The 115,343-nt window shown below is 51.3% G+C and carries 111 protein-coding genes, 2 tRNA genes and 2 pseudogenes (1 of these 115 running past the window's edge); 93 read left to right on the forward strand and 22 right to left on the reverse strand.

Annotation, left to right across the window (positions count from 1 at the left end; translation table 11 throughout):
- The 3 genes from BM159_RS05115 to BM159_RS05125 form a co-directional block, all read left to right on the forward strand.
- Nucleotides 1-268 (forward strand): DUF2624 family protein (locus tag BM159_RS05115; RefSeq protein WP_143089396.1); only part of this gene is annotated, 268 nt, incomplete at its 5' end.
- A 502-nt stretch (nt 269-770) separates the two neighbouring features.
- Nucleotides 771-1,172 carry a hypothetical protein gene (locus BM159_RS05120; RefSeq protein ID WP_177205925.1) on the forward strand — a complete coding sequence of 134 codons (402 nt, stop codon included), beginning with the start codon at nt 771-773 and terminating at the stop codon, nt 1,170-1,172.
- A 95-nt stretch (nt 1,173-1,267) separates the two neighbouring features.
- Entirely contained in the window at nt 1,268-1,840 is a 573-nt protein-coding gene (locus tag BM159_RS05125) for a hypothetical protein (RefSeq protein ID WP_093913193.1), read from the forward strand.
- A 401-nt stretch (nt 1,841-2,241) separates the two neighbouring features.
- Here BM159_RS05125 and BM159_RS12250 read toward each other — a convergent pair.
- Nucleotides 2,242-2,331, reverse strand: a pseudogene (locus tag BM159_RS12250) (DUF4160 domain-containing protein); the annotation flags it as partial.
- A gap of 275 nt (nt 2,332-2,606) precedes the next feature.
- Here BM159_RS12250 and BM159_RS05135 point away from each other — a divergent pair.
- Complete coding sequence (locus BM159_RS05135; RefSeq protein WP_093913298.1) at nt 2,607-2,999, forward strand: pyridoxamine 5'-phosphate oxidase family protein; 393 nt, start codon at nt 2,607-2,609, stop codon at nt 2,997-2,999.
- 182 nt (nt 3,000-3,181) lie between these two features.
- Here the strand turns inward: BM159_RS05135 and BM159_RS05140 are convergent, their stop codons facing one another.
- Nucleotides 3,182-3,829 (reverse strand): hypothetical protein, encoded by a 648-nt coding sequence (locus tag BM159_RS05140; protein ID WP_093913194.1) that lies wholly within the window; start codon nt 3,827-3,829, stop codon nt 3,182-3,184.
- Nucleotides 3,830-4,100: 271 nt separating this feature from the next.
- Between BM159_RS05140 and BM159_RS05145 the strand changes: the two genes are divergently transcribed.
- The 5 genes from BM159_RS05145 to BM159_RS05165 all read left to right on the forward strand — a co-directional run bounded on the left by BM159_RS05145 (nt 4,101) and on the right by BM159_RS05165 (nt 7,010).
- Nucleotides 4,101-4,673, forward strand: a complete 573-nt coding sequence (locus BM159_RS05145) for a flavin reductase family protein (RefSeq protein ID WP_093913195.1) — start codon at nt 4,101-4,103, stop codon at nt 4,671-4,673.
- Between the two features lie 52 nt (nt 4,674-4,725).
- Complete coding sequence (locus tag BM159_RS05150) at nt 4,726-5,430, forward strand: SagB/ThcOx family dehydrogenase (protein WP_177205926.1); 705 nt, start codon at nt 4,726-4,728, stop codon at nt 5,428-5,430.
- A gap of 17 nt (nt 5,431-5,447) precedes the next feature.
- Nucleotides 5,448-5,966, forward strand: coding sequence for a DUF6125 family protein (locus tag BM159_RS05155; RefSeq protein ID WP_093913197.1), 519 nt, complete (start codon nt 5,448-5,450; stop codon nt 5,964-5,966).
- Nucleotides 5,967-6,045: 79 nt separating this feature from the next.
- Nucleotides 6,046-6,402: a heat-shock protein Hsp90 gene (locus BM159_RS05160; RefSeq protein ID WP_093913198.1), complete on the forward strand. Its 357-nt coding sequence runs from the start codon at nt 6,046-6,048 to the stop codon at nt 6,400-6,402.
- A 47-nt stretch (nt 6,403-6,449) separates the two neighbouring features.
- Complete coding sequence (locus BM159_RS05165) at nt 6,450-7,010, forward strand: hypothetical protein (RefSeq protein ID WP_093913199.1); 561 nt, start codon at nt 6,450-6,452, stop codon at nt 7,008-7,010.
- 104 nt (nt 7,011-7,114) lie between these two features.
- On the opposite strand, the gene BM159_RS05170 is transcribed toward BM159_RS05165, so the two are convergent.
- Entirely contained in the window at nt 7,115-8,335 is a 1,221-nt protein-coding gene (locus BM159_RS05170) for an AAA family ATPase (RefSeq protein ID WP_281243271.1), read from the reverse strand.
- Between BM159_RS05170 and BM159_RS12140 the strand changes: the two genes are divergently transcribed.
- The 3 genes from BM159_RS12140 (at nt 8,222) to BM159_RS05180 (ending at nt 10,221) form a co-directional block, all read left to right on the forward strand.
- Entirely contained in the window at nt 8,222-8,539 is a 318-nt protein-coding gene (locus tag BM159_RS12140) for a hypothetical protein (protein ID WP_245763647.1), read from the forward strand. The two genes, BM159_RS05170 and BM159_RS12140, sit on opposite strands and share 114 nt — an antisense overlap.
- A 431-nt stretch (nt 8,540-8,970) precedes the next feature.
- Nucleotides 8,971-9,723, forward strand: a complete 753-nt coding sequence (locus BM159_RS05175; RefSeq protein ID WP_093913201.1) for a hypothetical protein — start codon at nt 8,971-8,973, stop codon at nt 9,721-9,723.
- 69 nt (nt 9,724-9,792) lie between these two features.
- Nucleotides 9,793-10,221: a DNA-3-methyladenine glycosylase gene (locus BM159_RS05180; protein ID WP_143089397.1), complete on the forward strand. Its 429-nt coding sequence runs from the start codon at nt 9,793-9,795 to the stop codon at nt 10,219-10,221.
- A gap of 88 nt (nt 10,222-10,309) precedes the next feature.
- Here the strand turns inward: BM159_RS05180 and BM159_RS05185 are convergent, their stop codons facing one another.
- Genes BM159_RS05185 through BM159_RS05195 form a run of 3 tightly spaced genes read right to left on the reverse strand, consistent with a single transcriptional unit; the run spans nt 10,310 to nt 13,226 of the window.
- Nucleotides 10,310-11,104, reverse strand: a complete 795-nt coding sequence (locus tag BM159_RS05185) for an MBL fold metallo-hydrolase (RefSeq protein ID WP_093913203.1) — start codon at nt 11,102-11,104, stop codon at nt 10,310-10,312.
- Between the two features lie 42 nt (nt 11,105-11,146).
- A complete protein-coding gene (locus BM159_RS05190; protein ID WP_093913204.1) occupies nt 11,147-11,977 on the reverse strand; it encodes a phosphoenolpyruvate hydrolase family protein in 831 nt (276 codons plus the stop codon).
- Between the two features lie 34 nt (nt 11,978-12,011).
- Nucleotides 12,012-13,226 (reverse strand): Tm-1-like ATP-binding domain-containing protein, encoded by a 1,215-nt coding sequence (locus BM159_RS05195; RefSeq protein WP_093913205.1) that lies wholly within the window; start codon nt 13,224-13,226, stop codon nt 12,012-12,014.
- Between the two features lie 354 nt (nt 13,227-13,580).
- On the opposite strand from BM159_RS05195, the gene BM159_RS05200 reads away from it, so the two are divergent.
- The 4 genes from BM159_RS05200 to BM159_RS05215 all read left to right on the forward strand — a co-directional run bounded on the left by BM159_RS05200 (nt 13,581) and on the right by BM159_RS05215 (nt 16,389).
- Nucleotides 13,581-14,408, forward strand: coding sequence for an alpha/beta fold hydrolase (locus tag BM159_RS05200; RefSeq protein ID WP_093913206.1), 828 nt, complete (start codon nt 13,581-13,583; stop codon nt 14,406-14,408).
- 10 nt (nt 14,409-14,418) lie between these two features.
- Entirely contained in the window at nt 14,419-14,619 is a 201-nt protein-coding gene (locus BM159_RS05205; RefSeq protein ID WP_143089398.1) for a hypothetical protein, read from the forward strand.
- Nucleotides 14,620-14,643: 24 nt separating this feature from the next.
- Complete coding sequence (locus tag BM159_RS05210; RefSeq protein ID WP_093913208.1) at nt 14,644-15,450, forward strand: protease inhibitor I42 family protein; 807 nt, start codon at nt 14,644-14,646, stop codon at nt 15,448-15,450.
- A gap of 108 nt (nt 15,451-15,558) precedes the next feature.
- The gene (locus BM159_RS05215) at nt 15,559-16,389 is read left to right on the forward strand and encodes a hypothetical protein (RefSeq protein ID WP_093913209.1); all 831 of its coding nucleotides are present in this window, start codon (nt 15,559-15,561) and stop codon (nt 16,387-16,389) included.
- 291 nt (nt 16,390-16,680) lie between these two features.
- Here the strand turns inward: BM159_RS05215 and BM159_RS05220 are convergent, their stop codons facing one another.
- From BM159_RS05220 to BM159_RS05240, 4 genes are all read right to left on the reverse strand, one after another.
- Nucleotides 16,681-17,331 carry a vWA domain-containing protein gene (locus tag BM159_RS05220; RefSeq protein ID WP_093913210.1) on the reverse strand — a complete coding sequence of 217 codons (651 nt, stop codon included), beginning with the start codon at nt 17,329-17,331 and terminating at the stop codon, nt 16,681-16,683.
- A 302-nt stretch (nt 17,332-17,633) separates the two neighbouring features.
- Nucleotides 17,634-18,935, reverse strand: a complete 1,302-nt coding sequence (locus BM159_RS05230) for a macro domain-containing protein (RefSeq protein WP_093913212.1) — start codon at nt 18,933-18,935, stop codon at nt 17,634-17,636.
- Nucleotides 18,936-19,044: 109 nt separating this feature from the next.
- Nucleotides 19,045-19,806, reverse strand: coding sequence for a M15 family metallopeptidase (locus BM159_RS05235; RefSeq protein WP_093913213.1), 762 nt, complete (start codon nt 19,804-19,806; stop codon nt 19,045-19,047).
- A 56-nt stretch (nt 19,807-19,862) separates the two neighbouring features.
- Nucleotides 19,863-20,399 (reverse strand): phosphatase PAP2 family protein, encoded by a 537-nt coding sequence (locus tag BM159_RS05240; RefSeq protein WP_093913214.1) that lies wholly within the window; start codon nt 20,397-20,399, stop codon nt 19,863-19,865.
- A gap of 183 nt (nt 20,400-20,582) precedes the next feature.
- On the opposite strand from BM159_RS05240, the gene BM159_RS05245 reads away from it, so the two are divergent.
- On the forward strand, nt 20,583-21,860 hold the full coding sequence (locus tag BM159_RS05245) for an SH3 domain-containing protein (RefSeq protein ID WP_177205928.1): 1,278 nt from the start codon (nt 20,583-20,585) through the stop codon (nt 21,858-21,860).
- Nucleotides 21,861-22,094: 234 nt separating this feature from the next.
- Here the strand turns inward: BM159_RS05245 and BM159_RS05250 are convergent, their stop codons facing one another.
- Nucleotides 22,095-22,790 (reverse strand): hypothetical protein, encoded by a 696-nt coding sequence (locus BM159_RS05250; RefSeq protein WP_093913216.1) that lies wholly within the window; start codon nt 22,788-22,790, stop codon nt 22,095-22,097.
- 252 nt (nt 22,791-23,042) lie between these two features.
- Here BM159_RS05250 and BM159_RS11950 point away from each other — a divergent pair, with 252 nt between their 5' ends.
- From BM159_RS11950 to BM159_RS05280, 6 genes are all read left to right on the forward strand, one after another.
- On the forward strand, nt 23,043-23,537 hold the full coding sequence (locus BM159_RS11950) for a hypothetical protein (RefSeq protein WP_177205929.1): 495 nt from the start codon (nt 23,043-23,045) through the stop codon (nt 23,535-23,537).
- Nucleotides 23,538-23,789: 252 nt separating this feature from the next.
- Nucleotides 23,790-24,227, forward strand: coding sequence for an RrF2 family transcriptional regulator (locus tag BM159_RS05260; RefSeq protein ID WP_093913217.1), 438 nt, complete (start codon nt 23,790-23,792; stop codon nt 24,225-24,227).
- Between the two features lie 16 nt (nt 24,228-24,243).
- A complete protein-coding gene (locus BM159_RS05265) occupies nt 24,244-24,825 on the forward strand; it encodes a hydrolase (RefSeq protein WP_093913218.1) in 582 nt (193 codons plus the stop codon).
- Between the two features lie 9 nt (nt 24,826-24,834).
- On the forward strand, nt 24,835-25,902 hold the full coding sequence (gene mnmA, locus BM159_RS05270; protein ID WP_093913219.1) for a tRNA 2-thiouridine(34) synthase MnmA: 1,068 nt from the start codon (nt 24,835-24,837) through the stop codon (nt 25,900-25,902).
- A 26-nt stretch (nt 25,903-25,928) separates the two neighbouring features.
- A complete protein-coding gene (locus tag BM159_RS05275; RefSeq protein WP_143089399.1) occupies nt 25,929-27,182 on the forward strand; it encodes a hypothetical protein in 1,254 nt (417 codons plus the stop codon).
- A gap of 39 nt (nt 27,183-27,221) precedes the next feature.
- On the forward strand, nt 27,222-27,719 hold the full coding sequence (locus tag BM159_RS05280) for an HD domain-containing protein (protein ID WP_093913221.1): 498 nt from the start codon (nt 27,222-27,224) through the stop codon (nt 27,717-27,719).
- A gap of 19 nt (nt 27,720-27,738) precedes the next feature.
- Here the strand turns inward: BM159_RS05280 and BM159_RS05285 are convergent, their stop codons facing one another.
- Nucleotides 27,739-28,392 carry an isochorismatase family protein gene (locus tag BM159_RS05285; protein ID WP_093913222.1) on the reverse strand — a complete coding sequence of 218 codons (654 nt, stop codon included), beginning with the start codon at nt 28,390-28,392 and terminating at the stop codon, nt 27,739-27,741.
- A 314-nt stretch (nt 28,393-28,706) separates the two neighbouring features.
- On the opposite strand from BM159_RS05285, the gene BM159_RS05290 reads away from it, so the two are divergent.
- Nucleotides 28,707-29,036: a LysM peptidoglycan-binding domain-containing protein gene (locus BM159_RS05290; RefSeq protein ID WP_093913223.1), complete on the forward strand. Its 330-nt coding sequence runs from the start codon at nt 28,707-28,709 to the stop codon at nt 29,034-29,036.
- Nucleotides 29,037-29,127: 91 nt separating this feature from the next.
- On the opposite strand, the gene gluQRS is transcribed toward BM159_RS05290, so the two are convergent.
- The gene (gluQRS, locus tag BM159_RS05295; RefSeq protein WP_093913224.1) at nt 29,128-30,099 is read right to left on the reverse strand and encodes a tRNA glutamyl-Q(34) synthetase GluQRS; all 972 of its coding nucleotides are present in this window, start codon (nt 30,097-30,099) and stop codon (nt 29,128-29,130) included.
- Nucleotides 30,100-30,255: 156 nt separating this feature from the next.
- Between gluQRS and BM159_RS05300 the strand changes: the two genes are divergently transcribed.
- From BM159_RS05300 to BM159_RS05340, 9 genes are all read left to right on the forward strand, one after another.
- On the forward strand, nt 30,256-31,617 hold the full coding sequence (locus BM159_RS05300; RefSeq protein ID WP_093913225.1) for a hypothetical protein: 1,362 nt from the start codon (nt 30,256-30,258) through the stop codon (nt 31,615-31,617).
- A 320-nt stretch (nt 31,618-31,937) separates the two neighbouring features.
- Nucleotides 31,938-32,930 (forward strand): YybS family protein, encoded by a 993-nt coding sequence (locus BM159_RS05305; protein WP_143089400.1) that lies wholly within the window; start codon nt 31,938-31,940, stop codon nt 32,928-32,930.
- A 54-nt stretch (nt 32,931-32,984) separates the two neighbouring features.
- Nucleotides 32,985-35,078, forward strand: coding sequence for a DHH family phosphoesterase (locus BM159_RS05310; protein ID WP_093913227.1), 2,094 nt, complete (start codon nt 32,985-32,987; stop codon nt 35,076-35,078).
- Complete coding sequence (gene rplI, locus BM159_RS05315) at nt 35,056-35,508, forward strand: 50S ribosomal protein L9 (RefSeq protein ID WP_093913228.1); 453 nt, start codon at nt 35,056-35,058, stop codon at nt 35,506-35,508. Before BM159_RS05310 ends, rplI begins: the two co-directional genes overlap by 23 nt.
- Nucleotides 35,509-35,592: 84 nt before the next feature.
- Nucleotides 35,593-36,978, forward strand: coding sequence for a replicative DNA helicase (dnaB, locus tag BM159_RS05320; protein WP_093913229.1), 1,386 nt, complete (start codon nt 35,593-35,595; stop codon nt 36,976-36,978).
- Between the two features lie 84 nt (nt 36,979-37,062).
- The gene (purB, locus tag BM159_RS05325; RefSeq protein ID WP_093913230.1) at nt 37,063-38,355 is read left to right on the forward strand and encodes an adenylosuccinate lyase; all 1,293 of its coding nucleotides are present in this window, start codon (nt 37,063-37,065) and stop codon (nt 38,353-38,355) included.
- Nucleotides 38,356-38,393: 38 nt separating this feature from the next.
- Nucleotides 38,394-39,683 carry an adenylosuccinate synthase gene (locus BM159_RS05330; RefSeq protein ID WP_093913231.1) on the forward strand — a complete coding sequence of 430 codons (1,290 nt, stop codon included), beginning with the start codon at nt 38,394-38,396 and terminating at the stop codon, nt 39,681-39,683.
- A gap of 74 nt (nt 39,684-39,757) precedes the next feature.
- Nucleotides 39,758-40,249 (forward strand): DUF3783 domain-containing protein, encoded by a 492-nt coding sequence (locus tag BM159_RS05335; RefSeq protein WP_093913232.1) that lies wholly within the window; start codon nt 39,758-39,760, stop codon nt 40,247-40,249.
- A gap of 74 nt (nt 40,250-40,323) precedes the next feature.
- A complete protein-coding gene (locus tag BM159_RS05340; protein ID WP_218149520.1) occupies nt 40,324-41,442 on the forward strand; it encodes an alkaline phosphatase family protein in 1,119 nt (372 codons plus the stop codon).
- Between the two features lie 77 nt (nt 41,443-41,519).
- Here BM159_RS05340 and thpR read toward each other — a convergent pair whose 3' ends face one another.
- Entirely contained in the window at nt 41,520-42,020 is a 501-nt protein-coding gene (gene thpR, locus BM159_RS05345; protein WP_093913233.1) for an RNA 2',3'-cyclic phosphodiesterase, read from the reverse strand.
- Between the two features lie 536 nt (nt 42,021-42,556).
- Between thpR and BM159_RS05350 the strand changes: the two genes are divergently transcribed.
- The 4 genes from BM159_RS05350 to BM159_RS05365 all read left to right on the forward strand — a co-directional run bounded on the left by BM159_RS05350 (nt 42,557) and on the right by BM159_RS05365 (nt 46,227).
- Entirely contained in the window at nt 42,557-43,129 is a 573-nt protein-coding gene (locus BM159_RS05350) for a biotin transporter BioY (RefSeq protein WP_218149521.1), read from the forward strand.
- Nucleotides 43,130-43,279: 150 nt separating this feature from the next.
- Nucleotides 43,280-44,542 (forward strand): thiolase family protein, encoded by a 1,263-nt coding sequence (locus BM159_RS05355; RefSeq protein ID WP_093913235.1) that lies wholly within the window; start codon nt 43,280-43,282, stop codon nt 44,540-44,542.
- 101 nt (nt 44,543-44,643) lie between these two features.
- Nucleotides 44,644-46,038, forward strand: a complete 1,395-nt coding sequence (locus BM159_RS05360; protein ID WP_177205930.1) for an AMP-binding protein — start codon at nt 44,644-44,646, stop codon at nt 46,036-46,038.
- A gap of 113 nt (nt 46,039-46,151) precedes the next feature.
- A tRNA-Lys gene (locus BM159_RS05365) sits at nt 46,152-46,227 on the forward strand.
- Nucleotides 46,228-46,320: 93 nt separating this feature from the next.
- Here the strand turns inward: BM159_RS05365 and BM159_RS05370 are convergent.
- On the reverse strand, nt 46,321-47,265 hold the full coding sequence (locus BM159_RS05370) for a calcium/sodium antiporter (protein ID WP_093913237.1): 945 nt from the start codon (nt 47,263-47,265) through the stop codon (nt 46,321-46,323).
- Between the two features lie 141 nt (nt 47,266-47,406).
- The gene (locus BM159_RS05375) at nt 47,407-47,982 is read right to left on the reverse strand and encodes a hypothetical protein (RefSeq protein ID WP_093913238.1); all 576 of its coding nucleotides are present in this window, start codon (nt 47,980-47,982) and stop codon (nt 47,407-47,409) included.
- 337 nt (nt 47,983-48,319) lie between these two features.
- Between BM159_RS05375 and BM159_RS05380 the strand changes: the two genes are divergently transcribed.
- From BM159_RS05380 to BM159_RS05400, 5 genes are all read left to right on the forward strand, one after another.
- Nucleotides 48,320-49,330, forward strand: coding sequence for an ABC transporter substrate-binding protein (locus tag BM159_RS05380; RefSeq protein ID WP_245763648.1), 1,011 nt, complete (start codon nt 48,320-48,322; stop codon nt 49,328-49,330).
- Between the two features lie 241 nt (nt 49,331-49,571).
- Nucleotides 49,572-50,456 carry an ABC transporter permease gene (locus BM159_RS05385; RefSeq protein ID WP_093913240.1) on the forward strand — a complete coding sequence of 295 codons (885 nt, stop codon included), beginning with the start codon at nt 49,572-49,574 and terminating at the stop codon, nt 50,454-50,456.
- Nucleotides 50,456-51,250, forward strand: a complete 795-nt coding sequence (locus BM159_RS05390) for an ABC transporter ATP-binding protein (protein ID WP_093913241.1) — start codon at nt 50,456-50,458, stop codon at nt 51,248-51,250. Before BM159_RS05385 ends, BM159_RS05390 begins: the two co-directional genes overlap by 1 nt.
- Nucleotides 51,251-51,252: 2 nt before the next feature.
- Nucleotides 51,253-52,197, forward strand: a complete 945-nt coding sequence (locus BM159_RS05395) for an AEC family transporter (RefSeq protein ID WP_093913242.1) — start codon at nt 51,253-51,255, stop codon at nt 52,195-52,197.
- 156 nt (nt 52,198-52,353) lie between these two features.
- Nucleotides 52,354-52,427 (forward strand) — tRNA-Gly (locus BM159_RS05400).
- A 38-nt stretch (nt 52,428-52,465) separates the two neighbouring features.
- Here the strand turns inward: BM159_RS05400 and BM159_RS05405 are convergent.
- Entirely contained in the window at nt 52,466-53,386 is a 921-nt protein-coding gene (locus BM159_RS05405; RefSeq protein ID WP_177205931.1) for an HlyD family secretion protein, read from the reverse strand.
- A 298-nt stretch (nt 53,387-53,684) separates the two neighbouring features.
- On the opposite strand from BM159_RS05405, the gene BM159_RS05410 reads away from it, so the two are divergent.
- The 10 genes from BM159_RS05410 to BM159_RS05450 all read left to right on the forward strand — a co-directional run bounded on the left by BM159_RS05410 (nt 53,685) and on the right by BM159_RS05450 (nt 65,209).
- Nucleotides 53,685-54,584 (forward strand): radical SAM protein, encoded by a 900-nt coding sequence (locus tag BM159_RS05410; protein ID WP_093913244.1) that lies wholly within the window; start codon nt 53,685-53,687, stop codon nt 54,582-54,584.
- Nucleotides 54,585-54,649: 65 nt separating this feature from the next.
- Nucleotides 54,650-56,032 carry a C40 family peptidase gene (locus BM159_RS05415; RefSeq protein ID WP_245763649.1) on the forward strand — a complete coding sequence of 461 codons (1,383 nt, stop codon included), beginning with the start codon at nt 54,650-54,652 and terminating at the stop codon, nt 56,030-56,032.
- A 34-nt stretch (nt 56,033-56,066) separates the two neighbouring features.
- Entirely contained in the window at nt 56,067-57,887 is a 1,821-nt protein-coding gene (locus BM159_RS05420) for a sigma 54-interacting transcriptional regulator (RefSeq protein ID WP_245763650.1), read from the forward strand.
- Complete coding sequence (locus BM159_RS12145; protein ID WP_245763654.1) at nt 57,875-57,961, forward strand: hypothetical protein; 87 nt, start codon at nt 57,875-57,877, stop codon at nt 57,959-57,961. Before BM159_RS05420 ends, BM159_RS12145 begins: the two co-directional genes overlap by 13 nt.
- 14 nt (nt 57,962-57,975) lie before the next feature.
- A complete protein-coding gene (trmB, locus tag BM159_RS05425) occupies nt 57,976-58,701 on the forward strand; it encodes a tRNA (guanosine(46)-N7)-methyltransferase TrmB (RefSeq protein ID WP_093913245.1) in 726 nt (241 codons plus the stop codon).
- 87 nt (nt 58,702-58,788) lie between these two features.
- On the forward strand, nt 58,789-60,003 hold the full coding sequence (locus tag BM159_RS05430) for an FtsW/RodA/SpoVE family cell cycle protein (RefSeq protein WP_093913246.1): 1,215 nt from the start codon (nt 58,789-58,791) through the stop codon (nt 60,001-60,003).
- Nucleotides 60,003-62,027, forward strand: a complete 2,025-nt coding sequence (locus BM159_RS05435) for a penicillin-binding transpeptidase domain-containing protein (RefSeq protein ID WP_093913247.1) — start codon at nt 60,003-60,005, stop codon at nt 62,025-62,027. The genes BM159_RS05430 and BM159_RS05435 overlap by 1 nt, the downstream gene beginning before the upstream one ends.
- Nucleotides 62,028-62,124: 97 nt before the next feature.
- Nucleotides 62,125-63,795 (forward strand): formate--tetrahydrofolate ligase, encoded by a 1,671-nt coding sequence (locus tag BM159_RS05440; protein WP_093913248.1) that lies wholly within the window; start codon nt 62,125-62,127, stop codon nt 63,793-63,795.
- Nucleotides 63,796-63,938: 143 nt separating this feature from the next.
- The gene (locus BM159_RS05445) at nt 63,939-64,769 is read left to right on the forward strand and encodes a bifunctional 5,10-methylenetetrahydrofolate dehydrogenase/5,10-methenyltetrahydrofolate cyclohydrolase (RefSeq protein ID WP_093913249.1); all 831 of its coding nucleotides are present in this window, start codon (nt 63,939-63,941) and stop codon (nt 64,767-64,769) included.
- Between the two features lie 11 nt (nt 64,770-64,780).
- On the forward strand, nt 64,781-65,209 hold the full coding sequence (locus BM159_RS05450) for a VanZ family protein (RefSeq protein WP_093913250.1): 429 nt from the start codon (nt 64,781-64,783) through the stop codon (nt 65,207-65,209).
- Nucleotides 65,210-65,463: 254 nt separating this feature from the next.
- Here BM159_RS05450 and BM159_RS05455 read toward each other — a convergent pair whose 3' ends face one another.
- Both BM159_RS05455 and BM159_RS05460 read right to left on the reverse strand, forming a co-directional pair.
- Entirely contained in the window at nt 65,464-66,321 is an 858-nt protein-coding gene (locus tag BM159_RS05455) for a hypothetical protein (protein WP_093913251.1), read from the reverse strand.
- Between the two features lie 320 nt (nt 66,322-66,641).
- The gene (locus BM159_RS05460; RefSeq protein WP_093913252.1) at nt 66,642-67,484 is read right to left on the reverse strand and encodes a hypothetical protein; all 843 of its coding nucleotides are present in this window, start codon (nt 67,482-67,484) and stop codon (nt 66,642-66,644) included.
- 283 nt (nt 67,485-67,767) lie between these two features.
- Between BM159_RS05460 and BM159_RS05465 the strand changes: the two genes are divergently transcribed.
- The 28 genes from BM159_RS05465 to BM159_RS05600 all read left to right on the forward strand — a co-directional run bounded on the left by BM159_RS05465 (nt 67,768) and on the right by BM159_RS05600 (nt 96,026).
- Nucleotides 67,768-68,463 carry a response regulator transcription factor gene (locus BM159_RS05465; protein ID WP_093913253.1) on the forward strand — a complete coding sequence of 232 codons (696 nt, stop codon included), beginning with the start codon at nt 67,768-67,770 and terminating at the stop codon, nt 68,461-68,463.
- A gap of 79 nt (nt 68,464-68,542) precedes the next feature.
- Nucleotides 68,543-70,294 carry a HAMP domain-containing sensor histidine kinase gene (locus BM159_RS05470; RefSeq protein WP_093913254.1) on the forward strand — a complete coding sequence of 584 codons (1,752 nt, stop codon included), beginning with the start codon at nt 68,543-68,545 and terminating at the stop codon, nt 70,292-70,294.
- Nucleotides 70,295-70,305: 11 nt separating this feature from the next.
- Nucleotides 70,306-71,307: an SDR family NAD(P)-dependent oxidoreductase gene (locus tag BM159_RS12150; RefSeq protein ID WP_245763651.1), complete on the forward strand. Its 1,002-nt coding sequence runs from the start codon at nt 70,306-70,308 to the stop codon at nt 71,305-71,307.
- 101 nt (nt 71,308-71,408) lie between these two features.
- Complete coding sequence (gene murI, locus BM159_RS05485) at nt 71,409-72,203, forward strand: glutamate racemase (RefSeq protein WP_093913255.1); 795 nt, start codon at nt 71,409-71,411, stop codon at nt 72,201-72,203.
- 192 nt (nt 72,204-72,395) lie between these two features.
- Complete coding sequence (locus BM159_RS05490; RefSeq protein WP_093913256.1) at nt 72,396-72,701, forward strand: hypothetical protein; 306 nt, start codon at nt 72,396-72,398, stop codon at nt 72,699-72,701.
- A 13-nt stretch (nt 72,702-72,714) separates the two neighbouring features.
- The gene (locus tag BM159_RS05495) at nt 72,715-74,562 is read left to right on the forward strand and encodes a V-type ATP synthase subunit I (RefSeq protein ID WP_245763652.1); all 1,848 of its coding nucleotides are present in this window, start codon (nt 72,715-72,717) and stop codon (nt 74,560-74,562) included.
- A gap of 37 nt (nt 74,563-74,599) precedes the next feature.
- Nucleotides 74,600-75,076, forward strand: a complete 477-nt coding sequence (locus BM159_RS05500) for a V-type ATP synthase subunit K (protein ID WP_093913258.1) — start codon at nt 74,600-74,602, stop codon at nt 75,074-75,076.
- Between the two features lie 13 nt (nt 75,077-75,089).
- Nucleotides 75,090-75,698: a V-type ATP synthase subunit E gene (locus BM159_RS05505; protein WP_093913259.1), complete on the forward strand. Its 609-nt coding sequence runs from the start codon at nt 75,090-75,092 to the stop codon at nt 75,696-75,698.
- Between the two features lies 1 nt (nt 75,699).
- Nucleotides 75,700-76,692, forward strand: a complete 993-nt coding sequence (locus BM159_RS05510; RefSeq protein ID WP_093913260.1) for a V-type ATPase subunit — start codon at nt 75,700-75,702, stop codon at nt 76,690-76,692.
- 14 nt (nt 76,693-76,706) lie between these two features.
- Nucleotides 76,707-77,033, forward strand: coding sequence for a V-type ATP synthase subunit F (locus tag BM159_RS05515; RefSeq protein ID WP_093913261.1), 327 nt, complete (start codon nt 76,707-76,709; stop codon nt 77,031-77,033).
- 11 nt (nt 77,034-77,044) lie between these two features.
- Complete coding sequence (locus BM159_RS05520; protein WP_093913262.1) at nt 77,045-78,817, forward strand: V-type ATP synthase subunit A; 1,773 nt, start codon at nt 77,045-77,047, stop codon at nt 78,815-78,817.
- The gene (locus BM159_RS05525) at nt 78,810-80,207 is read left to right on the forward strand and encodes a V-type ATP synthase subunit B (protein WP_093728867.1); all 1,398 of its coding nucleotides are present in this window, start codon (nt 78,810-78,812) and stop codon (nt 80,205-80,207) included. The genes BM159_RS05520 and BM159_RS05525 overlap by 8 nt, the downstream gene beginning before the upstream one ends.
- Nucleotides 80,208-80,210: 3 nt before the next feature.
- The gene (locus tag BM159_RS05530) at nt 80,211-80,882 is read left to right on the forward strand and encodes a V-type ATP synthase subunit D (RefSeq protein ID WP_093913263.1); all 672 of its coding nucleotides are present in this window, start codon (nt 80,211-80,213) and stop codon (nt 80,880-80,882) included.
- Nucleotides 80,883-81,017: 135 nt separating this feature from the next.
- A complete protein-coding gene (locus tag BM159_RS05535; RefSeq protein WP_093913264.1) occupies nt 81,018-82,307 on the forward strand; it encodes a nickel-dependent lactate racemase family protein in 1,290 nt (429 codons plus the stop codon).
- A gap of 348 nt (nt 82,308-82,655) precedes the next feature.
- Nucleotides 82,656-84,467, forward strand: coding sequence for a phosphoethanolamine transferase family protein (locus tag BM159_RS05540; protein ID WP_143089401.1), 1,812 nt, complete (start codon nt 82,656-82,658; stop codon nt 84,465-84,467).
- Nucleotides 84,468-84,587: 120 nt separating this feature from the next.
- Nucleotides 84,588-85,571: a glycosyltransferase family 9 protein gene (locus BM159_RS05545; protein ID WP_245763653.1), complete on the forward strand. Its 984-nt coding sequence runs from the start codon at nt 84,588-84,590 to the stop codon at nt 85,569-85,571.
- A gap of 52 nt (nt 85,572-85,623) precedes the next feature.
- The gene (locus BM159_RS05550) at nt 85,624-86,835 is read left to right on the forward strand and encodes a hypothetical protein (RefSeq protein ID WP_093913267.1); all 1,212 of its coding nucleotides are present in this window, start codon (nt 85,624-85,626) and stop codon (nt 86,833-86,835) included.
- Between the two features lie 27 nt (nt 86,836-86,862).
- Nucleotides 86,863-87,990, forward strand: a complete 1,128-nt coding sequence (locus tag BM159_RS05555) for a mitochondrial fission ELM1 family protein (protein WP_093913268.1) — start codon at nt 86,863-86,865, stop codon at nt 87,988-87,990.
- A gap of 1 nt (nt 87,991) precedes the next feature.
- The gene (locus BM159_RS05560) at nt 87,992-88,993 is read left to right on the forward strand and encodes a glycosyltransferase family 4 protein (protein WP_093913269.1); all 1,002 of its coding nucleotides are present in this window, start codon (nt 87,992-87,994) and stop codon (nt 88,991-88,993) included.
- Entirely contained in the window at nt 88,990-90,069 is a 1,080-nt protein-coding gene (locus BM159_RS05565; RefSeq protein WP_093913270.1) for a glycosyltransferase family 4 protein, read from the forward strand. The genes BM159_RS05560 and BM159_RS05565 overlap by 4 nt, the downstream gene beginning before the upstream one ends.
- A 73-nt stretch (nt 90,070-90,142) precedes the next feature.
- Nucleotides 90,143-90,538 (forward strand): glycosyltransferase family 2 protein, encoded by a 396-nt coding sequence (locus BM159_RS05570; RefSeq protein WP_093913271.1) that lies wholly within the window; start codon nt 90,143-90,145, stop codon nt 90,536-90,538.
- A 45-nt stretch (nt 90,539-90,583) separates the two neighbouring features.
- Nucleotides 90,584-91,291 carry a glycosyltransferase family 32 protein gene (locus tag BM159_RS05575; protein WP_093913272.1) on the forward strand — a complete coding sequence of 236 codons (708 nt, stop codon included), beginning with the start codon at nt 90,584-90,586 and terminating at the stop codon, nt 91,289-91,291.
- Between the two features lie 83 nt (nt 91,292-91,374).
- On the forward strand, nt 91,375-92,514 hold the full coding sequence (gene glf, locus BM159_RS05580) for a UDP-galactopyranose mutase (protein ID WP_093913273.1): 1,140 nt from the start codon (nt 91,375-91,377) through the stop codon (nt 92,512-92,514).
- A 100-nt stretch (nt 92,515-92,614) separates the two neighbouring features.
- Nucleotides 92,615-92,845, forward strand: a complete 231-nt coding sequence (locus tag BM159_RS05585) for a hypothetical protein (protein WP_093913274.1) — start codon at nt 92,615-92,617, stop codon at nt 92,843-92,845.
- A complete protein-coding gene (locus tag BM159_RS05590; RefSeq protein ID WP_093913275.1) occupies nt 92,845-93,660 on the forward strand; it encodes a glycosyltransferase in 816 nt (271 codons plus the stop codon). The genes BM159_RS05585 and BM159_RS05590 overlap by 1 nt, the downstream gene beginning before the upstream one ends.
- A gap of 8 nt (nt 93,661-93,668) precedes the next feature.
- The gene (locus tag BM159_RS11955; protein ID WP_177205932.1) at nt 93,669-93,839 is read left to right on the forward strand and encodes a hypothetical protein; all 171 of its coding nucleotides are present in this window, start codon (nt 93,669-93,671) and stop codon (nt 93,837-93,839) included.
- A 1-nt stretch (nt 93,840) separates the two neighbouring features.
- Nucleotides 93,841-94,869 (forward strand): UDP-glucose 4-epimerase GalE, encoded by a 1,029-nt coding sequence (galE, locus tag BM159_RS05595; protein WP_093913276.1) that lies wholly within the window; start codon nt 93,841-93,843, stop codon nt 94,867-94,869.
- A 140-nt stretch (nt 94,870-95,009) separates the two neighbouring features.
- The gene (locus tag BM159_RS05600) at nt 95,010-96,026 is read left to right on the forward strand and encodes a glycosyltransferase family 2 protein (RefSeq protein ID WP_093913277.1); all 1,017 of its coding nucleotides are present in this window, start codon (nt 95,010-95,012) and stop codon (nt 96,024-96,026) included.
- A 73-nt stretch (nt 96,027-96,099) separates the two neighbouring features.
- On the opposite strand, the gene BM159_RS05605 is transcribed toward BM159_RS05600, so the two are convergent.
- Both BM159_RS05605 and BM159_RS05610 read right to left on the reverse strand, forming a co-directional pair.
- On the reverse strand, nt 96,100-97,017 hold the full coding sequence (locus tag BM159_RS05605) for a capsular polysaccharide synthesis protein (protein WP_093913278.1): 918 nt from the start codon (nt 97,015-97,017) through the stop codon (nt 96,100-96,102).
- A gap of 20 nt (nt 97,018-97,037) precedes the next feature.
- Entirely contained in the window at nt 97,038-98,795 is a 1,758-nt protein-coding gene (locus BM159_RS05610; protein ID WP_093913279.1) for a phosphoethanolamine transferase, read from the reverse strand.
- A gap of 265 nt (nt 98,796-99,060) precedes the next feature.
- On the opposite strand from BM159_RS05610, the gene BM159_RS05615 reads away from it, so the two are divergent.
- The 12 genes and pseudogenes from BM159_RS05615 to BM159_RS05670 all read left to right on the forward strand — a co-directional run bounded on the left by BM159_RS05615 (nt 99,061) and on the right by BM159_RS05670 (nt 113,566).
- Nucleotides 99,061-99,819 (forward strand): glycosyltransferase family 2 protein, encoded by a 759-nt coding sequence (locus tag BM159_RS05615; RefSeq protein ID WP_093913280.1) that lies wholly within the window; start codon nt 99,061-99,063, stop codon nt 99,817-99,819.
- A gap of 80 nt (nt 99,820-99,899) precedes the next feature.
- On the forward strand, nt 99,900-101,030 hold the full coding sequence (locus tag BM159_RS05620) for a glycosyltransferase family protein (protein ID WP_093913281.1): 1,131 nt from the start codon (nt 99,900-99,902) through the stop codon (nt 101,028-101,030).
- Nucleotides 101,031-101,037: 7 nt separating this feature from the next.
- Complete coding sequence (locus BM159_RS05625; RefSeq protein WP_093913282.1) at nt 101,038-102,222, forward strand: glycosyltransferase; 1,185 nt, start codon at nt 101,038-101,040, stop codon at nt 102,220-102,222.
- 40 nt (nt 102,223-102,262) lie between these two features.
- The gene (locus BM159_RS05630; protein ID WP_177205933.1) at nt 102,263-103,207 is read left to right on the forward strand and encodes a glycosyltransferase family 2 protein; all 945 of its coding nucleotides are present in this window, start codon (nt 102,263-102,265) and stop codon (nt 103,205-103,207) included.
- 45 nt (nt 103,208-103,252) lie between these two features.
- Entirely contained in the window at nt 103,253-104,491 is a 1,239-nt protein-coding gene (locus BM159_RS05635; protein ID WP_093913284.1) for an O-antigen ligase family protein, read from the forward strand.
- Between the two features lie 36 nt (nt 104,492-104,527).
- Nucleotides 104,528-106,000 carry a sugar transferase gene (locus BM159_RS05640; protein WP_218149522.1) on the forward strand — a complete coding sequence of 491 codons (1,473 nt, stop codon included), beginning with the start codon at nt 104,528-104,530 and terminating at the stop codon, nt 105,998-106,000.
- A complete protein-coding gene (locus tag BM159_RS05645; protein WP_143089402.1) occupies nt 105,955-107,514 on the forward strand; it encodes a glycosyltransferase in 1,560 nt (519 codons plus the stop codon). The genes BM159_RS05640 and BM159_RS05645 overlap by 46 nt, the downstream gene beginning before the upstream one ends.
- 23 nt (nt 107,515-107,537) lie before the next feature.
- Nucleotides 107,538-108,338, forward strand: coding sequence for an ABC transporter permease (locus BM159_RS05650; protein ID WP_093913286.1), 801 nt, complete (start codon nt 107,538-107,540; stop codon nt 108,336-108,338).
- Nucleotides 108,339-108,358: 20 nt separating this feature from the next.
- Nucleotides 108,359-109,096 (forward strand): annotated as a pseudogene (locus tag BM159_RS05655) (ABC transporter ATP-binding protein); the annotation flags it as partial.
- Between the two features lie 256 nt (nt 109,097-109,352).
- Nucleotides 109,353-111,167, forward strand: coding sequence for a glycosyltransferase (locus tag BM159_RS05660; RefSeq protein WP_093913287.1), 1,815 nt, complete (start codon nt 109,353-109,355; stop codon nt 111,165-111,167).
- A 35-nt stretch (nt 111,168-111,202) separates the two neighbouring features.
- Nucleotides 111,203-112,348, forward strand: coding sequence for a LicD family protein (locus BM159_RS05665; protein WP_093913288.1), 1,146 nt, complete (start codon nt 111,203-111,205; stop codon nt 112,346-112,348).
- 54 nt (nt 112,349-112,402) lie between these two features.
- Nucleotides 112,403-113,566 (forward strand): SDR family NAD(P)-dependent oxidoreductase, encoded by a 1,164-nt coding sequence (locus BM159_RS05670; RefSeq protein ID WP_093913289.1) that lies wholly within the window; start codon nt 112,403-112,405, stop codon nt 113,564-113,566.
- Between the two features lie 144 nt (nt 113,567-113,710).
- On the opposite strand, the gene BM159_RS05675 is transcribed toward BM159_RS05670, so the two are convergent.
- Nucleotides 113,711-114,739 carry an acyltransferase family protein gene (locus tag BM159_RS05675; protein WP_093913290.1) on the reverse strand — a complete coding sequence of 343 codons (1,029 nt, stop codon included), beginning with the start codon at nt 114,737-114,739 and terminating at the stop codon, nt 113,711-113,713.
- A gap of 206 nt (nt 114,740-114,945) precedes the next feature.
- Here BM159_RS05675 and glf (BM159_RS05680) point away from each other — a divergent pair, with 206 nt between their 5' ends.
- A protein-coding gene (gene glf, locus BM159_RS05680) for a UDP-galactopyranose mutase (protein WP_093913291.1) crosses the window boundary here: on the forward strand, nt 114,946-115,343 show its 5' end (the start). It continues 706 nt past the right edge of the window; only the first 398 of its 1,104 coding nucleotides appear in the window; its start codon is at nt 114,946-114,948; its stop codon lies beyond the right edge, outside the window.

Here is a 115,343-nt window from a genome sequence, read left to right on the forward strand (position 1 = left end):
ACATATTATGCCAATCAACAAAAACGAAATCACAAAAGAAATGATTATGAAAGCCATGCAGTGCAAAACTGCCGATGAACTGATTGCGCTGGCAAAGACCGGCGGTTATGAGCTGACAAAAGAGGAAGCGGAAACGTATCTGGCGGAACTGGCCGACTATGAACTGGACAGCAGTGAAATGAAGAATATAGCCGGTGGTAAGTGTTATATGAGAACCGACCTGGACGATTGGTTTTGCCCAGATAGAAAAGGCTGCTCCATTTATTGATAAGAACGGGAATCCATATTTGGAAGTACATCATGTAATTTGGCTCTCACGCGGTGATAAAAGGTGGAGCCGGCGGAAGCATCTATGGCTGTTTTGTCATAGTATGGTAAATTCATATTTTCTTCAACAGTCGTGGAATTTATTTTCCGCGGCTGTTTTGTTATAATGAATGAAAGAGTACGGAAAAAAGCACGCTGACGGTTTTTCCTATACGGACCTTAATGGAAAGACAGGATATTTTGCAGTCAATCCTGGCGGTGAAGACGGGTCGTTGCGTTTTTATGAGTTCTAAAAGAGGATGAGAAGTTCCAGACCTTCAACCTGGCTAAGGGCATGCGGGAAGATATCCGTAAGGCAGAACAGGATAAACAAGAAGACCTGGCAAAGAAGGAATAAAGCTGCCGGTGGTGGTAAGGGCGCAGCATGATGCTTGCTTCCAGCTTCGCGGTAGTGTTGCTTTCGTTAAATAAGGAGGGGCAGGGTGCGGAATTTTTTCCCGTTTATGACGGCCAGTCCGGAAATTTCCGGACTGCGCGCGGATCTCATTTACGCGAATTACATTATTGCGTGCCTGCTGCCTCTTTTTGTGATTTTCTTATGCATCCGTATGGTCAGCAGCACGAAAAAGGCCGGCGTCCTGACGGTCCTTCTGGCCACTGTGTTTGTACTGTTCAACCGGGACGTAATGCTGCCGGTCCTGAACGGTTTTGCGGACGGAATTGCCTCCGGTCCCGCGGCCATGCTCGGGGCGTTTCTGGGATTTTTGGGCGCTCTGGGTTTATTCAAAGGATTGTACGACGAGGAACAGAGCGAAGAGTATGTGCATAAGAGAAAATACTGGTACGGGACTGTTGCGGTCATGTACGCGGGAATCGTGCTGGCCTGCCACGCTGTAGGACAGTGAATTTTACGTTGGATATGATACAGCGTAATTAGCGCGGTCTTGATTGTGCCGGGCTGTCATATTGTCATCTGGTGAAACGGCGAAAGGGAAGTTCTATGCGGCAGAAACAAAGCGTAACGTTATACAACATACTGTTCCCAATCTGGCTGCTGGTATGGATTCCTTCTCCCCTGTGGCTGCTGCTGGTTCCATTGAATTTTGTAATTGATTACTTTGTTTTGTATAAAAGTCTGTCGGACGATGTGGAATGGGAGAATGGTATTCTTAACGGTGGGCAGGGAAATAATAATTTTTCAGGCAGTGTCCCGCGGAAAGCATTTTGCAATACATATGCGTGGAAAATCTGCGCCGCGGGTTTTGCCGCCGATTTTATCGGCAGCCTGTTTCTGTTCGCCGCGTTTATGATAACGAGTTCCCATAAATTGGATTCTTTGAGGCCAATCAGCCACGGGCTCGGCCTTAATCCCTTTGAAAGTTTTGCGGCGTTTCTGATTGTGGTTTGCGCGATCCTTCTGGCGGCATATTGCATTTATCGGTTCGATTCGTACCTCTTAAAACGCGCCGGTCTTCCGGAAGAACAGGGCCGGAAATCGGCCTTGTGGCTGGCAGTGGCGACGGCGCCATATCTTTTCCTGCTTCCGTCGGAGATTCTGTACCGGTGGATGTGAAGGGGAAAGTACCGGCTTGTTTCAGGCAGGTTGCGAATTGTTGGTACTATCATTCATTTATGCTGCAAATAAAAACCGCAGCCTGCTTTTGTTACAAAAACAGACTGCGGCTGTGTGCCGGTTAATCTTACGAAGGCAAACGTCAGGAATCAGATTCCATACTCATAAATGGTATCGCTGGGCAGGTCGATCAAGTCATTCCAATAGACGCAAGTCCTGCTTTCGTCAAGTTGTACCTGATCAAACAAGCCTTGTACGGTTGCCAAATCCTTATAGCTTTCGATAGTTTCTATATCTTCTTTTACGTCATATTACAGTTTTTCCGTCATCGAAAAGCACTTTTAATTTATAATCCGGCAAAGGTTTAACCATTTTTATTCTTGGAATCATTTGTCATACCTCCACAGTGCATGAATATGTCCCGGCTCATGCTCTTTTGGTTTGAAAAACATTTTAATTACGATTCCATAAAATCTGCTTATCTCCGGCAATGTTTCATCTCCTCGCATTATTATCTAAAAAATACAAGGACGATTGCCTCCGGTTCAAAGCTTTTTTCTTCCCTGTGCGCACACAACGCAGAGAAAAACTTTGAGCAACTACATTATAACAAAAGGGAATTAATTATGCTATAGAGCGCTTTGCAGAAAACGCAAGGTTTTTGTTTTCAGGCAGGAATTCATTCAGTAAGTGAACTTGGTCCACTTTTTATAAACCGGAAACACGACTCTGACTTTTAATTCAGGAGGTATTGAAAATGGAAGGTATTGAAAAAGTTTGTCAGTTTCTCGATGAAGCCCATGTGTACTATCTTGCGACGGTGGAAGGGGATCAGCCCCGCTGCCGCCCCTTCGGCACTTCGCTGCTGTATGATGGAAGGCTCTATATCCAGACCGGAAAGGTAAAAGAGGTTTCCAAACAGATTGCCGCGAATCCGAAAGAGGAGATCTGCGCGTTCAATGGCGGAAAATGGCTGCGGGTTGCCGGCGAGCTGGTGAATGACGACAGCCGTGACGTGAAAGCTGCCATGCTGGAGAAGTTCCCCACCCTGAAAAATATGTACAGCGCGGACGATGACAACACCCAGGTGCTGTATTTCAAAAATGCGGTGGCAACGTTCTCTTCCTTTACGGAAAAACCGGAAGTAATTACGTTTTAAGCAGCAGTTCTTTAGTTAACTTTACATTAAAGCGGCAACTTTTAATAGTAGGCAAAAATTACCGCTTTTCTTTTGTAAAAAATCAGCACAAAAAAACAGGGCCGCTTTCGTTTTATAACGGCAGCGTGCCCTGATTTTTTATGTTGTAACAGTAAATTTTGCGAACTCCAACGCGCTGTGGATTAGAAGCGGCCGCCGTTCGCCAGCCAGCGGTTGGCAGTTTCTTCGGAAAGGTAAGCGGCTTCGATATCAATGTAGTTGTCGGCAGAGTGGGTGTATTCGTCCAGAATCCTTACTTTGCCGGTATCGGTGAGGAACCCGTTGACCGCTTCGATGGCGTTGCTGGCTTCCATGGGTTTGTCGGCCACAAATTCCAGAACGCTTGCCACGGAGTAACCTTCCTGAGTGAAGATGACCATTTTCAGACCGTCCCTGGTGTTGCGCATTTTAGTGATGCTGCCGACCTGCACGGCGCCGAACTGCCCTTTGTTTGACAGCCAGCGGTTGGCGGTTTCTTCCGTCAGATGGGTGTATTCGATATCAATGTAGTTATCGGCGGAGTGGGTGTGTTCGTCCAGGATCCGCACCCTGCCGGGCTGTGTGAGATAGCCGTTGATGGCTTCGATTACGTTGCGTTCTTCCATGGGTTTATTGGCAACAAATTCCACAACGCTTGCCACAGAGTAACCTTCCTGGGTGAAGATGACGATTTTCTGACCGTCGCTGGTGTTGCGCAGTCTGGTAATGCTGCCGCCGGAAACGTCGGCAAAAGCGGAGCCGCAAAAGAGCATCATGAACAGGGTAACAAGTACAATCAGACGTGTTTTCATAATAAAGAACCTCCCGGATAAAAAATGATTGAATCTGCGTCGGGCAGAGTGATTGCCTGTATTTAATTATATAGGAAATATATAGGAAATTCCGGGAAATGAAAAGAAAGTTTGCCGTAAAATATTTAACTATGCGCGGAAAGTATTACCGAAAAAAGTTCTGCTGTGATAATGAGCTGCTGACGGAAAAAACAATTTAATTTTCCCGGATTTTCTTTTATAATTAGGGTGAGCGGTAAATATTTGTTAACAGGAAAGGATGACTGATACTATGAAAAAAGATTTAGGCGTGATGGAAGCAGTATTCCCGATGCCGGTGCTGATGATCGCGACATATGATGAGAATGGCACGGTAGACGTGATGAACGCGGCCTGGGGACAAATCTGCGATTATAAAAAGATTGCACTCTTTTTGGACGAAGGCCACAAGACCTCGGAGAACATTTTAAAAACGAAAGCGTTCACCGTAGCGCTGGCGGATCAGGCCCATATGGTCGGGGCGGATTACTTTGGCACAGTGTCCGGGCACAAGGTGCCGGACAAATTTGCCCGTTCGGGTTATACCGCGGTGAAGAGCAAACATGTCAACGCGCCCGTTATTGAAGAGTTCCCGCTGGTGATGGAGTGCGAACTGGCCGACGTATTGAAGAAGGACAGTTTTTTCTGCGTGATCGGGCAGATCGTGAATACGGCGGCGGACGAGCGGATTCTGGATGAGGACGGCAAGGTGGACGTGACGAAGCTGAACGCGCTGATCTATGACACGTTCCGGCACGGGTATTATGTGTGCGGTGAAAAGGTGGGTCAGGCCTTTAAGGAAGGCGCGGCTTTGGCGAAAAAATAATGGAATTATTATTAAAGGGGCGGTTTCGTTCCGGATTTGCATGGAGGGGGCTATGAAACAGGTTACGGTTAAAAATCTGAAAAAATTATCGGCGGCGGTTTGCGCGTTTGGCATTCTGGCCGGCGCCCTTGTACTGCCGGTGAAGGCGATGGCGGCGGAAACGGAAGCGCCTGTCACCATTACGCTGCCGGCGCCGTTTACCAAAGACGGCCTGACGGTGAAGGAAGCACTGGACCGCCGGAGAAGTTCCAGGCAGTTTACCGACGCTCCGTTGCAGGAGAAACAGCTGTCCGCCATATTGTGGGCGGCCAACGGCATCAACCGGCCGGAGTCCGGCAAGCGCGTGAATCCTACTACCATGGGCATTTATAATATTGACGTGTACGCGGTGATGGCCAACGGGATTTATAAATATGATCCGGCGGCCCATGCCCTGAAGCTGGTTTCCCCAGTGGATTTCCGCCCGCAGATCAATGCGAAGCAGACCTTTGTCCATACGGCGCCGCTGACCTTGTTCTACGTTGCGAACCCGGTTCCTCCCAAGGATCCTTCCCGTCCGGTGAATCCGGAACGGCAGCTTGCGAACAACTGCCTGGTGGCAGGCACGATGCTGCAGAGTGTGGCGCTGGTGGCAGTGGATGAAGGGCTGGGGACCTGTGTCCGCGGCTCTGTCGACCGGGAAGCGTTCCGTAAAGCGGCAGGCCTTTCGCCAGAACAGAGGGTTCTGATTTCCCAGACCGTCGGCGTGCTGCACTGAGAGGAAAGTGAAACATAATGAGCCATAACAAAGCATTGGATGATCTGACGCGGGAACAGCTGACAGAGCTTTTGGAAATCTATTCCAAAAACTGGCTGGCGGCGGACGGCATCTGGTTCCAGTCCGTGGAGAAGAAGCATGGCATGGAAGAGGCCATGTACCACGACGTGGAGATTTGGAAAAAGTTTACGGTCGTGGAAGCCCTGAAACTGAAAAAGTTTTTGGGCCTGCCGGAACGGCCCGGACTGGAGGGACTGGCGAAGGCGTTGTCGCTCCGGTTCTATGCCAACATTAATGACGACGAGATCCGCATCGAAGGGAACACGCTGTTGTACCGCATGGTGGACTGCCGCGTGCAGACGGCAAGGAAACGCAAGGGCATGGAGTTCCATCCCTGCAAGGCCGTGGGGATCGTGGAATACGGGGAATTCGCCCGGGCCATTGACGACCGCATCACCTGCGAGTGTGTCAGCTGTTACCCGGACATTACGGACGAAACCTGCTGCTGCAGCTGGAAATTTACGTTGAGGGAGTAAGGCGAACGGAATCCCGTGTATTTATCTGTCAATCTGTAATAATACATTTTTTATCGTTGACCCGAAGGAGGATACCATTATGGCAAACGCGAATCGCGATTTTATTGTGGAGAAAGTGAAAGAAGTTCTGGCGGCGCCCAGCTGCTGCCCGGAATTAAAAGACGCGGCGCAAAAGTATCTGGCGGCGCTGGATACAGCGGACGAAAAGGCCGCCGGGAAAATTTTAATCGCGGAACTGGAAGAAGATGTGCAGAGCATAGACGATACGCTGGCATTTTTCTGTTCCGATGCGGCGAAAGAGATTTTTGGCGCGGAAACAGCGGCGAACATGGCGGAAACTGCGAGAAAAGTTAAAGCGTCAGGGGCTAAGATCTGCTTCTGCCCGGCCTGCACGGCAGGCAAGGCAATCCTGGATAACAAGGAAGCGCTGCTGTAACAGTGTAACCGTTCCGCCAGCCGGTGTAACGGTTTAGTTGAGGAGTTATGGATAAACAAAACAATATAAAAACGCCCGGCTTTTGGGACTGCCTGATGCCGGGCGGCGTTTTGCTTCTGTCTTATATGCTGCTGTTCTATCTGCCGGAGGAGTTCGGGTGGAAGGGCTGGCTTATCATCGGTATATCTGCTTTCCTGTTCTGCATAGGATATTATGGCTTGCTGAAATCCTTGCCGGAGCCGGAGGCACCGTCGGGAGCGCTTGCCAGGCGGCTGGCTCTCGTAACGTTTGGCGTTGCCATCTTTCTTGGCGGCATTTACTATGTCTATAGCAGCGACGGCAGTGAAAAGAGCATTGCCATTGCCACCCTGGCCCTGATAGAGGGCCTTGTCATTTGCGGACTAAGCGGTTCGAAAGACAGCAGGGATACGCCGCAGAACAGTATCCTGCGGAAGTATTACCTGTTGATCATTGCTGTTCTGGCAGCTGCCGGTTGCTGGTTCTGTTACCGGGAATTCGTCAGCGAAGCGGCAGAGAGCCGGGGTTATATAGAGGCGGCGACGATGCTTTGGATCACGGCCGGAACGTTATGGGTGAGCAGGAAATAAAAATAAACAGCGCCGGTCGTTCGATGACAGAAAGAAATAAAAAATAAACAGCGCCTGTCGTACATTGACAGGCGCTGTTTTTTATGGGGCGCGGGATAAATCTGTTAAGTGGCCTTTTTGCCGTGGCGGGTGAGGCTGTCTCTCCTGCCTGTGAAGCGGCGTTCGGGCTGGGGGGATCCTGCCGGCGGTTCGCTTTCGCAGGAGAAGGTCCGGATTGTGGCGGGCGCTTCCCCGTTTACGGTCCGCTGGGTGATCAGCACCCGCTGGTTCGTCTTGCCGGAGAGTTCGTAGTAGATCGGGTAGGCGATGTCCCCGATGATGTTGCGGAGGCCGCGGACGCCGGTCTGGAGTTTTTCCGCCTGTCTGGCGATTTCCATAAGGGCGTTGTTGGTATATTCGAGGTTGTTCCGGGTCCGGCGGAACATTTTCTGGAATTCTTTGGCCGGGGAGATATCGGACTCCCGGAGGATGTTATAGAGGGTTTCCGCGGTGATGGGGTTGTACCGGCAGCGGAGGGTGATGCGGCCTACCAGCTCGGGGATGTACCCGAACTCAATGAGGTCTTCCGTGGTCGGGATAAGATCCCGGGCCGTTAGGTTTTCCTGTGTTTCCGGGGTCGCGGTCTCTGGTTCAGGGTCGGGATTTGCGGGAGCGGGACGGAAGCCTAACGTGGTTTCCGGTTCCGTCTTCGGGTGGAGCCGTTGTTTTGTGATTTCATCGAGCCCGATGAAGGCTCCGCTGAAGATAAACAGGATGTCGGTGGTATCGATCCTGGGTGTGAGGGGGTGCTCGCCGAAACCGGTGCCGCCTTCGATAATCTTCAGCAGCGTTTGCTGGATGCTTCTCTGGAAGAAGCTGTCTTCCCGCCGGTCCAGCGGGTGGATACGGATTTTGTCGGCCTCATCCAGGATGATGATGCCTTTGCCGGCCAGCTTGACGGCAACCTCGCCGGCTCGTTGCCTGATTTCGTCTTCGTCATCGTCGGAGATGTCCCCGACGTATTTTTCCACGTCCGTGTTGATGATCCGGAACGCGTCCTGCAGGAGGTCCACAAGGATCGTTTCGACGTTCCGGCCCTTGTAGCCGCTGCTGGTCAGGGTATTGGTGGCGATGACGGCCACGGGGATGGGGAGATTGCACTCCCGGATCACGGTCCGGATGGACTCGGTCTTGCCCGATCCGGTGGGGCCGATAATGAGGAGGTTATCTTTGTGGATCGGGTCGTCCGGGTGGATCCGGTTGTGCTCGATCCGGAGGAGGTGGGCGGCGAGGGCGGTGGCGACGGTCCGGACGCCGTCATCCTGGCCGACGATAGACTTTCTTATGAGGGCTTCCAACTCTTTGGGGGACTGGTACGGATAATGCTCCAAGGTTCGGTCTCCTTTCTGCAAAGGTCTGAGGGCGGTTGTGGATTTTTTACGGTGAGCCTTTTGTCCCTGCCCGTCGACACGGCTGAAGGGCTTTTTGGGGGACAAAAAACTCCGGATCAGACGGCACCGGCAAACTCCAAACTTACATCTCTGACATGAATGGTCGAATTAAAACTATCGGTTGCGTATCCACCCGGACCGCTGCCGGGTGCAGAAACATAATTTGAAGCATTCGGTGTAACCTGATCCGAAGTCTTCCAGTTGGCTTATAAAAATTGACGGGTTCAAACAAGATGCGCCCGAACCGGACGGGCTCGAACACAATGGTATTGTACCACAATGCCCGGGACTCGTCAAGCACTTATTTTATTTTTGTCCAAAAATATTTAATTAATTAATTATCTTCCTATTAATATCGCTTTATATAGGGAAGTTTTATATAAGAGTGGCATTTTTAAACGATTTCTCTTAATAGAAGATTCCACGTTAAAGAGCGGGATTTTTTTCTTTAAAATATGAATTGATTATGTGATATAATTTACAGAGACGCTGATGAATTAAAACTTTACAAGTCACAGGAGGTGTATGGAATGAAAAAACTTACCGCTATCCTTGTAGTATTATTTCTGATGATTTGCAGCATGGCTGCCGCCGCCCGCCCGGAATTCCGGTCTGACGTAAGCGGTTCCAAATGGCTGCAGGTGGAGGACCGCGCCATTGATGTGACGGATAAGGACGGGCTTATACTGAAGGTCCAGTGGCCGGTCTTTTCTTCCAAAGACGATTCCCACGGGCACCTGATTGCATCGCTCAAAAAAGAGAGTGACCAGCTCCGCTCCTTTTTCGATAAGGACATGCGGGAGTCGAAAGAACTTGCCGCCAAAGGGAACCGGGACATCCGCAACGGACGCTGGCTCGTTTATGTGGAAATACAACGGGATGACAGCAGGGTGCTGAGTCTGCTGGAACACTCTTTCCACCGGGATCTGGCCGGCGAGCGGTGGGGCTATAACGGCCTGAACTATGATTCAAAAACAGGAAAAAAATTAAGCAGTCTTGACGTGTTCAAACTCACGAAAGAAGAACTGGCCGATACGCTGTTGGCAAGGCTGACAAAAAAATACGGAAAAAGAGCCCTGGGTGACAGGCCGAAAAGAATGATTCTGAGCAAGATCGATGAAGATGCGGACATGGAATTCCTGCCCTGGGCCATGACCACGGATGGCGTAACGGTTCATTTCAGAAGCGGGGACTTCCACAGGGGTTATGCGCCGCTCCCCATCACAATCTTTTTCCGCGAAGAACCGGAACTCTTCAATAAGAAATACATGCTGAAATATTAAGACGGGCAGAAATTGTCATTTGTGTCAGTTATATTTATATAGTAAAGATTTTTTTAACGGTTGGCAAGCATGAGCAAGATGAATTTCAAATATGTCCGTATCCAGGGAAAGGAACTGGCGAAGAATACGATGCACGCGAAAGGCATCTTCAGCATGTGCTGGCAGATGATCCAGCAGGATGTTATGACCGGGGAGGATGCGGATCTTTTCCGGGAGATTGACAGCTGGTTCGCGGAAAACCTGCCGTGGCCGCCTCCCTGTAAAAACCAGGAACCTGTTGTGTGCTGGTTCAAAACGGAGAACGCGGAAGAAATGCTGAAAATGATCCGGCCCGCCATGTGGCTGCTGGAACGGTACAACCACCCGTATTACGTGGTGTATACGAACACGCCGGGCGAAATCGTTTACGAGGATAAATACCAGATTGCGGCAAAAGCAGACGGGTATCTCCAGATAGACGAGTTACAGCCGTCCTGGTCGCCCAAAGAAACGGAATGAAGAACCGTATATAAAAACATAAACCGGGTTTTGTAATCCTGTCTGCATCACGCAGGATTACAACCCCGGTTTATTTATTTTTCAACTGTTACACTTCCACCCTGCTTCCGGCCGCAATGTACCGGAGCCGTTCGCCCATGAGCTGTTTCATGAACTGATACTGTTCCACGCCGGTGCAGTGTCCGGTGTAGTAAACCGTGGGGTAGGAACAGAGGATTTCCGCCGCTTCCGTCAGGCGATTCTTTCCCGCGTCGTCCAGAGGCACGCCCATAAAGTGGAAACCGCCAACCAGCACGTCCGGGCGGAACCAGCTTGCAATGTTCAGGATGCCCTTGTGGGAACAGCCGCTGAAGAGGATCCTTCGACCGTCTTCTTCGATGAGCAGGTACTGTTCATGCCGGAAGTCTTCCGGGTACAGCACGCCATTGCGTTTCACCAGCATGCCGCTGGTGTCGATGGGACAGACAAGTTCCCTGTCGTTGCAGTTGTACAGGGTGATGCCTTCCGCCAGCCGGGATTCCCCTTTGATAAGGCGGATCTGTTTCGCGCACGCAATCGCCGGGTTCAGTCCGATATCCTCCGCTCCGCCGTTCTTTAAATGGGGCTCAAAGGCACAGACGCTCATGTAGATGGGCGCCGTTTTGTTTTTCTCCATGAAACGCAGCAGGCCGCCGCCGTGATCGTAATGCCCGTGGGACAGCACTGCCATTTCCACTTTGCCCAGATCAACGCCCAGCTTTTCCGCGTTGTCCGCGAAGGCGCCGGACGCGCCGGAGTCAAATAAAATGACGTGGTTTTTCGTTTCGATAAAAATGCTCAGGCCGTGTTCCGCGGTGTAGCATTCCGCGCTGGCCGTGTTTTCCATTAATGTTGTGATTTTCATGGCGGTTTCATATTTTCAATTTCTTTTTATTGTTTTATCTGTTTATTTGGTAATTGCCTTGAAGGCTGCTGCCTGTTTGGTCATGCCGCGTTCGGAAGCCAGACGTTCAATGGAGGAAGCGCCGAAGAAGCCATCGATTTCCGGTACGTTTTTGATGACATAGGCCGCGTCTTCGGGATCGGCGATGGGGCCGCCGTGGCAGATGACCATGATGTCAGGCCGTACGGAGCGGCCGGCTTTGATGATCTCACGGATCTTCACGCAGCAGTCGTCCAGGGTGACTGCGGTTTCAGCGCCGATGGAGCCTTTGGTGGTCAGGCCCATATGGGCTACCAGGATGTCAGCGCCGGCTTCCGCCATGGCTTTTGCCTGTTCGGGATCGAAAACGTAGGGGCAGGTCAGCATGTCAAGTTTGTGGGCTTCGCGAACCATTTCCACTTCCAGCCCGTAACCCATGCCGGTTTCTTCCAGGTTTGCGCGGAACTTGCCGTCGATAAGGCCGACAGTCGGGAAGTTCTGTACGCCGTTAAAGCCCTGGTCCTTCAGCTGTTTGAGGAAGAGGTCCATGACACGGAAGGGGTCGGTGCCGCAGACGCCTGCCAGCACAGGGGTTTTCTTTACAATGGGGAGAACTTCGCAGCCCATTTCCTGAACGATGGCGTTGGCATCGCCGTAGGAGAGAAGGCCCGCCAGGGAGCCGCGACCGGCCATGCGGTAACGGCCGGAGTTGTAGATGATGAGGATATCCACGTCGGCCGCTTCACTGCACTTTGCGGTAATGCCGGTGCCGGCGCCTACGCCTACCAGGATCTTGCCCTGGGCGATCTGGGCTTTAAAGTCTTTTAAAATTTCTTCTCTGGATTTTCTTAACATTGCACTTTCCTCCTTTTAATAAATAATTAAAAATTTATTTCATCAGGGCCAGCAGTTTCTTCGCTGCGGTAATGGCAAAGTCTTTATCGTTGATGTTGTTGTCCATCTCCACGATTTTCACGTGGGGGTTGGTAATGCCTTTTTTCAGTGTTTCATACAGGGCGGCCCGTTCTTCCGGCCCGTCGAAGGGCTGGCCTGCCGCGTCGATCATGGATACGCCTTTGAGAGGAAGCAATACTTCCATGTCTGTGGCTGCCTGGTTCCATTTTTCCGCCAGACGTTTGCCGATTGCAATGTTTTCTTCTTTGGAAGTCCGCATCAGGGTGACGGTGGGATTATGTTTGTACAGGTTGCGCTGTGCGAATTCTTTCGGCACCGTATCCCAGGGACCGAAGTTGACCATATCCAGCGCGCCTACGGAAACCACCTGCGGGATCTTGTTGCGGATGGCAGCTTCGCAGCGTGTGGGGCCGGCAGCGAGGACGCCGCCTACCACTTCGTCGCACCATTCCGTGGTGGTGAGGTCCAGCACGCCGGAGAAGAAGCCTGCGTCAATAAGCGCTTCCATTGTCTTCCCGCCTGTGCCTGTTGCGTGGAAGACAAGCACTTCGTATCCGTTTTCTTCCAGGTAAGCTTTGGCCTGGTCAACACAGGGGGTCGTTACACCGAACATGGTTGCCGCGATCAGCGGTTTAGCTTCCGCGGTATCCGGTTTCAGCTGTTCTTTCAGGCCTGCCATCCCCGCCACAGCCAGCACGGCATTCCGGAAGATAGTCTTGGAAATTTTGTTCAGTCCTGCCACGTCCACGATAGAGGGCATCATAATAATATCGCTGGTCCCCACATACTGGGAAACGTTTCCGGAGGCCATGGTGGAAACCATTACCTTGGGGACCCCGATGGGGAGCGCCCGCATGGCCGGTGTAACCAGTGAAGTTCCGCCCGATCCGCCGCAGGAGATAATGCCGTCAAACTTACCCTGGGCGTAAAGCCGGGGAATCAGTTTTTCCATGCCTTTGGATAGGGCTTCCGTGGCGGTGGCCCGGTCCTTCCGGGCAACGATGGCGTCGATGTCATAGCCTGCCGCCGCCGCGATTTCCTTGTTGCTTACATCCGGTTCGAAGGCAGGCGCGAACACGCCGGTGTGGATCATGAAGGCTTTCATTCCTAATTCTTCTACCAGGCCTTTGATATAAAAGAACTCCGCGCCTTTTGTATCAAAGGTTCCGGCTACTGCAATTGTTTTCATGGACATCTCCTTTCTTTTCTCACTAAAAATTACGGTATCGGCTTTTTTGCAATATAATTGAACCGCATCAAACAGCGAAATAGCATTAACATAGATTACAAGAAATAGAATACAACGAACAGCGTTTCTTCTTTAAATATTATACCCGAATTGAAAAAAGAATGCCATACAATTCACATATTATTCAATTTTTTCAACTTTAAAATGAAAACCATATAAGACGTTTGTGGTATTCTTCCGTCCGTTTTGTTATAATAAAAAAGAAGCGGAATGCAATGGTCCGGCACCGGCCGGAAAGTGAAAGAAATCGATTCGGGTTGTTGAATAAACGGTGATTACCAGGGAGGCGAAAGCATGAAAAGCGGATTGGTAAAAGTCAGCGACGGCGCGCATATCTATTATGAGATGGAAGGCAGCGGCCGCCCGGTTGTCCTGATTCACGGCTGGGGCTGTTCCGGCCGGTTTTATAAAAAGAACGTGGAAGGGCTGAAGGACCGTTTCACGGTGGTAACCCTTGACCTGCGCGGGCACGGACGTTCTTCCAAGGGCATTGACGGATACCGCATTGACAGGCTGGCGCAGGATATCCATGAGGTCATTGTGTCCCTGGATCTGCATGATATGATCCTGATGGGCTGGTCCATGGGCGGTCCCACCATGCTTTCCTACTGGAAACAGTTTGGCAAAGAGGAAGGCCGGCTGGCCGGGCTGGGGCTCATCGACATGACGCCGTTCCCCTTCAGCAGCGGGGAATGGAACTCCCACGGCCTGCGTGATTATAATATGGAAGGCTTTAATGCGTTTGTGGGCGCGATCCTGAAAAATCACGACGGGTTTGTCTCTGCTTTTGCAAGTAAAATCTTCAAAGACGGCGTGATTCCGGAAGGCATGGACTGGCTGCATGCGGAGCTGATGAAACTGCCGCCGTATCTGGGCATCGCGCTGTATGGAGATTATTGCTACAGTGATTATACCGATGTGTTGCCCACGATCACGGTACCGGTTCTCGTGGTGTCGGCGGACAGCGGCATTTTCCCGAAAAGCGTGGAGCAGGGGAAATGGATCGCGGCCCGGATTCCGAAGGGCGAATTCGTACCCTTCTATGAAGGCGGACACCTGCTGTTCTGGCTGGAGGCGGACAAATTTAACAACGCTGTGGCCGGTTTCGCGGCGAAGCTGTAAAGGGGAAACCATGATGGAAAAAGCAAAAAGGGATGTTGTTTTTTTGGTCAAGATTTACGATTCCACGGGACGGCTGTTGCCCATCGTCACGGCGTTTGCCACCCGGAAGGGCGCTGAGGACCATGTCCATAAGTTTTTGCCCACGGACCGTTTTAACGAAGGGGCTTTTGCCTGCAAGGCCGAGATTGTGGAAACGGAAGTCGGCGACTGACGGAGGCGCGGGGAGGTATTGCATATGAAAAAACTGATCCTGTTCCTGACGCTGCTATGTCTTTTTGCGGTTGGTCAGAATATCGCGGAAGCAGCGGACGGGAGGCGAACGGGCATGGGATATGTTTCCTGGGATGAGAAGACGCTGAAGCTGGACCTGCGTTCCAACCCTTCCACGGGTTTTTCGTGGCTGACGGTATATCAGTCGGAAAATCTGACAACGGGCAGCCGGCAGTACGAGGGTACGGATAATAATAAGGAAGCTACCACGGGCAGTCCCGGGGTGGATCATCTGCGTTTTACGGTGACGGACGATAAGGATGCGTATCTGGTGTTGAAGCTCGCGCGCCCCTGGGAAGGGGGAGAGACAGGAACGTATCATTCCTATGTCATAAAAATGGAAAATGATAAAATTGCGGACGTTGCCTGCCGGGAACGGTTGTTCCATAAAGATTTCGCCTTTGTCGCCGGCAATCCGGAAAAGAACGGGGCGACCGGGGAAAAAGTGCGGTTTGTGGCGTCTGTGCCGAAGGACTGGGAGTATGAAAACATCGCCGATAAAGACATGCTGGGACTCAAAGTCAGGCCCCGGGGCAAAGAAGGGTATGGCAGGATCGGCTATCTCCGGGACGGGGTCGCGGCGGATCCGGGCGAAAACGTGAAAAAGATTATGATTTATAACAAAGAATATACCATGGGACGCTTCACGGACGGGAACCTTGTCCTGTTTAACCAGAACCGCATCGCCTGGCTGGGCGGCAGCGCGGACTGGCAGGACGAATATTTTATGGATATCGTGACGATGCTGGATACGGCGGCTTATTGGGAGTAGGAGCGGGCGCTGCTCCGGCACCCTGCAGCTGCGGGCAGGTTACGGAATCGCAGATCACTGTTTTCAGTCACGGTTATGAGGAAAAGGAATACAAGGGGGCATTCAGCTATGAAATACAGAAGCACGAAAGTTTTGGCGCTCGCTGCAGTCGTTTTGTTTGCTGCCGGCGTGGCGGGAACGGCGCAGGCTGCGCCAGGCCCGGAGAAGCAGATATCGTTGATCGCAGATCAGGCGAACGTATGGGGTACCGGTTCTTTTTATGAAGACTGGGAAAAAAATAAAGGGTATTGCGCCATCACCGATCTGGACGGCAACGGGCGGCTGGAATTATTGTTTTTACATCGTGTATGCAATCCCGTTCCCCACGCAAATGCAAATGGGTCAAACGAAGAAAAGGGCAGGGCTCTTGTAGCCACCGTTCCCATAACCATGCGTGTCCGCGGGTTTGAAACAGGCAAGGACGGGAAAACGCTGGAAGAACTGAGATTCAATTACCCGGACAAAATTGCGCCGCCGGACCTGTTTTCGATGCGGGAAGGTTTTTATAATGACGGCGACAAAATCCGTTTTTATAATACAGCAACGTTAAACCGTGTGGGTGACCTTGGCTTTTGTTTGTACCGGCAAGTCCTGTCACTGAAGAACGGAACGGTGGAGGTCCAGACTATTGGAACGGACCATGGCAACTATGGCCTTTTCAACGACGTTGCCACAGCCGAGGCTATTTTTGATTATTCCGAAGACCGCTACGGAAAGAGAATGACAGAACCTGAGATGAACGACTATGTAAAAGCGTATGCTGCAGGCGCTGTTCCTGCGGATTTCAGGATAAACTGGATTTTTCCCGGGGACTGGGAAAAGGCGATGAAGAATCCCGGCGGCGTGCGGGATGTGTTCGCCGAAAGCTGGAAAGGATTTAAGTTTGAGGTGAAGAAGTAGGATCTTAAAATGCAGAAAAGTTGTGCATTTGAGAGAGTACATTTGAAAGAAAAGTGATTTGCAACAGTCCCGGCAGGTTTTATAAGGATCTGCCGGGATTTTGATTCGACAGCAATATGCAATCAGGGCGTCCTTCCTGTTGCGAAGGCACGCCCTGATTGTTTTTAAGAGGAGTGAGAATGACTATTTAATTATGGAAGACAGTTTTGTTTAGAAGATAGTTTTGTTTATTCATTATGGAAGAATTAATTATGGAAGACCGTTTTGCAGAACCGTCTTTGCGTCTCCGGGTTATTCGCCCCGTCTTGCGACGTCTTCTTCGATTTCCGCCTTCCAGTCTTTGGAAATGGGTTTGCGGCAGGCGCGCATGCAGGCCATGGCTTCCCCTACGACTTTGTAGTTCAGCGCGGTTCCCCGCCTGTCCGATTTGTACCGGACGGCCCGGTCAGCGGAGATGCCGATCCGTCCCGCCGCGCTGATGGCGTCAATGTTGGCTCCCAGGAACATGAACTCCCAGTTGTGTTTTTCCTGCATCCGTTTTACCAGCCGTTTCACTTTGTCCAGGGTGTATTCCCGGCTGGAATTTTCTTCCCCGTCGGTGGTGATGACCACGATAGTATGTTCCGGTTTTTCCTCTTCCGGCAGGCCTTTCTGTACTTTCCGGATGTGTTTGACGCTTTTGGCTACCGCATCCAGCAGGGCGGTGCAGCCCCGGGCGTAGTATTCTTTTTCGGTGAGGGGTTTTACCTTTTCCAGCGGCACGCGGTTGTGGATTACGTTCATTTCGCCGTCAAACAGGACGGTGTTTACAATGGCGTTTCCCTCCACGTGTCTCTGTTTTTCAATCAGTCCGTTGTAGCCGCCGATGGTTTCCGTTTCCAGTCCGCACATGGAGCCGCTGCGGTCAAGAATGAAGAGCATTTCCGTTAATCCTTTTTTCATGTCTGTTTCCTCCTGTTTTGAAAAAATGTTACGAAAAAATCGGTTGGTCGCGGAACTCCTGCAGATTTTTTCCGTAAAACGTCACGGCGGTTTTCCCTTTTCATTACCGTTCTGTTTTTGCAATACCTGCGGCGCGTTTTGCCGTGCGCGTACTGAAAAAGGCTGCAAGGATTTTTCCTTACAGCCTTATTGTAATTCAGTATTTATTTGTCGTGGTCGCCTGTCAGGCGACAAATTCATTATATGTTTTTTAAGAAAAAAACGGGAAACGCTGCTTAAAACAACCAGATGCAGTTAAATAATCAGATCGTGGTCAGGCCAAAATCTTCCAGAAGACCGTTGACTTCCCAGACGTCCCGTTTGTTGGCGCCAATGCAATAGGAAATGACAAGGTCGGTCAGCTTGCTGCGGGACAGGACGAAGCCCGCCGCGTTCAGTAACTTATCGGTTTCTTCCGGGGAAAGTTTCAGGCCCAGGGCCAGCCGGACTGCGGTGTATTTTTTCGGCTGGTAGTCCATATTGCACAGGATCTTGGAAAACAGTTTCCGATCCAGGCAGGCGTTGGTGTAAACTTCCGGCGGATCCATGTGTTTTTCCCGCATGAAGCGGATCACCAGCTGCGTAAAAGTTTCTTCAACGGGAAAGTCTTCCGGCCTGGGAGTCTTCGCTGCAGGCTCATAGCTTTCATGCAGCCAGCGGCGCAGCGAGGCAGACCTGTGGTGCTCTTCCCGGGAGACCGGCCGGGCAGCAGCTGCTGCGGGAGCACTCCCCATGGCCGCTTCCTCTTCCCGGTCAAAATCCGGAGCCGTGCGTTTGGCCGAAGGAGCTTTCGAAAAACATACCTTCTTGCTGATTTCCTCTTCCGGCAGGGCTTTTTTAGCCTTTTTTGCAGCCCGTTTTCCGGGAGCCGGCGGTTTAATATCTTCATAATCCGCAGCAATGTCATAGGACATGCAGACATCTGCATCATACAGGGCTGCGTTGCTTTCAACAGGAATTTCTTCTGCGTTTTCCCCGGATTCTTCTTCAAAATGGTAATGTTCGCGGATATATTCTGCTACGCGCCGGAAAGCAGCCTCATCGGGGAACCGGGAATAATCCCTGCGCTGCCGGACGTTTGCGTTGTAACTGCGTTCGCGCAGATACAGCACAATATAGATTTCCATGTCTGCCTTTGTTTCGGTTAAGAAACGCCGGCAGGTATCGTAGGCGATCTGTAAGGCGTCGTTATAGGGATAGCCGTAGGCCCCGGCGGAGATCAGGGGAAAGGCCACGGATTTGCAATGATTCTCCCGCGCCAGTTCCAGGGAACGGATATAGCAGGAGGTCAGCAGTGTTTTTTCGTGGAAGCCGCCGCCCTGCCACACGGGTCCCACCGTATGGATGATATATTTTGCGGGCAGGTTGAAACCGGGAGAGAGTTTTGCTTCGCCGGTCGGACAGCCGCCCAGGGTTTTGCAGAAGGCGTGGAGCTGTTCCGCGCCAGCCGCCGTGTGGATGGCTCCGTCCACACCGCCGCCGCCCCGCAGTTCGTTATTGGCTGCGTTGACGATGGCATCCACTTCCAGTTTGGTAATGTCGCCGCGGATAAATGTTACAGACATAGTGTTACTCCTTATGTTACTAACAGCCCTTGCCTCACAAAGTGAGAGCAAAGGCTGTGCATTTTTTGGCAAAGACAAATTCTGCGTGTTTGATGGAAAAGCTAAACCCCTATGCAGCCGGTTTCAGTTCCTGAACGGCCGGTTTCGTTTCCCGTTTCACGGAAGCTTCGCTGACCGGGAAGGTGAAATAGGTGTCCGGATAGGGTTCGTCTTTCAGCGTGAAATGCCACCATTCTTCCACCAGCGGCTTAAAGCCGTGGGCCAGCATCGCTTCCCGGAGGATCATGCGGTTTTTATACTGCTTTTTCGTAATCTTTTTGTAGTCGGGGTGGGAGAGCTGGCCGAAATAATCGAAAGTGCCGCCCATGTCCACTTCTTTTTCCAGGGTCATGTCGAACAGGGTCAGGTCTACCGTGCTGCCACGGCTGTGGCCGGAGTGTTCCGCTATGTAGCCCAGGGGGAACAGCACGTCTTTTGTCAGTTCCGGATAAAAATAGGGTTTCATGCGGGTATCCTTAAAATCTTTGGCCCAGCGGGCGAAATGGGAAACTGCCATCTGGGGACGGTAGGCGTCGAAAATCTTTAAGCGGTAGCCTTTTTTGATTACGTCATCGCTGACCGCTTTCAGGGCCAGGGCCGCTTCTTTTGTCAGCAGGGCGGTGGGCTGGTGGTAACCGTCGATGCGGTCTCCTACAAAGTTGTAAGTGGAAAAGTAACGGATCTCCAGAATGGCATCCGGTACCACGTCCGTCAATACGACGAAGTCCGAAGCGTCATCGGACAATCGGACGCCGTCCTGGGCGCGGGCTTCCTGCGGGCAGAAACCCAGGACAGCGGCACATAGCATCAGAATCATAAGTAACTTTTTCATAATAATTTCCCCTCTTGTTGGTTTATAGAATTGTATTGTTTATCGAAATGTGAACGCTATCTCTTATACAAAAAGTCCGTAATCAGCCCGGCTACATAGCCTACGCAGATGCCGCCCAGGATATCTGTTGGGTAATGCAAGCCCAGATAAAGGCGGGAGAACGCTACCAGCGCTGCAATCAGAAACGCGGGGATGCTGTAGCGCTTCGGCAAAATGCGATAGATGATAAATGCCACGGCAAAGGCCAGAGTGGTATGCCCTGAAGGGAAGGAAAAGCCTTTGGGCACTTTCTTAACGGCGGGTACCAGCGACGGAACGTCCAGAAAGGGGCGGGGGCGCATGATCAGTTTTTTCAGATAATCCTTAAAGAAATTTCCCAGCAGGCCGCTGACCACACAGGCGGAGGCGATGGGGAAGATTCTCCGCTTTTCCCACAACAACATAAGGGCTACATATACACCCAGGACAATGACGCCGTAATCGGCAACCGCTTTAAAAAACGGAGTCAGGGCAGGGGAACGCAGGTTGTTCTGTATGAAAAGCAAAATGGCTCCGTCGATCTGGAGCACTGCGTCGGGAATCGTAACAGGCATGGCTAACACTTCCTTTTATTGCTCTTTTTACTATTATTATACTATATTCGCAAAGCTTACGCAAAAATGTGGAGCGGATATGTAACAAAATTTGATTTTATGCTACAATAATATTAAATAATTATTATATTGTCGTCCGGTATTGGAATGACAAACAGAATTTTTTTCAGGGAGGGTGAAGCGATGAGACGGATGCGGAATCTTTTTTCCATGATTTTGCTGCTGGTGTGTTTGCTGGTTACGGTTTCTGCCTGGGCTATGCCACCCGAAGACGGCATCTATGAAAAGAAAGACGGAAGCGGCAACGTGACGGGCAGGATGTTTATCATCACGCTGCGCGGGAAGGCTTCCGAAACCCAGGAAGGCTTTACCATGGAAACGTCCCCGGGAGCGCCCATCATCGCGATGCAGGCGCTGGACGGGAACGGGAACGTGACCGAAGAACTGGCCACCTGCTACAGCTGGAAGACGGATACGGCCGGCGCGGGAGAAACGGGCATCCGCCTGCGGGGTGAAACCTTGCAAAATGCCATGCAGAAGTACAAGAAGTTTACGCCGGAGGTCTTCAGCACGGCTTTTGGCCAGCAGGTGGAATTCGGATTTGTGAACGAAGGCAGGGCCAACGCGTACAACTGCAGCGACGCGCTGAACGGCGAGTATGTCAGAAACAGCTCTGCGACAAATTATTATCCGCTTTCCGTTTTGTTGTTTGTCTATGAAAAAACATTAAATTCCCAGGCGTTTTTAAACAGGGGCATTGCGGCCAACACATACTCTTTGAGTGATGAACAGGAAGCGGGGCCCTGGCACGGCGATTACTACGTGCTGAACGTGAGCAATCAGGACCGGCAGGATATGTGGACTGTGACAGCGGAGAAAAATCTCCGCATCGTGATGGAAAACCACAACCGTGATTATCATTTCCTTTTCGTAAGAAACAATTATCACGGCGATCCTTCCTGGGTCGGCATCACCTGGGGCGCTTTTACCGGCGAAGCCATGACCAGTGTCAATGCGTTGTACCTGCACCGCCATATAACGGTGTTCGCGCCGGAGATGCTGGAGAATCCCGATACATTTATCCGTCTGACGGATTTCTACAGTGGGGAAGGCCCTGACGCGGTTACCACCAATGCCATGGCGGTACTGGTGCCGGAAGGCAACGACACCATGCGTCTGGGACATGCGAACATTTCAGACACAGGAACCATCCAGTTCTATAAGGAAATGGGTCGCGCCGAAATCAAAGGCGAAGGTGTGCGGATCCGTGAAGAGCCCAATACCAATTGCGCGATCCTGGGCGAAAAGGATACGGGTTATCCGCTGACAGTGCTGGGCTTCGTGAAGGAGCCGGGGGAAAAATACGGCACGTATAAATGGGCGAAAGTACAGCTGGACGACGGAACAGTCGGTTATGTGAGCGGCCAGTTCATCCGGGGCATCGACACACCGTTTGACTGAAAATGGAATGCAGCCGCCATAATTTTCCGGATCAGCAGGAGTGCTTTGAGGCTGTTCTGCAAAGTAAGATACGATAACAGTGTATAATTTTATAACAACATAAAGCAAAAGGGACTGGCAGGACGAATCCTGCACAGTCCCTTTTTTAGAGAGGGGTGTCATATGTCTACTCAGGGAGGTGTCTTCCTTTTGCCGGATAGCGATCCGGGTTAAATTTGCCTGTCATCCTGATATTTATTCTACATACTCTACATAATCAGCGCGGTCAGCGCGGTGCGAGTTGTTGGCAATAATCGCGCCGATGATGCCACCGATGACCAGTGCGCCGATCCAGTCTCCGCTGTGCATGCTGCGGTAGTCATCATGATGGTGGTGACGCGGAGGCGGTGCGGGGTGATGCTGCTGTATGACGGGACCACCGTGACGGATGGAACCGCCTTTGTGAGCCATGGGCTGTGCCTTGTGGTTTGGGCCGTTGCGGTGCATCACGGGACCGCTGCGATGGATGGAGCCGCCTTTGTGCATCATAGGCTGTGCTTTATGTCCCGGGCCGCCTTTGTGCATAGCGGGACCGCCGTGGTGGATAGAACTGCCTTGACGGATGGAACCGTTTTTGTGCGCCATGGGCTGCGCCTTGTGGTTCGGGCCACTCTTGTGCATGGACTGCATTCTCTGAGTCGGTGCGCTTTTATGAACGGCCGGCCTTGCCTGATGGTCGGAACGTTGCCTTTGCATAGGGGCTTTCATCTGATGGCCGGAGGGGCCTTTCTGTGTTTCGCGCCGGATCTGCTGGGACTGCGCCGGGGGTCTGCCGCCGCCGTTGGGACGGGCTGCTGCCGCCTCGGATACGCCCATAACGAAAGAAGTGCTTAAGAAACTGGTCATCAGGGTCACTGCCAATATTTTCTGTAACTTTTTGGAAATCGTCATTTTATTCCCCTCCGTTCCTGCCGGTGCTGCGATGTTATATGCAAGTGTTTCCGGCAACTGCCTTCGCCGGATGTTTTCGTTGTCTGTATCATAACAGCAGGGTGGGGCAAAACCGTGACAAAAATATGTTTTTTTTATGGCATTCCGAAGTTATGGGAGACGATTATAGAAAAACAGGAAAAAATGTGTTACAATAACACAGACATTTAACAGAAGGAAGCCGGCGAAACTGTTTTTTCACAGACTGTAACCGTGTTGGAGCAGGAAACCGCATCGGGGCTGTGTCTGTTTATTTTTATCAGAAAATGCTGCAAACCGGACGGCAGCGGAATGGAGATTGCAATGGTTGACGCGAAGAAAATAGAGTTTGAATTCAAAAAATATATGGATATTTACAAGGCGGATCCGGAACTGGGCCATCTGATGCAGCAAATGACGTTCCAGGAGCTGTTCAATGAAAAATTCATGAAAGAGAACAGCAAGTTCGCTTCCATGGACGACATGCTGTTCAAAAGTGATTTCGGTCTGACGAATCCGCTGGAAATCGAAAAGGTGAACCAGGACAAGTGGAATGCTTTCATCGCAAAGAACACGGAGTGCGAGAACTGGCACCAGTTCGGCAAGCTGGCCATGATCGAATGGATGAAGACGGTCATCGACCTGTGGGCCCAGTTGAAGGAAAAACGGGCGAAGGACGCCAAGAACGCGAAGAAGGCAGAGAAGAAAGCACAGAAAGAAAAGGAATAAAATAGAAATCCTTTCCGGTTTGCTGAGAAAGACGGCAGGCGGAAAGGATTTTTCTTTTTGAAAAACCGCTTGCGAATCCACTTAATTCATAGTAGAATATAGGCATATAATAATATAGGCATATAATAAAGTAAGAATAAACCGGTGCTGCATGAAAGGATTCATTTTTCCTTTCGCCGCAGCAAAACCGGGTTTCAGGAGACGCTGCGTAACCGGCGTTTCCTTCAGTGTTTCGAAAGAGGTGATTGCAGTATGCGGATTTCCACGAAGGGGCGGTATGCCACGCGCCTGATGCTGGACCTTGCCGTGCATTACGAATGCGGTTTTATTCCGCTGAAAGCGGTTTCCCAACGGCAGAACATTTCCGACAAATATCTGGAACAGATCATAACCCAGCTGAGCCGGGCGGGTTTTGTGCGCAGCGCCCGGGGCGCCCAGGGCGGGTACCGGCTGACGAAAGCTCCCGAAGAGTATACGGTGGGGGATATCCTCCGGACCACGGAGGGCAGCCTGGCCCCGGTCTCCTGTCTGGAAGCCGGCAGCGGCACCTGTGAAATGGAGCGGACCTGTGTGACCCAGGAGATATGGCAGCAAATCGAGGCTGCGGTGAACAATGTGGTGGATCATATCACCCTGGCGGACCTGGTGAAACGCTACCATGAAAAAGCCGGCGGCGATTATGTGATTTGAGAAAGAGGGATGCGTTATGATTACAAGAGAAGAAGCCTGGAAATTACTGACTGAATTTAATAAAGATCCGTTCCATCTGCGTCATGCCCTGACGGTGGAAGGGGCCATGCGGCATTTTGCCCGCACTCTGGGATATGCGGAGGAAGAAGATTTCTGGGGTTTAGTGGGCCTGCTTCACGATCTGGATTTTGAACAGTACCCGGACCAGCACTGCACAAAATCCCAGGAGATCATGCGGGAACGGGGATTGGATGAACGGCTGATCCACGCTACAGCCAGCCACGGTTACGGGATCACGGTGGACATCAAACCGGAACACGAGATGGAAAAAGTGCTGTTTGCCTGCGACGAACTGACGGGACTCATCGGCGCCTGCGCCCTGGTGCGCCCGTCCAAAAGCGTGCAGGACATGGAAATGAAATCCGTAAAGAAAAAATTCAAAGATCACAGATTTGCGGCAGGCTGCCACCGGGAAGTCATCCAGCAGGGCGCGGATATGCTGGGCTGGACACTGGAAGATCTGATCACAAAAACCATTGAAGCCATGCGCGTGGATGAAGCAAAGATCAACGAAGCGTGCGCAACGTTTGGAGCATAAAGTTTTAAAATGAAGCAAAAAGTTTTAATGGCCATGAGTGGCGGCGTGGACAGCAGCACGGCGGCGCTGCTGCTGCAGGAAGCGGGCTATGATGTGGTCGGCGTCACCCTGAAGATGTTTGAAAACAAAGACATCGGGGCGGGGGAAACCGACAGCAGTTTCGTCAATGTGCGGGACGCGAAACAGGTTGCGGAAAAGATGGGTTTTCCCCATTACGTGTTTGACTTCTGCCCGTACTTCCGTCAATTTGTCATAGACCACTTCATTGCGGAGTATGAAAGCGGGCGGACGCCGAACCCCTGCGTGGACTGTAACAAAAATGTGAAGCTGGGGCAGCTGTTCCCGAAAGCGGAAGAGCTGGGTTGCGGGTATGTCGCTACAGGTCATTACGCTAATGTAAAATTTAATGAAGAGACCGGACGCTGGCTGCTGCTGCGGGGGGATGACCGGCAGAAGGACCAGAGTTATATGCTGTACACCCTGACGCAAAACCAGCTGGCCCATATTTTGTTCCCGCTGGGGCGTTTGCAGAAGACGGCCATCCGGGAAAAAGCGGAAACGGAAGGACTGGCCAATGCCCGGAAGCCGGACAGCCAGGATATCTGTTTTGTGCCGGACGGGGATTACGCCCGGGTGATACAGAATATTACAAAACGCAAGCCGCAACCGGGGAAGTTCATCCATCTGGACGGCACGGTGCTGGGAACCCACAGGGGACAGCTGCATTACACCATCGGACAGCGGAAGGGTCTGGGTATTGCCTATCAGTATCCGCTCTATGTGATCCGGAAAGATGTGGAAAAGAACATTGTATACCTGGGACCGCAGGAGGCGCTGTTCTCCGACACATTGATCGCGGAGAGCTGCAATCTGATCTCCATTCCGGATCTGAAAGGACCGGTGCGCGTAACGGCCAAACCCCGTTACCGGGCCAAAGATGTACCGGCAGTGATTGAACCATTGGAAGACGGAAACATCAAAGTGACGTTTGATGAACCCCAGCGGGCGCTGACACCGGGCCAGGCTGTGGTGTTTTATCAGGATGACGTGGTGGTCGGCGGCGGCACGATACGGTAATAAGTATAAATAACGGTAAGGGAATCATGATGGGAAAAAAGAACGTTTCAAAAAGAATGCGGGGATTTCTGGCAGCAGGTTTTTGGACTTGTATTCTGACAGTATGCCCGCTCTATGGTGAAGCAGCGCTGCCGACGCATCCGGTGCCTTCTTCGCCTGCCGCAGCGGGAACCGGTTCCCCGGGGAAGGCCGAAAGTGGTATCCGGATACGGGTGGACCGGACGGAAAAGGCGGAGAGCAGTGCGTCAGGACCCAAAGAAAACGCGGCAGACAGGATATGGTCCAAAGCGAAAGGAGACCATACCTCTGTAAAAAGTGCCCCGGAAAACAGTCCCCGGCAGAATGAAACACCAATAGTGACGGTTCGTAACAGAGAAATACCGTCCGGCAGGACTGCAGAACCGGTAATTCCGCAGGCCGTTGGGTCAGGCTATACGGAAGCGGAAATCCGGGAACAGATACAGCGGAAATATACACAGCCCAGACCGGAGTTCCGCCTTTTGTCCGGCGCGTTTGCGGGGTCCGGGTACCGGCCCGGCACGATGGATGTTAAAATTCCGACGTTGTTTTTCCCGCCGGACGTGATGCAGGATGTTTCGGAAACCTTTTTGGAAAATCCGGATGGGACGTTTGGCACGAGGACCCGGGAAGACAGGACCGGGGGACTTTCGTCCTACGGAGCCGAAGCGCAGCAGCAACTGCTGAAACAGGCGGGGGAAAAAACCGGAGAGAATGTTCCGGCATCTGCCCCGTTACATCCGGGTCCTGCGGCAGCAAGAACAAAATATAAAACCATTACGGTGCAGGTTCCCGTACCTGCCCCGTCCCCGTTCCGCCCGCTGGCAAAAGGGGATTTTTACTGGTACAGCAATCATAAAGGAAATTATGTGACAGCCTTGCCCGGTTCGCTGCCTCAGAATCCCCTGCTGCAGGTACCGGCAACCGGGCCCATGCTGATCCGCGATGCCGGGCAGCATGAATTTATGGCAGTTAGCGTGGACGACCCGGCGGACACCTATTATTATAAAAACCAGGACACATTCCCGGGTTACGGCAAAGCGGTGCCGGTGTTTACGGAGACCCGGAAAACTGCCCAGGGCGATGATGTCAGCATAAAATATATCCGCCGTTATGTGGACGGACAGCAGTGCCTGATTGTGGACAGCGCCGCAAAACGGGCCGGAAAGACATACCGCGTCGCTGTCGTTTTCCCCGAAAGCAAACAGTATGAATATTTGCCGAAAGCGTTGTATATAATCGAAAACCTGAAGGGAATATGATGAATTGCTGCTGTATAACAGATAAGGAGACCGGAAAGTATGGAACATGCTGAAGTCGTGCGCAGGATGGTTTTGTTTGACAAAGGGGATGCCCGCCGTATCCAGCATTTCTTAAAGGTCTATATGTTTGCCGCCCTCATCGGCAAAATGGAAGGACTGCCCCCGGAACAGCAGGAGGTTTTGGAAATTGCTGCGATTCTCCATGATATCGGCATCATTCCGGCTGAAAAGAAGTACGGGTTCAACAACGGCAAGCTGCAGGAACAGGAAGGTCCGGCTTATGCCCGGGCGTTGCTGCAGGAAGCGGGCGGTTATCAACCGGAGCTGATCGACAGAGTCTGTTTCCTTATCGCCCACCACCACACGTATGAGGGGGTGGACGGACCGGACTGGCAGATCCTGCTGGAAGCGGATTTCCTTGTGAATTCGTTTGAAAAGAATATGCCGGAAGAAGCCATTAAAAAAATGCGCTCCCGTGTTTTTAAAACAGGGAGCGGTATTGCCATGCTGAACAATCAGTATGGGTATGATATGTAATTGTTGTTATCAGGTAGAATTATCTCATCTTTTTCAAAGCTGCCGCATTCTTAACCAGAATGACACCGGCGGCTTTCATTTTTTCCAGGGCGGCCTGCGTTGTATCGGGCGCGATACCGCGGCAGGCTGCTTCATTTAAAATGACGGTAAAGCCGGCGTCCTTCAACTGCAGAACAGTATTCAGCACACAGTAGTCCGTGGCCAGGCCGCCGCAGATTACGGTGGTGATGCCGTGCTGGCGTAAGAATTCAATGGCCCCGGTGCTGTATTTGTTGCCAAGGTCGTGATAGCAGGCACCGTAGGGATGTTTGTCCGGTTCGATGCCTTTCAGGCTCTGGAAGGCATAGGCTTCGGGATCCAGCCCGTCGATAAATTCAAAGCCGGGCGTGCCGACGATGGCATGTTTTGTCCAATACAGGTCCAGGTCCGGATAGCCGGCCAGCGGGGTCAGGCACGGATGTTCCTCTGTGGCAATCCATTTCGCGTAAGGGGAATGGGCGTCACGGGAAGCGATCCGCAGGCACGCAAGCTTTGCCTGCGCGTTCAATTCCGGTACGATCTTGTCTCCTTCCGCCACCGGCAGTTCGTCGGGGCAGACCGGGGTGAAGGTTTTCTGGGCGTCAATATCAAAAGCGGCGATAAAGTTTTTTGCGGGTAAACGATAATTGAACATGTTGTTACCTCCTGTTCCAGACTTACCAGTTAAGGAAACGGGACTTCAAAAACCGGCGCTTCCTTTCACTCTGCGGAAAACGGATGTTTCCCGGCTCTTTCTGCTGATTTTCCAATGTTTCTGTCAAAAATGGTTAAAAGCATTATACATAATGCAGCAGATTATGTAAAGATTCCGTTAGCTGTCTTTATTGCGAACAGATAAATAATTTTCATTTAATTTCAGCGAACTGTTCGAAATAAAACTCTTGACAAACGAACTGTTTGGTTGTATTATAATTATAACAAACAAACGTTTCAAAAGAGGTGGACAAAATGAAAAGATTTTTAATTGCTTTTTTATTAGGCGCGTTAATGAGCGGCGGTTTTACATACATGACAGTTTCTGCTTCCCCGGAAATCTATGAGAAACAGGTTATTACCGTACATACGGGAGACACATTGTGGGATATTGCGGCTGACTGGAGCGGCAGGGATGAAGATATCCGTGAAGTAATCCTGCGGATCCAGAAAGAGAACAAACTGTCAGGCAGCGACCTGGCGGTGGGACAACGGCTGGTGATCCCGGTTCGCAAAACCGTAGCAGATGTGGTTGCCGAACAGAACGAACGGAATGTGGGCAAAGCGCAACTGGCGGCAAGATAAATATAGAAGTAAGGAAGCGCATACTTTTTCAAGCGGCGCTTCCTTAGTACATTTTCTGGTTTTTCTCCCTAACCATAATTTCACTTAATTTTCAGCTCTTCAATTTCAACTCTTCCCAATAATTTCCCGGAATGACAAGGTCATGTCCGGGAATTTTTTTCCGGTCAAACAGGGGCAGGATATCGGTTGCTTTCAGCGGTTCCGGTTTGCTGATCTGTCCCAGCAGCCAGGCGATATAACCGAGCAGCGGTTCCGGTCTGCCAAGCTCCTGACGGAGAAAGCCCATGTCCGCCGCTTTGTCACGCTTGGCAAGGCGGGCCCCTTCCCGGGTGATCAACATAGGCAGGTGCAGATATTCCGGCACATCGAAACCCAGCGTTTGGAAAAGGTAGATCTGCGGCGCAGAAGAACTCAGCAGGTCACAACCCCGCACCACCTGGCTGACGCCCATCAGCCCGTCGTCTATGGTCACTGCCAGCTGGTAGGCAAACACGCCGTCGCTGCGGCGGATGATGATATCGCCCCAGTCACGGGCCAGGTTAAAAGACTGCGGACCGTAACAGCCGTCGCAAAACGTAATATCTGTGTCCGGCAGGATCAGCCGGGCGGCAGGCCGGCGCTGTTTTGCTTTTTCACGGACTTCCGCGTCTGTCAGCCGGCGGCAGGTGCCGGCATAGACCACGCGCCCGTCCGACGCATGAGGCGCGTCCGCCACATGCAGCTGCGCGCGGCTGCAGAAGCAGGGATAGACGAGGTTTTTGCCGGTCAGTTGTTCATAGTATTTTTCATATATGACGGTGCGTTCACTCTGATACGGGACGTCCGGATTGTCCCAGGTGATGCCCAGCCACTCCAGATCAGACAGAATCTGGTCCGCGTTGGCGCGTGGACAGCGGACCGGGTCCAGGTCTTCAATACGCAGCAGGAAATCCCCGCCGGCGCTTTTGGCGCAGAGCCAGGCGGCCAGCGCGGTGTAAACATTTCCCAGGTGCATGCGCCCGCTGGGGGAAGGGGCGAAACGCCCCACGGTTTGTCGGGAAAAAACAGTTTCTTTTTTTGGCATGACAGCGTCCTTTAATTGTTCATAAAGATTTCAATTTTTATTATAGCATAAAGGATATAATATAAAATACAGGAAATAAGGGAGAATAATTTTCTTTCGGATAATATTGAAGCATATAATCAGTAAGAGTCTGTAGGGATTTGGAGAGGTTGCATTATGGCTGAAGAAGAAGTAAAACAGACGGCACAGGATGAGGCAGCGGAAAAGGTAACGGAAGAAGCTGCTGAAGCTTCTGCTGCGGCAGAGAATACGGAAAAAACTGCGGCTGCAGGCGAAGCCGGCAAGGCTGAAGAAGCCGGTGCCGCGGAGGAAGCCGCAAAAGAGGAAACCGTTGCCGGCGGTGCGGAAGAAAAAAAGGAAATCGAACCGTTGGAAGATATTGATACCGAATGGGAAGCGGAAAAACTGTGCCGCTGGGGCGCGGCCCGCGCCAGCGTGCTGGTGGTGGCTCCCGTTTTCGGAACCATGGCGCTGATCGCCAACGAGGTGTACATGATCACCCGCCTGGCCGACCTGCGGGGAATCAAGGTCTCCGAAGGTACGGCGTTGGGCCTTCTGGGTTCTTTGGGCGCGACCTTTATCGGGCAGTCGGTGTTTACCCTGCTGCCGATCCCGGCCATCCAGATCCCGCTGGCGGTGTCCATTACCTACGGCGTGGGCAAGGCGGCCAACGCCTGGCTGAAAGCCGGCCGGCCGGAAGATGTGGCCAGCTTCCGGGAAGTGTTTGAAAAGGCCCGCAAAGAAGGCGCGGAAAACGCGGACACTTTCAGCAACATGGACTGCAAGGACGAACCGCTGGGTGACGAAAGCAAAAAGTTTGACCTGAACGCCCTGAAAGAAAAAATGAAAAATGTCAAAGGGGAAGACGTGTTTGCCGGCGTCAAGACCACCGCGGACAAGGCCGAATCCACCATTTCCCAGAAGATCAAAGACTTTAATGACCGCATCGTGAACCCGCTGAAGACCAAGAGCGACCGCTGGATATCCGCCCAGAACTGGCAGCAGCTGTCCCGGGGCGAACTGGTCATTCCGTATACCGAGATCAAGGCATATATGACGAAAGCCCTGGCCGGCAGCGATTTTGCCCTGCTGGACATCGGCTATCTGGCGCCGGACTACCTGCGGATGAACCTGCAGCACAATACCTACGGCACGCTGGAGCTGAAACTTTCCGTCCTGGACTTTTATGTGGACCAGAACGAAGCCGTTGCCCACATTAAAGTAGAGGGTTTCGACATTTTTAATAATGACTTTGCGTCCCTGGTGGTGAATACGGTCGGTGACAAGCTGATCGTCGCGATCATCGATCTTATCTTTGATAAGGTGACCATTGAGAACAAAGACGTGGAAGTAACCTATGAAAACGGCGTGATCGGTCTGGACTTCACCAAAACCCTGCAGGAAAGCAAAATCGGCAAGACCCGCTTCCTGAAAAAATCCGTGTTGGATGTGCTGCACCTCACAAACCTCAGCGTGATGGAAGAAGGGCTGAAAGTGAAAGCCAGCGTAAAGCTGTGAGCGGCATCTGTGCAGAAAAAAACGATGACAGAACCGGAGCGCGCATGAGCAGACACTGCCATGTATGTTTAATTTAATAAGAAGATACGCTGCTGAAGCCGTTCTGTCGAATGTCCGGCTTCAGCATTTTCTTTTTGGGGTTGCGGGCCACCAGACTGTTTTGCCAAAATCTTATATTTGGTGTAAAATATAATGGTACACTGTAAAAGTGTTTGTCTTTTTATTTGTGAAAGAAGGAACCGGATAACGGTTCCCTGGGTTTGATTCTGTTTACTGACAAGCCGGGAAAGGGATGTTTGTTTTTCCGGCAGGAGGAATTTGTGGCGTTAACGTATCGCAGAAGAACATCGGCGATGGTGGAAGGCGCAATCTGCGCGGCCATTGCGATTGTTTTTAATTTATTGTTCGCTTATGTTCCCTTTATGGGAATCATTTTAAATCTGATTATGCCCCTGCCCCTGGTTGTCTGCGGCATGCGGAACGGGATGCGCTGGAGTATAATGGCTGCCGTGGTATCCACGGTGCTGGTGGCCATGACTGTGAATCCGATTCATGCGCTGTTTTACATCGGCGTGTACGGTGTCATGGGCGTCGTGCTGGGCGAGTGTATGCACCGTCACCTGCCGGCGCAGAAATTGTTGCTATACGCGTCCATCGGGGCGCTGGCCAGTATCGGTATCAACATGCTGCTGGCCCTGTATGTAATGGGCATCCATCCCGTGGATATGATGTTCCAGTCGCTGGACGATGCCATTCCGCAGATTGCGGCGTCTTTTAACACGGGGAAAATGACGCCGGAACAGTCCGCGGCCTTTACCGCACAGATGACGGAAATGGTATCCATGATCAAGATTATCCTGCCGGGAGCCATGTTGCTGATGGCGCCGATCCTGGTGATGATCAACTACTGGGTGGCCCGCAGGATCCTGGCCAGGACCGGGGAAACCTTTCCGGAATTTCCCCCGGTGGACGAGTGGTCCTTCCCGCCGGTGGTGGCGCTGGTTTATGTGGCGGCCCTCTTTGGTATCCAGTTTTTTGTCAACGACCGGACCCATATCGGTTACACTATCTGCGCCAATGTGTGGGCTATCTGCAGCATGCTGCTGATGGTACAGGGTCTGGTGTTTATCTACTGGTATCTCAAAACCCATAGTAAACCCCTCTGGTGGATGCGGATCATCATCCCCGTCTCCATGTTTATTTCCCTGGTGGGACTGCTTGTGACCTATGTGGGCGCGTACGACATCCTGTTTGACGCCCGCAGGCTCCGGACGAAGAAATATGCGGCGGAACGGGAACAAAAAAAGAAGTAAAGGTTCCGCGACTGGATTGTCGTATAACTTACGAAGCAATACGAGGTGATTGGAATGTTTGGAAGCAGGAGCCAGTTCTCCAACTGGAAAGAAATCTGTGTTTATGTGCTGATCATTGCCCTGCTGATAGCCGGACTCTGTTTCCTGCAGCCGCTGTTCATTCCGGCGGGGGTGCTGATATTCATCATAGTGGTCTGGTTTGCCCGCCGGGCCTATACCAAAAAGAAACAGATGCTGTCCGACTATCTGGACGACGTGATCCGTAACATTGAGCGTTCCGTACATTATTCCACAAAGAATCTGGATGTGGGAATCGCGGTTTTTTCCAGCGACGGACGGCTGCAGTGGAAAAATGAAAAATTCCAGGAATGGACCGGCCTGAAAACGCTGGAGAAGAAAAAACCGGAAGAAGTGCTCCCCCTGCCGGAAAACGCGTTTGAAACCATGTGCGTAAAGGACGACACCAAGATTATCAAGATGCGGGGCCGGTATTACAACATGCGTTATTTCAGCGTGCAGAACCCGGCTAAAACTACGGACGGCAAGGAAGCCGCCACGGCCAGTACGCTGATGGTTTACCTGACGGATGTAACCGAGTGGGAACAGCTGAAACAGCGCTTTGCGGAAGAGCGCCTGTGCCTGGCTTTTGTCCGTTTCGACAATTATGAAGACGTAATGAAAGGCCTCGGGGAAAGCGCCCGGGCCAACCTGAACGGGGAAATCGGCCAGATCCTGAATAAATGGGTAGAGTCTTTGCGCGGGTTTGTGGTGCGCGCCAACAATGAAAATTTAGTGGTAGGCATAAATTATAAAAACCTGCAGAAAGCAATCGATGATAAATTTTCCATCCTGGACAAAGTGCGGGAGGTGCGGCTGGAGAACAAGCTGGCTCCTACCATCAGCATCGGCATCTCCAAAGACGGGGATACGTTGCAGGAAGTGAGCATGCACGCAGCTAAGGCGCTGGACCTTGCCCTGGGCCGCGGCGGCGACCAGGTCGTGGTGGAATGCGACAAACAGATGCAGTATTTTGGCGGAACCAACGCGGTCAGCGCCAAAAGCACACGGGTGCGGGCCCGGATCGTGGCCCACAACATCCGGGAGCAGATGGAAGACGCGGACAAGGTCTTTGTCATGGGCCATGCCAATGAAGATTATGATTCCATCGGCAGCGCCGTCGGGGTGGCCAAGCTGGCCCTGTCCCGGAACAAACCCACGTTTATTGTGGTCAGCGACCGCAGCACGTCCCTGCAGAAACTGAAAAAACTGGTATTTAACAGCGAACTGAATATTTCCGAAGAAGACAAACAGTATGAAGGCATTTTCGTACACGAAGAAGACATCCTGAAAGAGATTACGCCCAGAAGCCTGCTGATGCTGGTGGATCATCACCGGGCCGCCTTAAGCGCCAGCCAGAAAGTGCTGGAAGCGATCCCCCAGAAACGGATCATCATCGACCATCACCGGAGAGCGGAAGATATCATAAAGAATACGATTCTGAAATACATGGAACCTTCTTCTTCCTCAACCAGCGAGCTGGTTACGGAACTGACAGGGTATTTTGACGACAAGCTGGAATTCACCAAAGGGGAAGCCACGGCGCTGTACAGCGGGCTGGTGGTGGACACCAAGAACTTCAACGTGCAGACCGGCGCCCGTACCTTTGAAGCGGCAGCCCTGCTGCGTACTTCCGGGGCTGACCCGGTCCTGGTGCGGCAGCTGTTCAAGGATGATCTGGACGCGTTCCGGAAACGGTACCGCCTGATCGCCGACGCGGAAACGCCGTTGCCCCATATGGCGATAGCCGTTAACCGCAATGTGGAGAACACCAGTGAGACTTCAATCATCGCGGCCCAGGCGGCGGATGCCATGATCAATGTTACGGAAATAGCCGTGGGCGTGGTGATTTCCGCATGCACGGATGGCTGTGTAAATGTGAGCGCCCGCAGCGACGGCAGCATCAATGTCCAGATTATCATGGAAGAATTAGGCGGCGGCGGTCATCAGACGGTGGCCGGCGTACAGATACAGAACGCTGACGCAGACGAAATCAAACGGCAGATTATCGAATTAACGAAGAAACAATTTGACGAAGCAGAAGAGAAAGAGAAGGAGAAAGAAAAGAATGAAAGTAATCTTATTGAGTGATGTTAAAAAATTAGGGAAAAAAGGGGATGTTGTGGAAACGGCGGAAGGTTACGGCCGCAACTACCTGATCCCCCGTAAATTAGCAAAAGAGGCTACTACGGTCAACATGAACCAGGCCATGCAGGATAAAAAGGTGGCGGAGCACAGGGCTGCCCAGCGGAAAGACGAAGCGGTGATGCTGGCTTCCCAGGTGGAAAAGGTTACCGTGAAAATGAAATTAAAAGTCGGCGCCAATGGCAAGCTGTTCGGTGCTATTACGTCCAAAGATGTGGCGGAAGCCCTGATGAAGCAGACCGGTCTGGAGGTTGACCGCCGCAAGATCGAGCTGCCTGAGACAGTAAAACAGCCGGGTACCTATACGGCCGTGGCCAAACTCCATCCGGAAATTGCCGCGAAATTTAATGTAATCGTGGAAGCTGACGCAGACTGATAATGGCTGATCCGTGCCTTGCAGGGAAACCTGTGGTTTTCAATCCGGGGCGCGGTACCGGTGTTTCTATAACAGGTGTTTATTATGCAGGACAGAGTGCCTCCGCAGAATATAGAAGCGGAACAATCCGTAATCGGAGCCATGCTCATCGACAAAAACGCGGTGAGCCTGGTTACAGAGAAACTGATGCCGGAAGATTTTTACCGGCAGGCACATCAGGTCATCTACAGCGCGATCCTGACGCTTCATTCCAAGAATGAACCGATCGATATGATCACGCTGATCAATGAACTGAAGAAAATGAACAGGCTGGATGATGTGGGCGGCGTTGCCTATGTCACGTTGCTGGCCAATGTGGTGCCTACGGCCGCCAACGCCAAATACCATGCCCAGATCGTGGAAGATAAATCCATCCTGCGCCAGCTGGTGGAGGGCGGTACGGCCATTGCCTCCCTGGGTTATGAAGGAGCGGATGACGTGCCGGTCATCATTGACCAGGCGGAAAAGATGGTCCTGCGGATTTCCAACCGGAAAGGGTCGAAAGATTTCGCGGAGATTTCCGAAGTGCTGTCGGATACGATCAACCATATCCAGGCTGTGCTGGAAAGCAGGCAGTCGATTACCGGGGTGGCTACAGGGTTTGTGGATCTTGATAAATTAACGGCGGGTCTGCATCCTTCCGATTTTATCATCCTGGCAGCCCGTCCTTCCATGGGTAAGACGGCCCTGGCCCTGAACATTGCCCAGAATGTGGCAATCCGGGGCGCCCGGGAAGGACAGCCGAAAAAACGGGTAGCCTTCTTCAGTCTGGAAATGAGCCGGGAACAGCTGGTGCAGCGCATGCTCTGCTCCGAGGCGGACGTTGATGCCCAACGGCTGCGCGCGGGAGGAGATAACAAGGATAACGATAACGCGGATTTGTGGAACAAGCTGTGGGTAGCGGCAGACCTTTTGTCCAATGCGCAGATTTTTATTGACGATACGCCGGGGATTACCATCATGGAGATGCGTTCGAAAGCAAGGCGCCTCCAGGCGGAAGGCGGCCTGGACCTGGTCGTCATCGATTACCTCCAACTGATGCAGGGAACGTCGGGGCGCAACAGTTCCGACAACCGGCAGCAGGAAGTGTCAGAAATCTCCCGGGGACTGAAGGCCCTGGCCCGTGAACTGAACGTGCCGGTGCTGGCACTTTCCCAGTTAAGTCGCAGCGTGGAAGCCCGGCAGGTGAAGAAACCCATGCTGTCGGACCTGCGGGAGTCCGGCTCCCTGGAACAGGATGCGGACATCGTTATGTTCCTGTACCGGGATGATTATTATAAAGGCGCAGAGGAAGCCCCTACCCATATTACGGAACTGATTGTGGCCAAGCACCGCAACGGTCCGGTAGGGCGGGTCAACCTGTTCTTTAAGAATGAATGCACGAAGTTTATCAGCCTGGCCCGCCGGCCGGAAGACGGCGGCAGAAGGTAAAATAAAATTGTTTTGCAAAGCAACATTTTAATTTATTTGGTATTGGGTTTGTAAAAGCTGCAGAAGCAAAAGGGGGACAACAAGATGATTCCGAGATACACACGTCCGGAAATGGAGAAGATCTGGAACGAACGGAATGAATGGCAGACCATGCTGGATGTGGAAATCGCCGCCTGCGAAGCCAACGCGGAGCTGGGGCGCATTCCCAAAGAAGCGGTGGAAGTCATCAAAGCCAAAGCGGATTTTGATGTGGACCGCATCCACGAAATTGATAAGGAGATCAACCACGATATTATTGCGTTTCTGTCCGCCGTGGCGGAATACGTGGGCGACGAAGCCAAATACATCCACATGGGCCTCACTTCCACGGATGTAAAGGATACGGGCCTCAATGTACAGGTGAAACAGGCTTCGGACGTAATCCTGAAAGACCTGGAAAAACTGGCGGAAGTGCTGAAACGCCGCGCCGTGGAATTCAAATATGTACCCACCATCGGGCGTACCCACGGCGTGCATGCGGAACCGACGACCTTCGGCCTGAAGCTGTTGCTCTGGTACAGCGAGACCCTGCGGAACATTGAGCGGATGAAACGGGCCGCGGAAAATATGTGCGTGGGCAAACTGTCCGGCGCCGTCGGCACCTATGCGGACATTGACCCCTATGTGGAAGAATATGTCTGCAAAAAGCTGGGCCTGAAAGTGGAATCCGTTGCCACCCAGGTGGTGCAGCGGGATCATCATGCGGAATATATCTCCACGTTGGGCGTCATCGCCGGGACATTGTCCCAGATGGCGCTGGAAGTGCGTCACCTGCAGCGCACGGAAGTGCGGGAAGCGGAAGAATATTTCAGCCCGAAACAGAAAGGTTCCTCCGCCATGCCCCACAAACGGAACCCGGTGCGCAGCGAGCGCATTTGCGGCATGGCCCGGCTGGTGCAGGGCTATGTGCTGCCGGCTTTTGAAAATATTCCCCTGTGGCACGAGCGGGACATCTCCCATTCCTCCGTGGAACGGGTGATGCTGCCGGACGCGACCACGGCACTGGATTATATTTTAAATGAAACCATCAACCTGATTGACAGGCTGCTGGTGTATCCGGACAAGATGCTGGAAGACCTGAACATGACCGGCGGCCTGATTTACAGCCCCCGGGTGCTGCTGGCCCTGGTTGCCAAAGGCGCGTTCCGGGATACGGCGTACCGCTGGGTGCAGCGCAACGCCATGAAACGCTGGCTGGAAGGGGAAGATTTCTACGAGAACCTCTGCAAGGACGAGGACGTGCGCAAGTACCTGACGCCGGAAGAAATTAAAGAATGCTTTGATTACAAGCCCATGCTGGTGCATGTAGACAGAATTTTTGCAAGGTTCGGGCTGTAATAGTTTTGTTTTAATCTTTGAGGGGAGATGTAAACAGTATGTCATCAGTTGTTGTAATTGGCGCCCAGTGGGGCGATGAAGGAAAAGGCAAAATTGTTGATTACCTGGCGCAGAAAGCGGACGCGGTAGTGCGCTACAGCGGCGGCTCCAACGCGGGGCACACCGTTGTGGTAAACGACGTGCCCTATAAACTGCGGTTGCTGCCTTCCGGGATTTTGTATCACGGGAAGATGTGCGTGCTGGGCAACGGGGTAGTGATCAACCCCGGCGTGGTGCTGCAGGAAATCAAAGAGATGCACGACAAGGGCGTGGACATCAGCCGCATCGCCATCAGCGACAGGGCTCACGTTGTTTTGCCCTACCATCAGAAGCTGGACGTTCTCCAGGAAGAAGCTCTGGGGGATAAAAAAATCGGCACGACCCGGGGCGGCATCGGACCCTGCTACATGGACAAGGTAGCCCGGGTGGGCATCCGTGTCTGCGACCTGATGGACCCGGAAGTGTTTGCGGAAAAACTGAAAGCCAACCTGGCAGCAAAAAATGAGATTATTACGAAGATTTACGGCGCTGAACCGTTTGATTACGAAACCGTATTGAAAGAATATCTGGGATATGCGGAAGAACTGCGTCCCTACGTAACGGATACCGGCGTAATTCTGGATGAACTGTTTGAAAAAGATAAAAAAGTCCTGTTTGAAGGGGCGCAGGCCACGTTCCTGGACATCGACCATGGAACCTATCCTTACGTGACCAGTTCCAACCCCACGGCGGGCAACGCCTGCGTGGGCAGCGGTATCGGTCCACGCTTCATCGATCATGTGGTAGGCGTGGTGAAAGCCTATACCACCCGGGTCGGCGCCGGTCCTTTCGTAACGGAACTGCTGGATACGGACGGCCCCGGGCACCAGATCCGGGAGACCGGCCACGAATACGGCACCGTCACGGGACGGCCCCGCCGCTGTGGCTGGCTGGATGCTTTCATGCTGCGGTATTCCGTGCGCCTGAACAGTCTGGACTCCATTGCGGTGACCCGTCTGGACGTGCTGGACCAGATGAAAAAGATCAAAATGTGCGTGGGATACAAGATTGACGGCGTAGAGATCAAACAGATCCCCGCCAGCCTGAAAACGCTGGGCAAGGTGGAACCGGTCTACGAAGAATTCAACGGCTGGATGTGCGATACCACGAAATGCCGCAAGTTTGAAGACCTGCCGGAAGGGGCGAAGAAATACCTGCGCCGCCTGTCGGAAGTGGCCGGCGTGGAACTGGGCATCGTGTCCGTAGGACCCAACCGGGAACAGACCATCGTGCTGAAGGAATTGATTTGAAATACGTGAAGAAAAGAATATAAAAATGAAAATCCCCGACAGTGTGCCGGGGATTTTTTAAAAGGTGAGCGGTTATGATTAAATCAGTATTGGCCTATAATTTTAACCCGGAACGGCTGCAGCAGCTCCGTCAGATCTGCATGATTTTAAAAGTGAACTTCAAGGCGGTGGAGCCGGAACAGTTTGACGACGCGGTGGGATTTCTCGCAGGCGTGAAGGACTGTCCCCAGGCTGCGGCGAATCCGCCGGAAAAGCAGGAAGAACAGCTTTTCGAAGCGCTGGAGGAAGCGGCCCAAAAAGCAGGGGAAGACCCGGAAACCGTGAAAAAGGAAGCCGCGGAGTCGCTGGCGCAGGCTGCGCAAAAAGAGATGGTCTTCCTGTGCGGCTTCGACATGCACCTGCTGAACCGGTTTCTGGCGGCGGTGAAGAAGGGGAAGCTGAAGAGTATAGAACTGAAAGCCATGCTCACCCCGTCCAACCGGCAGTGGAGCGGGCGGCATCTCCTGCAGGAACTGGCGGCGGAGCATGTGTATATGAAACAGTATGGGAAGAGCGTGCACAAATAAAAGTATTGACAGGTGATTATAGAATCTTTTAACCTGGAAGCCGGCTGCCTGTGCACAGAGGGAGGAATTCCTGTATGATGAACAGAGTCATGATCCTTGTAATTGACGGTTGTGCGCCGGAATACATTACGCCGGAGTTTGCGCCAAATATTCACAGACTGGCGGAACAGTTTGGCTTTTCCAAAACAGTGAAGGCTGTGGTACCCACCGTTACCAACGTGAACCACGCGTCGATTCTGTCAGGAAAATTTCCTTCGGAAACCGGTATGGCAGGCAATTATTATTACAATCCGGTTACGGGCGAAGAAGGCTTTATTGAAGAAAAAGGTTTTATGAAAGCGAAGACGCTGCTGCAGGCCTGCCGCAAGCGGGGATTGAAGACGGCGTTTCTGACGGTGAAGGGAAAACTGCTGGGAGTCTATGGCCATGCGGCGGACACCGGCATCAGCGTGCAGACGCCGGACGCGCCGCTGTTGCAAAAACTGGGCATTCCTGCCCCGCCGGGGGTCAGCAGTCTGGAAAGTTCCCGCTGGATCGTGGAAGCGGCCCTGGCTGTGATTAAAAAGGAAGACCCGGCGCTGGTGTATTGCACTACCAATGATTTCGGCTTCCATCATTTCGGACCGGAAGCACCGGAAGCGCAGTTGCAGATCCGGCAGATCGATGAAGCTGTGGCTGCCATCCACGAAGCGGATCCGGAACGGCAGATTTATATTACCGCCGACCACGGAATGAACCAGAAGCATCACCTGCTGGACTTTCAGCAGTTGGCGGACGAAGCGGGGCTGCATATTTACTGCCTGGCGCCGTTGAAAGACCGGTATAAAGAAAACCATGTGTACCAGGAAGGCGGCATTTTGTATCTGTTCCTGAAAAAACCGGAAGAGAACGAGGCGCTGCAGGAACTGATCCACTCCAGACCGGAGATTGAAGCCGTGATGACAAACAAAGAAGCAGCGGAAAGAATGCATCTGCCGCTGCAGGGTATCGGGGATTATGTAATTTTTACGGCGCCGGACTGCGCGTTTGGCGAACTGGGGGGAACCACTGCACTGGTGACGGATGCAAGCCGCACCCACGGTTCCCTGTACGAACAGGAAGTGCCGCTTCTGGCCATTCATCCTGCTGCGCCTGCGGAAGCTTATCAGTACAGCAAGGATATTGCGGCGGTGTTGTTTAAGTTGTTAGTATAATTTGTTGGTTACCCGGTATGCAGGCAAATGGATAGTATGATAAACTAAACGGCTTCTGTTTTGAATACAGAAGCCGTTTAGTTTTTCCCAATTTCTCCCACTTCGGTATAAATCATGCCGTGTTTGCCGCGGTCGGAGCGCATGAGGGATATGCGTTCCACCGGCATGGAAACTTTTTCAATCCGGATTCCGGGCATTGTTCCGGTGGCTTTACGGATCAGCGTGATGTGCGGTGAAAAACGTTTCCGGTCAAACGGAATATCGTATCCGGCCAACGCATGGCGGATGCGGCGTACCACGGCAGCCAGCGGCGCTGATTCATCCATGCCTGCCCACCACAGGTCACGGAAACAACCCATGCCCGAAAGAGAAAGGGTAAAAGCAGAAAAGGATACGGAAGAAAGCGCGTCCATCACCTGTTCTTTATCCGGATATTCTCCGATAAAGGCCAGGGTAAGGTGCATATTTTCCCTGGGCGTAAAATTGCCCCGGACACCCTCGCCATACATTTCGTCCTGTGCGGCAGAGAGGGCTTTTTTCATGGCATCTGACAAATTAATTGCGATAAAAAGCCTCATGGTTTTCTCCGTAATGCTAAGATAAACAGGAGATGTTCATGTAACAAACGTCCCTGAAATAAAAAATTTAAACGCCCGTGCATTGTTCCGACAACGTCACGGGCGTTTATCTATTGAATCTCGATAACCTCTGCAATGGACTCACTCCTTTTCGAATTATTCCTTATACCGCATTATCTATTTCGGGGGAACCACTCCTTTCTCATTTTAACTTCCGAAGTATCCTCATTTCCTTTTCCAACATTTCCCCGGTTGGGGGGACTTTCGGTACTTCCTTTGTTCACTTATAGTGTAGCAGAAGTTGTCAGAAAATACAAGCAAGTTTTGTGTTAAGAATATTACAGAATCAAAAAATAATGTGACGAAAGTGAAAAATCACAATGGTTAACTAAAAATAAAATATGGGTTGACAATAATCCGGGAAGTATTTATAATTAGAGACGTGGTTAACCTTAAACTTTTTAAGGATAACGAAACGCAATGAATGAAACGGTTGTAAAAAGCATTGCGTAATACTGATTCCGGAGATGAATAACATGGCACAGACTTCTGTAACGGCTTTACATCGCGAAACCGCGGCGGATAAGACCCGCAATCTGACTAAAATGGCGCTGTGCGTGGCGCTGCTGGCAATTTCTTCGTATCTGGCATTTCCCTTACCGTTTACCCCGGCCATGGTTGTGGGGACAACGATTATTGTTAATATGACAGCGTTTATTTTAAAACCCAATGACGCTTTCCTGGTCCTGCTGGCCTGGATGATCATCGGCGCGATCGGCGTTCCGGTGCTGCCCGGAGGTTCTGCCGGCCTGGGGCGTCTGGTGGGACCTACCGGCGGTTTCTATGTGGCCTTTGCCATTGCGGCCTGGCTGATGAGCAAGCTGCTGAACGGTTCCAACAGTTTTAAGAGGATGGTCTTCCTGGGCATCGCGGTGGGTATGCCGGTCATTTACGTGGGCGGCTGCATCTCCATGTACCTGGTGGCGCACATGGGTGTATGGGCCACGCTGGTGGCTGCGGTGTTCCCGTTCATCTTCGGCGATATTGTGAAGGTAGTTGCCGGCGCGTTCCTGGCTACCCGGATCAATGCAATAATGCGGAAAAACTGAGTTGAGTTTACGGGATGGTCACGCGTAAATAATTTTAGCAGAGTGCAGACGGATTCATCTGTGGTTTGTAAAGAAATAACGGTGATGGTGACACTTCCATAGAGTGCCCGGTCTGGCATCAGGCCGGGATTTTTTTATGAGGGACTGAGAATGGAAAAAGTATTTTTGCTGGGAGGCCTGCGCAGCCACATCGGGCTGACGGGCGGGATGTTTAAAACCATTCCTGCGGAGGAACTGGCTGCGGCCGTTTTACAAAAAGTAATTGAGAAATATCCCTGCGCGCTGCAGGCTGACGGACTAATCTGCGGCAATGCAGTGGGCACAGGCGGAAACATTACGCGGCTGGCGGCGCTGAAGGCCGGTCTTCCCATACATATTCCCGCGCTGATGGTAGACATGCAGTGCGCTTCCGCGGCGGCGTCCATTGAACTGGCTATGACCAAAATCGGCAGCGGCATGGCGGATGTGCTGATCGCGGGCGGATTCGAATCAACCTCCATGCAGCCCACGCGTGTTTACGCAAAAGCAGACCCCCGTTATACGGAAGCAGGTTTTACCGTAGCGCAGTTTTCGCCGGATACCACCAGCGCGAAAGCAATGTTGGAGGGCGCCGAACGGACCTGCCAGAAGTACGGTTTTACCCGGGAGGAACTGGATGCATTTGCGGTACGGAGCCATCAGCTGGCCAAGAAGGCCAGGGAAGAAAAACGGCTGCAGGATGTTGTGGTTTCTGTGTTTGGCAGTGAGTGCGACGAAGGAATCCGCGACAGGATGAGCCCGAAGCTGGCAAGCCGGATGCCAAAGTTGTTTACGGCAGAAGAAGTTGCGGCCTTGTGCCGGGAACAGCGCACCGAAACAGAATCAGGTGGGAAGTCTGACAGCAAAAGCGGTGCCGGCAGCGAAAACGGTGCGGGATTTCCAAATGAAAAGAGTGCAGTGACTCCGCTGCTGACGGCTGCCAACGCCTGCCTAACGAATGACGGGGCGGCCTTTGTGATTCTGGTTTCGCAAAAAGCGCTTGAGAAATATAATCTGCAGCCGGAAACGGAACTGCTGGCCGGATTTGAGTGGGGCGTGGATCCCCGCTATAGTCCGGAAGGGGCCATAGAAACAGGATCCGGCTTATTGCAACGCTGCGGGTTACAACCGGAAGAAATCGATGTGTTTGAATATAATGAAGCCTTTGCGGTAATCAGCGCGCTGTTTGCCGGAAAGCATCCTGACCTGGCGGAACGCTACTGTCCCTGGGGCGGCGCCCTGGCCTACGGGCATCCGTACGGCGCCTCGGGAGCCATTCTGCTGCTTCATCTGTGGCAGGAACTGAAACAAAGGAACGGCAGGCTGGGATTGTTGAGCATCGCCGGTGCCGGTGGTCTGGGCACGGCGCTGCTGGTGAAAAATAGTAAACTGTAATAATAATCTGGATTTGTTGTTCATACATATGCTGTAAGGAACAGACATGAGCAAAACATCGGGAAGGATTGCGAAATTGCATGGACTCATTTGGAGAACCTATGGATTACGTTACACTGTTACAAAAATATGCAAAAGAAAAAGAGAACACGCCGTATCTTATTCTGAAAGACAGGCAGATCACTTACAGGCAGGCTTATAAAGATGTCCGCGGGTTTGTTGCGTCGGAATGGAAGCAGCAGTTTCCGAAAGATTATAAAACAAGCGTGCTGATTCTGTCGGAGGACGTGTATCACCAGCTGCTGGCCTTTCTGGCAGTGATGGCAGCGGGGCAGATTCCCATCATCGGTCATTACGACCTGCCGCAGGATGCGGAGAACAAGCTGGTTGAGAAGAACCGCATCGGGTTTGTGCTGGAAGAAAAGGCCGGCAGGTGGACGTTAAAGCTGGGCGTAAGTGAACCGGGCGAAGCGGAGCAACGCGTTGCAGAAAAGCAGAATACACAGGAAACAGCAAAGTTTGTTCCGGCAAAGGTTCTTTTCCAGAATGCCTGCATGGGCGTGCTGAGCAGTGGCTCCACGGATGTTCCCAAGGTGATGTACCGCACCTACGAAAGCTGGGGGGGATTTATCCCGGAACAGAACCGGCGTTTCCGTATTGGCGGCGACGCGGTTGTCTTTACGGAAGGAAGCTTCAGTTTTACTGGCAATCTCAGTATCTGGGCTTCGGTGATTTATGCGGGCTGCACCCTGGCTGTCAGCGAGATCTTCAGCTGCCGCCAGTGGCTGGAAGTGATAGAGCAGCACCATGTTACTGTATTGTATCTGGTTCCGGCCAAGCTGAAGGCGCTGACCCGGTATTTACAGAAAGAATACCCTTCCGTGAAGATGATCCTGGCAGGCTCCCAGCTGCTGGGGGCTAAAACCTCGGAAAAACTGAAAAAGTTTTTCCCGGCAAGTGAAATCATTTTATATTACGGCGCCAGCGAACTGGATTATATTACCTGGCTGAGTTATGAGGAAGTGCTGCGTTTCCCTGACAGTGTGGGCAAACCGGTGCCCGGCGTAAAGGTCTGGGTGGAAGACGGTCTGATTTATATCGATACGCCGTACCACGTGGAAGGACTGCGGCAGCCCTGCACCCTTCATGACACGGGATACTTTAATGAAGAAGGATACCTGATATTCAACGGACGGGAAGGCGATATCATCAATAAAGGCGGCTTCAAGATCAGCTGCACGAAAATTGAAAACGCCCTGTGTTCGGTGCCGGACGTGGTCCAGGCTGTCGTGCTGCCCTACGACGATGCGGGCCGGGGACAGGAGGCGGCGGCTTTTGTAATCTGTGACGGGGAAATTTCCCGTCAGGAACTGCGGCAGCATTTGAAACAGCTGCTGATGCAGCAGGAGATGCCCAAGCGGATTATTTTCCTGAAAGAGATTCCATTGAACAGCCGGGGGAAGACAGACAAAAAGAGACTGCTGGCGTTGCTGTAACAGGGACTGTTTTTCCCACCAGCAAACAGCGGGTAAACCGTTTTTTCAAAAACTTCTTGACAAACGTTATATAAAACCTTATAATACTCACGTTACGGAAGTAACGCCCATGTGGTCCATTAGCTCAGTTGGCAGAGCACCTGACTTTTAATCAGGGTGTCCCGCGTTCGAGTCGCGGATGGATCACCATTTTTTTTGCCCATTTTTAGAAAATAAAAAAGCCGGACTGAAGTCATGCAGATGCAGTTGCTTCAGTCCGGCTTTTTTACTGAGCCGGAATTATCAAACTAACGCTATATACGCATAGGCCGCATAGCAGGCCACCAGCAGCACGCCTTCCCAGCGGGCGATTTTCATCTGTGTGTATCCGAAGATCAGTAACAGTATGGTAGCGCCTACCGCTACATAGGCGTCGCTGAGGAAATTGGGGGCGCAGGGGATAGGGAGAATCAGGGCGGAAGTACCCAGTACAAACAAAAGGTTAAAAATACAGCTGCCCACTACATTGCCTACCGCCAGGTCTGCATTGCCCCGCAACGCCGCTGTGACCGAAGTCACCAGCTCCGGCAGGGACGTGCCCAGCGCCACGATGGTCAGACCGATGACCCGGTCGCTGATGTTGAAAATCTTGGCCAGCGCAACGGCGGCGTCCACGGCGTAATCGCTGCTGACCAGGATTACGACAAGGCCTGCGATGGTAAGGGCGATAAGCTTCCAGATGGATGGGGCTTCTGCAGTTGTTTCAGCCTGCGGAGCCTCTGCCGGTTTTTGTTTTGCCTGGCGCAGCAGGTAGGCGATGTAAAGCAGAAGGCCCGCCCATAAAATGGCGCCGTCCAGTCTGGTGATGAGGCCGTCCCTGCCCATCAGCACGAATACTGCGGTGACAAGGATGGTAAAAGGCATCTCGTAACGGACGGTGGAGCGCTCTATCTTTAACGGGACGATGGCTGCCACAACACCCAGAATAATGAAGATGTTCATAATGTTGCTGCCGATTACGTTACCGATGGAGATGCCGGCACTTCCTTTGGCAGCAGCGGCAATAGATACCGCGGCTTCCGGCGCGCTGGTGCCCATGGCCACGATGGTAAGCCCGATGATCAGTTCCGAAATGCCGAACTTTTTGGCGATTCCGGAGGCACCGTCCACAAACAGGTCGGCTCCTTTTACCAGCAGGGTAAAGCCGACAATCAAAATCGCAAGTTGTTTGATGATTTCTACATCCATAAATTAAAACACAATCCTTTACGTTACAGTTTTTTAAATATAATTCCCGGAAGGGACCAATCAGAAATTGCAACAGCGGTTTTTCAGTGCAGTTTAGCGAAACCGGACCGGTTATCCGCCCCAGAGTTAGTAAAGCGCTTCTCAGTTCTGCTGTTGGAACATGGACAGGGGCATGCCGCCGATCGTGTTTTCCCAATCTTTGTGGGGACCGGTAAGGGCAGCGATTTTCTGCGCCGCAGAGTCGGCCAGGAGCACCTGTCCCTGCATTTCGCCCGCAGCCCGGAAGAGGACCTTGCCGCTTACGGAATCCCGGATGGAGAATGCAACAGGCCGGACTTCGAAGACGCCCGCGTTGGTGATCTTGATATCGGAGAAGATCTGTCCGCAGAACACGCCGTCGCTGAGCATGGGTTTTCCGTAAATGTTCAGAGGAACGATTTTTGCTTTGATGGGAACCGTAATCAGGTTTACGACATCATTAACCACCCGGACATCGTCTTTGTGATCGTGGAAATAATAAACGTCGTACATCTGGTGATTATTAGTGGACTGGGATGTATAGAGGAACAGGTGGTTCAGGATCAGCGCGTCGGTGGTATTTACGTACATGGGGTTGTTCTTAACAGCGTATCGGCCCAGGTATGTCCACTGTTCGGCATAAGCGCCGGTGCTAAACAGCATGATTGCCATCAGGCAGAGTAAAATCCGTTTCAGCATGGATATCATCCTTTCTTAATTCTTAATCAACTACATTTACTATAGTATGAAAAAACAGGATTTGCAAGAGTCCTTTTGGCATGACTGTAGCTTAACCGTTACTTTTTTAACAGCTTTTTTACAGAAAATGGCAGTACATAACGGATAAAAGGGAAGAATTATGCAAAAGCTATTTACTTTATCGGTGTTTCCGCTTACAATATACTATGTATAGTTATAAGTAAGGGACTGTGAAGAAATAATGTAACAGTTTCCAGGAGGCAATCATGGATTACAGAACACATAGAAATGGATTGCCTGTAACTGTATTAAAAAATGAGGGAAGGAAATGAGGGACATGTTCAAATTATCCGGATCTAAAATGAAAGCTTTGGCAGCAGCCCTGATGCTGACGCTGGCAGTAGGAATGGCCGGCTGTGGCGGCGGAGACAAAAAACCGGCACCGAAGGTAGAGAAGAAATTTAATGTTGGTATTGTTCAGCTGGTAGAACATGCGGCTCTGGACGCTGCCAATAAAGGCTTTGTTGACGGTTTGGCCAAAAACGGCTTTAAAGAAGGACAGAACATCACTTTTGACCGGCAGAATGCGCAGGCGGACCAGTCAAACCTGCAGAACATCGCGAACCGGTTTGTCAACAACAAAGTGGATCTGATCTGTGCCATCGCCACCCCGTCCGCGCAGTCAGTAGCCAATGCGACAAAGAATATTCCGATTGTCGGAACGGCCATTACCGATTATAAATCCGCGAAACTGGTAAAAGATGCCGCGAAACCGGGCACCAACGTAACCGGCACCACGGACATGAACCCCATTAAGGAACAGGTTGAGCTGCTGCAGAAAGTGGTTCCCACCGCAAAGAATGTGGGCGTTATTTACTGCTCCAGCGAAGTGAACAGCCAGATCCAGGTTGAGATCCTGAAGAAAGAAGCGGCGGCAAAAGGCCTGACGGTCAAAGAAGCCACGGTTTCCACCGTTAACGATATCCAGCAGGCAGCCCACAGCCTGATCGGCAAGATTGACGCCCTGTATATTCCTACCGATAATATCATGGCTTCCGCCATGCCTACCCTGTGCAAGGTGACCGATGAAGTCAAACTGCCGGTCATCTGTGCGGAACCCGGCGAAGTGAAGGCCGGCGGTCTGATTACTCTGGGCATCGATTATTACATGCTGGGCGAAGAGACCGGCGCCATGGCGGCGGAGATCCTGAACGGCAAGGCGAAGCCCCAGGATATGGCGATCCGTTCCCAGAAAGAGTTTAAGGCTGTCGTAAACCAGAAGAAAGCCGATCAGCTGGGCATCAAGATCCCGGCGGAACTGCTGAAGGGCGCGGAAGTAATCAAGTAATCTGTTTGGTTCGATATAGCGGGAACTGTGGAGAATTCTATTTACAGTTTTCTTAATCTGATGGTGACAGGCAGGGCCGGATCCGTCGTAACAAACGGATCCGTTCCTTTTTATATATAAGGTTTTGCAGTTCGGGAACAGCAGTTTGCGCTCCGGCAGCTGCGCAGCCTTATTCATGCGGTGTTTCCGCAATATATTTTATAAGTTTTACATTTTACAAGAGATTCGAGGTCAATGTTTTATGAGTAACCTGGCTGTGTCCACGGTGGCACAAGGTTTGTTGTGGGCCGTAATGGCCCTTGGCGTGTATGTAACATTTCGTGTACTGGATCTGGCGGACCTGACCTGTGAAGGCAGTTTCCCGCTGGGAGCAGCAACGGCGGCGACGCTGATGGCAAGCGGCCACAGTGTCAGCACGGCGATTCTGGCGGCTGCAGTGGCCGGCATGCTGGCCGGCGCTGTAACGGGTTTCCTGACGACAAAAATGAAAATTCCGGCACTGCTGGCGGGAATTCTGACGATGATTGCGCTGTATTCCGTGAATCTGCGCATCATGGGCAAGGCGAACCTGTCCCTGCTTGGTGTGGATACGGTATTTACCTATACCCAGCAGGCGCTGGGCCTGAATAATGCGTATACCACTTTTGTGGTGGGGCTGGCCGCGACGTTGATTATCGGTATCGGCATGTACTGGTTTTTCGGGACGGAAATCGGCGCGGCCATCCGCGCGACCGGCTTTAACCAGCAGATGATCCGGGCCCAGGGCGTGAACACGGATATGACCATTATTCTGGGTCTCATCATCAGCAATGCCCTGATTTCCATTTCAGGCGCGCTGGTAGGCCAGAACAACGGCTTCGCGGACGTAGGCATGGGCGTCGGCACCATCGTTATCGGTCTGGCGTCGGTCATTATCGGCGAGGTGCTGTTCGGCACCCGCAGCTTTAAAAATTGCATGATTTCCGTGGTGCTGGGTTCTGTCGTGTACCGTATCGTCATTGCCGTGGTACTGCAGATGGGCATGCCGCCCAACGATTTGAAGCTCTTTACTTCCGTGCTGGTGGCGATTGCGCTGTCCATGCCGCTGATCAAGGCTAAGTTCAAGGGCAGAAAGGTGGCGCGCTGATGTTACAGGTTGAGCATATTTATAAAACATTTTTCCCCGGAACCATCAATGAGAAAAAGGCTCTCGTGGACACCACCCTGCACCTGAAACCGGGCGACTTCACTACGGTAATCGGCAGCAACGGGGCCGGTAAGTCCACCATGCTGAACGCCATTGCCGGCGTCTGGCCCATTGATAAAGGACGTATCGTCATTGACGGCGTGGATATTACGAAAGAACCGGAGCACAAACGGGCCCGGTACATCGGCCGGGTGTTCCAGGATCCCATGTTGGGAACGGCAGCCGGTATGATGATCGAAGAGAACCTGGCCATCGCGTCACGGCGGGGGCAGTTCCCGGGTCTCAGCTGGAGCAGCAGCAGCGAACAGCATGACCGTTTTTATGAAATGCTGAAAGAGCTGAACCTGGGATTGGAAGACCGTATGACCGCCCACGTAGGCCTGCTTTCCGGCGGGCAGCGGCAGGCCCTGACCCTGCTGATGGCTACCATTAAAAAACCGAAATTATTATTGTTGGATGAGCACACGGCTGCGCTGGATCCGAAAACGGCGGAAAAAGTCCTGGAACTGACGGATACCATTGTGGAACGGGACCATCTGACGACCCTGATGATCACCCATAACATGCGTGACGCCCTGCGTTTCGGCAACCGCCTGATCATGATGCATGAGGGCCGGGTGCTGATCGATGTGGACGGCGAAGAAAAGAAAAACCTGAAGATTGCCGACCTGCTGGCGATGTTTGAGAAAGCCAGCGGCGACGGAATGGCCAGTGATAAGCTGCTGCTGGGGTAATCATGGAGCAACATTTTATTGTTGCGGTAAAAGCAATCATCCCCCTGTTTCTTCTGATCGGCATGGGCATCTTTGTCCGCTGGCGGAAGATGCTGACGGATACGGAACTGAAGCATGTAAATGCGATGATTTTCCGGGTGTTCTTTTTCTGCATGATGTTTTACAACATGTATACGACCACAATCGCGACCGCGCTGCGGCCCCGGTTGCTGGCATTTACCGTTGCGGGGCTGTTTATCATGCTGATGCTGTCCGCTGTGGTGGTATGCACGGTGGAAAAGGATAACCGGTCCCGGGGGGCGATGCTGCAGGCGCTGTTCCGCAGCAACTTCGTGCTGCTGGGACTGCCGCTGGTGGAAAACATCTTCGGGCAGGAAGCGCTGGCGGTTCCTACGATGATGATTGCCGTGGTCTCCCCAATCTATAATTCAGTGAGTGTCTTCTTCCTGGAAAGCTTCCGGGGGGAAGGGCGCTTTTCGTTGCTGGATACGCTGCGGACGGTGCTGCAGAATCCTATGATCATAGGCGCGATTTTGGGTGCGTTTTTTATGATTACCGGGATCACGGTGCCGGAACCGGTCTTAAAACCGATCCGCCAGATTGCATCCTGCACGTCTCCGGTGGCCCTGTTGATTTTAGGTGCCTCGTTCCAGTTCGGGACAATCAGCGAAGAAAAACGGAACCTGATTATTGTGGTGGCAGGCCGGCTGATCGTGATACCGGCGCTGGTGCTGGGAACAGCCTATTACATGGGGTTCCGGGGCGTGGATTTTGTCACGTTGCTTTGCATTTTTGCCACTCCCTGCGCAGTGGCCAGCTTTGCCATGGCGCAGCAGCTGGGCAGTAACGCGGAACTGGCAGGCAACAGCGTGGTGCTGACCTCCGCGTTCTCCAGTGTCACGTTGTTCTTCTGGGTCATGCTGTTCCAGGTGTTGGGAGTGTTTTGAAGAAAGCACGGACCCGGCTAACGCGCAGATGGATCAGTCAGTGCTTTCCAAATAGTTGTTTTCCCCGGTGTTGCCAAAAAAACAAAAACGTGCTATTATTTTACAGTACCTTATGAAGAGGGAACGTTTTAGAATAAATTAGAGTTGCTTCATCATGCGGGCATAGTTCATCGGTAGAATGAAAGCTTCCCAAGCTTTAGAGGTGGGTTCGATTCCCATTGCCCGCTCCATAAAAAATAACTCCTGTCGTTTGGCAGGAGTTTTATTTTTATGCGGGGTTTTCCTTCAACGCAATGGTGACTTCTACAGCGGTTCCTTCTGGCAGATCTTCCGGTTTCTGGCTGCTGAACAGTGTCACCGTATTCTGTTCAATCTTGCGGATGACGGCAGGGAAGTCCTTTTTGCTTCCGGCTGCCGTTACGGTGGCTTCTGCCCCTTCCGCAAGCCGGTGGTCTGCGGTTTTGGCATGAACCAGGATAGTGCAGTCCGTGGCAGAGATGATCTGCATGACGGGCTGTTCTTTTTTTACCGCTTCCCCGTTTTTGACCCATATCTGCCGGACAGTGCCGGTGGAAGGGCTGACAATCTCGCTGCCTTCCACGGTAAGGATCGTGGCATCATAGGCAGCCCGCTGTTTTTGCACCTGCTGTTCCAATGCGGCCAGTTCTTCCGGCGTATAGGCGCGGCTGACCTGGTCATAACGGGCCTGGGCGGCGGCGAGACTGGCCCGGGCACTTTCCAGGTTCAGCTGGGCCTGCTGCAGCCGGTTGCGGCTGATACCGCCCACGTCATACAGGCGTTTCATCTTATTATAATTCTGCTCGGCGTTCTGTACCTCGCTCCGGGCGCTTTGCACAGCGGAAGCGGCGGACGCGCGGCTGGCATCGCTGTTTCCCTGGGACGCATTGTTCAGCCGGGCCTGGGCTTTAGCCAGTTCCGTGGCGGCTTTTTCCACTTCCGGGTTTTCATCCTGCGTTCCCAGCCCGAACAAAGGCTGGCCCTTGCGGATCCGTTCCCCGGTTTCCAGGATGAGGCCGCGGATTTCACCGTCTACGGGCGCTTTGACAGTATACAGGACCGCTTCGGTCCTGCCCTGCAGACGGATATTTTTATCTGCAGCTTTGGGTTTGCCGCAGGCCGCTGTCAGAATCAGACAGACCAGCAGCATAAGCATACACAATTTTTTCATCAGAGCTCTCCGGTATTTTGTAATCTGTAGTATTTTGTAATTTACAATTTCCTGTAACTTTTGTTTCCCTAGCATTGTATTACATTTCCTGATTCTTGTCACATACTATCACGAAAAAACGTCTTTTTTGTGAAAAGGGGGCATTTTTGGAAAATCTTCCTAAAAAACGAGTGTAAAGAAGTTTACAATGAAATGTAAAATGTTATATAATGTTTTAGAAAAGTGTTTTAAATGTTATATGATTTGAATTGATTTTTAGAAAAATGTAAATATTTTTTTAACAGAAAAGGAAGTCCAAATGTTTTTTGACGATTATGATACCCCTGTGTTCCGTCCGCCCAGCGAGGCCAACAGTTTTATCCTGCGGGTGACCCGGGGTTGCGCCCATAACAAGTGCACCTACTGCAACATGTACCGGGGCGTGCCCTTCCAGGTACTTACTGATGAAGAAATCGCCCGGCAGATGGCGCTGGCCTATTCCTATAACAGGGACGGCGTGCGCCGGGTCTTTCTGGCTGACGGCGATGCGCTGGTTTTGAGTACGGAACGCCTGCTGCGTATCCTGCATGCGCTGAAACAGTATTTCCCCCATCTTCAGCGGGTCTCTTCCTATGCCGCGCCCAAGGATATTCTCCGGAAATCGCCGGAGGACATGATAAAACTGCGGGAAGCGGGACTGAAGCTTCTGTATTATGGAATGGAAAGCGGTGATTCGGTCACGCTGAAAGCGGTAAACAAGGGAGTAGACGGTCCCCGGTCCATTGAGGCAGGCAGGCGTGTGGTTGAAGCAGGCATGAAGCTTTCCATCATGATCATCCTGGGCATTGCGGGCGTGGAAGGCAGCGAACGGCACGCGCTGGAAACGGCGAAGGCCATCAGCGAGATACAGCCTACCATGCTGAGCGCCCTGTGCCTGATGCTGTACCGGGGCAGTGAGCTGAAAGAACAGTTTGAACGGGGCGAATTCCATCCCCTTTCCCCCGGCGGCCTGATGCACGAGCTGCATCGGATCCTTGAGAATGTGGACCTGCCGGAACATTGCCATACGATATTTCGCAGCAACCATGTTTCCAATTATGCCAATTTTGCCGGCAACCTGCCAAAGGACAAGCAGCGGCTGCTTGTTGAGGTGCAGATGGCGGCAGAGGAACTGGATAAATTAAAAACATGGGACGTTTATAACGACGACAGATATTAACGGCGAAGGAGATACGCCTGCCTCCGGCAGCGTGTATTTTATGTGGTCTTATGCGATACAGAGAAATGAAAAGAATCATAGCGAAAACGCTGACCGCCGGATTGCTGGCATCGCTGGTCCTGGGGTGGGCGCCATATAGGGCGTCTGCTGCCCCGGTTATCACCAACATGCCCCACCGGGCAGACGGCACGCGGATCACAGGCAGCCAGCCTGTGCCGAGGAAGATGCCCGGGGACGTGGCAGTGAAAGCGAAGCCGCAAAATCCGGAATCGGCTGCTGCGCCCGGAGTAAATCAAGCGCCGGCCGTACAGACAGTGCCCAAAACGGATGCGCCGAAGCCGGCCACACCGGCGGCGCAACCGGCACCCAAAGCGGTAACACCGGAACCCGCTACAGCGCCGGTACAGACAGTGCCCAAAACAGAAGCGCCGAAGCCGGCCACACCGGCGGCGCAACCGGCACCCAAAGCGGTAACACCGGAACCCGCTACAGCGCCGGTACAGGCAGCGCCCAAAACAGAAGCGCCAAAGCCTGCAACCCCGCCGGCACAGGTGAAACCGGCCACGCCGGCCGTACAGACGGCGACACCTAAAGCAGAGGCTCCGAAACCCGCCACACCGGCGGCGCAACCGGCACCCAAAGCGGAAACATCGAAACCCGCCACACCGGTGCTGATTAAACCGGCCGTACAGACGGAACCGAAGCCGGCAGTAAAAGCGGAACCTGCCAAACTGCCGACCAAACCGCCCGGTCTGGAGACAAAGAAAGCGGAACAAAAGAAACCGGATGCCCCTGTAAAGAAACTCAAACCCAAGAAACCGGAACCGGAAAAATCTGTCTATCAGGTCGGTGACAAAGGATGGAAAGTCAAGCAGGCACAGCAATACCTGCAGAAGCTTGGCTTTGAACCAGGCGAAGCGGATGGCCGGTTTACCAAATCTACCCGCAGGGCCCTGCGCAAGTTCCAGAAAAAATACAAGCTGAAAGAAACCGGGAACCTGGACAATGCCACGTATGAAGAACTGAAGTGGCAGGCGGAGGCCAAAGAGTACGGCGGCAACGTGGCCAGCGCAAAGATCCTGAAAACGGCGGCCCAGTACAAAGGCGTGCCCTATGTGTTCGGCGGAACCACACCGAGGGGCTTCGACTGTTCCGGCTATGTGCAATACGTATTTGCCAGACACGGGATCCGTCTGACCCGTACGGCAGACACCCAGGCGCGGGAAGGCAAGTTTGTTTCCAAAAAGAACCTGAAACCAGGAGACCTGGTTTTCTTTACCACCTATGAACCAGGCGCGTCCCATGTGGGCATCTACGCCGGAAACAACCTGTTCTGGAATGCTACCAGTTCCAGAGGAATCATGCTCAGCAATCTGACTGACAGCTACTGGGGACCGCGTTACTATACGGCCCGCCGCATTTTAACCGGTAATGACCGAAACCGCTGAAACGGACAAAACAGGGAGAGAGAGGAAATTTGCGATGATTCGTGAAAAGAGAAATAAGGAAAAACTGACGGCCTATTACAATAAATTTATGGACGAGGGGGTCGTCGATCCCAACGTACACCCATGGGTGGCGGAATCCTGGCAGCGCTGTCAGAATCTCCACCTGCCCCATGAAACGATGCCCAAAGTCAACCGCCTGACCCGGGAACAGGTCATCGAACACCAGAAAGCCCATGCCCAGATTGTGGAATACGTGGACGGGCTGTACGAACAGAACAAACAGCATTTTAATTCCCATAACCTGAGTATGCTGTTGATCGACGACCAGGGCTATGTGATCAAGAATTATGCCATGCCCTTTTTCCAACGCGTCATTGACGACATCCAGGGGATGCGCGTACTGGAGAGCGACATCGGGACATCCAGTATCAGCATCGCCCGGGAACACAACGTGCCGTTCCTGATGTTCGGGCCGGAGATGTGGATACGGGAAAGCCATAACGGGGACGCCTGCAGCGCGCCCATCTGCGTACAGGGCAAAATCCGTTATATCCTGTCTTTCTGTTCCGTGGACCAGCGGGAACTTCCCTATGACTTGCTGTTATCCCTTTTGCTGACCATGAAGTATTCCGTGGAAAAGTATCTGGAGATGCTGGTCTACTGGAACGTACAGAAGATGATCCTGAACGAGCTGCCGGTAAGCGTCTACTGGCTGAACCGGGACGAAAAGATACAGTATTGCAACGAAAACGGCAAGAAACGTCTGGACGGGAAGAACGCCCTGGCGGACGTGTTCCTGAACTATGAGCATATCCCGGTGCGTCAGGCGCTGGCAGGAAAACCCGTCTACCGCCGCGAAGTGACCTGGATCACCCAGGACAGGACGTATGAAGACGTAACGACCGCGCTGCCGGTGAAAGTAGGCAAAAATGTGGAAGGCGCGGTCATCCTGTCCATGTCGATTGAAGACCTGAAAACCACGATTGCCCACGCCACCGGTTACAGCAGCCGGTACAGCCTGTACAGCATGGTGGGCGAAACGACGGAATTCCTGGCGCTGCAGCATAAGGCGACCCGGATCGCCCGGGCCGACAGCAATATCCTGCTGCAGGGTGAACCGGGAACCGGCAAGCAACGCCTGGCCCACGGCATCCATCAGGCCAGCGCCCGGGCAGCGGCCCCGCTGATTGTTGTGAAATGTACGGACGGATCCCCGAAAGCCATGGAAGAAGAATTCTTCGGCAGGGTGGACGGGGACAATCTGCCTGCGGCCGGGAAACTGGAACTGGCTATGGGCGGGACCCTGTTTATTGACGAAGTGGAAAAGCTTCCGGTCGAGCTGGGCGACAAGCTGGCGGACGCTTTAAAGAACGGTCTGCCCGTCCGCGGATCCGGTGAGCGGAAAAAACTGAACATCCGCGTGATTGCCGCCTGCGACAGCAACCTGAAGCGTCTGGCGGACAAAGGGCTTTTCAGCCGCCAGCTGTTTGAAATGGTGCTGGATACAGTGATGCGCATCCCGCCGCTGCGAGAACGGGTAAAGGATATTTCCGTCCTGGCCAACCATATCCTGGCGGAAATGAGCGCCCAGTACAACATGCCCCAGAAGCACCTGACCCCTGAAGCGCTGAAAGTGCTGACAGGCTGCAGCTGGCCCGGCAATATCAAACAGCTGCAGGGCGTGATCGAGCGGGCTTTCTTCCATGTGCCCGGCAGTATCATCGAGGCGGACGACGTGAAGATGCCGGTGGACAAAACCATGGAAAAATCCTGGAAAATGACAAGGATGCTTTCATCTCCGTATGGAAATCCGCCGGCGGCAACATTTCCAAGCTGGCTTCCATGCTGGATGTAAGCCGCGTAACCCTGTACCGGTATCTGAAAAAATACGACCTGGGACCTGTTTCCGCAGGAAGCGAAAAGAAATAAAGGAACACTGACACATGCGTTTACGAAAGAAACCCTGGATAGAAAAAGCCATGCCCGAAGTGATTGAAGCAGGCTTTCTCTACAGGGAAGAGATAGAACGGTTTAAAGGCCGCTGGCAGGAACGGTTCCCGGGCAGGGAAATCTGTCTGGAAATCGGCTGCGGCAAAGGCGGCTTTATCACGGGCATGGCGGCCCTGCACCCGGAAAAGGCGTTTATCGGGATCGAGACCCAGTTTGACATTTCCTATTACCCTGCGAAGAAAGCGATGGAAAACGGGCTGGACAATCTGGTGATCCTGAACGCGGACGCCGCGTATATGGAAGACTGGTTCGAGCCGGGGGAAATCAAAACCCTGTTCCTGAATTTCAGCGATCCCTGGCCCAAGAAAAAACAGGCGAAACGGCGCCTGACCCACCGGAATTTCCTGGGGCTGTACCTGAAGCTGCTGGGTATCGGCGGGCATCTGTTCTTCAAGACGGACAACCGGACGCTGTTTTATTTTTCCGTGGAGGAATTTAAGGAATTCGGTCTGGAGATCCGGGGACTTTCCTATGATTTGCATCACAGCAATTACCGGAACGAAGTGCAGACGGAATACGAAAAGAAATTCAGCGCGCTGGGGACGCCGATCAATTACTGCGAAGCGGTGTTTACGGAAAACTCCGGCAGGGTGGCGACCCATTCGCCGAAGAATATCCGGCCGGAAGATTCGCCGGCAGGCCCGGAAGAAAAACAGTGAGTTTTTCTTAACGATTCAGCATTATTTTTATTATCCACGTAACATTTGTTTCTGATTTCTTCTATATTTCAAGAGGACATAGCACATATGCGAGAACGATTCATGTTGTGGGAAAACCCGAAAGACGCCATTATTACGCTGATGATCCTGCTGATGGTCATCGGCTGCGTCAATGTGTTCAGCGCCAGCTTTGTCAAAGCGGAGGCCATGACCGGGAACCCCTATCATTTCCTGGTCCGCTATCTGATCTATGCGGCAGTAGGCGGAGTGATGTTCTGGGTCACGGCGTTTCATCTGAATTATAAACGTATGATGAGCCCCCGGTTTTATAAAGTGGTAGTCGGGGTCACCATATTGCTTCTGGCGGCGACGCTGGGCGTCGGGACAGTGGTAAACGGTTCCCGGCGCTGGATTTATATCGCCGGCTTTTCCCTGCAGGCCTCGGAACTGGCCAAGGTTTCGGTCATCCTGATGGCGGCTTCCTTTCTGGGAGACCGGCTGCAGCAAGGCAAGCGGGTCAGTTTACTGGGATATCCTTCCAACGAGGCCCTTCTCTTCACCCTTGCCTTTGCGGCGCTGATTTTCCTCCAGCCGGATATGGGAACCGCTACCATCGTCTTTGCGCTGATGCTGGGCATGTATGTGCTGGCGGGGATACCCAAACGGCAGATTGTCTATCTGATAGGTCTCGGCGTGGCAATTGCCGGACTGGCCATGATGGCCCCGTACAGGCGGGCCCGCATCTTCCTCTGGCTGGATCCGTGGAAAGATGCCCAGGGTGGCGGCTATCAGATGACCCAGTCCCTTATGGCCATCGGCAGCGGCGGACTGACAGGACTGCCCTGGGGACAGGGTTCCAGTAAGTTCTTTTACCTGCCGGAAGCCCATACGGACTTTGCGTTTGCCATTTTCTGCCAGGAATGGGGCTATATCGGGGCGCTGTTTTTAATTGCCTGTTTCGTGATCATGGCCTGGGCCATGGTGACGATCGCCATGAATACGAAAGACCGGAGAGGCTATATGCTGGTGGCGGGCGCGACTCTGTTCCTGATCGGGCAGGCGGCCGCCAATATGGCCATGGTCACCGGACTTTTGCCGGTCATCGGCGTGCCGCTGATGTTTATCAGCTACGGCGGCACTTCGCTGATCGCCAATATGTTTACCCTGGGGCTGATCATTTCGGTTTACCGTAACGAAAGCGCCCGTGAAACCATGGAAGAACGCATCGCGGCCGGTCTTCCTCCTACAGAGGACAGCAGGCTGAGAGTGGTTTCCTCAAACCGGAACAGGAGGCCATTCTGATGAAGAAGATCAAGTTTACGTTAAACGACAGCCGGAACCGCCTGCTGCTGTTAGGCGGGCTGATCCTGCTCATGTTCTTTGCCGTGGCTGTCAAATTATTATGGATCCAGATCGTCAGCGGCACGGAACTGGGGAAACGGGCTACCGTGCAGGTTACGGACAAAATCAAGCGGCATACGCCCCGGGGACGGATCGTGGACAGGAACGGGGAAGAACTGGCTGTCAGCATCATGGTACACTCCCTGTACGTCAATCCCGACGAGATGAACAAGAGCGCCAAGCCGGGGAAAAAGGAGACGGAATACCGCGATATCCCGCGGATCGCGGCCCAGAAACTGGCGCCGGTCCTGAACATCAGCGAAAAGGCATTGTATGACGACTTTACGTTAAAAGGCCAATTCGTCTGGGTAAAGCGCATGCTGGAGCCCAGAGACTACGAGCAGGTAGTGAAGATCATCAAAGAGAACAAACTGCCGGGCCTGCACTTTATTGCAGAAAGCAAGCGGTACTATACGAAAAAATCTATGGCAGCCCAGGTGCTGGGCTTTGTAGGCACGGATGACAGCGGCCTTTCCGGACTGGAACTGGCCCTGGACAGCATCCTGAAAGGCGCGGAGACGCGGCAGACCAAAATGGTGGACGCCATGGGCCGCACCATTGCCGACCGGGACACGGACCTGGAAGAAAACCGGGAAAAGACCATGGTGGCGACTGTCTACCTGACCATCGACAGCAAGATGCAGTTTGTCATCGAAGACGCGCTGGATGACGCCATGAAACGGACGAATGCGGCCGCCGCCGCGGTTCTGATCATGGATCCCCACACCGGCGCGATTCTGGCCATGGGCAGCCGGCCCACGTTCGATCCCAACGATTTCGGGAAGTATCCCGCGGTCAACTGGCTGAACCGGGCTATCTCCATTATTTACGAACCCGGTTCCGTATTTAAGCCCATCGTAGGCACCATGGGGCTGTCGGAAGGCCTGGTCACCCCGGATACGCCCATCAACGATACCGGCTCCATCCGCATCGCGGACCGGGTCATCAGCAACTGGGACGATACGGGCATGGGCCTGTGTAAATTTGAAGACGTCATCAAATATTCCATTAACACCGGCATGGTGCAGCTGGGCATGAAGCTGGGTGCCCAAAAGGAAATCGACTGGGCGAAAAAATACGGTTTCGGAACAGCTACCGGCATCGAACTTCCCAGCGAGGAAGACGGGATCCTGTACGATCCCAAGAATATGTATGAACCGGACATCGCGACCCTGGCCATCGGGCAGGGCATTGCGGTGACGCCGTTACAGGAACTGAGGGCCATCTGCGCCATCGCCAACGGCGGGGAACTGTTAAAACCTTACATCATCGACCGTATCGTGGCGCCCAACGGGGAAGTAATCCGCAAAGGAAAAAAACAGGTGGTGCGGAACGTCATCACGCCGGAAGTGGCGGCCCAGATGCGCGGCATGATGGAAAAAGTGGTCAGCGAGGGCGGCGGCAAGACCGCCCGGATTAAAGGCTACCGGATCGCGGGCAAGACGGGTACCGCCCAGAAGATTGCCGAACAGGGCGGTTACGCGGCAGGGAAATATATCGCGTCCTTTGTAGGCTTCGTGCCGGCGGACAAACCCCAGTATGCCATGCTGGTCATGCTGGATACGCCCCGGGGCGCGTTCTACGGGTCCCAGGTGTCGGCGCCTATCTTCCGCGACACCCTGCAGCAAATCCTGGTGGCCAAAGGCATCCAGCCCAGCAACAGCGAAGGTCTTCCCAGTTTTGAAGCCCATATGAAACCGGGACAGAAAGAAAAACCGGCCAACGCGCTGCCTTCCTTAAAACCGAAGGGGAAAAACTGGATCGTGCCGGATTTCAGCGGGCTTGACGCCCGGGCCATTACCGGTGAACTGCAGAAGGGCAGTATGGTGCTGGAGCCTTACGGTTCCGGAAAAGCCTATAAACAACGGCCAGCCGGCGGCACGGAAGTGGAACCGGGGAGCAAGATAGAAATCTGGTTCCAGTAATCGGGATTTTAGGGTATAATGTAAGAGCGGATTATTTTAATTATAAATACAAAATTGTTTATCAGCAGATCCGGGAGAAGATAAGGAGGATGGAGCTATGTTATCTGACATCGAGATTGCCCAGCAGGTGAAAATGCAGCCTGTTACGGAAATTGCGGAAAAACTGGGGATCGATCAGGACGATCTGGAATTATACGGCAAATATAAAGCCAAACTTTCCTATGACCTGATCCGTAAAGTGGAAGACCGGAAACCGGGTAAACTGGTATTGGTTACGGCCATTACCCCAACTCCGGCAGGGGAAGGGAAATCCACCACCACCGTAGGCCTGGCCCAGGGCCTGCAGAAAATCGGGAAAAAGGTAATCGTGGCCTTGCGCGAGCCTTCCCTTGGACCCTGCTTCGGCATCAAAGGCGGCGCGGCCGGCGGCGGTTATTCCCAGGTTGTGCCCATGGAAGACATCAACCTGCATTTTACCGGCGATTTCCATGCCATCACGTCCGCCCATATGCTGCTGTCCGCCATGCTGGATAACTCCATCCAGCAGGGAAACCCGCTGAACATCGACCCGCGGCGCATTATCTGGAAACGGGTCGTGGATATGAACGACCGGGCCCTGCGGAACATCGTCATCGGCCTGGGCGGCAAAGCCCACGGCGTGCCCCGGGAAGACGGCTTTGATATTACCGTGGCCAGTGAAGTCATGGCGATCCTCTGCCTGGCTTCCAACCTGCATGACTTAAAAGAAAGACTGAAACGGATCGTAGTCGCATACAATTATGACGGCAAGCCGGTTACGGCGGAAGACCTGCATGCGGCCGGCGCCATGGCGGCCCTGCTGAAAGATGCAGTGAAACCGAACCTGGTTCAGACCCTGGAACATGTGCCGGCCATCATCCACGGCGGTCCCTTTGCCAACATCGCCCACGGCTGCAACAGCGTTATGGCCACCCGCACGGCCCTGCGGCTGGCGGACTTCACCATTACGGAAGCCGGATTCGGCGCAGACCTGGGCGCGGAGAAATTCTTCGACATCAAATGCCGTCAGGCCGGCCTGGCTCCGGACGCCTGCGTGCTGGTAGCCACGGTTCGCGCCCTGAAGATGCATGGCGGCGTAGCCAAAGCGGATCTGAAAGAGCCCAACGTGGAAGCAGTGAAAAAAGGTCTGCCGAACCTGGGCAAACATATTGAAAACATCTTTAAGTTCGGCGTGCCTGTGGTAGTGGCTATTAACATCTTCGCACAGGATACCAAAGAAGAACTGCAGGCCGTGTACGATTACTGTGCCGGCATGGGCGTCAACGTAGCCCTCAGCGACGTATTCGCCAAAGGCGGCGAAGGCGGCGTGGAACTGGCCAAAGAAGTGGTTGCCCTGGCGGAAAGCGGCATGGCCCGCTTCAAACCGGTATACCCGCTGGATATGCCTCTGCGTAAAAAAGTGGAAACCATCGTGAAAGAAATTTACGGCGGCGACCGTGTGGAATTCCAGGCCAAAGCGGCCCAGGCCCTGGACCAATACGAAAAAGAAGGCTACGGCAATCTGCCGGTCTGCATGGCCAAGACCCAGTACTCCCTGTCGGACGACCCGGCCCTGTTAGGCGCTCCTTCCGGCTTCACCGTAAACGTGAAGAATGCCAAAATCAGCGCAGGCGCAGGCTTCATCGTCATTTACACCGGCGACATCATGACCATGCCGGGCCTGCCCAAGAAACCGGCCGCGGAGAATATTGATGTAACGGATGAGGGCAAGATCAGCGGACTGTTCTGATGATTGCTTCAACTGTGCGCACAGACGCATTGGCAGACGCTCCCGGTATTCAGGGAAACGTAGTACTTAAACAGCAGTAATTTAATAAAATCGAGACCGACAGTTGCTCCTGTCGGTCTCTTGCTATCGAAAGGGAAATGCACATGGAAACGTTGATGATGAGCGGCCGCCCTGTGGCGGATGCCTGTAAGGAACAGATAAAGGAAAAGGTGGAAGCGGCGCAGAAAGCCGGTAAAAAGGTTGCCCTTGCTATCGTAACGGTGGGGGAGGATCCCGCTTCTTTTGTCTACCGGAAACGGTTGTTAAAGATAACCGAAAGCCTGGGCATCGGCAGCCGTTGTGTGGAACTTCCGGGAATCGCAACGACAGCGGAAGTGATTGAGGCTGTCAGGAAACTGAACGGAGATCCGGAAATCGCCGGCATCCTGCCCATGATGCCCATGCCGAAGCAGGTGGACGGGGAGGCGGTTGGCGCTGCCCTTGCTCCGGAAAAAGACATGGACTGCCTGAGCCCGGCTAACGGCGGGGCCCTGCTGATTGGCAAAGGACGCTGGGCCGCCTGTACGCCCCGGGCCTGCATGGCGATCCTGAAATTTTATAAGATTCCGCTGGACGGAAAACATGCGGTCGTGCTGGGCCGCAGCAATGTGGTGGGCAAACCCGTGGCGCTGCTGCTGCTGCAGGAAAACTGCACCGTTACGGTCTGCCATTCCCATACAAAAAACCTGCCGGAACTGGTACGGCAGGCGGATATCGTGGTAGCGGCCATCGGCAAAGCCGGTTTTGTTACGCCTGATATGGTAAAACCCGGAGCAGTGGTCGTGGATGTGGGCATCAACGTGACAGAGAATGGCATCGTGGGCGACGTGGCGCCGGAAGTGGCAGAGAAGGCATCAGCCTTTACCCCGGTACCCGGCGGCGTAGGTGTGGTCAGCAACGTGATGATGATGGATGCGGTGGCCCGGAATCTGTAAGGTGGGAAGCTATGCGTACGCTTTACGGGATTGCGGCCCTGGCCTTTACCGGCTTTATTTTTTACAATTCCAGCCTTCCCGCGCCAGTCAGCGATGAAACCAGTTATTATTTCGTGAACCTGGTTGCCTGGATCAATGCCTTCCTGGACAAACCGGTGCCGCTGCCGGAAATGAACCATTACATCCGCAAAACGGCGCACTTTACGGAGTACTTTGTGCAGGCGCTGTTACTGTGCAATGCGTTTTATACTGACCGGACAGACCGTAAGAACTCCCGCGGCTGCATCCTGTTCCTGTCGCTGCTGACCGCAGTGCTCGACGAATACATCCAGCTGTTTTCACCGGGGCGGAGCGGCCAGGTGACGGACATCCTGCTGGATTTTTCAGGAGGCTTCAGCGGCTGGCTCAGTTTTCAGTTGTGGAAACGGATCAAACGGTAAAGTTGAGGAAGCGGAAAGAATTTGTTGAAGTAAATGTAATTGTATAGAATAAAATAACAGTGCCGGGAAATACATAAGCAAAACATTGTGAGCGTTTGCGAAATTTCATGAGATGAAATGAGCCGGCTGTGGCGAGACTGTTTGAGGGCGAAGCCCGAGTTTCGAAGCCACAGGCGAATGAGTCCATGAAATAGCAAACGGGAACAGTTTTGCGATGTATTTCCCGGCACTGCTTTTTTACTTACAAATACATTTTAAATTCCAATCACCACACCGCCGCCATGTCCGTGATGGTGGCGTCCGTGGCCCCAGCCGAAACCGATGCCGATGCCGATAGGCCAGCCGGAAGACCGGTTTTCTTCCCGTGCCTGATCCCGTTCGTCCATTACGGTAAAGTTGAGGGTCTTGCTTGTCGTAAAGCCACCAATCTCCACTTCGGCCAGGATGTCAGCCTTGCCTCTTGCTACACCGTAGACCCACTGCTGTCCCTTATCGTCGGTATCGATCCGGAGGGTATTTTCATTGAGGCTGGTCAGCGCCAGGTTATAGGGGATGCTGCCGGGAACCCGGATCAGCACTTTGCCTACGCCGTCCAGGGGTATCTTTCTGTAAGCCGGATAAATCTCAACCTTTTCCAGCAGTTTCTCTGTCGTGCCGTCCAGCAGCTCCGTACGGTTCTCCTTAGGGATGCGGCGGAAGACACAGCTGTCGTCTTTGGCCAGCAGGAAATCGCCGGCGGCTTCCGAAGTGCCGGGAAGGAACGCCTTGACGTGATAAAAATAATCCCCCGTCAGGGCTTTGTCCATGCGGTAGCTGTAATCTACCTGCGGATCCAACCCCGTTTCTTCCGGGTTTATGTAGAGCAGTCTTGCTACGGCTTTTTCCAGTTTTTTGCCGCTGGTAATATAATAATCGGACAGGGCCTTATCCTGCGCTGCCTTACGTACGGCGGCGGCTTTTGCCGAAGGCACGACGGCACCGTCTTTATACGTTGTCGTGGCGGAATCTGCTTTCCGGATCTCCGCTGCGCCGGCACATACCGGAACAGCCAGTACTGCAGCAAGGACAGACAGTGTTACAAGGCGCGCGGCCATCAGTTTCCATTTCTTCATGGTAAAGAACCTCCCCATCTGTATTTTGTAGTTTCCCAAAGAGGCGAACTGGTCAGCGCCCCCTGAACATCTGGATGTATGATTACCCGGGCTTATTATTTATTATAATTAAATTATAAAATTTTGACAAATGCATGGCAAAACCAAAGCTTCGTATAAAATGTGAAAAGAAAATGTAAAAGTCCCCTGTTGTGTAACAGGGGACTTTGCGTTAGGGGAGAAAAGTGAATTGTCCTGCAGTATTATCCTTTAGGATCAGACTGTTTGCCGGTAATCAGAAGAATCCGGCTTTTACGGTGATCAGATTACACCGGGCGGGGTCATTTGGGACCCTGGCCGTCGTGCGGTCCCCTGTGCCCTCTCGGGCCGGGCATTCCCTGACCGGGGCCGGGGCCGAAACGATGGCGCGTTTTTTTCCACTGCTCTTTTTCTTCCGGGGTCATCTGTTTCCATTTTTTCCAGAAAGCTTCCATCCGTTCCTGCTGGCGCTTATCCCGTTCCAGGAAACGTTCTTTTTCTTCCGGAGTCATATTTTTGGTGCGTTCTTTCACCATCTTGTCATGTTTCTGTTTGAAATACTCATGACGTTCATCTTCCGTCATTTTCGCAATTTTTTCCCGCTCGGCCTTTTTTGCCTCCTGCCGTTTCTCAAAAGCCTTCTTTTCATCATCCGTCATGTTTTTCATGCGTTCTTCGTTGACGCGGTGGATGAATTTTTCGGTCGCTTCGCGCCGCTCCCGGTCAGACATGCTCTGCCAGTTGGCAAAGAACTGCTCTCTTTCTTTTGCTAACTGCTGGCGCTGATCTTTCGTCAGTTTGCCGGGGCGGTCTTTCTTTTCACCATGGAATTTGCCGTGGTGGCATCCCTTGGGGCCTTTGCCGTCATGGGGACCGCGGAACTCGCCGTCATGATGCGGGCCATGGCCGTGGTGCCGGTGCATGCCATGATGCGGGCCGTGTTTGTGCTTTCCGTCCTTGTGGAATCCAAAGGGAGGATGGCCTTTTTCCATATCCGGCGCCTGCTGTTCGATTTTGTTGTTGTAATCCAGTCCCTGCTGCTGGGTGGCGGCATCTTCTGCTTCCGTTGCGGCAAAAGCGGAACCTGCCAGCAAGGTAGCCATTACACCTGCAACGACTAACGTCTTTTTCCAGTTCTTCATCATGTTCATCTCTCCTTCTCTTTTATATTATGTGTCTTCTGAGTCTTCCGAGTCAAGTTTTGCCAGATGGAACAGTCTCTCCGGAGCGCAGATTATGTGACCGTATCCGGGCCGGACATCAGCCGTCCGATTTTCCGGTATCTCTCCGGTTCGCCTTTATATTATAGCCCAGATATGGCAAAATCATGTTTTTCCTGGAACAAAACTATGTTTTTCTTTTTACAGGTTTTGTTGTATAATTAACATGTATAAGTGTCTTTGTAACTTTGCGACGGGGGGCTTGCATATGAATAAGGTATTGATTGCTGACGATAACGCGCAGATAACGAAGGTATTAAAGGACTACGCCGGCAAGGAAGGCTGGGGCAGTTATATTGCCTATGACGGAGACGAGGCCCTGCGCCTGTTCCGGGAGTTTTCAAAAGAGATATCCATCGTTTTCCTAGATGTGATGATGCCGAAAAAGGACGGTTTTTCCGTATGCAAGGCCATCCGTGCCATGTCCCAGGTGCCGGTGATCATGATCACGGCCCGGAGTGAGGATGCGGATAAGATCATGGGGCTGGACATCGGCGCGGACGATTATATCGTGAAACCCTTCAGCGCGGCGGAAGTCATGGCCCGGGCCCGGGCGATCCTGCGGCGCATCCCCCAGCAGGAGGAGAGCAAGTCCCGCAAACTGACCATTGCCAACCTTACTATTGATATTGATAACTACATGGTGACCATTGACGATAAAGAAGTGCCTCTGACCAAACGGGAAAAAGAGCTGCTCTGGCTGCTGGCCTCCAATTCGAAGAAGGTCTTTTCCCGGGATAACCTGCTGGACAGCCTCTGGGGTTACGATTATTTCGGGGACAGCCGCACCGTGGATTCCCATATCAAACGGCTGCGGGCCAAGCTGGACGCCTATGAGCATCCCGGCTGGGCCGTGAAAACGATCTGGGGCGTAGGATACCGTTTTGAAATAGCGGAAAAGTAAGGGAAAGACGCAAACCGTAACGGGGTTGCGCGCATGTAATAAATATCCTGTGGTTTGAGCCGGTTTTACTGACGGCAGAATGGAGAAGGATATGTTTAAGAGTAAAATAGCTGCGAAGTTGGCGGCCTATTTTGCGCTGGCCATTTTAGTATTTGCGTTCGTCATGGCGTTTTCTTTCGGTCATTTTTTCCGGGAAAACTTCATTGAGCGGCAGCAGCGCGGTCTGGCCTACCGGGCGGCCAGCGTGGCGGCCATTATGGGAGATAATCTGGAGCGCTCCCGTATGCGGGAAGCGCGGGAAGCGGAGGAAAAGAATGCCGGAAATGCTGCCGCCACCACGGAACCGAAGTCCGGCAGCGGCACTGCAAACAAATCCGGCAACCGTGCGGAGACCCCGGTCATTTCCGGTCAGGACGCCACTGTGAAGGCAAATCCGGGTATCGGAAGCAAGGCAGTCAATCCGGGCAGCCTGCTGCGTTCCCGCCGGCTGATCGCCTATGTAAATATTATTACGGCGGACGACGTGTGGGTGGCCAATAAGAATGGCGATATCGCTATGCGGACCCACATCAAGGAAGGCGACGACATGAAAGAGGCCCCCAGTTATGTCCGGGGCCATGTGGAACATCACAAAGGACCCCAGGGACGGGGCATCCCTCCTGTCTTTGAAGGTACCACCACAGTCAATTCACTCCCCCAGACGTACCGGGATATGTTCCGCAAGGGGTTCAAGGGCGAATCCGCTGTGCGGGAAGAGTTTGACAAACGGATCAATGAGATGATGGTCCTGGCCACGGCTCCCATCTATGACAAAAACGGGGGCGTGGAGGGAGTCCTGATGCTGCGGGTGCCCGTATTCGGGCTGCGGCATGCTTTCTATGAAGCGCTGGAAGTGTTCGGCGCCTGCCTGGTGCTGGCTCTCGTCCTGGCATTGGTGGCAGCCTGGTTCCTGTCCATGAAGTTTACCAAGCCGCTGAACGTGATGAAAGATACGGCGGAAAGACTGGCTTCCGGCGATTACTCGGCCCGTTGCTACATACAGCAGAATGACGAGATCGGCGAACTGGCCACCACCCTGGACAGCATGGCGGGGCGGCTGGAAGAAGCGGACCGGGAAACCAAAAAGACGGAAAAGATCCGGAAAGAATTCATCGCCAACATCTCCCACGAACTGCGCACGCCGGTGACGGTGGTGCGGGGCAGCCTGGAAGCGCTGCGCGACAAAGTGGTGACGGAACCGGCCGATGTGGAACGGTATTATGACACCATGTACGATGAGACCCTGTTCCTGCAGCGGCTGATCAACGACCTGCTGGACCTGTCCCGTCTGCAGAACGTGGACTTCCCCATCGAAAAAGAACCGCTGAACTTCTGCGAAGTGGTGCAGGGCGCGGTCCGCAGCGCGCGGCAGCTGGCGCGGGAAAAGAATATTACGGTCACATGTGAAACAGATACGCCAATCTATAAAATGACCGGTGATTTCGGCCGGCTGAACCAGATGCTGATGATCTTCCTGGACAACGCCGTGAAATTCAGCCCGGAAAACAGCAGCGTGGAAGTGAAGCTGGCCAACCGGCGCCTGACCATCGCTGACCACGGCCCCGGCATTAAGTCGGAAGACCTGCTGCATGTGTTTGACAGGTTCTATAAGACCCGTGGCGAAAACAATAAAACCGGAAGCGGGCTGGGTCTGGCCATTGCCCGGGAAATCGCGGAGCGGCATGTAATCGCCTTACGTATGCAAAGCGAGTACGGCAAGGGCGCCACGGCCGTGATGGAACTGCCGAAACCGGAAGAACTCAGCGCGGAAGAAAAAGCGGAAATGGCGTAAGAGGTCTGTATATGGAATACGGATGTAAAAACAAAGTCGTTGTAATCAGCGGCGGTACCAGCGGCATCGGCCTGGCCGCCGCCCGGGCGTTCTGGCGGGACGGAGCTGTAGTCAGCATCGTCGGCAGGGACAGCACGAAGGGTATGATCGCGCTGGCCGCCATTGCCGGCTGTAAAGATCCGGAAGCCGCCGTGTTCCCCGGCCTGCCGGAAGGGACAGACACGCTCAGCGCCGCAGAGGGCCTGGCCAAAGACGGATCCGGGGCGCGGGACAGTTCCGTGCCGGGCACGGCGGAAGAGCTGGCCAGGCTGCGCTATATCCGGGCCGATATAACGAAACCGGCGGACTGCCGCATGGCTGCGGCCATAGCGGCCTGCTACGGGAAAGACCGCATCGATATCCTGGTGAACAGCGCCGGGATCTATCAGGAAAAACGGATAGAGAATGTTTCGGTGGCGGAGTACAACCGGATCATGGACGTGAACGTAAAAGGAACCCTGCTCATGATCCAGGCCTGCCAGCCGTACATGCTGCCCCACGGGGAAACGGAACCAGGGGCGGCTGATGAAACCGCTGGTTCTGCGCAGGATGCCGGAAATGCGGCAGAGGAAACGGCTGCTGCCGAAAACGCCGGCTCAGGAGCGGTACAGGACCGCTGTATTATCAACATAGCCAGCGACGCGGGGATCGGCGGGAATTACGGCTGTCCGGTGTACTGCGCGTCCAAGGGGGCGGTGGTGTCCCTTACCAAAGCGCTGGCGCTGGACTTTGCGCCGGACATCCGGGTCAACTGCATCTGCCCGGGGGACGTGGATACCCCCCTGCTGACAGCCCAGCTGGCGGCGGCAAAGGGAAGTTACACGAAAGAAGAAATGGGGGAAGGCTATCCCCTGGGCCGTATCGCGGCAACGGAGGAAGTGGCCCATGTGATCTGCAGTGTGGCGTCCCCGGCCAATTCTTTCATGACGGGAGCTGTCATTCCTGTGGACGGCGGGCTGACCGCGATAGGATAAAGGAAAGAGATTTACGGTATTTTCAAAAAAGTCCGGATGGTTTGCGGATTTTTTGCAGAATACGTTGTGTATACGAAAGAGCGGGTTTTGGAGGGATGACTATGGATAAAAACCAACCCATTGGCGTGATTGATTCCGGCGTAGGCGGACTCAGCGTGTTGCGCGCGCTGCAGAAGACCATGCCTCATGAAAGGTTTTTGTATCTGGGAGATACAGCCCGGGCCCCATACGGAACCCGCAGCCGGGAGACCATCACCGCCTTTGTGGCCGAGATGACGGACTGGCTGGAGCAGAACGGGATAAAACAACTGGTTACCGCCTGCAATACCATAACCGTGCTGGGGACTGACGTGATCCGGGGCGCCCATCCGTTTCCCGTGATCGGCATGTCCAAAGCGGCAAAGGAAGTCCTGGAAGCAACCGGGAACAAACACATCGGCCTGATGGCGACAGACTTTACGGTAAGCACCGGAGCGCACCGCAGGGAGATTCAGGCGGCGGACCCGGACGCGCAGCTTTACGGGGTGGGGTGCACGAAATTTGTGCCCCTGATCGAGGGTAACCGGTTCGGGAGCCCTGAACTGAAGGAAGCCATCCATGAATACGCCGATGCCCTGAAAGCAAAAGAAGTGGATACCGTCATCCTGGGCTGTACCCATTACCCCTTTGTCAGAGAGTATCTGCAGGAAGCCTTCGGCCCGGGGGTGACCATTGTCGATCCGGCGGAGGCCACCGCCCTGCAGGCCAAAGCGGACCTGGAGGCCCGGGGACTGCTCCGGACTGAAGGGCAGGGCAGCTGCACGATCTGTTTTACCGGCGACGTGGGACTGGGAAAACAGCTGGCGGAGCGGATGCTGGACCCGGCAGCCTGCGAATTTAAGCAGGTGAAACTGTAATCTGGCGAAAAATTTTCATGAATCTGGCACAATTTTATCTGTTTCGCATATTTTATGTATTCGAAGACAGAAAAACGTGCTATAATAATACGAGTGGTTTATTAGGACCAGTTGTAAAGTTTTGTCCGTATTTTTATTTTGTAAGTATTTCAATTAACATAAACTACAAATCACAAAGGTGGTGAGATGTGCATGTCAATGTTAGATGATATCAAGGCGGCGGAAGCAGCAGCCGCGCAGGCAAAGAAAGAAGCCGCCCTGACGAGTCGCAACCTCCTGCGGGACGCGGAGGAGGCAGCCAACCGGGAGGCCGCTGCCATGATCACCGAGGCCCGCGCCGCTGCCAAACAGACCGTTGCCAAGGCTGAAGCGCACGCCAGGGTCAAGGCAAAAGATCTGGTGGCAGAACGGGCGAGGGCGGACAGCGCCGTGGCGGCAGCCGCGGAGGCGAAACTCCCGGAGGCGGTAGCTTATATTGTAGAAAGGGTTGTGGTTTAGTATGCTGATAGCAATGAAAAAGGCGACGCTCTTCGCGCTGAAGGAAGACCGCGACGCCATTTTGCTTGCGCTGCAGAAAGACGGCAACATCATGCTCATTTCGGAAGGCGACAAAACCCAGACGCTCGAAGGGGCGGACAAGGTGGGCGACCAGATTGCCAAAGCAAAGGATGCCCTGAAATTTGTCGACCTGCACGGGAAAAAGGATTCCATGTTTGCCCCCCGGCTTCCGGTTTCCTACGACTCCTTCCTCCATGAATCGAAGGAAGGCTCGGAACTGGCGGACCAGATAGAGGCTCTTTCCGGCAAGATCATGTCCCTCAGGAATGAGGCATCGACCATGACGAGCCAGGTAGACGCCTTACAGCCGTGGACAGACCTGGATATTCCGCTGGAGCAGCTCGCGCCTACGGACACCAGCGTGTATTTCGCGGGGTATCTGCCGGAACTGGAAAAGGAAGCGTTCCTGGAAGATATCAAAGAGCTGGCGGCGGAGCCCATCGTGCTGAAAGAAGCACCGGAGGGACGCGCCATGCTGATCTTCTGCCTGAAAGAAGACGCAGCCCGGCTCAAGCATTTCCTCAAAGCGCATGATTTTACCGACGTTGTCTTTCCCAAGCGCACGGGACTGGTTTCGGAGATCGCCGTAGATCTTACGGAGGCCGCCCGGGTGAAAAACTTACGCGCCGACGAGCTGGAAGCGGAGGCCAAAAAGATTGCCGAAAGCAAGGCCGAGCTTCAGTTATATTACGACCAGCTGACGGCGAAAGAAGAACGCCTGGCCAATGGCGGTGTGGAGACCGAAAAGACCTTCTACATGGAAGGCTGGGTCAGGAACGACCGCACAGTCCAGGTAGAGAGGGCTATCCGGAGCGTGACGGACGCGTACCAGATCGAGTTCAACGATCCGGCCGAAGGCGAAATCCCGCCTACGGAAATGGAAAACAATTCCTTCGTAAAGCCCTATGAATCGGTTATCGAACTGTATTCCAGGCCCCAGGCGGGCAGCATTGACCCGGATTTCCTGATGGCGCCGTTCCATTTTATCTTCTTCGGCATGATGCTCTCGGACGCAGGCTACGGCCTGGTGCTCACGATCGGGCTCCTGATCGCCATGAAGCTGGTCAAGCCCCAGGGCTTTGCCGGCAAGCTGGGCATGGTCATCCTGTTCGGCAGTATCTCCACCGTTATCTGGGGAGCGCTCTTCGGAGGCTGGTTCGGACTGGAACTGCATCCGCTGCTCTTCGTGCCTATGAAAGAGCCGTTGAAGATGCTGGCTCTCTGCTTCGGGCTGGGTGTCCTGCACCTGGTCTGCGGCATGCTGCTGAAGGCTTACATGCAAATCCGGGACGGGGATGTCTTCGGTGCCTTCTGTGACGAGATCAGCTGGCTGATCATGTTTGCGGGCTTCTTCTGCATGGCCTTTGTACCGGGACCTGTGGGCAAATATCTGGCCCTGGCAGGCGCCGCCATCATCGTGCTGACGGGCGGGCGCGAAAAGAAAGGGATCCCGGCCAAACTGATGGGAGGCCTGCTCAGCCTCTACAACATCAGCGGGTACATGAGCGACCTGCTGAGCTACTCCCGAATCTTTGCGCTGGGCCTGGCCACGGGCGTTATCGCCATGGTTATCAACACCATCGCCCAGATGCTCATGGAGGCGGGACCGGTCGGCACAGCCGTAGCCGTGCTGGTGCTCCTGGGAGGCCATCTGTTCAATATCGTCATCAACGTACTGGGCGCCTTCGTACACAGCAGCCGTCTGCAGTACATCGAGTTCTTCGGCAAGTTCTATGAAGCCGGCGGCAAGGCATTTGTTCCCCTGGCTATCAGAACCAAGTACATGAATGTAACCAAATAAAAATTTTAATAAACGAAATTAAAGGAGGCAGTTAATAATGATTACTTTAGGAACAGCTCTTGCGTTTGCAGGCGCGGCAGTTGCCGCCGGTTTTGCCGGTGTAGGAAGCGCCGTAGGTGTAGGTATTGCCGGCCAGGCAGGCGCCGGTGTCGTATCCGAAGATCCGGATAAGTTCGGTAACGTCCTCGTACTGCAGGCTCTGCCGGGTACCCAGGGCATTTACGGATTACTGATCGCTTTCATCATCGTCCTGAACCTGGGCGTAATTGACGGCAATGTCAAGGATCTGACCACCTTCCAGGGCATGGCCCTGTTCTGCGCGGGTCTGCCGATGGCTATCGGCGGTCTGATGAGCGGTATTTACCAGGGCAAAGTTGCCGCATCCGGCATTTACCTGTGCGCAAAGCGTCCGGAAGAAACCGGTAAGGGCATCATCCTGGCCGCCATGGTAGAAACCTACGCAGTTCTTTCCCTGCTCATTTCCTTCATCATGGTTAATGGCGTAAAACTCTAAGGGAGGAAGACCGATGGCAGCAAACAAGATTATTCTCAAGATAGAGGAGGAAGGCATCCGCGAAGCAGCTGAGATCGTCGATGCCGCCAAGAAGAAGGCTGCCGCCTCTACTGAAAAAATAACAGCTGCTGCAAAGGTGAAAATAGAAGAAATCAATGCCCAGGCCGCGGCCGATGCCGATGAGGCAGCCCGCCGCCAGATCCTGATTGCCGAGCTGGAAGCCAGGAAAAACTCCCTGGACAGCAAGCGCAAGGTGCTGGAGGCAGCGTTCGCCAAGGCGGAAGAAACCATCGCTGCGATGCCGGAGGACAAGTGGGAGCAGCTCATTACCTCCATCGTCGTGAAGTCCGCTGAGACCGGTACGGAAAAACTCTGCGTGCCGGCGGCAGACCGGGCGAAGTACGAGGGAGGCTTCCTGGCCAGGCTGAACGAAGCGCTGGTCAAGGCAGGCAAGCAGGGCGGACTGACGCTGTCTGACGAAGCGGCGAAGTTTGCCGGCGGGGTCCTCCTGCAGGGCAAGACAAGTGATTTCGACGGGTCCTTTGCAACGATACTGAGGGATGTCCGCACCCGGATTGAAAAGGAAGTGGCGGACATGCTCTTTGCCGCGGAGGTGAAATAGCATGCCGCAGGCAAGTTATGAATACGCGGTGGGCCGTATCAGCCAGCTCTCGACCAAGATGCTGGACGCGGCCAAGCTGAGGCGTATCTTCGAGGCAGGTTCCTTCCAGGAATCCCTGGCGCTGCTTCTGGAGACGGGCTATGGCGGAAACCTGAGCCCCGAGCAGATTGCTTCGGAAGAGATCGACTATATCATCCGGGAGCAGCTGCAGATTTCCAGGAAAATCGTGTGGGAGGTCACTCCCGCTCCGGAACTCACCAGCCTCTTCCTGCTGGAAGTGGACGGCCACAATCTCAAGACGCTGCTGAAGGCGCGTCTGCTGGGAATCGAGGCGCCCGATGTGCTGATCGACGGCGGATCCTTCCCCCTGGACCAGCTCAAAGAGTGTGTGGCCGGCGCCAACTACGACGCACTGCCGGAAGCTTACCGCAAAACCATGAATAAAATCGAGGCCGAACTGGCCCGCGGGGTTGATTCTCTCAAACTCAGCGCCGAGATTGACGGAGCCATGTTCCGCCATATCAAAAACGTGCTGGACAAGAAGAACGACCACAGCTTTGTCCGGGATTACTTCTCCCTGCAGGCGGACTTCCAGAACGCCCGCAGCGTAGTGAGGGCAAGGCTTCTCAACTGGGACGTGGACAAGCTGCGTCTCATGCTCCTGGAGGGCGGGGAAATCGATTTCAACGTTTTCCTGGAAGGGATGAACATCCCGATGGAACAGCTGGGAGCACAGTTCAACAGAGGCAAAAACGGCAAGATCATTTCCCAGAGCGTGGAGGAATATGTCACCACCGGCGATGCATCTGTTCTGAAACGTAAAATGGAAACGGCGCTGATGAATGTTCTGCGCAGTGTGAAATGGGATATGTTCTCCCTGGGTCCGATCATCGGTTACCTCATGGGCCGCGAGGCGGAAGCCAAGGCGCTCAGGGTGATCTTCGGAGCCAAGCGGGGCGGCTTTGACTACGAGCTGCCCGAACTGTACGCATAGAAAGGCGGATGTCTATGAAGGAACGAAAAATCGCGGTGATTGGTGACCCCGGTTCCGTAATGATCTTCAAGGCCATCGGTCTGGATGTGTATTACGAGGAACAGGGCCCCATGATAGAAAAAAGGATTCACAAGCTGGCGGATAAAGGGTATGCGATCATCTACATCACCGAAGAAGCCGCGCAGCTGGTACCCGAGGCAATCGATTATTACACTACTGCGACATTTCCTGCCATCATCCCCATCCCGTCCGCCAAGGGCAGCCTGGGGCTGGGCATGAAAAAGCTGAAGGGCAATGTAGAGAAGGCTGTGGGCGCAGACATTCTTTTCAAGGAAGGGTAGGTAAATAGCCGATGAGTGGAACTATAGTAAAAGTATCAGGCCCGCTGATCGTTGCCAGCGGCATGGGTGACGTAGAGCTGTATGACGTGGTCCGTGTCAGCGAGAAGCATCTGATTGGCGAGGTAATCGAATTGCGGGGCGACATGGCCTCCATTCAGGTATATGAGGAAACGGCAGGTCTGGGACCCGGCGAACCGGTGGAATCCACCCGTTCCCCGCTGTCCGTGGAACTGGCTCCCGGTCTGATCGAAGGCATCTTCGACGGGATCCAGCGCCCCCTGGACGTGCTGTACAATAAAGCGGGCGACCGTATCACCCGCGGCGTCGAGGTTCCCAAGCTGAACCGCGAGAAAAAATGGAAATTTGAACCGAAGGTGAAAGTCGGCGACCACGTAACGGGCGGCGACATCATCGGCGTGGTCCAGGAGACCCCGGCCGTGCTGCACAAAATCATGGTGCCGCCCCGCAAGGAAGGCGTCGTGGAATGGGTGTACAGCGGCGAGGCTACCATCCTGGAGCCCGTTTACAAGCTGAAAGACAAAGACGGCAACGTGACGGAGTACCCGATGCTCCAGACCTGGCCTGTGCGCCGCAGCCGTCCCTACAAAGAAAAACTGCCCCCGACGGAACCCATGGTTACCGGCCAGCGCGTCGTCGACGCCCTCTTCCCCATCGCCAAAGGCGGTGTGGCGGCCGTACCCGGCCCCTTCGGCAGCGGCAAGACCGTTATCCAGCACCAGCTGGCCAAGTGGGCTGACGCCGACATCATCATCTACGTAGGCTGCGGCGAACGCGGCAACGAGATGACCGACGTACTGATGGAATTCCCGGAACTGAGCGACCCCCGTACGGGCCTGCCCCTGATGAAGCGTACCGTGCTGATCGCGAACACCTCCGACATGCCGGTTGCCGCCCGTGAAGCCTCCATCTACACAGGCATCACCATCGCGGAATACTTCCGCGACATGGGCTACAAAGTAGCCATCATGGCGGACTCCACCTCCCGCTGGGCCGAAGCCATGCGTGAAATGAGCTCCCGTCTGGAAGAAATGCCCGGTGACGAAGGCTATCCCGCTTACCTGAGCTCCCGTCTGGCGGAATTCTACGAACGCGCCGGCATCGTGAAATGTATAGGCAATGAGGACCGTACCGGTGCGGTTTCCGCCATCGGCGCCGTATCACCCCCCGGCGGCGATATTTCCGAGCCGGTATCCCAGGCTACGCTGCGTATCGTAAAGGTATTCTGGTGCCTGTCGGCAGCCCTGGCCTATGCCCGTCATTTCCCGGCCATCGACTGGCTGCAGAGCTACTCCCTGTACAGCGACCGCCTGCGGAACTACTACAACAGCTCCGTATCTCCCGACTGGTCCGGCATGGTCTCCAAGATGATGACCATCCTCCAGGAAGAAGCGGAACTGAACGAAATCGTGCGTCTGGTCGGTGTGGATGCCCTGAGCTTCAAGGACCGCATCACGCTGGAATGCGCCCGCTCCATCCGCGAAGACTTCCTGCACCAGAACTCCTTCCACGAAGTGGATACCTACACTTCCCTGGAAAAACAGCATGACATGATGAAGCTGATCCTGACCTGGTATGACAAGGCGGAAGCCGCCCTGGAGCAGCACGTGCACCTGGACAAGCTGATCGATATGCCGGTCCGCGAGGAAATCGGCCGTATGAAATACATTACCGAAAAAGAACGTGTGGAAAAGTTTGGCGAAATCGCCAAGAGACTGGATGCTGCTTTTGCAGCGCTGACAGAGGGAGGCGAACTCGATGCGTAAAGATTACAAGACAATTCGCGAGGTCGTCGGCCCGCTGATGCTGGTTGACCAGGTAGAAGGCGTCAAATACGACGAACTGGTGGAAATCCAGCAGGCCAACGGTGAAATCCGCAGCGGCAAGGTACTGGTTATCGACGGCGACAAGGCGCTGGTACAGCTCTTTGAAAGCTCCCAGGGCCTGAAGATCGACGATGCCAAAGCCCGTTTCCTGGGCCACGGCGTGCGTCTGGGCGTGTCCCCGGCCATGCTGGGCCGCGTCTTCGACGGCATGGGCCGTCCCATTGACGGCGGCGCGGATATCATCCCCGACGAATACAGGGACATCAACGGCGAGCCTATGAACCCGGCCGCCCGCGACTATCCTGCCGAATTTATCCAGACCGGCGTCAGCGCCATCGACGGACTGAACACCCTGGTCCGCGGCCAGAAACTGCCGGTATTTTCCGGCTCCGGTCTGCCCCATGCACAGCTGGCTGCGCAGATCGCCCGCCAGGCCAAGGTACTGGGTACCGGCGAAGGCTTCGCCGTTGTATTCGCTGCCGTAGGCATCACCTTCGAAGAAGCTAACTTCTTCATGGAAGACTTTAACCGCACCGGCGCTCTGGCCCGTGCCGTTATGTTTATCAACCTGGCCAACGACCCGGCGGTAGAACGTATCTCCACCCCGCGTATGGCCATTACCGCTGCCGAATATCTTGCCTACGAACTGGGCATGCACGTACTGGTTATCATCACCGATATCACCAACTACGCCGACGCCCTGCGTGAGGTATCCGCAGCCCGTAAAGAAGTGCCCGGCCGCCGCGGCTACCCGGGCTACCTGTATACCGACCTTGCGACCATGTACGAACGGGCCGGCCGTATCAAGGGCAAGAAGGGTTCCATTACCCAGATCCCCATCCTGTCCATGCCGGAAGATGACAAGACCCACCCGATCCCTGACTTAACCGGTTACATCACCGAAGGCCAGATCATCCTGTCCCGCGAACTCTACCGCAAGGGCCTGACACCGCCTATCGACGTACTGCCGTCCCTGTCCCGTCTGAAAGATAAGGGTGTAGGCAAGGGCAAGACCCGTGAGGACCATGCCGACACCATGAACCAGCTGTTCGCCGCATACGCACAGGGCAAGCAGGCGAAGGAACTGGCCACCATCCTCGGCGAGGCGGCCCTCTCCAAGGTCGACAAGCTGTACGCGAAATTTGCCGACGCATTTGAAAAAGAATACGTTTCCCAGGGCTACGAAACCAACCGCAGCATCATCGAGACGCTGGACCTGGGCTGGAAACTGCTGGGCATCCTGCCCCGCAGCGAGCTGAAACGTATCCGCGACGAATATCTGGACAAATACTATGTTCCTGCTGCTACAGAGGATAACGAGGGGGAATAATCGATGGCAACCCAAGTTAACCCGACCCGAATGGAGCTTACGAGGCTGAAAAAGCGCCTGGTAACCGCTGTCCGCGGCCACAAGCTGCTGAAGGATAAACGGGATGAAATGGTCCGCCAGTTCATGCTGCACATCCGCCGCAACCATGCGCTGCGCCTGGAAGTGGAGAAAGCCCTGCAGGGCGTGTCCACCCGCTTCGCCATGGCGAAAGCCCAGATGGGCGCGCTGCGGATCAGCGAGGCCCTGCTCTATCCTGCCCGCGCGGCTGTGTACGAAGTGGGCATGAAAAACGTGATGAGCGTTGACGTTCCCACCATTACGTTTACCGGCGGGGAAGAGGCTACGGAAATTCCCTATGCCTTCACCTTTACCTCCAGCTCCCTGGATAACGCGGTAGTGGAACTTTCCGCGCTGCTGCCCAAGCTGCTGGAACTGGCCGAGGTGGAAAAGACCTGCAACCTGCTGGCGGATGAAATCGAAAAGACCCGCCGCAGGGTAAACGCCCTGGAATACGTCATGATTCCCGAGATGCAGACCAACATCAAGTTCATCACCATGAAGCTGGCCGAGAACGAGCGCGCCAGCACCGTACGCCTCATGAAGGCCAAGGACATGATGGCCGCCCAGGAAGCGAAAGCGCAGGCTGAAAGAGCCGCCAAACGGGCCGCCGGATAAACTGCGTACTGAAATCCGTTACCGGAAGCAACGCCGGTAACGGATTTTTCACTATCTTTTATACGCGTTTTCTGGTAAAATAATTATAGCAATACATCGGATTGAGAATACTGCCGGAAAAAAGGAGGGCGCGGTATGAAAGAATTCACATTCCACTATGGACGAGGCACGAAAAGCTTTTCACTGGACGAAAGCAAGATTATAAAAGAAATCCGCATGCCGGAGACCCCTGTGATGGAAGACATCCCCAAAGGCGTGCTGGATGCCATTTATAACCCCATCGGCAGGTCACCCATTGACAAGATCATCAAGCCGGGCCAGACCGTAACTTTCATCTGCAACGACCCCACCCGGGTGGCCAACAGCTTCGACTTTATGCCGGTGCTGGTGAACGAGATGAACAAGCTGGGCATTCCCGACGAGAACATGCAGATCGTGTTCAGCCTGGGCACCCACCGCCTCATGAGCCACGAAGAAATGGTGGAAGGCGTTGGCGAGGAAGTCGCCTCCCGCCTCAAAATGTATAACAGCGATGCCAAAATCGCGGAAGACTTTGAATATTTCGGAACAACCAGCCGCTTTACCCCGGTGCTGATCAACAAACGGATCTGCCACAGCGACCATATCATCCTGACCGGCACTATCGTACACCACTATTTCAGCGGGTACGGCGGAGGCCGCAAGGCCGTGCTGCCGGGATGCGCCGCCATGGAGACCGTGCGCCACAACCACAGCTTCATGCTGGACCCGCGGGCCGGCTTAGGCGCCATGGACGGCAACCCCGTCTACGACGACCAGATGGAAGGCGTGGCCCTGTGGGCGGAAGCCATGAAAAAACGGGGCACCAGCGTGTTCCTGTTCAACGCGATCCTGGACGCGGAACACCGCTTCCTGCGCATGTTCGCCGGCGATTACATCGCGGCCCATAAAGAAGCCTGCAAGTTTGTAGACCAGGTGTACGGCGTAAAGATTCCGAAACAGGCGGACGTGGTCATTGCCTCCTGCGGAGGCTATCCGAAAGATATCAACGTATACCAGATGCAGAAGACCATGGACAACGCCGTGCTGGCCTGCCGTCAGGGCGGCGTGGTGATCCTGCTGGCCGAATGCGAGGAAGGCAGCGGCAGCGCCGTGCTGGAAGAAACCTGCCGCCGTCTTGGCAGCATCGACGCCATTGAAAAAGAAATCAAAGACCGGTTCGTCATCGGGGCCAACAAGGCCTACGCAGTGACCCGTCTCTTCAAGAAAGCGCATTTCATCTTAGTAACCGCTTTGGACCGCCAGATGGCGAAAGACATGCTCTTTGACGGTGCCGTGGATACCGTGGAAGAAGCCCTGGCCGCCGCGGAAAAATATGTAGGCAAAGACTACAGCGTCGTGCTGATGCCGACGGGCAGCCTGACCGTGCCGCTGGTGGAAGGATAACGGGAACCGTTGTAACGAGAGTATCATCCGTACCGTAACCGTATGCCTGTGGAACGGTGCGTAAAAGAAGCGGGCCCCATAAAAGGAAGCAAGCCTCTTACAGTAGACAAGGGATAAAGGAGTCCCTGTCTGTGTAAGGGGCTCTCTTTTTTAACGGAGCGTTGGCCCCTGTATGATCCGGAACGAAGAAAAAACAGTATTTTCCGAAAAAGACAGCAAAGAATTTGGTAATAAGGTAAAATGTATTGTATAATATAATGTAAAGCATTTAAGGAAACACGGATCCGTTCATCTGGCGCCGGATGCCGTTAACACGGCGTTTGGCAGGAATATGTGAAAAGTAATGTTATGAAAATCGTATTACAAACTCTTTTGGCAACCATAGCCGGTTACAGCGTCGCGTATTTTTTGTCGTCCGGGGAAATATTGTTTGACATAAAAAACATACTCCTGTTGTTTGTCATTACGGGAGTCTGGTTCTGGTTTTTTCATTCATTCCCCAAAGCGCGAAAACCGGTTGCCGTTTTGTTCTGCATAGCCGTTTTGTCGGGATACGGGTTGGCCGGTATCGGTTATGTAACCGAACCGTTTACAATCTACCGGATGTTTAAGGATATACTGTATTGCCTGACCCTTCCGGCAGTTGCGTTTTCTGTGTATCGTCTGACAGAGAATCCTGCCGTTACAAACCTGACAGCCCTGGTTATAACAGCGTTAATGACTGCCTATGCTGCTTTTGTAAGCGTGATGCTGGGATTTTACAGTGTCTTTCATGCAAAGTTCGGCAGCAACAGCCTGACTGCTTTGTTAAATACGAACTTGCAGGAAGCGAAAGAGTTTATCGCATCCTATTCTTCGCCGGGGCAGGCCGCCGCCTTCGTACTGTTTCTTTGTGTTTTTGCCTGTTTTGTGTTCCGGCAGTTCCTCATTGCCGGCAGACAGATGCGCTGTTATCCGCCGGCCACAGGGAAAAATCTGAAAAAGGCCCTGGCTTTTTCCCTTGCGCTCATCCTCGGCTGTTATATGTTCGGCGCAAAGACATACGCGGCAATCACAATAGACACTGCCCGGTACGCGAGTGAAAGGCAGGCCGGTTTTGTAAAAAACAGCAGGGCCCGGATCCGGAAGATCGGGCAGCTGAAAGACGCCGGAAAACATAAGTACAGGGGGAATATGGCGCTTGTTATCGGAGAGACCCACGTGCGCAGCCACATGCACGCGTACGGGTACGAAAGGGAAACAACGCCTTTTTTAGACAAAGCCATACAAAACGGAACGGCATTCACGGCGCCCGGGTCCTTTTCCTGCGCCGCCCAGACAGATACTGCGTTGCCCATGGTCGTGACAGAAAAAAGCCAGTATAACAAAATTGCCTTTAAGGACACCGCGACATTAGTAGAAATGGCGCGCCATGGCGGCTACCGGGTGGTCTGGATCAGCAACCAGCAAAAAAGCGATATCATAGGCGTGATTGCAGATACTGCCGATGAAACGGTCTGGATCAATACGAAGACCAACGACACCTATTTGCGGCAGAAAAACGGGGCTTTTGACGAACACGTGCTGACGGCCCTGCATAAACAGAAAAAACCGCGGCAGAAAACACTGTATGTCATCCATCTGCTGGGCTCCCATGCCAATTACGACTGCCGCTATCCGGACACGTTTAAAAAATGGGATGAAACTGCCGGCAACCGCGCGGAGCAGCTCATAAATTCGTATGATAACAGTGTTTTGTATACCGACTATGTATTGGCGGAGATACAGAAAATATTGTTTGGCAAGCTGGGTGTATCGGCGCTTCTGTATGTTTCCGATCACGGGGAAGAACTGCATGAACATTTCTGCCACGGGGAAGACTTTTTTATCAGCAGATATAAGGAGTCGCCGTATATGGCGGACATTGTCAAAGTTCCTTTCTTTCTTGCCGTTTCCCCCGGGTTCAGGTCAAAATATCCGGAGGTCATCGCAAACTGGAAAAAGAACAGCAATAAATTTTTTACGAATGACATGATATATGATACAATATTAGGGTTGATGGATATTCGCTGCCAGCACTATAACGCCCGCCAGGACTATACGTCTGCCCGGTTCGGTTTCCCGTTGGGAAAGATGCGGACCGGACGGGGAAAGGTACGGCTCGAAGAGGTTGCAAAATAAGGATGGCCGCGTATAAAGTCATATCAATAAATTACCGCCGGCCCTGCCGGTTTGAATTGGAGTTAACGGTAAGACATGGATATCAAAAACAGAGAATATAAGAATATTCTCATTATCAAGATGAGTTCACTGGGTGATGTTTTGCACACCCTGCCTGCGGTCGCGGCGTTGCGGAAAAGGTTTCCCAAAGCCCGGCTGACCTGGCTGGTGCACCCGCAGTTCAGCGGCTTTGTGCCGGACCCGCCCGTCATTGATGAAGTGATCTATTTTGATAAAGTGAAATTTAAGAAGATGAGCCTGGGGGAGAAATGGTCGTGTTTTAAGGAAATGCGGGCATTGCTTCACAGCCGGAAATTCGATCTGGTCATTGATATGCATGGCTTGTTTAAAAGCGCGGTACTGGCCGCGATCAGCGGCTGTGACAACCGCATCGGCTTCTGTGAGATGTGGGAAGGCAGCGGCCTGATTAGCAGGCCCATCCGGGGCGAGCATGCCAAAGGCCATGCGATCGAGCAGTATCTGGACGTGGCCCGTTATCTGGGCTGTCCGGTGGACGAAATTTCATTCCCCCTGCCGGACCTGAGCAGGGAATGGCGGGCTGTCCGGGAAAAAACAGACGCGGTCCTGGAACCGTACGTCGTGCTCGTCCCCGGAGCCCGCTGGGAAACCAAGATATGGCCGGCAGAGCACTTCGCGAAGCTGGCGGAGATGATCCTGCGGGACGGGAAACAGGTCGTGCTGGCCGGGGGTGAGGAGAGCATTGCGACAGGGGCGCAAATCGCCGGACTGGTACCCGGGGTTGCGAACCTGACCGGAAAAACCAGCCAGCGGGAGCTGGGAGCGCTGATCCAGCACTGTATGCTCTATATCAGCGCCGATACAGGTCCCCTGGTTATCGCGACAGCCATGAAGAAACCGCTGATTGCCCTGTACGGGCCTACCCGTCCGGAATTGACCGGTCCTTACGGGGATGAGGAAGCGGTTGTCGTAAAAGCCCCGGTGCCCTGTGCAGGCTGCCGGAAACGGCATTGCGGGCACTGGATCTGCATGCAGTCCATTACACCGGAAACGGTGTTTGAAGAATACAGGAAAAAAGTGCAGTAAACATACCCATCAGGTATGCAAAAAAAAAAGACATATTCAGGAGGGGATTTGTATGTCAAACTTATTTGGAGCATCACATCTGGAAAACTTTAAGGCTTCGCTGGACGAAAGGTCCCGGGCCGCCGTCGACTCCGCCATTGAAAGAATTACAGAAATAAAAAAACGTGGCGGCAAAGTGATGGTTGTAACGGGAAGCGGTCCCAACATTCACGAGGGCGTTACCACCCTGATCGCCGAACTGATCCGGGTTGGGATCGTGGACGCGGTTTCCACCAGCTCCGCGGTCATTTCCCATGAAATGGCCGGCTCGCTGGACCGTGTTTTCCGCGTTGACGCCAAAGCCCTTGGCATGGACATGGAAAAAATGCCCCGGGGCGACGTATTTGAATTCACCTGCATGACGGATGAAGAAATTGCAAACTTAAAGCGTGAAATGCCGCTGGACGATGATCTGTTAAAACGCGGCAGGGAATTGCCCAAACAAAACGAAATCATCAAAGCGGCCGGGAACATGGCCTACCCCATGGGTCCCAGGACGGAGAAGGTTGCCCACGAAATTCTGGGCATGGCAAGAATGTACGGCCTGCCTTTCGAGACGGTGGCCGGCTGGGGCTGCGATGAACATACCATGCTGGGGGCCGCCGCGCGGAAAGGCGTTCCGGTGCTGGTTACCATTCCCCAGCTGATCGGCGGCGGCGCCGTGGGCATGTCCATCGGCGATTCCATCCCCGTATCCCAGCGTTCCATGCGTCTTTCCCGGATGCTGGCATCCTGCGATGCAATTATCGAAAGCGCCGTTGCGCTGACCCAGGAAATCCACGACGGTCCCTTTGAATGCTACACAGGGCATGGCATCTGGGCCTGGTGGTCCGGAGAGAACACCTACGACCTGCGGAATAAGAGCCTGATCCGCTTTGACCTGGATGAAAACCTGCGCAAAGCAGTGGAACTGAACCAGACCGTTCAGGAAGCCATCGATAAGGGCCTGCCCAAGACAAAAGCCGCCAAGATCCCGTTCCGTATGGAAATGTCCGCCTTCGCGCGGCACGAAAACAGCATCCCGGTCATTGGCGATATCGGCAAGGTATGGCCGCTGGTGGCCGCCGGCGTGGCCAAAAATCTGGGCATTGAGCTGGAATTCCTGTCCGCTTCCCAGGATACGCCGGAAGGGGCAGCCATGCGTGAGTGGATCGTGGATAATGTGAAACCCTTTGACCGGGAAAAAATGCTTGCGCATACAAGGAGTTATGAGATTCTGAAATAGCAGAAAAGAATCTCCAGGAGGCAATCCATGAATAAACTGAAAGCCGGGCCAAAGCGTGTTGTCCTCCTCGTCGACAATACCCGGGGACACTTTCACCAGTCCCAGGGCATTGCCCGGTGGCTGGAACGGCTTTGCGGGGCGGAAATCCATGAAATCAGGGTTCCAATCCTTACCGGCGTGAAACGTTTTCTTGTTCTCAAAATGCAGGGGCGCAGCCTTGATTCGGCGTCCCCTGAAGAAGCAAGGGAATGGCTGAAGAAAGCGGGCTTTTCCATTGAAGATCACGCGGACATCCTGTCCGGCGGACCGGGAACCCTGTTTATGGCGACAGGCAACTCAGCCTCTTCGTTCTGTCTGGCGCTGGCAAAGGCGCTGAAAGGGTTTTCCGCCGTCATCATGACCCCCGACGTAGTGGGGACACAGCCCTTTGATTTTGCCATCGTTCCCGAGCATGACCGTCCGGCCCCGTCACATAACATTCTGGGGACGCTCGGCGCCCCCAACCATATTTATTTTCCCGAGCTTCAGGAAACGGCGGAGACATTTTTCAGTCAGGAGAAACCTTTCCCTGACAAGGTGGTCGCGCTTCTGCTGGGCGGAAGTGACGCCAATTATGAACTCACGCCCGCCTGGGTCCGGTCTGTCCTGCCCTCCCTGTGCAAGGCGGCGGAACAGCAGGGGGCTGCCCTGCTCATTACGACCTCGCCGCGTACGGGGGCGGAAGCGGACCGCGCCGTGGAGGCTGTTTTTGCGGGAAGCCCTGCGACCCGTTACCTGCTCCTGGCGTCGAAAAGCCCGGAAAATCCCGTGCCTGCCATGCTGGGCGCGGCAACCCATGTCCTTGTCACGGAAGATTCCGTGTCCATGGTTTCAGAGGCTTCGACGGCCGGATTCCGGGTGGGACTGCTCCGGGTTGGCAGAAAACAGACACCGAAGACGAAAGTCCGTAATCTGTTCGGCGCGGGTACCGTGCGCTTTGACGCGCTCTTTGAGGAAATGGCCGCCAGAGGGTTTGTGGAAGATCTGGGGCCGGCCCCGGATTTTGACGCGTTCCTGGCCCCTGAGACCCGCAGGATCGAGACGCCCTTTAACGAGGCAAAGAGAGCTGCGGAATGGATACTGAGCCGCTGGAAACCCGCAGAGGAGAAAAACTGAAATGAGAATCCTTCACATCGTCCCGGAATTTGAACAGGGCGGCGTAGAACGTTATGTGATCGAACTTTCTGAGATACAGATAGCCCACGGGCATCAGGTCTTTCTGGCAACAGCGGGGGGAAAAATGGAATCCCAGCTGCATCCGGAAGTCCGGGTCATCCACCTGCCTGTTCACAGAAAAAATCCCATCACGGGGCTGTACTGTACTTTTTGCCTGGCGCGGAAGCATAAGGAATGGGATATCGTTCACGCCCATTCCCGGGTCCCCGCCTGGATTTGCTGGTGGACAGCGGCTTTGACAAATATGCCCTGGATCATGACGGCCCACTCGACCTATTCCCTTAACGCCGGCCTCGCTCCCCTGAAGCATGCGCCGGGCGTCATCTGTGTCTCTGAAACCGTACGGAAGCATCTGGCGGACTATCTTCCGGAACGCACGATCACGCTGACTAACGGGATCCGAAAACCTTCCTGTTCCTGGGAGGGAAAGGGGTTCCCGGAGCATCCCCATTTTCTTTTTGTAGGGCGGCTTGCGCGGCCGAAAGGGCTGGACACCGCACTGAAAGCGCTGGGGGGACTGAAGGACCGCCGGTGGACCCTTGACGTAGTAGGCGACGGTCCCCAGCGGGCGGAGTGGGAAACCCTGACAGCCGAACTGGGCCTGCAGGAACGGGTTACTTTCCACGGCTTTTGCGAGGATGTGGATGCGTGGATGGCGAAATCCGGTTGTCTGCTCTTCACTTCATTTCAGGAAGGCATGCCGCTGACGGTACTGGAAGCCTTAGCAGTAGGCATCCCCATCCTGGCATCGGATATGGAGCAGCTGCTTCCGCTGGCATCCGGACCGCTGATCCCCCAGAGAGATGTGGAAGCCTGGCGTACGAATTTAGCAAAGTTTCTGGACGGCGGCGCGGCCAGTCCGCTCCATGCGGACCGGCTGACTACTTTCGAGGACGTGGCTGATCAGATTGAAGCGTTTTACCGGGAGGTCCTGGCAAATTGAAGGTTTTGCATTATGCTGACTGCACGACCCTTTCCTGGGGCGTGCCCTACATTGCCCATATGAAAGCCCTTGCAGAGCTGGGTGTGGAGCAGACACTTCTCTGCCGGGGAGGAGATGAGTTGGAACGCCTTGCGAAAGAGAACGGCATCCCCGTACGGACATGGAAACCCCTGACCGCGGCGCTGCCCCTGCTCTCGCCGGGCTTCGTACCGATCGTGAAAGAAATTTCCCCGGACATCATCCATACCCGGCTGCTGTCTGCCGCCGGCATTGCGGGAACCTGGCGTTCCAAACTGGGGATTCCCGTGGTGGCAACCTTTGATAAACCGGGGAAGGCCAGATATTATCAAAACATTGACCGGTACATCTCCTGCGCCAGCTGGCTGAAACAGTATATGGCCGAGCATGAGGGGCTGCCTGCCGGAAAAATCGACGTGGTCCACAATCCCGCGGACACGGCCCGCTTTGCCGGCCGCGAAAGCAACCGCAACGAAGCCCGGGCGCTTCTTAACATCGCGGACGATGAGGTCCTAATCTCCGGGATGGGGATCTATATCCACCGGAAGGGCTTTGATGTATTGCTCCGCGCTTTCGCGAAGCTGCGTCCCGAAGGGAAGAAGCTGCGCCTGGCGCTGATCGGGGGCGGCGGGGACCAGCGTGAAACCTACCTGAAAATGGCCGGCGAGCTGGGCATCCGGGACAAACTGATTCTGCCGGAAAGCTTCGTTAAGGACGTGCGTCCGTGGCTCTGGGCTTCCGATATCTTTGTCATGCCCTCCCGGGAAGAGGGATTCAGCATCGCCCTGCTGGAAGGCCTGGCGGCAGAACTGCCCACGGTGGTATCGGACATCGCGCCCTTCACGGAAATCATCCGGGACGGGGAAAACGGACTCATTGCAGGAACAGAAAATCCGGAAGATTTTTCCCGCGCCCTTCAACAGATGCTGGACATGAACGCGGAACAGCGAAACCGGCTTGTGCAGAACGCCCAACGGACTATAAGCGATTTTACGCCGGAAGCCATCGCCCGGCAGACCCTGGCCGTATACCGGAAGGTATTGGGGCAGGGGGAATAACCGGAAGGCGGAGTCTTCTTCTGCATAAAAAACGGGCTTGCGCCCGCACATCTTCCAAAGAAAGAAAAACGCTATGCACAAAGAAAATACATATCCGCTCATCAGCGTTGTTGTACCCGCCTATAACGCTGAAACACGGATCGCCGGTACGCTGGAGGCCATCATTGCGCAGGACTATCCGAACCTTGAGGTCATCGTTGTCAACGATGCCTCGAAAGATAAAACAGAGCAGGCCGCCCGACGCGTACTTGAGAGTTGCGGGCGGCCTTTTTCCGTTATAAGCCATAAAAAAAACCGCGGCGTATCCGCCGCTGCCGGGACCACACGGACGCCGGTATCCGGACCGCCTGTATTTGAGCGGGAACGCACTCTCTGCAAGGATAAAGAATCTGGCCGATTATTTCCGTTTGAGGCGGGGATAGACTGCGATTTTTGGTTGTATGTATTTGATTTTGTCACTCAGTTTTAAAAAACTTTTTAAAACTATATGCTGTAACTGAAAGAGGTTAGAAACGTGATACCTAAAACAATACATTACTGCTGGTTTGGCGGGGGGCCTCTCCCTGAGCTGGAGCAAAAATGCATAACCAGCTGGAAAAGATTCTGCCCGGATTATGAGATTATAGAGTGGAATGAAAGCAATTTTGATTTCTCCTGCTGTGCTTATGCAAAAGAAGCTTACGAGGTAAAAAAGTGGGCCTTTGTTGCTGATTATGTCCGCCTGAAAGTAATGATTGAATACGGTGGTATCTACATGGATACAGATGTAGAAGTTGTCAAACCGTTAGATGTATTCTTAAAAGAAAAGGCGTTTTCGGGTTTTGAGGAAGAAGAGTATGTATCTACAGCTATAATGGCTTGCGAAAAGAATTTTGCATTATTTGATGCTTTCCTGAAACGTTATGACAAAAGACATTTTTTGAATGCCGATGGAACTTATGACTTTACAACGAATGTTGTAGAAATTACAAATTTTTTACTTGAGCACGGGTTATTGCTTAATAACAGGGAACAAGCGATAGAAGGACTTACGATTTATCCAAAGGATTATTTTTCTCCGAAGAATCATAAAACAAAAAAAATAGAATGCACAGACAATACGTACGCAATACACCATTTTGCCGGATCATGGCTAACACCTTCACATTGGAAGAGATTTAAGAACCAAATAAAGGAAAAAAAGCTAATGCTTATAAATAAATTATCCAATTGGCCAAAATGAAAAATTGATTTCGTTTTATGGCTTGCGAGTAATAAGAGGGTAGGAATCAGCAGTAATTTTGTTAAGCCGGGAGTGTTCGATTAATGCAATACGATTATCTGATAGTGGGTTCAGGCCTTTACGGGGCAGTGTTTGCGCGGAAAGCCACACGACATAACAAAACAGTGCTTGTCATTGACCGGCGTAATCATATTGCCGGGAATGTTTATACGGAAAAAATAGAAGGAATTAACTTCCACAAGTATGGCGCGCATATCTTCCATACGAATAATAAAGCAGTGTGGGATTATGTGCAGCAGTTTGCAACGTTCAACCGGTTCACTAATTCGCCGGTGGCAAATTACCGCGGGGAATTGTATTCGCTGCCTTTTAATATGTATACGTTTAATAAAATGTGGGGCGTGGTGACACCGGAAGAAGCGGCAGCGAAAATCGAGGAACAGCGTAAAGAGATCAAGGGAAAACCGAAAAACCTTGAGGAACAGGCTGTTTCGCTGGTTGGCCGCGACATCTTTGAAAAGCTGATCAAAGGATATACGGAAAAGCAGTGGGGACGTGATTGCAAAGAATTGCCGCCATTTATTATTAAACGGTTACCGGTTCGTTTCACGTTTGACAACAATTATTTTAACGCATTGTATCAGGGTATCCCCGTTGGCGGTTATACAAAGATGGTGGAGCGGATGCTGGACGGCATAGAAGTGAAAACCGGTGTGGATTATCTGGCGGATAAGGCGCATTGGGATGATCTGGCAGACAAGGTGATTTATACCGGTTCGATTGATGCTTATTTTAATTATAGCCTGGGTTATCTGGAATACCGGTCCGTGCGGTTTGAAAACGAAATATTAGACATTCCTAACTTTCAGGGAAATGCGGCAGTCAATTATACGGACCGGGAGACACCGTGGACACGGATAATTGAACATAAATGGTTTGAATTCGGTAAGGATGAAGACGGCAATGATTTCCCTAAAACCATTATCAGTCGAGAGTACAGCTCCGAATGGAAGCCGGGAGATGAACCGTATTATCCGATAAACGACGAAAAAAATACTATACTGAGTTTAAAATACAAAGAAATGGCAGGAAAAGAGAAAAAAGTGATTTTTGGCGGTCGTCTGGGCGAATATAAATATTATGATATGGATCAGGTGATTGAAGCGGCACTGAAAATGGCCAACAAATTACTGAAGAATGGAGCAGACAAAATTTTGCTTTAAAAGAAGTAGAATATTGTATTGACATCAATACTTACTATATTTATAACGATTATTGAAGAAGTCTGATAGTTTTATTCGAGCTGTCGATAAGGAAAATGAAATGGTAAAAGGAATTACATTCATTGGAGAATGTCAGGCGTCTGTTAACCATGCAGGAAATAAGGCGCGTGCAGATGTAGATGTTATACTAAGGGAAAAATATGGATTTCCTTATGAAACTTTGGGTGAGACTATTTTTACGGGTTTTTTGGATAGAATTAAATACCTATTGAAGTTTTCCGCTTTGCAGAAATCCGGCGAATCCGTCAGTTGCATTCCCAAAAGGTTATAATGCAATACCCGTTTTATTTTAAGACTAGCTTAAAAAAAGCGTTGCGCGATTCGCTTAAAAAAAATGAAGTCATTATTTTTGTTCACGACGTGGATTCTTTACGTGATATTAAAGGCGCGGATATCAGGACTGAAATCGGAGAGTTGAATCTGGCAAAGGCTGTAATTGTTCATAATAATACTATGGGCAGCGCATTACAGAATTTAGGGTTAAAAGTTCCCTGGTTCAGTTTGGGCTTGTTTGATTATTTACTGCCGTGCATACCGGAAAGGTCATTCTCAAAAGGAACCACAGTGGTTTTTGCAGGAAATCTTGGGAAAAGTGAATTTTTGTGCAATGCGGAAATAGAAACACTGGGATTGCATTTTAATTTATATGGACCTAATTTCAGTAAAGAATCAATAAAATGGGAAAATGTAAGTTATAAGGGCAGTTTTCCGCCAGACGAAGTTCCTTTAAAACTGGAGGGCAGTTTTGGACTGGTATGGGACGGGACGGACGTCAGAACCTGTGACGGACCTACAGGAACTTACATGAAGTATAATAATCCTCATAAGCTTTCGTTGTACATTGCAGCCGGATTACCAGTCGTTGTTTGGAGACAGGCTGCTATAGCAGATTTTGTTGAGACTAATAATATTGGAATTACAATAGAATCATTAACGGATATTTCAAAAAGAATTCAAACTTTGTCTGTCAGCGAATACAACGAAATGGCTATGGCTGTTAAAAAACTGCAAAAACAGGTTGTGAGTGGTAGTTTTACCAGGCGATGCCTGAAGATTGTCAAAGGACAGATTTTAGATACAGTATAGGTGCGGTTTTGTTTGAAAGAACATCATGGTTAGATTGGGGAATGTTTCCTGTTGATGGGGGAAATGGATTGGGGGCAGATGAAGAGAATGTGTTATTGGGCTATGTTTCTATCTCAGGATTTTTATTTATGCTCGTATATGTGATTAATATGGTTTTTCAATTAGCAGGAGCTGCTTAAGATGAATATTTTAGTGACCGGCGGGGCGGGGTATATCGGTTCCCATACGTTAGTTGAACTGTTGACAGCGGGGCATACCGCCGTGGTGGTGGACAATCTGTCCAATTCCAGCAGTGAAGCGCTGAACCGTGTGAAAACCATTACGGGGAAGACGGTTCCGTTTTACAAGTTGGATATTCGGAATCGGGATGCACTGGAAACTGTTTTTGCAGTGCATGCTTTTGATTGCTGTATTCATTTTGCCGGGCTGAAGGCCGTGGGGCAATCGGTGACGAATCCCTGGGAGTATTATGAAAATAATATTGGCGGTACGTTGGTATTGTTAGATGTTATGCGTAAACACGGCTGTAAAAATATTGTTTTCAGTTCGTCCGCCGCTGTTTATGGGACACCGGCGATGATTCCGATTACAGAAGAGTGCTCTAAGGGACATTGTACGAATCCCTATGGGAAGACCAAATCCATGTTGGAAGAGATTTTAATTGATTTGCATACTGCGGATTTGGAGCTGAAGAATCTCCATCCCTGGAATGTGGTGCTGTTGCGGTACTTTAATCCCATTGGCGCCCACGCATCCGGGTTGATTGGGGAAAATCCCAACGGTATTCCCAATAACCTGATGCCGTACATTACGCAGGTGGCCGTAGGCAAGTTGGAGAAGCTGCATGTGTTTGGAGATGATTATGCCACGCCGGATGGGACCGGCGTTCGAGATTATATCCATGTGGTGGACCTGGCAAAGGGCCATGTAAAGGCATTGCAGGCCATTGAAAAGAACTGCGGCGTGGCTGTTTACAACCTGGGCACCGGACGGGGTTACAGTGTTTTGGAATTGGTGCATGCCTTTGAGCAGGTTAGCGGGGTAAAGATTCCCTATGTAGTGGAAAATCGCCGGCCGGGCGATATTGCCATATGTTATTCGGATCCCGGGAAGGCGAAACGGGAACTGGGGTGGAAAGCAGAATATGATATTTACGAAATGTGCCGCGACAGCTGGAACTGGCAGAAGAAGAACCCCGATGGGTATTGAACGCGTTGACATTATTTCAATAAATGACCGTAAAATGTTTCGATGCCGACAACTGATTTTTTGAAATTCTTTTTCCAGGTTAGTTAAAAGGTTTAACTATTGATCATTTTTCTAAGTAAAACATTGTAAAGGGGAAGCTCATGAATTTACAGACTAAAACATACCCGCTTGTCAGTGTGGTTGTGCCCGCTTATAACACGGAGACGCGTATAGCGTATTCTCTGGAGTCCATCATCGCGCAGGACTACCCAAACATTGAAATCATTGTTGTGAACGATGCTTCAACGGATGGGACGGAGAATGCTGCGCGTCGGATACTTGAGAATTGCGGACGTCCTTTTACCATTATTACCCATAAAAAAAACCGCGGGGAAACCGCTTCCCGCAATACCGGCATGGATGCGATGAAAGGCGAGTTCCTCTGGTTCATTGATGCGGATGATATGGCTGAGCCTAACCTGATTTCCTCACTGTATGCCCTTATTGAGAAATATCAATGTAAAATATCCTTTTGCGGTATAAAGGACCGGTTTACAGACGGGCGGCCCGATGTATTAATTCCCGTAAAAATAAAAAACACTGATATTTGTAACGGAGAAGATGCAATATGGTTGAGGGCGTTCGGCGAGGATGCACCTCCTGTTTGCGGAATATTATTCCGCAAAACGTTTCTTCAAGAAACGGGCCTGCGCTTTTATGAAGGGTGCACCGGCGGAGGGGATATCGAGTTCCTGTTAAAGACCCTTTGCCGGGCCGGACGGTCTGCGTTTACTCCGGATTGCCTCTATACTTACGTGCACCACGCCGAAATGGGTTCCGTACGTGATTCTAACACGAAAGAAAAACAAATCCGTCGCTACCGGGACAACACGGGCGCCCATTTCAGGGCAGCCCAATATCTGAGCGAATACGCACCCTCTGAAAGGGTAAAGGACCTGGCTGATAGCTTTTTTATGCCTCAGGCTTTCATCCGTCAGCTCACGCTGTGTGCAAAAACAAATAACAGAGCGGAGTTTGATGCCATCCTCTCTGACGGTGCTACACGAAAGGCGTTAAGCGCATCGAAAAAATATTTTTTCAAAAAGCCGGAAGTTTATCTCAAGGCCTTTGCGTTGCTCCATTTTCCGGATATTTATTACAATCGGCGGCGTGGGTAGGCTGCATAAATATGATCATGATGAGGCCGAGGAGATGAGCAGAAACAACTACATACTCCATTGCCCTGTATTATTATATGTTCCGTAAATGCCCGTAAAACGTTTCATTGCCGAAGACTGATTCTTTGTACGTCTTTTTCCAGGTGAGCTTGAAAAACATGGTTTCGGCCGTCAGCTTTTTATAAACATTTTCATCAAACCGGGAGGACATTAAATCATCCAGGTTATAAAGTTCGGGATTATTTAAGGGCACATCATCCAAAATTTTCCTGCAGGCCGGGATCTCGTTGTACGCCAGGGCATAAACGTAATCAATTAAGAGATAGTGGATTAAGATTTTCTGCTTTTTCCAGTATTCAAGGAAAAAATGATACACGAAGTCACTCAATATATTGTTGCTCTCTGAAGCCTGCAAAAATCCTGTCCAGCGTTCTTTTGAGACGTTGCGCACATTTTTTTCGGCATGCTTTACCGTAAAATAGTTCCTGTCAAAAATCCCTTCGGGGATTTTTTTTGTGGTAAAAATGGTGGCGTCAAGCCACATTCCTCCATGATTTAATAACAGGCACACCCGTATTAGATCTGATAAATGCGTAAATGAAATCTGTCCGGATTTCACTTTATCAATAATGTACCCGGGTATATCGGCGTAATCGAGATAATTTTCCGCGGTTAAAATCTTCAGTGGGTGGGAGCCGCAGTTCTTTTCCATGTTTTTCAGGCACATTCTGACAACATCCGGCTGAACTTCGGGGCTGTCGCCCTGCAGCCATAACGTCCAGACTATTTTTGAATTTTTGTTTTTGGCAGCAGCATCGTAGCTTTTATGCCGGTATTCAGCGATGAAATCCCCATATTCTTCTTTCAGGTATTTCAGGATATTTCCGTTCCGGTAGTCGGAAGCGCCTTTACACATCGACGCGCAGACGGATGAAAAGGCAACGTCAAAGCCGAAATTCTTATGCAGTTCTATCGCCTGAGATACTTTCATCTTGCTATTTTCCCTCCGGTTTATTTCCCTTCCGCATCTTCTTTAATCTTCCGTTTTCCGTACATGGTCATAAAACGGTTCAGATCATGGTTATACCGGGGCGACGTAAGGTCATTCTCCGGCTCATACAGGGAACTGTCCTGGATATCCATGATTCCCAGCATTACATTAAAAATCAGGTCGTTGGTAAAATAATAGTTCTGCGCGTCCCTGAGCGCGGAAATCTTTTGGGGATGCTTTTGCTGATACGCTTCGGAAAAATACATATACAGCGGGATATAGGCCATTTCAAAAACGAAGGTATCCGGATTGTGGTTCAGATCATGGGCGACGCCTTCGCTGTGATCCGAAACGTAGACCAGGCCTTTAAAATTTGGCCAGGCGCTTATTTTTTTCACTAACTCTTTCATTACGTAGTCGTTATACAAAATGCTGTTATCGTATTCGCTGCGTACCCCTTCCCCGGAAAACCGGTTAAATTCGTACGGGTAGCGCTTGTGGTAGGCGATATGGTTCCCCATCAGATGAATGATGATCAGCATCTTGTCGGAAAGCCGGACGTCCTGCAAGCGTCTGACCAGTTCGCCATCCTGGTAATCCGCAGGCGCATTGGCAGCATTTTTGGTGATATGGGAATTGATCCAGATCTGCTGCCCGGCCGCGCCGGCGATGACGGTAACCGGAGTGTCCCAGAGCCCGTACCGCATCTGGTTGCTGAGCCAGACCGTCTGATAGCCTGCGGCATTGGCCACATCGATCAGGGAAACGGCTTCCTTCAGATCCAGGGAATTATACTGGTTCTTGGCGGTTAACGCATAACTCAGCGTGGGGACGGTCTGTACATGGCAGGAATACGCATTCCGGAACAACAGAAAATTCCTGTTTTGTTTCATTTCCTTCAGCCAGGGGGTCGTTTCCAAAGGATACCCGTAGGCTGACATACGGGTGCGGTTCTGTGACTCGCCGATGACCAGGACATAGATGCCGGGGTCGCCGGCGTTTTCCGTACGGAGCGTGTTCTGCAGCTGTTGTTTCCGTGTTTCCGCCAGTTTGATATATTCGTTGTAATTTGCCTGATATATTTTCGTTTCCAAAAAGATGCTGGTTACAAAGTTATCGCCCATGCGGCCGGTCCGCATCATAAGCACAACATTCAAAACAAGAAAGACCGCCGCGGCCGCATAGATTTTCCGGGATCCGCGTTTTACTTCCAGCCTGCGGCCAAAGGAACCGCAGATAATTGTTAACATAAGATAAAAGGAAACCAGGATCAGGGCGGCGAAATGCAGCTTATCCTGCAGGTATTCGGCCGCTTCCGCCATATTTGTCTGCAGAATGGCCATGACCCCGTCCACATTCAGCCAGGAAGATTCGGAAAAATAGTAACCCCATAAAATAAGCACCGGGAGAAAAATAACCAGGCCCCCCGCCCATAACACGACATTTTTCAGCCTGCCCGGAGCCGGCAATAAACTTACTGTTACCAGAAGGATGTTTCCCAGGGCAAGACAGAAAGTCAAATACGTGTCAACATCCCAGACTTTCAGCATGGCGGAACTGTAATAACGAATAACAAATACAGAGCACAGGACTGCCATAATGAAAGCCATCGCTTTGTAATACCATTTCTTCTCTTTGAACAGGTTTCCGCCGGCTACCAGCAGGATGGCATCCGCCAGCAAGAAGAGGGTGTGCCGGAAACTGAAATCATGCATGACGGCGGTGGTTACCGCTGTCAGTAAAACATAAATAAGCAGCGTGCAAAGAATATGTTTCATAATCGGGAAAAGTCCTTATTTGACAGGTAAAACGTGAAAGAAATACGTAAACAGACATCTAATAAATTATAGCACAGTTGCCGTGGAATGAGAAGAACGGACCGCCGGCGAAAACAGTCCGCGCCGGACTTGTGAGAAGTGTTTGCTGTTATGAGGTAATTTTGATATAATTAATAGAATATAAATGTTGTTACCTGTTTTATTTCCTGACAGGGCTGTTACCGGAGAAGTTCCTGCGCCCGGGGAAACACGTTGAAAGGCAATTATGGCAAAAATTACGGCTTTGATCCTGTCCAAAAACGAAGAACGGAATATGGAAGACTGCATTAAATCCGTGCTGTTCTGCGATGAGGTGCTGGTCATCGACGACTTCAGCGCGGACCGCACGAAAGAGATTGCGGAAAAGCTGGGCGCCCGGGTTTTGCAGCGCCGCATGGACGGCGACTGGGGCGGGCAGCGTACCTTTGCCATCCAAAACGCGACCCACGAATGGATCCTGTTCGTGGACGCGGACGAACGGGTTTCGGAAGCGCTGGCGGAAGAAATCAAAGCGGTTGTGGCAAAAGGCGAAAAAAGAGCCTGCCGGATCCGGCGTGAGAACCGGTTTCATTTCAATAAGGCAACCCACGGCGTGCTGCACCCGGATTATGTCATGCGGTTTTTCCCGGCGGAGAACAGCCGCTCGGAAGGCCTTGTCCATGAGAAGATTACAGCGCCGTATCCCGTTCAAAAACTGAAAGCCCCCCTGTATCATTACACCTACGACAGCTGGGAACAGTATTTGGGGAAATTAAACCATTACACGACGCTGGCGGCGAAAACCTACCGGGAAGAAGGGAAACGCTGCAACTTTTTCCTGGATATCGTCCTGCGGCCTGTCTGGGCCTTTATCAAGGTCTATTTTATAGAACGGGGGTTTCTGGACGGGAAGATGGGCTGGATCCTTTCCGTGAACCACTATTTTTACACCCTGAACAAATACGTCAAGCTGTATTACCTGTACAAGTCTGACGGAAAGCTGTAATACCGCAACGCGGGTTTGCGCCGGGATAAAGCAGTAACCCCGCAACACGGTTTCATACTGGGATAAACAAGAGGTAGCCTATGCGTGTAGCCATTTTGGAAACCATACTCATGCCGGCCGGCCATGAAGTGGAATTTGACCGGATCCTGGCGGACGAGCTGAAACGGCAGGGACATGAACCGGTGTTTTTTGTGCCGGAACACTTTCCCTTTAAAGTAGATTATAAATGTGATGTGGAATATCTGGACGGCGGCGAGGTGGTCACCTACGCCGGGGCGGGGTACGTGAAACGGCTGTACCTGGGTGTTGTGCGGGAGATACGCCGCCGGGCCTGGTTTACCAGCGCCTGTGAAAAGGCAAGGGCCGGGCTCTGTGACGCCATCATCGTGCCTACCGCCACCTACCGTTACCTGAAAGCCTTGCGGGGCAGCGCTTTAAAAGACAGCCCCGTGCCGGTCTATTTCGTTTTCCACGGCATCAATCCGAAAGAGAAGCCGAACTATGAAAAACAGGCCCGCCTGACCGAAAAGTATCCCCAGGTGCATCTGAAAGTCATTACCCTGCGGCATGACTTTGCCAACAGCAACCTGAAGAATATGGACGAGATCCCGCCGCCTGTCTACAAGCCGCAGGATCTGCCCGTCAATAAGGAACTGACCTTTACGCCGCCCATCAGGCTGGGCTTTTTCGGGCAGTTCCGGAAAGAAAAAAACCTGGGCTTCTTTCTGGAAGCCTTTACAAAAGCTAACTTTTCCGTGCCGGTGCAGCTCATCGTACAGGGTGCTACCGTAAAGCCGGAAGACGGGGATCTGTTTGAACAGATTGCCAGAGAATATGCCAAATACCCCAATATTGAATTCTGGCATAAAAACCTCATCGGGCTGGAATGGCAGAAAGCGCTGTTAAGCGTGGACGCCATCATGATCCCCTATGCGGCGGAGCGCTACCGCTACCACTGGGGCGCCATGCTGTTTACGGCTATCGGGTTTTATAAACCCTTCCTCAGCTCGCCGGAACAGAATCCGGAAGTGCTGGAAAAATACAGGATCGGCATGGCCGCGGATTTACGTTCCGTGGACGCGTTTGCCCGGCAGCTGGAGCAGTTTGTGGAACATCTGACGACCCATGCGGACGAATACCGGAAAGACATGGACGCCGCCAACGAAGAATACAGCCACGCCAAACTGATCCATAATATTCTGGGAAGGTGACCGCAGCATGCGTATTTTGTTAGCTAACATGGCGAAAATGGTGGAAGACACCGGGGGACTGGCCAAGGTGACCAGCGCCTTTGCCAATGAGATGCAGCGCCGGGGCCATAGCGTGTCCCTGGTGTACTGCGATGAGAAAACGGGCCGTTTTTACTACCCGCTCAACGCAGGCATCCCGGCATACGATGTACGTCATTTTAAAGGGCAGCGCATACGCTTTCCCTGGTATTTGATTGTGAAACGGGAAATCCTCCGTGTGTTCGATAAACAGAAAGCCAGAACCGTGAACAATGATTTCGCGGAACGGTTTCTGCTGCAGAACCTGAAACAGACCGTGGAGGAAGTCAGACCGGACATTATCGTATCGTTCCAGCCGGCCGCCAGCAAAATGCTGCTGTGCGACCTGCAAACGGCCGTTCCGGTCATCACCATGAGCCACGGCGACCCGGAAGACTACTTCCATACCTACCCGGAAAAGGAAATCCCGTCCCTGGAAAAAAGCGCCGTATGCCAGGTGCTGCTGCCGTCCTTTGCCCAACATATCCGTAACCATCTGCCGCAGGCTAAAACTGTGGTTATCGGCAACGCGATCCCCCGTTATGAAGAGCAGGCGGATCTGGAAAAAGTAAAAGACCGTTACACGATCGTATCCGTGGGCAAACTGACCAGGAACCATAAACGGCCCCATCTGCTGATCGAAGCCTTTGCCAAACTGGCAGACCGGTTCCCGGACTGGCAGGCCGAATTATGGGGCGATATAGACCAGCGCGCTTATTATGAAGAATTAAAACTTATGATCCGGAATAAAAACCTGCAGGACCGGGTGTTCCTGAAAGGAACGTCCAACGAAATTCCCGGGATCCTGCAGCGTTGTGACATATTTGCGTTTCCCAGCGCTTATGAAGGATTCGGTCTGGCGTTGGGCGAAGCCATGAGCATGGGACTGCCTGCGGTGGGCTACAAAAACTGCAGCGCCGTCAACGAACTGATTCAAGACGGCGTGACCGGGTTTCTCTGCGAAGAAGGGCCCGACGACCTGGCAGCCGGACTGGCCTGCCTGATGGAAGACCGGACCCTGCGGATCCGCATGGGGCAGGCTGCCCGGGAAAGCATGAAGCAGTATGCGCCGGAGGCCATCTGGGACGCATGGGAACGCCTGCTGGAAGAGATTGCTGCGAAGAAACACGTGTAAGTATTCTATCGTTGAAATATACAAAGGAGTATCACCCGGTATGCAGGAAGTCAAAGTCAGCGTGATAATGCCGGCCTATAACAGCGAAGTCTATATCCGCGAATCCATCGATTCCGTACTGGCGCAAAGCTTTACGGATTTTGAGCTCATCGTGGTGGACGACGGTTCCACGGATACGACCGCAGCCATCGTGGAGAGCTATGCCGACAACCGGATCCGGCTGATACGGCAGCCGAACCGGGGCGTATCGGTGGCAAGAAATACCGGCATCGAAGCAGCCCGGGGGGGGTTTATCACCTTTCTGGACAGCGACGACCTGTACTATCCGGATTTTCTGAAAACGCTGTATCACCTGATCCGGTCGAACAAAACCGAAATGTCTTTCAGCAGTTTTTCCGAAAGCTTTCATGTGGAAGACATGAAAAAAACCGACCTGAGAAAGATCCGTCATTACCTGAAAGACAAACTGCTGGGTACAAGAGTCCTGACCTCCGATTCGCAGATTGACGGGCTGCCTGTGCACATCAACAGCGTCATGATTTCCAAAAAGCTGATTGACCGGTACCACATCCGGTTCCTGCCCAACGTGCGGATGTTTGAAGACGGCAATTTCCTGTTTAAAGCGTTTATCGCGGCCAGAAAAATCTGCGGCAGTTATCTCAGTTTTGAACATTACCGCCGACATCCGGATTCCGCCAGCTTTAAGCTGAACGGGGTGAAAGAGGCGACGCCTGTGGATCTGCGGGAGAACGAACTGGAATTTGCCCGGCGCCACGGGCTGAACGGGGAGTTTATCCGCCGTGTCAGGCGGTATGACACCTTTAAAACGTTTAAAAGCCTTTACAAGCAAAAAAAACGGAAAGAAGCCGCGCAATACGCAAAGGAACACGAAACGGCCCTCGCGCAGTTTGCAGCAACCGGAGAACGGCTCAACGACAGGTTTTTTTGCAGGCTGCTGCTTTTCCTGGCGCCTAGAATGCAATAACGGTTACAATCCGTTTAACCAAGAAAGAAAGTTGAGTGTCCGCATATGAAGTTCTTGCCGGAATGGTGGAAGAAAACAGAGAAAACAGAACGGAACGCGCACGTATTAACGTTCCTGCTGACGCTTTCGATCTGCAGTTATCAAAGCGCTTTCATCAGCATTGTCCTGGGAATCGCCGGGGCGTACATCCTCGCTGACTGCATAAAAAAGAAAAGCATCCGCGGGTTTGCCAGCGACAGGGAATGCTGGTTCGGCATGGCCGTTTTCCTGGCAACGGTGGTGATCTCCTCCCTTATGCTGGGGGATAAGGGGAGCATCCGCATCGCCCTCAATTATGTATACTGGTCGCTTCCCTTCTTTATGATCATATACTTTATGAAACAGGCCGATGTGAAATACACGGTTTTGCTGGGGGTGGGCGTCTGTATCCTGATGGACGGGCTTTATACGGCGTATCAGTACGGCCTGTTGGCTCAGGGGGTTAAGCATATCGGCCGCTTTGGAAGAATCGAGCTGTTTTACGGGCACCCGAACCATTACGCCATGTTCCTGATCGCCATGCTGCCGCTGCTGCTTTTTGCCTTACAGGACCATACTCTGCAGGGGATAAAACGCTTTAAAGCGGCGGATATTTTTTTAATCGCGCTGGGGTTGTGGTCCCTGTTGAAAACCGGTTCCCGGGGGGCCTTCGGCGGACTCGCCATCGGAATCTTTGTTATCATCTTAATTTACTGTTACAGGAACAAATCCGTAAAGAAATTTCTCGCCGGCCTGGTCCTGTGCGCATGCGTATCCGGTCTGATGAGCACGCTGATGGTGGGCGGCATGCAGCGCAGGTATGACAGCGAGCGGCTTCTGCTGCTCCAGTCCAGTTATGCCATGTGGCAGGACCATAAACTGCTGGGCGTGGGGCTGAATAACTGGGAAGAGCAATATCAGAAGAAATACATTATGAAAACCGCGAAAGAGCGCAAGCTGACCGTTCCCCACAATACGGTCGCCTGGTTCTTTACCACCACCGGCGTGATCGGCGGGGCGGGGTACCTGTTTTTTGTACTGTATTACTCCGTTTTACTGTTCCGCAAAACTGGTTCGGAAGCAGACCGCGACCGGTGGATTTTATACGCGGTGCTGCTCTCATTTATTGCCGTCAATCTCCACGGCATGGTAGACGTAGGATTTACCCATAAAGGAATTGCCCGCCTGCTGTACCTGCTGCTGGGATTTGCGCTATACCGTTCCTGTACAAATAATGCTTTAAGAAAACAAAGAAATATAGTATAATAATAATAATACTATGTTGTTTTCGGAGGCGTTTCCGTGGACGGTAAAAGGCCTGCATACAGGCAGCGGCATGAAGCTGCCAAAAAATTAAAGAAAACTAACAAATATGCGTATTTGTTTGCCCCCATTCTGCTGATGCTGGCAGATTATTGCGCTGTGCTGTGCGCGGAAGACCTTTCCTTTTTTCTGCGGAATTATTTCGTCCGGAACCACGGGTACCTGTACATTTCCAAGTTTCACTTTTATCTCATCGCGCCGGTCATTTATATCGTGTATCTGCAGCTTTGTAATCTCTATACCCGGAAAATGCAGTTCTGGCGCATCATTGCCGGTATCTTTAAGGCAAACCTGTATGCCATCCTGACAGGCATTTTCATCTTATACGTCGTACAGCGAGCTGCCACGACGTCGCGGCTATACATGGGGTTTCTATGGATCTTTGGCTTTTTCTTTATCGTACTCTTCCGTTTTGTGCTGAAAAAACTTTTTGACCGGTTCCATCTTTTCGAAGAACCGGTGCTGTTAATGGGCGCGGGGCTCACCGCGCAGATTTTGCTGGACCATATAAAAAAAGACATCGGATTAAGCTACCGGTTCATCGGGTACCTGGAAGACCATGTGCCCAACGCGGAGGTGGCGGCGCAACTGCCGCGGCTGGGGAAATTCGCGGATGCGGCGGACGTGGTGAAAAAAACCGGAGTTAGGAACGTACTGGTTACGGCGCCGGGGTTGGAACAGCGTCAGCTGCAGGATATCGTCTATGAGATACAACCCCTGGTGAAAAACGTGGGCTTTATTCCGGACATGGGCAGCATGCCTCTTTCCAATATGGAGGCGGAAAGCCTGATCGACGGTCACATGATGATGTTCAGCGTGCGGAACAACCTGCGCAGCCGGACGAACCGCCTGTTAAAATGGATTTTTGACTGGTGTCTGACACTGGTAGGAACCATCTGTATTTCCCCTTTCCTGATTATCCTTGGAATATGGATCTACTGCGATTCTCCCGGGCCGGTGATCTTTAAACACCGGCGGATCGGAAAAGGCGGGAAAGAATTCTGCTGCTATAAGTTCCGGACGATGTGCGTTGACGCCAAAGACAGGCTGGAAGAACTTCTGGAAACGGATCCGAAAGCCAAAAAGGAATGGGAAGAGAATTTTAAACTGAAGCACGATCCCCGGGTGACCCGGAGCGGAAATTTCCTGCGCAGTACCAGCCTGGACGAGCTGCCCCAGATCTTTAATGTGTTAAAAGGCGAGATGAGCCTGGTGGGCCCCCGGCCGATTATTAAAGAAGAAATACATTATTACGGAAAGTATATTGACGATTATTATATGGTGCGGCCCGGGATTACCGGCATGTGGCAGACCAGCGGGCGCAGCGATACGGGCTATGAGCAGCGGGTGCAGATGGATACCTGGTATGTGCGGAACTGGGATTTCTGGTTTGACGTGGTGCTGCTTTGGCGCACGATGAAAGTAGTAATCCAGCGGAAGGGTGCGTATTGAATTTTTTGGGGGAGTTTTCAGTGCACAGACTTTATGATATGGTTTTTACGAATCAAAAAGAGAAGCAGAAACTTTATTATAAAGCGATAAGTTTAGAAGTTAACGCACAACAGGGGATGTTATTTTTATCCAAAGAAGCAAGCGTTGATTTGTTAACGTATTTTAACTGTTTTAGTATAATCAAATGGAAACAGTATACGACATTAAAGGAACTTATTATAGCCGGAGAAATTGCAGGAAAAGCTGAAATAAAAATTTTTACCGCAGGTAAAGGCGGAAAAACAATCGATATTTTTAAAACCGAAGGTGTATTTGTTAAAAGTTTTAAGATTAAAGATTTAAGCGGAGAACTTTTAGGATTAGAAATAAAGGCGACTACGGATTGCTGTATAAAAGAAATTTCTTATAACGGAGAATTTGAAAGCTGGCGTAATTTAAAGATAAGGGCTGTTATCTGTACATATAAAAGAGAAAAGTATGTTAATGCAACCATTAAAAAACTTTCTGATTTCAGTCATGAATTTCCCTGGTTCAGCAGTTTGGTGGTTGATAACGGCTCTACTCTGCCAACGTGTAATACGGAAATAGTAAAAATCATCCATAATCCCAACTATGGAGGCAGCGGAGGCTTTACCCGCGGTTTAATGGAAGAGTTGCGAAGCAACAGCAGTGATTATGTACTGTTAATGGATGACGATATTGATTTGGAACCTGCCGTTTTGAATCACATGTATGGGTTACTTTGCGGCATAAAGGAAGAGTATAAGGAAAGTTTTCTTTCCGGTGCAATGCTGCGGATGCAGACCCCTGTAATCCAGCATGAAAATACAGCCTACTGGGGCAAAATTCGTTTGCATAGCTTGGGAAGCGGATGGGATTTATCAAAACAGGATACGCTGGTAAAAAATGAGCAGATACCTGACCGGGAAAATCATTACGGCGCATGGTGGTTCTGCTGTATTCCCTTAACCCGTGTTCCGCAAATAGGGTACCCTTTGCCGGTGTTTATTAAAGGCGATGATATTGAATACGGCATACGGAATAATCGCAAAATAATTCATATGAACGGCATCGGAATATGGCATGAAGCCTTTGAAAACAAACAGTCTTTGTGGGTCGATTATTATGCCTATCGGAATTTTTTTATTATGAACCAGTACGCTAAAGGCTGTAACCGATGGACGCTTTTGGCCATGATTTGCGGCCGGTTGACGGTACACTTCATAAAAAGGCATTTTAAGGAGACGAAAATATTTAACATTGCATTGCGTGATGCAATGCAGGGGTTTGACAGGCTGACCGCGGTTCCTGCCGAAAAGCAGCTTGAACAAGTTAGGGCATTGCAGGGGGACGGCAGTTATATAGCGGCAGTATTTTCCATTTTATGGAAAGCATTTAAATGTATGTTTTTGTATGAAAAAATCAAGAAGGACTATCTTGCTTTTCGACAGGAAAAACTTATGGACGCTGTGTTTTGGCGGGAATATTTGAAAAATGGAAAATATACTTTATAGAACTGGTTTACGGAACACGGAATATGGAAATATTAAATTATAATTGGATTAAAAACACTTTTATAAAATTGAAGAAACATCAGTTCCTATTTGAAGAATTGGTGAAACGCGATTTTAAACAAAAATATAAAAGAACTGTTTTGGGAATGGCATGGAGTATTTTATCCCCGCTTCTTACGTTGTTGGTATTAAAAGTTATTTTCTCTCATTTTTTTGGTCAGAGGATAGCCCATTACACAATATATCTGTTCTGCGGAAACCTGCTATTTTCTTATTTTAGCGAGTCTACAAGGACAGGGATGGGGGCATTAATGAGCAATGCGGGGATATTTAGCAAGGTGAACATCCCAAAGTATCTGTTTTTATTTTCTAAAAATATATCTTCCCTTATTAATTTTTTGTTAACATTATGTGTATTTTTTATATTTGTATTTTTTGAGGGAATTCCATTTACACTAAAATTTTTTGCACTATTATATCCTGTATGCTGTCTGATTATTTTTAATCTTGGTATCGGTTTGATTTTATCTGCATTGTTTGTGTTTTTTAGGGATATAGGTTATTTATATAATGTATTTACCATGCTTTTAATGTATGCATCTGCAATATTTTACACTATCGAAACATTCCCGGAAAAATATCAGATGGTTTTTTACTTAAATCCTGTATTTTGCAATATCGCGTATTTCAGGAGCATTGTTCTGGAAGATACGATTCCATCTTTAAATCTTCACATTTTGTGTTTTTTATATGCTGTAATCGCTTTATTTATAGGAACTTTTATTTATAAAAAATTTAATCACAAATTCTTGTATTATATTTAAATTCGACAAGGAGTTTGGCAGTGTCCATTATTGAAGCAAAGGATGTATCCATACGATACTTAACAGGTGATTTTAAGGATATCGGCCTAAAAGAATATGTGGTTCGCAAGCTTCGTGGTAATTACCATGTGACGGAATTTTGGGCAGACCGACATATTACTTTTTCTCTTGAAAAAGGTGATATGTTGGGGATAATCGGATCTAACGGAGCCGGCAAATCAACGTTGTTAAAGGCAGTTTCCGGAATCATGGTTCCTACAGAAGGAAGTCTTAAGATTTCCGGAAACATAGCCGCTCTTTTGGAATTAGCCAGCGGCTTTGATAAAGATTTAACAGTGAGGGAAAACGCATATTTAAGGGGAGCGATGCTGGGTTACACTCGTAATTTTATGAATGAAAAATATGAATCGATTATTGACTTTGCTGAGTTACAGGATTTCCAGGATCGTCCTTTTAAGCAACTTTCAAGCGGGATGAAAAGCAGGTTGGCGTTTTCTATTGCATGTCTTGTAAATCCGGATATATTAATTTTGGATGAAGTACTGAGCGTCGGCGATGGAGCGTTTGCAAAAAAGAGCGGGGATAAGATGAAAGAGATCCTTAAAAGCGGGGTTACCGGGATTTTAGTTTCACATTCTTTGCCACGCGTGAGGAATTTATGTAATAAAATTTTATGGATTGATCATGGTAAACAAGTTGCCTTTACAGATGAGGTGAATTTGTACTGTGATGCGTATGAAGAGTTTTTAAATTCTAAAATATTACCTGAAGATCGGGAACAAGTAAAAGCGATGGCCGCCAATTTAAAAAAACGTAAAGATAAAGCAAAACTACTAGCCAATCGCAATGAAGCCCAGAAACTGGAAGATATGTTAAATAAAGGGACAAGTGATGCGGCTATTCAGGCTGCAATCAGTTTATTAAAAAAGAAAAAACCACAGGTGTTGAAATAGTAACACAAATGGGCAATGCATTTTTTATGCGAAATAAAATTAATCATAAGGAGCATTTTTTATGGAATGTATTTTACAGAATATTGTTTTACCAAACAGGGAAGTTTGTGCTGAAACCAATCTTTATCTACGTCACGATAAAGGGGTGGTAGTATATGAAGATAAAATTGTATTTGAGAAGGATACAGCCTGTGATTTTTCTACATATTTTAATTCTTTTTCTCTGAATAAGTGGCTGGAATATACTAATTTAGATAATATTGGCATCAGTATGGTCTTGGAAGGTCGTTTTTTTGTAGAGGTCTATTCGACTATTTGGTTTAAAGGGCAGGTAATACAGGATTGTGTTTATTCTAAAGAATTTTCGTGTCCAATGCCTGTAGAAATAAAGGTTCCAGTAGATATTTCAAAAAATGATAATATTTATTTCAGATTAATCAGTTTACAGGAAAACAGCGTGGCAAAAAAATGCGCTTATTACACAGATGTTAATGAAACAACATTAAATCCTGTTAATATTGATTTGGTAATGTGTACTTTTAAAAGGGAAGAGTACATCAAGCGAAATATTAAGTTATTAAAGGATAATTTTCTTGAAGCAAAAAAATATAACGCATCCGGACATTACAATGTTATTGTAGTGGATAATGGACAAACATTGAAAAAAGAAGATATAGAAACTGGTGATGGAAAAGTACAACTTTATCCTAATCTTAACACTGGTGGCGCCGGTGGGTTTTCACGTGGAATGATAGAATCGTTAAAACAAAAAAGAGCTACCCATATCTTGTTTATGGATGACGATGTCCTGGTACAAATAGAAGCGTTTGAACGGACTTATAACCTGCTTCGTCTTTTGAAAGAAGAATATAAAGACGCATTTCTGGGTGGAGCGATGTTCCGGATGGACCAAAAGAATATTCAGCACGAAAATCTTGCTGCTTTCAGGGGGAGTTATCTGCTGGGAATGAAAGGAGGACTGAATGTAGCTGACTATATAAATGTTCTTTTTAACGAGAAATTTGAAAAACTTGACAATATGTATTGCGCGTGGTGGTACTGTTGCATGCCGGTAACAATGTTGGGGCTCGATAATTTGCCGTATCCGTTCTTTATTCGGATGGATGATATGGAATTCTCGATTCGAAATATTAAGCATTGCATGAGTATGAACGGTATTTCTGTATGGCATGAGGCTTTCGATAAAAAGTATTCAGCCCTCATGGAAAATTATTTTATGTTCAGGAACAATATGGTTGTAAATACAATACATATGAACTACCCGCTGACAGGGCATATCAAGTTTTTTATGAGGCGGTTTGTGAAAGAAATATTCCGCTACGATTATCCGGGCGCTGAGCTTCTGCTGGACGGAGTTGAGCGTTTCTTGGAGGGGCCTGAATTTTTTAAGAATGTGGATACAGTAGAAGATTTGAAGGTACATGGCGCTAAACAATTAAAAACAAAACCTATACAAGAGATAACGGAAATGGAACCGTTTTGGGGCGCATATTGGCAGGACGTAGATAATGTTTATGAAGGAAAACTCAAAAAAATTTTCCGTTTTTTGACGATCAATGGACATCTTTTGCCGGATTTTTTCTTCAAAGAAAGAGGCTACGCAGAGTATGGTTATTTTACAAACAGCAAAATGTACTTCTGTAAAAAAATGCTGTTAGGGTGCGACCGGAATTTTGATACAGGGGTAATTTTAAAAATTGACCGGATGAAATGTTTCTCACTGATTTGTCGTTACATAAAATTAAACATCTCACTTGTACTTAATTATCAGAAACTCCGGAAAGAATATAAAAACAGCTTTAAGGAAATGACAGGAATAGATTTTTGGAAAAAGTACTTAAAACTTGAAGTTTAAGTGAAGATGTAAGATTGGTAGCAGGAAGGTTTTTTATGGAACAGAAATATAAAAATTTTTTGAAAAAAGTTTTACCTTACCAGGCAATTCAGGCTGGCAAGAATATAAGAGATGAATTTAATAAAGCAAAAGAAGAGAAGGAAAAGAAAAAGCAGGAAGAAATGCAGATAAAAGCAGAACTTCAGGCTGCGGAAAAGATGGAAGCAGAAAAAAACAAAACAAATGAAGGATATTTAGAAGCAGAAGTTCAGAAACTGAACGAGATTAATATCAGATTAAAAGAACTGGCTGATTTGCAAGATAAGTTAAAAACAATTAATGAACTTGATGCCAGATTGAAACGATTGGAAACATCATTGGCACAAATTGACGGTCTGCTACGAATCAATATAGAACCGGCCAAACTTCCCAAAGCCGGAGGGCAGCTTAGAATTCAGCAGTTGGCCTCTCTTTCCATATTAAAAAAACTGACCAGGTTTTTTGCACAACATGAAGTACATTACTGGCTGGATTTTGGAACACTTCTTGGAGCAGTACGGCATAAAGGGTTCATCCCTTGGGATGATGATATTGATATCTCTGTTCCCCGGGCGGATTATGAAAAATTAAAAACGATTATACCGGAATTCTGTCATGATGGCTTTTCTTATAGCGAGGGGGATATAATCCGTATTTTTTACAAAAGAACTTCTGCTCAGGTAGATATTTTCCCGTATGATTCGGGTAACTCAGTGGCGTTGCCTGCGGGAAACAAGTATCGAGATTTTAATAATAAGGTACAGCAGTTGTATAAAAGTGTGCCCTTTAACATCATAACCTTCCGTCAGAGCATTATACCGGAAGGATACAAAAAGAAAATTCATGATATATACAAAAAAGAGCTTTTAGAAAACAAGCCGGTACCAGATAAAGCTTTTATGTTTTTAGCCTATCACTGTTTTGCATTTAAGCGGGTTGCCTATGAATATAATGACATTTTTCCCTTGCGGGAAATTGACTTTGAAGACGGTGTGTTTTCCTGTCCCCACCTTACTGATAAGTTTCTGCATAAATATTGGGGAGATTATATGAGCCTTCCTAAAAATTGTAATACGCATCATCCGGGTATGTTAAACGCTATGGCAGATTACAATAACGTTTCGGAAATGCTGGCTTTAATAAACAGTGAAAAGAGTAAATAAAACGTTTGATAAATTATATAAATTTTGTTTGTATTGTTTAAGGTGAGAAAATTTATGGATGAGAAAAAAATAGTAATCATTGGTGGTACGAGTGGAATAGGTTTAGCAATGGCAGGTGTTTTATCTGAAAGGAAGGATGTTCATGTTACGGTTTTGGGACGGAATTCTTCCAAATTGGATAAAATCCAACATGTAACATTTGAAAAATTTGATATAAATAAAGATAATATTTCTATACTGCAAAAACATTTAGATGCCGATGCGCTGATCATAACGGCAGGAATTGGCAGATTAGCCGAGTTCTCCACTTTTACAGACTGTGAAATCGAAAAGGTTATTAATACTAATTGCACATCTATTCTTAAAATAATTCGACTGTTTTATCCAAGATTGCAAAACAAAAAACCATTTTACTGTTGCGTAATCAGCTCAATTACGGGTCTGCTGGCATCGCCGTTGTATTCGGTTTACAGTGCATCCAAAGCTGCTTTATGTAAATTTATTGAGGGGGTCAATGTAGAATTAAAAATGACCGAAAGCGCTAATATTATAACAAATATTGCACCCGGTCATTTGGATGGAACTTCATTTGAAGGAAAAGAAACAAATGTTGAGCGTTTGATTCCCTTGGCAAATAAGTTTATAGCTGCAATAGAATCAAGGCAAGAACTATACATCCCTAAGTACAGGGAGTGCTATCAGGCTGTATTGGCAAGGTATCACGAAAATCCTTTGAATTTCGGGACTGAAAGCTATACTTATAAAAGCAATACCGCACGAATTAACAAAACTCCGCTAATTAAAGTAGGCTATTTGAGTGGCACCTTTGATTTGTTTCATGTAGGCCATTTAAATCTTTTGAAACGGGCCAAACAATATTGCGACTATCTTGTTGTTGGCGTCCATAAAGATGCTTCACACAAAGGGAAAATTACGTTTATTCCCTTTGAAGAACGTATGCGAATAGTAGGTTCTATTGATGTCGTTGACAGGGTGATAGAATCATTGCCGGAGGACAAAGATGTTTACGATCAGATTATAAAATATGATTATCTTTTCGTAGGAAGCGATTATAAGGGAACGGAACGTTTTAATCGTTATGAAGAATATTTTAAAGATAAAGGCGTTCAAATTATATATTTTCCCTATACGCAAGGAACAAGCAGCACAAAATTACGGTTGGCACTTGACGCAATTGTAAAGTTTGCTGAAAAGTGAGTTGAAAAAGAAACAGTATTAATTATTAATATTTAATATAAAACTGTATAAAACTGTAAACTGCGGAAAACAACGTCAGCTTTTATATGAAGCACACTTGATAATGGGGACTTTCGCTATATAAATACCAGCATTGTTGTAGTGTTAACGAATGCCAAACAAAGATTTTAAGAAAGCAGAACGGGTTACAAGATATGCCAGACCAAAGCAAAAGAAAAATTTCCCAATTATTCGGAAAACAAGATATGCGTAAAAACCTTTTCCGATAGGGATTAATGTATTAAAGAAAGTTAAAAGAGAATGCCAATTAATATAAAAACAACCTAAAATATCAAAGATTAAAATCAGGACACTATAAACACCCAGCCAAGATAAAATTTGGGCAAGAACTTTAGTATAATGTGAAATATAACCGGAAAGAATAAATACACAGAGGCAACCGCCTATGCTACCTACGATGTCAATGATTCCATGATAAACGTTAGCACGATACAAGGCTACGTCTTTAAAGTTTATAATACACCAGACCCAGCACAAGCTAAGTATCAGCATAATAACCATTTTACATTCTTGTGAAATATGTGGGAAAATTGATCGGTGAATATCTTTATATAAAAAACCAAAATACATAAACAGTAAACCGAAAAATCCGGATTGAATACAAAACGGTAACCATATAAAGTCTTTTGATATAGTAGCAAACAGAAATAAAATAATTACCGTGCAAATGCGTAGCGTTTGTTTTTTTTCGGAAAGATATTTTAAGGTAATGCTGCTCCAAAATAATGCCCATAAGAACCAGATTGCGCCAACAGAAGAGGCTTTGAAAGGAATTTTCTGGTTATAACCTCCACCGTATAGCGCAGTGATTAGTTTTGCAAAGCCTGCTTGAAAATAGTCTGCACCATGACTAAATGCCATTATCATGGAGAAAATAACTATCAATATAGATGCTGTGGCATATGGCTTCATTAAGCTTAAAAATTTGTTTTTAACATACGCGTAAAAATTTGTTTTTTGATTAAGAAGAAAGCCACTGATATAAAAAAACAGGGGCATATGAAAAGTATATACTACTTTTACTATGCCATACACACCCAAATGTCCTAATATTACACAGATTATGCCAATGCCTTTTGCGATATCAATGATATTGTTTCTTTTCTCTTCCATAAGACAGCTCCACTATGAATAATAAAGATTGCATTTCATTATATCAGATGTTGGCTTTAGTTTAAAGGAGATTTTTAATTATAAAATGGAAGTTTTTTGTGCTATAATTATTTAATTAAAACTGTTTTGATTTTATAAGTGACAACAGTTTCTTGTTTTTCTGTACGTTAAATTTTAGAGACCATTAAAATGGAGGTAGTTGGTTCATGTATGATTACTTGATTGTAGGCAGTGGTTTGTTCGGCAGTGTATTTGCGCATGAAATGAAAGCCCGCGGAAAAAGTGTACTGGTCATTGAACGGCGTGATCATGTAGGCGGAAATATTCATTGCGAAGAAAAAGAAGGCATTAATATCCATCAATACGGAGCTCATATTTTCCATACAGACTACAAAAATGTGTGGGAGTATGTGAACCGGTTTGTAGAATTTAATAATTATGTGAATTCACCGGTAGCCAATTATCATGGGGAACTGTATAATTTGCCGTTTAACATGAATACATTCAGCAAGATGTGGGGGGTAATTACGCCGAAAGAAGCAGCGGAGAAAATTGCCCAGCAGAGGAAAGTGATTACCGGCGAACCAAAAAATCTGGAGGAACA

Origin of the sequence: Succiniclasticum ruminis DSM 9236, from assembly GCF_900112895.1 — a bacterium.
In the GTDB taxonomy this organism is placed as follows: domain Bacteria; phylum Bacillota; class Negativicutes; order Acidaminococcales; family Acidaminococcaceae; genus Succiniclasticum; species Succiniclasticum ruminis.

Coding starts and splice junctions, on each gene's coding strand:
- BM159_RS05535 (WP_093913264.1), top strand. CDS start 81,018: ATGAAAGAATTCACATTCCACTATGGACGAGGCACGAAAAGCTTTTCA.
- murI (WP_093913255.1), top strand. CDS start 71,409: ATGGATAAAAACCAACCCATTGGCGTGATTGATTCCGGCGTAGGCGGA.
- BM159_RS05140 (WP_093913194.1), bottom strand. CDS start 3,829: ATGAAAACACGTCTGATTGTACTTGTTACCCTGTTCATGATGCTCTTT.
- BM159_RS05550 (WP_093913267.1), top strand. CDS start 85,624: ATGTCAAACTTATTTGGAGCATCACATCTGGAAAACTTTAAGGCTTCG.
- BM159_RS05370 (WP_093913237.1), bottom strand. CDS start 47,265: ATGGATGTAGAAATCATCAAACAACTTGCGATTTTGATTGTCGGCTTT.
- BM159_RS05395 (WP_093913242.1), top strand. CDS start 51,253: ATGGAGCAACATTTTATTGTTGCGGTAAAAGCAATCATCCCCCTGTTT.
- BM159_RS05290 (WP_093913223.1), top strand. CDS start 28,707: ATGAAAAGATTTTTAATTGCTTTTTTATTAGGCGCGTTAATGAGCGGC.
- rplI (WP_093913228.1), top strand. CDS start 35,056: ATGAAAGTAATCTTATTGAGTGATGTTAAAAAATTAGGGAAAAAAGGG.
- BM159_RS05625 (WP_093913282.1), top strand. CDS start 101,038: ATGCGTATTTTGTTAGCTAACATGGCGAAAATGGTGGAAGACACCGGG.
- BM159_RS05600 (WP_093913277.1), top strand. CDS start 95,010: ATGAATTTACAGACTAAAACATACCCGCTTGTCAGTGTGGTTGTGCCC.
- BM159_RS05455 (WP_093913251.1), bottom strand. CDS start 66,321: ATGAAGAAATGGAAACTGATGGCCGCGCGCCTTGTAACACTGTCTGTC.
- BM159_RS05280 (WP_093913221.1), top strand. CDS start 27,222: ATGGAACATGCTGAAGTCGTGCGCAGGATGGTTTTGTTTGACAAAGGG.
- BM159_RS05245 (WP_177205928.1), top strand. CDS start 20,583: ATGAGACGGATGCGGAATCTTTTTTCCATGATTTTGCTGCTGGTGTGT.
- BM159_RS05120 (WP_177205925.1), top strand. CDS start 771: ATGACGGCCAGTCCGGAAATTTCCGGACTGCGCGCGGATCTCATTTAC.
- BM159_RS05510 (WP_093913260.1), top strand. CDS start 75,700: ATGCCGCAGGCAAGTTATGAATACGCGGTGGGCCGTATCAGCCAGCTC.
- BM159_RS05450 (WP_093913250.1), top strand. CDS start 64,781: ATGCGTACGCTTTACGGGATTGCGGCCCTGGCCTTTACCGGCTTTATT.
- BM159_RS05125 (WP_093913193.1), top strand. CDS start 1,268: ATGCGGCAGAAACAAAGCGTAACGTTATACAACATACTGTTCCCAATC.
- BM159_RS05190 (WP_093913204.1), bottom strand. CDS start 11,977: ATGTTAAGAAAATCCAGAGAAGAAATTTTAAAAGACTTTAAAGCCCAG.
- BM159_RS05520 (WP_093913262.1), top strand. CDS start 77,045: ATGAGTGGAACTATAGTAAAAGTATCAGGCCCGCTGATCGTTGCCAGC.
- BM159_RS05350 (WP_218149521.1), top strand. CDS start 42,557: ATGGCACAGACTTCTGTAACGGCTTTACATCGCGAAACCGCGGCGGAT.
- BM159_RS05205 (WP_143089398.1), top strand. CDS start 14,419: ATGATGGAAAAAGCAAAAAGGGATGTTGTTTTTTTGGTCAAGATTTAC.
- BM159_RS05165 (WP_093913199.1), top strand. CDS start 6,450: ATGGATAAACAAAACAATATAAAAACGCCCGGCTTTTGGGACTGCCTG.
- BM159_RS05610 (WP_093913279.1), bottom strand. CDS start 98,795: ATGAAACATATTCTTTGCACGCTGCTTATTTATGTTTTACTGACAGCG.
- BM159_RS05335 (WP_093913232.1), top strand. CDS start 39,758: ATGATTAAATCAGTATTGGCCTATAATTTTAACCCGGAACGGCTGCAG.
- BM159_RS05145 (WP_093913195.1), top strand. CDS start 4,101: ATGAAAAAAGATTTAGGCGTGATGGAAGCAGTATTCCCGATGCCGGTG.
- BM159_RS05285 (WP_093913222.1), bottom strand. CDS start 28,392: ATGTTCAATTATCGTTTACCCGCAAAAAACTTTATCGCCGCTTTTGAT.
- BM159_RS05215 (WP_093913209.1), top strand. CDS start 15,559: ATGAAATACAGAAGCACGAAAGTTTTGGCGCTCGCTGCAGTCGTTTTG.
- gluQRS (WP_093913224.1), bottom strand. CDS start 30,099: ATGCCAAAAAAAGAAACTGTTTTTTCCCGACAAACCGTGGGGCGTTTC.
- thpR (WP_093913233.1), bottom strand. CDS start 42,020: ATGAGGCTTTTTATCGCAATTAATTTGTCAGATGCCATGAAAAAAGCC.
- BM159_RS05310 (WP_093913227.1), top strand. CDS start 32,985: ATGTTTGGAAGCAGGAGCCAGTTCTCCAACTGGAAAGAAATCTGTGTT.
- BM159_RS12145 (WP_245763654.1), top strand. CDS start 57,875: ATGCTGGATGTAAGCCGCGTAACCCTGTACCGGTATCTGAAAAAATAC.
- purB (WP_093913230.1), top strand. CDS start 37,063: ATGATTCCGAGATACACACGTCCGGAAATGGAGAAGATCTGGAACGAA.
- BM159_RS05570 (WP_093913271.1), top strand. CDS start 90,143: ATGCACAAAGAAAATACATATCCGCTCATCAGCGTTGTTGTACCCGCC.
- mnmA (WP_093913219.1), top strand. CDS start 24,835: ATGAAGCAAAAAGTTTTAATGGCCATGAGTGGCGGCGTGGACAGCAGC.
- BM159_RS05220 (WP_093913210.1), bottom strand. CDS start 17,331: ATGAAAAAAGGATTAACGGAAATGCTCTTCATTCTTGACCGCAGCGGC.
- BM159_RS05340 (WP_218149520.1), top strand. CDS start 40,324: ATGATGAACAGAGTCATGATCCTTGTAATTGACGGTTGTGCGCCGGAA.
- BM159_RS05260 (WP_093913217.1), top strand. CDS start 23,790: ATGCGGATTTCCACGAAGGGGCGGTATGCCACGCGCCTGATGCTGGAC.
- dnaB (WP_093913229.1), top strand. CDS start 35,593: ATGCAGGACAGAGTGCCTCCGCAGAATATAGAAGCGGAACAATCCGTA.
- BM159_RS05630 (WP_177205933.1), top strand. CDS start 102,263: ATGCAGGAAGTCAAAGTCAGCGTGATAATGCCGGCCTATAACAGCGAA.
- BM159_RS05635 (WP_093913284.1), top strand. CDS start 103,253: ATGAAGTTCTTGCCGGAATGGTGGAAGAAAACAGAGAAAACAGAACGG.
- BM159_RS05590 (WP_093913275.1), top strand. CDS start 92,845: ATGCAATACCCGTTTTATTTTAAGACTAGCTTAAAAAAAGCGTTGCGC.
- BM159_RS05250 (WP_093913216.1), bottom strand. CDS start 22,790: ATGACGATTTCCAAAAAGTTACAGAAAATATTGGCAGTGACCCTGATG.
- BM159_RS12150 (WP_245763651.1), top strand. CDS start 70,306: ATGGAATACGGATGTAAAAACAAAGTCGTTGTAATCAGCGGCGGTACC.
- BM159_RS05405 (WP_177205931.1), bottom strand. CDS start 53,386: ATGAAAAAATTGTGTATGCTTATGCTGCTGGTCTGTCTGATTCTGACA.
- BM159_RS05660 (WP_093913287.1), top strand. CDS start 109,353: ATGGAATGTATTTTACAGAATATTGTTTTACCAAACAGGGAAGTTTGT.
- BM159_RS05185 (WP_093913203.1), bottom strand. CDS start 11,104: ATGAAAATCACAACATTAATGGAAAACACGGCCAGCGCGGAATGCTAC.
- BM159_RS05265 (WP_093913218.1), top strand. CDS start 24,244: ATGATTACAAGAGAAGAAGCCTGGAAATTACTGACTGAATTTAATAAA.
- BM159_RS05650 (WP_093913286.1), top strand. CDS start 107,538: ATGGAAATATTAAATTATAATTGGATTAAAAACACTTTTATAAAATTG.
- BM159_RS05620 (WP_093913281.1), top strand. CDS start 99,900: ATGCGTGTAGCCATTTTGGAAACCATACTCATGCCGGCCGGCCATGAA.
- BM159_RS05200 (WP_093913206.1), top strand. CDS start 13,581: ATGAAAAGCGGATTGGTAAAAGTCAGCGACGGCGCGCATATCTATTAT.
- BM159_RS05460 (WP_093913252.1), bottom strand. CDS start 67,484: ATGATGAAGAACTGGAAAAAGACGTTAGTCGTTGCAGGTGTAATGGCT.
- BM159_RS05360 (WP_177205930.1), top strand. CDS start 44,644: ATGGATTACGTTACACTGTTACAAAAATATGCAAAAGAAAAAGAGAAC.
- BM159_RS05440 (WP_093913248.1), top strand. CDS start 62,125: ATGTTATCTGACATCGAGATTGCCCAGCAGGTGAAAATGCAGCCTGTT.
- BM159_RS05160 (WP_093913198.1), top strand. CDS start 6,046: ATGGCAAACGCGAATCGCGATTTTATTGTGGAGAAAGTGAAAGAAGTT.
- BM159_RS05505 (WP_093913259.1), top strand. CDS start 75,090: ATGGCAGCAAACAAGATTATTCTCAAGATAGAGGAGGAAGGCATCCGC.
- BM159_RS05235 (WP_093913213.1), bottom strand. CDS start 19,806: ATGAAAAAGTTACTTATGATTCTGATGCTATGTGCCGCTGTCCTGGGT.
- trmB (WP_093913245.1), top strand. CDS start 57,976: ATGCGTTTACGAAAGAAACCCTGGATAGAAAAAGCCATGCCCGAAGTG.
- BM159_RS05545 (WP_245763653.1), top strand. CDS start 84,588: ATGAGTTCACTGGGTGATGTTTTGCACACCCTGCCTGCGGTCGCGGCG.
- BM159_RS05230 (WP_093913212.1), bottom strand. CDS start 18,935: ATGTCTGTAACATTTATCCGCGGCGACATTACCAAACTGGAAGTGGAT.
- BM159_RS05540 (WP_143089401.1), top strand. CDS start 82,656: ATGAAAATCGTATTACAAACTCTTTTGGCAACCATAGCCGGTTACAGC.
- BM159_RS05605 (WP_093913278.1), bottom strand. CDS start 97,017: ATGAAAGTATCTCAGGCGATAGAACTGCATAAGAATTTCGGCTTTGAC.
- BM159_RS05385 (WP_093913240.1), top strand. CDS start 49,572: ATGAGTAACCTGGCTGTGTCCACGGTGGCACAAGGTTTGTTGTGGGCC.
- BM159_RS05615 (WP_093913280.1), top strand. CDS start 99,061: ATGGCAAAAATTACGGCTTTGATCCTGTCCAAAAACGAAGAACGGAAT.
- glf (WP_093913273.1), top strand. CDS start 91,375: ATGCAATACGATTATCTGATAGTGGGTTCAGGCCTTTACGGGGCAGTG.
- BM159_RS05175 (WP_093913201.1), top strand. CDS start 8,971: ATGAAAAAACTTACCGCTATCCTTGTAGTATTATTTCTGATGATTTGC.
- BM159_RS05275 (WP_143089399.1), top strand. CDS start 25,929: ATGATGGGAAAAAAGAACGTTTCAAAAAGAATGCGGGGATTTCTGGCA.
- BM159_RS05195 (WP_093913205.1), bottom strand. CDS start 13,226: ATGAAAACAATTGCAGTAGCCGGAACCTTTGATACAAAAGGCGCGGAG.
- BM159_RS05150 (WP_177205926.1), top strand. CDS start 4,726: ATGAAACAGGTTACGGTTAAAAATCTGAAAAAATTATCGGCGGCGGTT.
- galE (WP_093913276.1), top strand. CDS start 93,841: ATGAATATTTTAGTGACCGGCGGGGCGGGGTATATCGGTTCCCATACG.
- BM159_RS05560 (WP_093913269.1), top strand. CDS start 87,992: ATGAGAATCCTTCACATCGTCCCGGAATTTGAACAGGGCGGCGTAGAA.
- BM159_RS05355 (WP_093913235.1), top strand. CDS start 43,280: ATGGAAAAAGTATTTTTGCTGGGAGGCCTGCGCAGCCACATCGGGCTG.
- BM159_RS05465 (WP_093913253.1), top strand. CDS start 67,768: ATGAATAAGGTATTGATTGCTGACGATAACGCGCAGATAACGAAGGTA.
- BM159_RS05495 (WP_245763652.1), top strand. CDS start 72,715: ATGAAAAAGGCGACGCTCTTCGCGCTGAAGGAAGACCGCGACGCCATT.
- BM159_RS05675 (WP_093913290.1), bottom strand. CDS start 114,739: ATGGAAGAGAAAAGAAACAATATCATTGATATCGCAAAAGGCATTGGC.
- BM159_RS05330 (WP_093913231.1), top strand. CDS start 38,394: ATGTCATCAGTTGTTGTAATTGGCGCCCAGTGGGGCGATGAAGGAAAA.
- BM159_RS05210 (WP_093913208.1), top strand. CDS start 14,644: ATGAAAAAACTGATCCTGTTCCTGACGCTGCTATGTCTTTTTGCGGTT.
- BM159_RS05390 (WP_093913241.1), top strand. CDS start 50,456: ATGTTACAGGTTGAGCATATTTATAAAACATTTTTCCCCGGAACCATC.
- BM159_RS05375 (WP_093913238.1), bottom strand. CDS start 47,982: ATGCTGAAACGGATTTTACTCTGCCTGATGGCAATCATGCTGTTTAGC.
- BM159_RS05470 (WP_093913254.1), top strand. CDS start 68,543: ATGGAGAAGGATATGTTTAAGAGTAAAATAGCTGCGAAGTTGGCGGCC.
- BM159_RS05585 (WP_093913274.1), top strand. CDS start 92,615: ATGGTAAAAGGAATTACATTCATTGGAGAATGTCAGGCGTCTGTTAAC.
- BM159_RS05500 (WP_093913258.1), top strand. CDS start 74,600: ATGATTACTTTAGGAACAGCTCTTGCGTTTGCAGGCGCGGCAGTTGCC.
- BM159_RS05410 (WP_093913244.1), top strand. CDS start 53,685: ATGTTTTTTGACGATTATGATACCCCTGTGTTCCGTCCGCCCAGCGAG.
- BM159_RS05555 (WP_093913268.1), top strand. CDS start 86,863: ATGAATAAACTGAAAGCCGGGCCAAAGCGTGTTGTCCTCCTCGTCGAC.
- BM159_RS05430 (WP_093913246.1), top strand. CDS start 58,789: ATGCGAGAACGATTCATGTTGTGGGAAAACCCGAAAGACGCCATTATT.
- BM159_RS05445 (WP_093913249.1), top strand. CDS start 63,939: ATGGAAACGTTGATGATGAGCGGCCGCCCTGTGGCGGATGCCTGTAAG.
- BM159_RS05240 (WP_093913214.1), bottom strand. CDS start 20,399: ATGCCTGTTACGATTCCCGACGCAGTGCTCCAGATCGACGGAGCCATT.
- BM159_RS05180 (WP_143089397.1), top strand. CDS start 9,793: ATGAGCAAGATGAATTTCAAATATGTCCGTATCCAGGGAAAGGAACTG.
- BM159_RS05380 (WP_245763648.1), top strand. CDS start 48,320: ATGTTCAAATTATCCGGATCTAAAATGAAAGCTTTGGCAGCAGCCCTG.
- BM159_RS05515 (WP_093913261.1), top strand. CDS start 76,707: ATGAAGGAACGAAAAATCGCGGTGATTGGTGACCCCGGTTCCGTAATG.
- BM159_RS05670 (WP_093913289.1), top strand. CDS start 112,403: ATGGATGAGAAAAAAATAGTAATCATTGGTGGTACGAGTGGAATAGGT.
- BM159_RS05155 (WP_093913197.1), top strand. CDS start 5,448: ATGAGCCATAACAAAGCATTGGATGATCTGACGCGGGAACAGCTGACA.
- BM159_RS05415 (WP_245763649.1), top strand. CDS start 54,650: ATGAAAAGAATCATAGCGAAAACGCTGACCGCCGGATTGCTGGCATCG.
- BM159_RS05665 (WP_093913288.1), top strand. CDS start 111,203: ATGGAACAGAAATATAAAAATTTTTTGAAAAAAGTTTTACCTTACCAG.
- BM159_RS05490 (WP_093913256.1), top strand. CDS start 72,396: ATGTCAATGTTAGATGATATCAAGGCGGCGGAAGCAGCAGCCGCGCAG.
- BM159_RS05300 (WP_093913225.1), top strand. CDS start 30,256: ATGGCTGAAGAAGAAGTAAAACAGACGGCACAGGATGAGGCAGCGGAA.
- BM159_RS05525 (WP_093728867.1), top strand. CDS start 78,810: ATGCGTAAAGATTACAAGACAATTCGCGAGGTCGTCGGCCCGCTGATG.
- BM159_RS05420 (WP_245763650.1), top strand. CDS start 56,067: ATGATTCGTGAAAAGAGAAATAAGGAAAAACTGACGGCCTATTACAAT.
- BM159_RS05435 (WP_093913247.1), top strand. CDS start 60,003: ATGAAGAAGATCAAGTTTACGTTAAACGACAGCCGGAACCGCCTGCTG.
- BM159_RS05530 (WP_093913263.1), top strand. CDS start 80,211: ATGGCAACCCAAGTTAACCCGACCCGAATGGAGCTTACGAGGCTGAAA.